Raw genomic sequence first — 83,790 nt, forward strand, 5'->3', positions numbered from 1 at the left:
GCCTGGCGCAGGACGCGGGCGTGCACCTGTTGAGCACGCCCCAGGCCCAGGCCTGGATTGACGACACCACGCGCACCACGTATGTGCTCGACGTGCGCACGGCCGAGGAATTTGCAAAGGGTACGCTGACCGGCGCCCGCCATGCACCGGGCGGGCAGTTGCTGCAGGCCACCGACCAGGCCATCGGCGTGCGCGGCGGCCGTGCGCTGCTGCTGGACGATGACGGCGTGCGCGCCCCGGTCGTGGCCGCCTGGCTGGCGCGGCTGGGCCACGAGACTGCCGTGGTCGAAGGTGGCATCGGCGCGGCCTTGCGCGTGCCCGCCCCGCTGCAGCAGCTTGCCGCCCTGCCCTCCCTCCCCGAGGTGGCTGCAGAAGAACTTGCGCAGTGGGTAGCACAGCAGCAGCCCGTGCTGCTGGACCTGCAGGCCTCGCTGGCGCACCGCCGGCAGCACCCCGCGGGCGCCCGCTGGGCGGTGCGGCCCCGCATCGTTGCCACGGCGCAATCGGCCGCCGCTGCGCCGGATGCCCCGGTGCTGCTGATCGCGCCCGATGCAGCCACGGCCCAGCTGGCCGCGGTCGACCTGGCCGAGGCGGGTTGGCGCCAGGTCCATTGGACTGCCCATGCCCATTGGTCTGCTGCGGGCCTGGCCCACGGGGCATCGCCCCATGGCCCCAGCGATGCCGATGCCATCGACTACCTGTTCTTCGTGCACGACCGGCACGACGGCAACCTCGATGCGGCGCGGCGCTACCTAGCATGGGAAACCGGGCTCATCGCCCAGTGCTCGCCCGAGGAGCTGGGCGCCTTCCGCCTGCCGCAGCACGAAGCTGTGCACGCCTGAGTCGCACGGGAGTGGAAAGCACGCGCAACAAAATCCGGATATGGATATCTGGAAACATTTGTTTTCAGAGGACATGCAGAGCGGCACCATGCGGGTTTTCCTGTAGTATCCCCATGCCGCTTCGCCTCCCCTGCCCTTCCCTCCTCGCTTCCACCCTTGCCGCGGCCTCCCTGCTGGCCTTTGCCAGCCCGGCCGCGCATGCCGACGCCACGCTCGACAAGATCAAGCAGCGCGGCAAGGTCACCATCGGGGTGCTGATCAACGGCGGGCCCTTCGGCTCCATCGACCCGGCCAACCAGCAATTGGTGGGCTGGAACCCCGAGCTGGCCCGTGCGCTGGCCAAGGGCCTGGGCGTCGAAGCCGACCTGGTGCAGGTGCAGACGGCCACGCGCGTGCAGTTCCTGCAGGGCGGCAAGGTGGACCTGCTGATCGCTTCCATGGAACTCACGCCCGAGCGCGCAGAGATCCTGGGCTATGCGCCCACCCCGTTCTACCGCGTGGGCGGCACGGCGGCGACGCTCAAGAACAGCGGCATTAGCCGCTGGGAAGACCTGCGCGGCAAGCCGGTCTGCCTGTCGCAGGGCAGCAGCTACGCCAAGCCCCTCACGGCCGAGTACGGCGCGCAGGTGCAGGGCTTCAAGAGCTCGTCCGAATCGCTGCTGGCGCTCAAGGGCGGCAACTGCGTGGCCGCCGTGCACGACGCCACGCTGATCCATCCCCTGCTGCGCACCAACCCCGAGTGGAGCGGGCACAACGCCCCGATCACGGCCGAGCTGCTGCCGGCCCCGTCGGTGGTGTGGACCCGCAAGGGCGAGGCCGACACCATCGCGGCCGTGGACAAGGTGGTGCGCGACTGGCACCGCAGCGGCTGGCTCATCGCCACCGAAAAACGCCTGGGCATCGAGCCTGCGCAGCCCCTGTTACCCGAGCTGCAAGCCAAATTCAAACAGGGCTCCTGAACCGCCCGCCGCTTAGATCCGCCCCTGTGCCCAGCCCCTGCCGCCCGCAGGGGCTGCTGCTTTTGCGTACCAACCCACGTGAATCACCCATGAACCCTTTGCACCGCCTCTTCGCCCAGGCCAGCGCTGCCCTGCCCCTGCTGCTGGCGCTGGCAGCGCCCGCCCACGCCGACGCCACGCTCGAGCGCATCAAGCAGCGCGGCAAGATCGTGGTGGGCGTGATCCTGTCGGGCCCGCCCTTCGGCACCATCGACCCCGCGACGCAAAAGCACATCGGCTACAACGTGGAGCTGTCCGAAGGCGTGGCCAAGGGCCTGAACGTGGCGGTGGAGACGGTGCAGGTCCAGCCCTCCAACCGGGTGCAGTTTTTGCAGCAGGGCAAGGTCGACATCCTGATCGCCAACATGCAGTGGACCCAGGAGCGCAGCGAGATCCTCGACTTCGTGCCCACGCCGTTCGAGGAAGTCGGCGGCGCCGCCATCGCCCGCAAGGGCAGCGGCATCGCCCGCTGGGAGGACGTGAAGGGCAAGCCGGTGTGCGTATCGCAGGGCAGCAACTTCACCAAGCCGCTGGCCGACCAGTACGGCGCGCAGATCAAGGCCTTTCGCGGCCAGCCCGAATCGCTGCTGGCATTGCGCGGCGGCAATTGCGCCGTGGCCGTGCACGTGAGCCCCACGCTGCGCGAACTGGTGGCCGACAACGCCGACTGGAAGGACTACGAGATCGTTTCGCCCGCGGACCTGATCCCTTCGCCCTCGGTGATCTGGGTGCGCAAGGGCGAGGCCGATACCCAGGCGGCACTCGACAGGATCGTGCAGCACTGGCACCGCACCGGCTGGCTGATCGAGGTAGAAAAGAAGAATGGCATGACGCCCACGCCGCTGCTGCACCAACTGCACCAGAAATTCAAGAAAACGCCCGCCTGATGGGCCTGGCCTGCCTTCCATGACCCAGCCTACCCCCACCCACGTCGCCCCGCTGCGCCTGTCGCAACGCGCCCAGCGCGTGCGCCTGTCGGCCGTGGCCGCTGCCAGCGCCCGGGCCACGGCACTGCGGGCCGAGGGGCGCGACATCGTCACGCTGACCTCGGGCGAGCCCGATTTCGACACGCCGGACTTCATCAAGCAGGCGGCCACGGCCGCGCTGGCCCGCGGCGAGACCAAATACACCGCCACGCCCGGTACCCCGGCCCTGCGCCAGGCCATCAGCGCCAAGTACGCGCGCGAGAACGCACTGTTCTATCCGCCCTCGCAGGTCATCGTCGCCAATGGCGGCAAGCAGGTGCTGTACAACGCCTTCGCCGCCACGCTGGACGCGGGCGACGAGGTGCTGCTGCCCGCGCCGTACTGGACTTCGTTCCCGGACATGGTGCGCGTGAACGATGGCACGCCGGTGTTCGTGCCCTGCACCGAGGCCACGGGCTTCAAGCTCACGGCGGCGGCGCTCGAGGCCCACATCACGCCGTGCACGCGCTGGCTGGTGCTCAACACCCCCTCCAACCCCACCGGCGCGGTGTACAGCGCTGCCGAGCTGGCGGCCCTGGCCGGGGTGCTGCAGCGACACCCTGCGGTCTGGGTGCTGGTCGACGAGATCTACGAGCACATCTGGTTCGGCACCCAGCCGCCCGCGCACCTGCTCGGCGTGGCGCCGGACCTTAAGGAGCGCACGCTGCTGGTCAACGGCGCCTCCAAGACCTATGCCATGACCGGCTGGCGCGTGGGCTGGGGCGCAGGCCCGCAGGCCCTGGTGCAGGCCATGGCGGTGATCCAGTCGCAGGTGTCCTCGGGGGCCAACGCCATCGGCCAGGCCGCCGCCGCTGCGGCGCTGGCCGCGCCCGACCAGTCCTTCGTCGCCCACGCCCGTGCCAGCTATGCACGGCGCGCGGCCTTCGTGGTGCAGGCCTTCAACGCCATCGATGGGCTGTCGCTGCTGGCGCCCGAAGGCGCCTTCTTCGCCTACGTGAACTGCGCCGGGGTGCTGGGCCGCCTGCGGCCCGATGGCCAGCCCATTGCCTCGGACACCGACTTCGTCGAATGGCTGCTCGAATCCGAAGGCGTGGCCGTGGTGGATGGCCCGGCCTACGGGCTCTCGCCCTACTTTCGCGTTTCCATCGCTGCCAGCGATGCCGCCCTGGCCGAGGCCGCAACCCGCATTGCCCGTGCCGTGGGGGCCTTGCGCCCTGCCGGTGCGGCAGAACTGGCCACGGCATGAGTGACACCGAATGGCTGGCCCAGGGCGTGGCCGTGCTCAAGGGCATCGGGCTCAACTATGCGTTCGTGCTCAATGCCGGGGAGCGCCAGGCCTTCGTCCGGGGCCTGGGCGTCACACTGCAGCTGTGCCTGTTGACCATTCCGTGCAGCCTGGCGGCAGGCGTGGTGCTGGCGGCCCTGCTCACCTCGGGCCGCGCCTGGCTGGTGCTGCCGGCGCGGGCCTTCGTGGAGGTCACGCGCAACACGCCCACGCTGGTGCAGCTGTACTGTGCCTTCCTGGTGCTCAACATGCTCATCAGCCAGCAGCTCAAGGGCACGGGCCTGGGCAATCCGCTCACGCCGCTGGTGTGGGTGGTGATCGTGGTGTCGCTGCACAAGGGGGTGTTCCATGCGGAGGCGCTGCGCGCCGGCATCGAGGCCGTGCCGCGCGTGACGCTGGAGGCCGCGCGCTCGCTGGGCTTCTCGCGCCAGCAGCTGCTGGCGCGGGTGCAGCTGCCGCTGGCCCTGCGCTTCGCCCTGCCGTCCCTCGTCAACAACCTGGTGGACCTGGTGAAGATGACCGCCGTGGCCTCGGCCATCGCGGTGGGCGACGTGACCTACGAATCCATCATGATCTGGACGCACCGCGACAACGTGCTCGAGCTGCTGCTCCTGATCCTGCTGTATTTTGGCCTGCTGACCTGGCTGGTGAGCCGCGCCGGCCGCTGGCTCGAACACCGACTGAGGATGCCCGGCTATGGCCAATGAAATCGTCCTGCGCCGCCCCGTGCCGCTGGCGCTGGTGCGCAACCCGTGGCTGATCGGCGCGGCGGCTGTTCTGGCCATGCTCGGGTTCTGGAACGCGACGGGCACTACGCCCACGGCCCTGGTGCACCTGTGGAAGTGGTCCCCGGCCCTGCTGCGCGGGCTGCTGGTCAACATCGAGATCAGCGTGCTGGCGGTGGCGCTGGGCACGGCCGTGGGGCTGGTGCTCGGGGCCCTGGCGCTGTCGCCCATCGGCGCGGTGCGCACGGTGGTGCGCTGCTATGTGCAGGTGTTTCGCAATGCGCCGGTGCTGGTGCTGGTGTACTTCACCACCTATGTGTTCCCGTTCGAGCTGCACCTGGTGTCCTGGACCCTGCCGTTTCCCGACTGGATCAAGGTGGTGCTGGGCCTGGCCCTGCCTACCAGCGCCAACGTGGCCGAGATCTTTCGCGGCGCGATCCAGTCCATCCCGAGCACGCAGTGGGAGGCGGCGCAGTCGCTGGCCTTTCGCCGGCGCGACATCTTCCGGCTGATCGTGCTGCCCCAGTGCCTGCGGCGCATGCTGCCGCCGTGGATGAACCTGTACGCCAGCATCACCATGAGCACCTCGCTGGCTTCGCTGGTGGGCGTGCACGACGTGGTGGACACGGCCCAGATCGCCAGCAACACGGTGGCCCGCACCGATTTCACCATCCTCGTGTACTTCACGCTGCTGGCCCTTTTCTTCGCCTATTGCTACCCCATTGCCCGCGCCACGCGCGCGCTGGAGCAACGCCATGACCACCATTGACACCACCGCCCCCTCCACCCCGAACGCGGGCACGCCGCTGGTGCAGCTGAGCGACGTGCACCTGTCCTTCGGCAGCAACCAGGTGCTGCAGGGCATCGACGTGCAGGTGCGCCGGGGCGAGGCTGTGTCCATCATCGGGCCCTCGGGATCGGGCAAGTCCACCATCCTGCGCTGCATCACCGGCTTGCTGCGGCCCCAGCGCGGCAGCATCGCGGTGGGCGACACGCGCGTGGACGCGCTGCGCACCGAGGCCGAGCTGATCGCGCTGCGCAAGCGCGTGGGTTTCGTGTTCCAGCAGTACAACCTGTTTCCGCACCTCACGGTGCTGGAGAACCTGGTGATCGCCCCCACCCGCGTGGTCGGCCGTGCGCGGGCCGATGCCGAGCGCACGGCGCGCGAGCTGCTCGACCGCGTGCGCCTGTCGCACAAGGAGGCCGCCTACCCGGGCGAACTGTCGGGCGGCCAGCAGCAGCGCGTGGCGATTGCCCGCGCCCTGGCCATGCAGCCCGAGCTGATGCTGTTCGACGAAGTCACCTCGGCGCTCGATCCCGAGACCGTGGGGGAGGTGCTCACCGTGATCCGCGAGCTGGTGCAGGGTGGCATGACCTGCGTGCTGGTGACCCACGAGATGCGCTTTGCCGAGGAGGTGAGCGATGCCGTGTACTTCACCGAAGCCGGGCGCATCGTCGAGCAGGGCCCGCCCGCACGGATCTTCGGCCAGCCCGAGAGCGAACGCACGCGCGCCTTTCTCAGCCGTACCCTGGGCGATGGCGGCCGCGCCCGGGCCACCACCCAGCACCCCACGGTGCCGGCCACGCCGTTCGGCGGGCTGCGCTTTGCCATCTGAGCCCGAACCGCATAACGTATACCTTGACCGGAGCCACCCCCATGACCACGACACCCCACACCACCCCTGATCTCGCCACCGCCACGGCCAGCCAGCGCCGCGCGGCCATCGACCAGGCCCTGGCCGACATCCGCCGCACGGTGGAGGCCGGCCCGCCCGACCGCGCCACGCTGGCCCGGGTCACCGCCCGGCTCGAGGCCCTGGCCGCGCAGGGCACGCTGTTCACGCGTGCGGACTTTCCACCACCGGCCGAGACCGAAGGGGTGGGCGCTTCTACCCGCTACCGCCTGAACGCGGCCGATGGTGACGAAGGCATCGCGCTGTACCTGAACTCCATCAACCCCGGCAAGACCACGCTGCCGCACAACCACACCACCTGGGCGGTGATCGTGGCCGTGCAGGGCCAGGAGGAAAACCGCCTGTACGAGCGCACCGACGACGGCAGCAACCCCGACAAGGCCCAGATCCACGTGGTGCGCGAGCTCACGGTGCAGCCGGGCACCTCCGTGGCCTTCCTACCGGACGACCTGCACAGCATTCACGTGGTGGGCACCGAGCCCACGCTGCACTTCCACCTGTACGGCAAGCCGCTTGAGCGCCTGTCGGGCCGCATCGGCATCGACCCGGCCACGGGTGCGGTGATCAACTACAACGCCACGCAGTTCAAGCCCAGCACGGCCGCGGCATGAGCGCGACTGCACCGACAACCCCCCTGAACGCGGTCACCCGGCTGCTGCATGCGGGCCAGCCTGCGCTGCGCGAGGGCGCGGCCCCGGTCAACGTGCCTGTGGTGCGCACCAGCACCGTGCGCTTCGAGAGCATGGCGGCCTACCACCGCTACCACGAGCGCCGGGCCGAGGGCGAACGCGTGGCTGCCTACGGCCGCCATGGCATGGACACCCACCGCGCGCTCGAAGATGCGGTGATCGGCCTCGAAGGCGGACACCGCGCCTTCCTCACGCCGTCGGGCCTGTCGGCCATTGCGCTGGTGCTGGTGGCCCTTCTGTCGCCTGGCGAGCATGCCCTGGTGGCCGACAGCGTGTATGCCCCGCTGCGCCGCATCGACAAGTTGTTGTTGCAGCGCCTGGGAGTGGAGCTGGAGTTTTTCTCACCCTCAGAGGACGACTTGGCCGGCAAAATCCGCCCCAACACCCGGCTGGTGTACCTGGAATCCCCCAGCTCGCTGCTCTATGAGGTGCTCGACCTGCCGCGCCTGGCAGGCATTGCACGCGAGCGCGGCCTGACCGTGGTGGCCGACAACACCTGGAGCGGCGGCTGGTTCTACCAGCCCCTGGCGCATGGCGCCCACATCTCCGTGCAGGCAGCCACCAAGTACCTGGCCGGGCATTCCGACGTGATGCAGGGCGTGGTGGTGGTGGACAGCCCCGCCCTGGCCAAAAAGGTATCGAACGCCTACGAGGCCCTGGGCCTCACCGTGGGCGCAGATGACGCTGCCTTGACCCTGCGCGGCATCCGCACCCTGCCCGTGCGGCTGGCCCAGCACCAGCGCCATGCGACCGAGGTGGCAACGTGGCTGCAGCAGCAGGCGGGCGTGGCGCGGGTGTTCTACCCCGCCCTGCCCGACGACCCCGGCCATGGGCTCTGGCAGCGCGACTTTCGGGGCGCCAGCGGCCTGGTGTCGTTTGCGCTGGACAGCACCGACCCAGCGGCGGCCGACCGGGTGGTCGATGCGCTGCAGCTCTTCGGCATCGGCGCATCCTGGGGCGGGTACGAAAGCCTGGCCATCACTGCCGCGCCCGAGCGGCTGCGCGAGCACAGCCACTGGCGCAGCGAGGCACCGGTGGTGCGCCTGCACGTGGGCCTGGAAGACCCTGCCGACCTGATCGCCGACCTGGCCCAGGCGCTGGGACGGCGCGGCTGAGCTTCGGGCTCAGTGCCGGGGGGGAATGGCCAGCCCCAGGTGCTCGCGCAAGGTGCTGCCTTCGTATTCCGTGCGGAACAGGCCGCGGCGCTGCAGGATGGGCACCACGCCATCGACAAAATCCTGCAGCCCGCTTGGCAGCACGTCGGGCATGAGGTTGAAGCCATCGGCTGCACCGGTGAGAAACCAGTGCTGGATGTCATCCGCGATCTGCTCGGGCGTGCCCACGATGACTCGGTGCCCGCCACCCCCCGCCAGGCGGCGCACCAGTTGCTGTACGGTCAGGTTCTCGCGGCGGGCCGTGGACAGCGTGGCGTGGAAGAAGGTGTGGTTGCCATTGCCACCGGCCGGCAACTCGATGTTGTCGGGCAGCGGCTGGTCGATGTGCAGACGGTCCGGCGTGATGCCCAGGATGCCGGCAAGCCGCGTGACGTTGTACTCCCACGGAATCAGGTCCACCAGTGCGTCGCGCCGGCGCACGGCCTCTGCTTCGGTCGCGCCGACGATGGTGGTGAGCCCGGGCAGCACCTTGATAGAGCTGGCCGGCCGCCCATTGGCCTGCACGGCAGCGCGCAGCCTGTTGGCGTAATCCAGCGCCTCGTCCAGCGTGGTGGAGGCAGTGAACACCGCTTCGGCATGCTCGGCCGCCAGCTGGATGCCGTCGGCCGACCCGCCGGCCTGCACCAATACCGGGTGGCCCTGGGCGCTGCGCGGCAGAGTCAGCGCGCCGTGCACGGCAAAGTGCGCGCCCCGGTGCAGGATGGGATGAACCTTGGCCGCATCCACGAACTGCCCTGTGGCCTTGTCAGCCACAAGGGCGTCGTCCTCCCAGCTGTTCCATAGCTGCTTGACCACGGTGGCGAACTCCCCGGCCCGGGCATAGCGCTGCTGGTGGTCGGGCACATCCTGGCGGCCGAAGTTGCGCGCCGAGGCCAGGTCGGCGGTGGTCACCATGTTCCAGCCCACCCGGCCTTCACTCACATGGTCGACCGAGGCGAAGCGCCGCGCGATGTTGTAGGGCTCGTTGTAGCTGGTGGAGGCGGTGGCGATCAGCCCGATGCGCGAGGTGGCTGCTGCCATGCTGGTCAGCAGAATGGTCGGCTCGATCGCGGTGATGGGGCGCAGGTGGATCTGGTCGGCAATGGCCGCGTTGTCGGCCAGGAAGACCGCATCGAACTTCGCGCCCTCTGCGATCTGCGCCACCCGGGTGTAGTGCTTCGCGTCGATGAAGGCGCGCGGGTCGCTGTCCGGCAGCCGCCAGGCCGACGGCAGGAAGCCCGAATGCAGGATGTTGACGTTCAGGTGCAGCTGGCGCGGTGGGATGGCAGTCGTCATGGAATGTCTTGTGGGCAGAAGTGACCGCTCCTGCGGATTTGCATTCAGCCGGATAGCCAGGCGGGGAGCCGCAGACAGTGCTGTAGCACGGCAAGGCTCCCCAACGACGCTGGCCGGTTGAAGGCAGATTCGTATCAATGAACCTTGGGATAGCCGTGGCGCTCGGCCAGCAGCTCCAGGATGCGCTTGGCATCGTTCACGAAGCGGACCGCGCCGATCGCCTTGGCGTCCTCGGGCACGGGGTGCTCGTCGCCCAGGATCAGCGCGGGCAGGCTCTGGTGCTCGGCGTCCAGCGCGGCGATGACCACGGGACGGGGGCGCGGGTACGGCAGTCGCTCGATGTCCAGGCGCGGGGCCAGCTCGGGGTTGCCGGCCAGCAGGCCCTCGATCCCGATGCAGTGCGGACAGACGAAGCGCTCGCCCGGATGGCGGGCATCCTCGAACCCGGGTTGCAAAAGCAGAAGGCGGTCGCGGCTCATGGAGGTGTCTTTCTTTCGTCGGTGGAAATGGCCAGCGTGCGGTCCCAGGCACGGGCAGCGCTGCGCCGCCGCGCCAGGGGCGGCCATTCAGTTCAGGGGGGTATGTCACGCAGAACGGATACGCAGGGATTTGCGTCCCACCAATATAGCCAGGCGCTGCCTCCAAAGGGCACTGAATATGTCATATGGATATTTCTGAATACCTCATATGGATATGACCAATCCAACGGACGGCCCCCGTTATTCGCCAAATCCCCGGCTAGTGCAGATACCATCGCCCGAGGCCCGTGGCGCCCATTAATGCCGCACACCGTTTTTCGTTGCTTATTTTCAAATTCGGGGACATTCACGCATGACCTATACCGCATCGCCCTCCCGCTACGAAGGCGCGGCCTACCGCCGCGTGGGCCGCAGCGGCCTGGTGTTGCCCGCCCTGTCGCTGGGCCTGTGGCACAACTTCGGCGACAGCACGCCGATCGACACGCAGCGCAAGCTGCTGCGCACCGCGTTCGACCATGGCATCAACCATTTCGACCTGGCCAACAACTACGGCCCGCCCTACGGCAGCGCCGAAATCAACTTCGGTCGCCTGCTCAAGGAAGACTTCCGCCCCTACCGCGACGAGCTCATCATCTCGTCCAAGGCCGGCTGGGACATGTGGCCCGGCCCCTATGGCAAGGGCGGCGGCTCGCGCAAGTACGTTCTCGCCAGCCTGGACCAGAGCCTGCAGCGCCTGGGCCTGGACTATGTGGACATCTTCTACTCGCACCGCTACGACCCCGACACCCCGCTGGAGGAAACCGCCGCCGCACTGGCCCAGGCCGTGCAGCAGGGCAAGGCGCTGTACATCGGCATCTCGTCGTACTCGGCGCGCAAGAGCCGCGAGATCGCTGCGCTGCTGGCGCAGTGGAAGGTGCCCCTGCTGATCCACCAGCCGGCCTACAACCTGTTCAACCGCTGGATCGAGAAGGACCTGCTCGACGCCACGGAGGAGATCGGCGCCGGCGTCATCGCCTTCACCCCACTGGCCCAGGGCCTGCTGACCGACAAGTACCTGGCCGGCACGCCGGCCGATGCGCGGGTGAACCGCCCCGGCGGCGGCTCGCTGCGCGCCGAGCACCTGTCCGACGCCAACATCGAGCGCGCCCGTGCGCTCGACAGGATCGCAAAGCGGCGCGGCCAGAGCCTGGCCCAGCTCGCGCTGGCCTGGACACTGCGCGACCCGCGCGTGAGCTCGGCCCTGATCGGTGCCAGCCAGCCCGAGCAGATCGTGCACAACGTCGCGGCGCTGCAGAACCTGTCGTTCACCGCCGAGGAACTTGCCGAGATCGACCAGCACGCGGTCGAAGGCGGGATCAACCTCTGGGAAAAGCCCTCGACGGAATACGCCTGAGGAGCGCTGGCGCAGCACCTGCGGGTGCTGCCCTGCTTCAAGCGTAGGCGCCTGCCGGGGCGCCTTTTTCCATTCCCTCCGCCTCCAGCACATCGGCGTAGTGGCGCTCGGCCACGTCGGGGTGCGAGCGCAGCCGCCCCTTGAGCAGGTTGCGGCCCGTGTGGGCGATCAGCGGGTTGCGCGGATCCCGGTCCACACCCCGTGCGCGGGCCGCCAGTTCGGGCGGCAGCGGCAGCGCCGGCAGCTCCGCATCGAGCTGCGGGCTCAGGAAGAAGGCGATGGAAAACCGCTCGCGGCTTTGCGGCGGGCTGACCACGCGGTGGATGTTGGCGCGCAGGTAGCCGCTGGACTGCACCTCCAGCACCTCGCCGAGGTTGATGACCAACGTGCCCTCGATGGGCGGCACGTCGATCCATGCCTCGCCGGGCACGCTGCGGTCCAGCACCTGCAGGCCGGCCTCGCGGTGCTGCAGCAGCAGGGTGAGGCAGCCCGAATCCTTGTGCGCACCCACGCCCTGCTGCGATACATCGGCCCCGCGGCCCGGGTAGCGGATCAGCTTGACATGCTGGATGGGCGCACTCGCAAAGGCCGCATCGAAACGCTCCTGCGGCTGGCCCAGCGCCAGGGCCAGGGCCTGCAGCAGTTGGCGGCCTGCCACGGTCAGCGTCTGCTGCCAGTCCACCACCGCAGTGCGCAGGCCGGGCAGTTCGGCCGGCCACTGGTTGGGGCCCTGCAGCCGGGTCCAGGCCGGCACGCCGGGCCCCTGGGGAATGGCGGCGTACTCGGCGCCGATGTCGATCTGCTCGCGCCAGTCCTGCGCGCCGCGCGTGATCTCCAGGCCCGGCCCGGTGTAGCCGCGGAAATGCGGCGAGTTCACCATCTGCAGCGCCTGCTTGCGCTCGGCCGGCAGGTCGAAGAACGCCTGGGTCGCCGCAAACAGCGCCTCCTCCTGCCCGGGGGCAGCGCCATGGCCGCGCAGATAGAAGAAGCCGACCCCATGGGCCACCTCGCGCAGGGTGTGCACGAAGCGCTCGCGCTGCAGCGCATCGCCCTCGGTGAATTCACGCAGATCGAGGACAGGCAGGGTCGGGGCAGGCAAGGCAGTGGTGGCGGTCATGGAACAGGCAGGCATTGAGCCATCGGGTCGGGAGCGCATTGTCCGCAGCGCCTCCCGCAGGGCCAACGAAGTTTTTCGCCCAAGCACATGCAAAAAGCATCGCTGAGCGCCCTGCCAGGCGCTTGCTTGGCAATGGCATTTGCTTACTCGAAAAGCTTCGCAGCCGGGGGCCTGATTGCTGCCTAGACTCCGCCTCTTTAAAACCGATTCATTGATTTTCTGGTCATCCATATGCAAAAACGCTCTGTACTCCGCACCCTTGCCGCCACCGCCCTGCTTGCCACCACTGCTGCCGCATGGGCGCAGAGCAGCCAGACCCTGCGCGTGGGCGTGCGCGGCGGGGTGGACGAAGAGATCTGGGACGTCGTCACCCAGGTGGCCAAGAAGAACGGCCTGACCGTCAAGCCCATCGTGATCACCGGCACCGCCAGCCCGAACGAGGCGCTCAACAACGGCGACCTCGAAGCCAATTCCTTCCAGCACAACCCCTTCCTGCGCGACCAGATCCAGCAGCGCGGCTACAAGCTGGCGGCCGTGGGCGACACCTACATCTCGCCGATCGCGTTCTACTCCAAGAAGGTCAAGGCCTTCAAGGATCTGCCCGATGGCGCGCGCCTGGGCATCCCCAACGACCCGAGCAACCAGACGCGCGCGCTCGTGGTGCTGCGCGACCAGGGTGTGCTCACCCTGCGCGACGGCTTCAACCCGGCCGCCGGCACGGCCACGCTGGCCGACGTCACGGGCTACAAGAAGAAGGTGCAGCTCGTGGAAGCCGCCTCGGTGGTGCTGGCCCGCTCGCTCGACGACCTCGACGCCTCGGCCATCGTGAACACCTTTGCCTACCAGGCCGGCCTGATCGCCACGCGCGACGGCATCGCCGTGGAAAAGCGCGAGAACAACCCCTACGTGAACATCCTCGTGGTGCGCGAGCAGGACAAGGGCAAGCCTTGGGTGGCGCCGCTGGTCAAGTCCTACCAGTCGGAGGAAGTGCGCCAGTTCATCCTCAAGAAGTTCGACGGCTCGGTCATCCCCGCGTTCTGACGCGCCCCGGTTCTTCCGCCGATTGTCTGCAGGGCGCCGAAACGGGCGCCCCGCCCTGCCCTTTCCCCTTTCGCATGACTGCTCCCCAGAGCGCCGCGCCGGCTTCGGCCGGCGCGCACATTGTTTTCGACCGCGTCCACAAGGATTACCCGGGCACCTCCGGCCCGGTGAAGGCCCTCGACGCGATTTCCTTTGACGTACGCCGCGGCGAGGTCTTCGGCATCATCGGCCGCAGCGGCGCGGGCAAGTCCACCTTGCTGCGCACCATCAACCGGCTCGAAGACGCCAGCGGCGGGCAGGTGCGCGTGGACGGTGTCGACGTGAACAGCCTCGGCGAAGACGCCCTGGTGGCGCTGCGCCGGCGCATCGGCATGATCTTCCAGCACTTCAACCTGCTGTCGGCCAAGACAGTGCGCGAGAACGTGGCGCTGCCGCTCAAGGTGGCCGGCGTGAAGCCCGCCGAGATCGCGCCGCGCGTGGACGCCCTGCTCGACCTGGTCGGCCTGCGCGACAAGGCCGACGTGTACCCCGCCAAGCTCTCGGGCGGCCAGAAGCAGCGCGTGGGCATTGCCCGGGCGCTGGTGCACCAGCCTGAAGTGCTGCTGTGCGACGAGGCCACCTCGGCGCTGGACCCCGAGACCACGCAGTCCATCCTGGCGCTGCTGTCCGACATCAACCGCACGCTGGGCCTGACCATCGTGCTCATCACCCACGACATGGCCGTGATCCGCGAGGTCTGCGACCGCGTGCTGGTGGTCGACCAGGGCCAGTTGGTGGAGGTGGGCGAGGTCTGGCGGGTGTTCGGCGAGCCGCAGGCCGATGCCACGCGGGCCCTGCTGCGGCCGCTGCAGCACGACCTGCCGGCCGACCTGGCCGCCGCGCTGGTGCCGGACCTGGGTGGCCGACCCGGCCAGGCCGTGCTCAGCCTGGGCTTTGCGGGCGCAGCGCGGCCCCAAGGCCTGCCGCTGCAGGCGCTGGCCGCCCTGGGGCCTGGCGCCACGCTGCTGCATGGCGGGCTGGACCGCATTCGTGGCCACGCCCAGGGCCGGCTGCTGGTGTCCGTGCCCGCCGACGGCAGTTTCCACATCGACGACACCGCACGCGCGGCGCTGGGCGCCGACCGCATCGAGATCCTTGGCTATGTCCACTCCACTGATTGACAAGTACGTCCAGGCGTTCCTGGAAACCCTGCTCATGGTCAGCGTGTCGGCGGTGATCGCCATCGCGGTCGGCCTGCTGCTGGCCGTGGTGCTCACCGTCACCGCGGCCAAAAGCCTGTATCCGCGGCCGCGCTTCCACAAGGGCCTGTCGATCACGGTCAACGTGTTCCGCGCCATTCCCTTCATCATCCTGCTGGTGGCGCTGCTGCCGGTCACGCGCTTCCTGGTGGGTACCACGCTGGGCACCTGGGCGGCCGTGGTGCCGCTGTCCATCAACCTGATCCCGTTCTACGCCCGCATCGCCCAGGTCAGCCTGAACGACGTGGACCCGGGCCTCGTCGAGGCCGCGCGTGCCATGGGCTGCCGCCGCTGGCACATCGTGCGCCACGTGCTGCTGCCCGAGGCGCTGCCCGGCATCATCGGCGGCATGACGGTGAGCGTGATCGCCATGATCAATGCCTCGGCCATGGCCGGCGCGGTGGGTGCCGGCGGCCTGGGCGACCTGGCCATCCGCTACGGTTACGAACGCTACGAGACGCGCGTGATGTTCGAGGTGATCGTGGTGCTGGTGGCCCTGGTCACGCTGATCCAGTTCGCCGGCGAATGGCTGGCGCGCCGCGTGGACCACAAGCGCTGAGCGGCTAGATCGCGAACAGCAGCACCCGCCCGCCCGTGGGCGACGGCGGGGGCAGCAGGATGCGGCCGATGTCCGGCACTGCCGCCATCAGCTCCTGGGTGTAGGGGTGGCGCGGCGACGACAGCACCGCGTCGGCCGGGCCCACCTCCACCAGCTGGCCGCGCTGCATCACGCCCACGTGGTCGCACATGTGGCGTACCACCGCGAGGTTGTGGCTGATGAGCAGGTAGGTCAGGCCCAGCTCGTCCTGCAGGTCGCGCATGAGGTTGAGCACCTGGGCCTGCACCGACACGTCGAGCGATGAGGTGGGCTCGTCGCAGACGATGAACTCAGGCCGGCTGGCCAGCGCCCGCGCGATGGCGATGCGCTGGCGCTGACCGCCCGAGAACTGGTGCGGGTAGCGCAGCCCGTCGTCGGGTGACATGCGCACGCGGCGCAGCGCATCGGCCACGCGCTCGCGGGTTTCCTCGCGGCTGGCGGTGAGGCCCAGCACATGCAGCGGCTCGGCGATGATGCGGTCCACACGCCAGCGCGGGTTGAGGCTGGCATACGGGTCCTGAAAGATCATCTGGAAATGCCGGCGCAGCAGGTCCGCGCCGCGCGGGTCGGCCCAACGGTCGATGCTGTTGATCAGCACCCGCCCCGCCGCGGGTGGCGTGAGGCCGGCGATCATGCGCGCGACAGTGGACTTGCCCGAGCCCGACTCGCCGACCAGGCCGAAGGTGGTGCCGCGCGGGATGTCGAACGACACGTTCTGCACCGCCTGCACCACGCGCGGTGCCTGCCGGGTGAGCGTGCGCACCAGCCAGCTGGCCGAGGTATCGAAGTCGCGCGACAGCCCTTGCACCTGCAGCAGCAGGCGTGGCGCCAAGGGGCGCGGCTTGCCCGGCAGCGGTGCGGCGGCCGTCGCCCGCGGGGTGGATGCGACCAAGGCCAGGTGGGGCGCGGGGCCAGGCGCGCCGGGCTCGGCCACCGACGGCGCGAAGGCGGCCGCGATGTCCGAACCCACCTCGGGCACCGGCAGGCGCCGCACGCGTCGCTGCAGCGAGGGGATGGCGCCCATCAGGGCCCGCGTGTAGGGCGCGCGCGGATGGTTGAGCACGGCGTGCACGCTGCCGGTCTCCAGCACCCGGCCCTGGTGCATCACCATCACGCGGTCGGCGGCCTCGGCGATCACGCCCATGTCGTGGGTGATGAGCATCACGGCCGTGCCGCGCTGCTGGCACACGCGCCGCAGCACGCGGATCACCTGGGCCTGCACCGAGACATCGAGCGCGGTGGTCGGCTCGTCGGCGATCAGCAGCGCAGGCTCGGCGCACAGGGCCAGGGCAATCGCCACGCGCTGGCGCATGCCGCCCGAGAACTGGTGCGGGAACTGGTCGATGCGGGCCGCCGGGTCGGAGATCTCCACGTCAGCCAGCCACTGCAGCGCCCGCTCGCGCGCCTGGGCGGCCGAGAGCGGCAGGTGCACGCGCAAGGTCTCCACCAGGTGCTGGCCGATGGTGAGCACGGGGTTCAGGCTGGTCAGCGGGTCCTGGAACACCATGCCGATGTGCCTGCCGCGCAGGGCGCGCTGGTCTTCGCCGCACAGGGTGTCGATGCGCTCGCCGCGCAGCAGCACCGAGCCGGCGCTGATGCGCCCCGGCGGCGCGATGAGCCCGATGACGGCATTGCCCGCCATGGACTTGCCGGCCCCGGACTCCCCGACCACGCCCAGGATTTCGCCCGGCGCGATGTCGAACGACACGCCATCGAGCACCTGGACGGGCCCGCGGTGGCTGTCGAACACCACGCCCAGGCCGCGTACGCTCAAGGTCGGTGATTCACGGGCGGAGGCTTTGGTGGGCAGCGACGAATCGGTCATTGGAGCTTGGGGTTGAGCGCGTCGCGCAGCCAGTCGCCCACGAGGTTGACGGACAGCGCCAGTGCCAGCAGCACCAGGGCCGGGAAGAACAGGATCCACCACTCGCCCGAGAACAGGAAGCCCTGGCCCACACGGATCAGCGTGCCCAGCGAAGGCTCGGTGGGCGGCAGGCCCACGCCCAGGTAGGACAGCGTGGACTCGGCCACGATGGACAGCGCGAAGCTGATGGTGGCGATCACCAGCACGGGGGCCAGCAGGTTGGGCAGGATGTGCAGCACCAGGATGCCGCTGCGCGAGCGCCCGATCACCTGCGCGGCAAGCACATAGTCCTTGTGCTTTTCGACCATGACGGCGCCGCGCACCGTGCGTGCGTACTGCACCCATTCCGACAGGCCCAGCGAGAGCACGATCACATACACCGCCATGTCGTCGCGGTAGTTCTCCGGCAGCACGCCGCGTGCAACGCCGAAGATCAGCAGTGCCACCAGCAGCACCGGAAAGGTCAGCTGCACGTCGGCCACGCGCATCACCAGGGTGTCGAACCAGCCACCCACATAGCCCGACACCAGGCCCAGCGGCACGCCGATGGCCAGCGACAGGCCCACCGCGGCGCAGCCCACCAAGAGCGACTTGCGCAGCCCGTGCAGGATGGCCGAGTACATGTCGCGCCCCTGGTCGTCCGCCCCCAGCGGGTAGACCATGCCCGAAGGCCCGGCCTGCCCTGGCGGCGTGAAGGCATCGAGCAGCTCCAGCACCGCGGGGTCGAAGGGGTTGTGCAGCGACAGCCAGGGCGCGAACACCGCTGCCAAAAGCAGGGCCACCAGCACCAGCAGGGCCAGCTGCACCGTGCGCGAGCGCGCCAGCGCGCGCAGCACGGGCGAATCGGAATTCCGCCAGGGCGTGCGCAGCCGGGGCAGGGAAAGCGGAGTGCTCATGGAAATGTCACCAGAAAGAGGATTCACTGGCGCCGCAGCCGCGTGTCCACCAGCAGGTAGACGAGGTCCACCACCACGTTGATGGCGACGTAGAGCACGGCGATGAGCAGCAGGTAGGCGGCGATCACCGGCACGTCGACCGCCTGGATGGACGAGATGAACAGCAGGCCCACGCCGGGCCACTGGAACACCGTCTCGGTGACGATGGCGAAGGCGATCAGCGAGCCGATCTGCAGGCCGGTGATGGTGACCACCGGCACCAGCGTGTTGCGCAGCGCATGGCGCAGATGGATGCTGCGCCACGGCAAGCCCCGGGCCTGCGCAAAGCGCACGTAGTCGCTGCGCAGGGCCTCGAGCATTTCGGCGCGCACCAGGCGCATGATGAGCGTGAGCTTGAACAGCGCCAGCGTGCACACCGGCAGCACCAGCGAGGCCCAGCCCGACGCTGTGAGAAAGCCTGTGCTCCAGCCGCCCAGCGCCACGGTGTCGCCGCGCCCGAACGAAGGCAGCCAGCGCAGCTCCACCGCGAACAGGTAGATGAGGCCGATGCCGATCAGGAAGGTGGGCAGCGACACCCCCACCAGTGACACCGCCATCAGCGCGCGGCTGAGCCAGCCTTCGCGCCGGATCGCGGTGTACACGCCCAGGGCCACCCCGGCGCCCACGGCCAGCAGGCCGGCCACCAGGGCCAGCTCCAGCGTGGCCGGCAGGCGCTCGGCGATCACGGCCGTCACCGGGCGCTTCAAGCGGTAGGAGATGCCGAACTCGCCCTGCCCTACCTGGCCCAGGTAGCGCAGGTACTGTACGGCCACGGGCTGGTCGAAGCCCAACTCGGCCAGCACCGCCTGGCGGTCGGCCAGCGAGGCATCCTCGCCCAGCAGGCTCAGCGTGGGGTCGCCGATGTGGCGAAACACCAGGAAGGCGATGAAGGAGACGGCCAGCAGCACCAGGACGGACTGGCCGGCACGGCGCAGCAGCAGTTGCAGCATGGGACCGCGCCGCTCAGCGCACCGCCTTGTAGTACTTGAAGTGGATGGCGCCCGAGGGGTTTACCGGAATGTCGAAGCGCCGCGCCATTGCGAAGGTCAGGATCTGGTGGTGCAGCGGCAGGTAGACCAGGTCCTTCTGCACCTGGGTCCAGATGGTCTTGATGGTCGCGTCGCGGGCCTTGGTGTCGCCCTCGGACGCCAGCGAGAGGATTTTCGCGTCCAGATCGGGGTTGCTGTAGCGCGTGGCGTTGGTGGCGCCGCGCGAGGCCTTGCCCCGGGTGTGCACCAGGTAGTCGAAAATATAGGCCGCGTCGTAGGTGGGCACGCCCCAGCCGTAGAGGTAGAAATCCGTGTCCTGATTGTTGATGGCCGCCGACTGGATGGCCAGCGGCCGCGCCACCACCGAGACCTTGACCCCCGCGCGGCCCAGGAAGCCCGCCACGGCCTGGCAGATGGCCTCGTCGTTGATGTAGCGGTCGTTCGTGCAGTGCAGGGTGATGCCGAAGCCGTTGGGGTAGCCGGCCTCGGCCAGCAGCTTCTTGGCCTGCGCCGCGTCGGCCTTGCCCACCACGTCGAAGGCCTTGTCGTAGCCGTGCACGAAGGGCGGCGAGACAATGTTGGCCGGCACCGACAGGCCGCGCATCACGGCCTTTTGCAGCGCAGCCCGGTCGATGGCCAGCTGGAAGGCCTGGCGCACGCGCAGGTCGGCCAGCGGGTTCTTGTCCTTCACGTCCGAGTACCTGAGCGGCTCGGCGCCCACGTTCAGCCCCAGGAAGATGGTGCGGTTCTCGGCCGCCTGGGTCACGCGCAGCTTGCTGTCGGCCTGCAGGCGTGCGATGTCCTGGATTGGGAGGTCCTGCACGAAGTCCACCTCGCCCGAGAGCAGTGCCGCCACGCGGGTGGCCGGCGCCTTGATGGGCAGGTACACCAGCTCGTCGATGCCCAGCGGGAACTGCCCGCGCCCCCAGTAGCCCGGGAACTTGCGCAGCACCGTGCGCGCATCGGGCTCGCGCGAGACCAGGGTGTAGGGTCCCGTGCCATTGACATTGCGCGTGGCGTAGGTCTCCTCCTTGGCCGAGGCGTTCTGCGGCTGCTCCACCCCGTTGGCCCGGGCCCAGGCCTGGCTCAGGATCTGGATGTTGGTGAGGCTGCTGGGCAACAGCGGGTTGGGCCCGCCGCCGGTGGTGATGTGCACGGTGAACGGGTCGGCCTTGGCCACGCCGGTGATGGACACCAGCAGTGACTTCATGTCCGAGGTGGGCGCGCGCGCCCGCTGCAGCGAGAACACCACGTCGTCGGCCGTGAGCACGCTGCCGTCGTGGAACTTCACGCCCTTGCGCAGCCGGAACTCCCACACCTTGGGATCGGCCGTGGGCTTCCACGACTCTGCCAGCGTGGGCTGCAGCGAACCGTCGGGCGCGCGGATCAGCAAGGGCTCGTAGACCTGGTGCAGCAGCGCATGGTTGGGGCCGTTGTTGAGCGCGTGCGGGTCGAGCGTGGAGGCATCGACCGAGCGCGCCCAGCGCAGAGTTTCGGCGTGCAGCAGTGCGGGCGCGGCCAAGGCGGCGGTACCCAGCGCAATGGCCAGGGCCAGGGGGCGGATCATGGGGAAAAGTCCTCTCGACAATGCAGTGGCAGGCCGCGGATGGCCTGCGGTGCGTGCATTGTTTCGGGGCGCACCCGCCCTGGCAACGCAGAAAACCGGCTAAGCAAACACGAAGTTCATGCTTGGCCGGCGGCGCTCACGCCGGTGGCGCAAAGCGCTGCTGCAGCAGTGCGAACACCGCACGCAGCGCCTGGGCCTCGCCGCCCTTGGGGCGGCCGGGGCGCTCCTCCTGGTTCCAGGCGAACAGGTCCAGGTGCAGCCAGGGCGTGCCCGCGGGCACGAAGCTTTCGAGGAACAGCGCCGCCGTGATGGCGCCGGCCAGCGGCGCGCTGGCGGCATTGGCCAGGCCGGCGCTGCCGGACTTGAGCATGGAGCGGTAGGGCTGCCACAGCGGCAGGCGCCACACCGGGTCGGCCACCTGCTGCGCGCTGGTGGCCAGGTCCCGGGCCAGGCCTTCGTCGTTGCTGAAGTAGGCTGGCAGGTCGGGGCCCAGTGCCACGCGTGCGGCACCGGTCAGTGTGGCCAGGTCGATCACCAGCGCGGCGGCGGGACCCGCCTCGGGCCGCAGTGCATGGTGCAAGGCGTCGGCCAGGACCAGGCGGCCCTCGGCATCGGTGTTCTCGATCTCCACCGTGGTGCCGTTGCCCGCGCGCACCACGTCGCCCGGCCGCAGGGCGCCAGCGCCCACGGCGTTTTCCACCGCCGGCACCACCAGCGTCAGGTGCACGGGCAGGCGCGCACCGATGACCAGTTCGGCCAGGGCCAGTGCATGGGCCGCACCGCCCATGTCCTTCTTCATCCAGCGCATGCCGGCGGGCGGCTTGAGGTCGAGCCCGCCCGAATCGAAGCACACGCCCTTGCCGACGATGACCAGGCGCGGCGCGGCCGGGTCGCCCCATTGCAGCTCGGCCACACGCGGCGCGTCGGCCGCGGCGCGGCCCACGGCATGCACCAGGGCGAAGCCGGCTTCGGACAGCTCATCGCCTACCCACTGGCGGTACTGCGCGCCATGGCGCCCGGCCAGGGCCTGCACCTCGCCTGCCAGCTCTGTGGGGCCGAGCACATTGGGCGGCGCGTTGACGAGGCGGCGCACCTGTTCCACCGCGCGCACCAAGGGCTGCACTGCCTCGCGAACGGAGGCCGGCAGGGCCAGGCGGGGTGTCTGGGCGGCGTCCTTGCAAGCGGCCAAGGCACCCAGCGCCCAGCCCAGGGCGCGCAGCGCCTGGGCATCGGTGGCTTCGCCGTCGGCACCGGACGCCACGGTATAACGCCCCGCCGGCAGGCTGGCCGGCAATGCCGCGAGCTGCCACAGAGGTGCAGCGGCCTCCACGCCCACCAGCACGGCGGCCAGGCGGCCATCGGTGCCGGGTAGCCACAGGGCCCGGCCCGGCTGGGCTTCAAAACCGTGGGCCTGGGCCCAGGCTGCATGGGCAGGTGCTTGCGTGGCCCAGAAGCCGGCCAGCCCGGCGGGCTCCAGAAGGTGCAGGGGCACGGGTGCATCGGCACCCGCGTCGGGGGAAATGTCGTAGAAGAAGGCGGAGGGTTCGGACATATCGGATGGGCTGGGAAGAGAAATCGGGCTGTCGTCGGTCCACCGGCATGAAGGCCAGGCCGGACCGAAAGCCACGGTCGAGATGGTAGCCGTCCGATGCCCCCGTTCTGAACGTCCGTCTCAGGCCGCAGCGGGCACCAGGCGGATGCCGATGTCACCCTCGCGCTCGAGCTGCTCGACCAGGCCCAGCTCCCAGGCCAGGTAGGCGCGAAAGCCCGCGTCGCGTGCGGCCAGGTCGCGGTGGTGGTAGGGGCTGAACCAGTAATCGTCCTCGCCCGTGAGCACGCCCTCGGGACCGCGCCCGATGGGCAGGCCGGCGGCCACCCAGGCCTGGGTGCCGCCCGTGATGGCGCGCACGTCGCGCCCGGTGCGCGCCTTCAGCTCGGCGGCCACGCTCTGCGCCAGCACACCGTCGGATGAGGTGAGCAGCACCGTGCGCCCCGCCGGCTCATCGGCCAGGAATTCCTGCAATCGGTCGGGCACGGCAAAGCGCGCGGCCTCGATGTGCAGGCGCTCGAATGCGGCGCGGCGCTCCACGTCGAACACCAGGGCCCCCTCCTGTGCCCGCTGGGCAGCCTGGCGGGCCGACACCGCGGGCGCCGCAGGCTGCGAGCGCAGCACGCGCACCGGCTCGCCCCCGGTGACCACCGTGGCGCCCGCGGGCGGGCTGTAGACCAGCACCTCCAGGCCGCCGAGCTGGGCAAGCCAGGCCCCGGTGGTGAGGGCGCGCACACCGTCCCAGTCGGCCAGCACCAAGCGGGCGCGGCGCGTGCCCAGGTACTCGTCGGTGGCCTGCACCAGTTGGCCGCCCGGTGCCCAGCGCCAGCCCTCCAGGTGGCCGGTGGCATACTCCTCGCGGGTGCGTACGTCGAAGCGGTACAGGGTGCGTTCGTTCGCCGTGGCCTCCAGCAGCGCCAGGTCGAGCGCGTCGATGCGGCGCACCCCGGCCCGCTCGGCCACATGGGCGGCGCGCGTGCGGGCATCGGCCAGGCCCTGTGGCCCGGGCTCCGGCAGGGGCGAGGCCCGGCCATGCGACAGCGTGCGGCCCGAGAGCAGCCAGGCCATGGTGCCGTCGCGCAGCGACACCACGGGATTGGGGATGCCCGCATCGATCAGCGTCTGCGCGCCCACGATGCTGCGCGTGCGCCCCGCGCAGTTGACGACCACCAGGGTGTCCGGGCTGGGCGCAAGTTCGCCGATGCGGTAAACCAGCTCGGCGCCCGGCAGGCTGTGCGCGAACGGCAGGCTGAAGTCGGCGAACTCCTCGGGCGTGCGGCTGTCCACCACCACCAGGTCGTCGCCCCGCTCGATGCGCTGCTGCAGGTCGTCGGCATCGATGCTGGGCGTGTGCTTTTGCACCTCGATCACCTCGCCGAAGGCCTTGCTGGCCACGTTGCTGCCGCTGAAGACCTCGTAGCCCGCGGCTTCCCAGCCATCGGTGCCGCCCTGCAGCACCGATAGGTTGGCCCAACCCAGCCGCAGCAGCTTGAGCGCCGCCTGGTGGGCCAGGCTTTCGTCGGCATCGACCAGCACGATGCGCGTGCCGCGCCGCGGCACTAGCCGGTCGATCAGGCCCTCCAGCCGCCACAGCGGCGCGGGCGCGGCCCACAGGATGTGGCGGCGCACGAAGACCCCGGCCTCGCGCACGTCCAGCACGGCGATCTCCTCGCCGTCGGCCAATGCCGCCTTGAGCGCGGGTGGCGTGATGGCCGCATGGCGGATCGATGTCGGTGGCGGGAAGGTGCGGTAGCTGCCGCCCTCGGTGCCTTCGAAGACCACGCGGCCGTGCAGACGGTCCAGCCCCAGGCCGTAGAAGTGCAGGTGCAGGCCCGGCTCGTCGCCCACGAGCTCGATGGTGTGCACGTCGGCGGGCGAGAGCGTGACGGACACGCCGCGCACCACGTCCACCGTGCGATCTGCGCTCAGGCGGTCGCGCCCGGGCTCGTTCGTCACCTCGCGGCGGTAGAACACGTTGCGCTCGTTGCCCGCCACCCCGGCGATCAGCGCCCAGGTGGTGTGGTCGTGCGGCGGCTGGAACTTGCCAGGCAGCGCCGCCGAGGCGTAGAGCGCAAAGTGGCCGTCCAGGTCTTCGAACAGCCGGTAGACCTGCGCGGGGCGCTCGGCCGACACCGGGAAGTGGTCCGCAGGGAACAGGCCCTTCTGCAAGCCCAGCTCCTGCAGGGCGACGGCCACGGCGCGCAACTGCTCTGCCGTGGGGCGCACGGGGTCGGGCAGCAGGCGGCGGGCGGTGCGGATGAAGCCCGCGACGGCATGGCCGCGCTGGCTGGCCAGGTCGCTGCCACTGAAATCGAGGCGGATGTCGGTCTGTGTCATGGGGGAGGCCCGCGCATGCGCGGCGGGTGGGGTGAGAAGGGTGGCCCCACCTTAGGCGCCAGGGCAGGCGCCCGGCAACGAAGCAAACCGCCTATGGATATGCACTGGCGCCGGCGCCGCGCTGCCTGGCAGCTGCCGACTATCGATATTCGGAAAGCTTCGTTCACGGCCGGGGCCTGGGCTCCTACGCTCGCTCCATTCCATCTGCCCCTGCGGCGGAGCCTTTTCGCAGTGCCATCGCCGGCGCTCGCCTCCCCACCCTGCCCCACCCGATTGCCATGAACAAACGCCACCTCCTGCGCGCCCTGGGCGCCACCGCTGCCGCCGCTGCGGCCCTTGCCGGCCTGCATGCGCCCCTGGCCCATGCCGCCGACGTGAAGAGCTTCCCCTCCAAGACCGTGCGCATCGTGGTGCCCGTGGCCCCTGGTGGCAGCGCCGACAAGCTCACCCGCACCCTGGCGGAAAAGCTCAGCGTGCTGTGGGGCCAGAGCGTGGTGGTGGAGAACGTGGCCGGCGCCAGCGGCACCATCGGCGCGGCGCGCGTGGCCAAGGCCGCGCCCGACGGCTACACCCTGCTGCAGCAGGGTGAGGGCATCACCCTGAACGGCATCCTGTTCAAGGAGCTGCCCTACGACACGCAAAAGGCCTTCACCCCCGTGATCAAGGCCGTGGTCAACCCGCAGATCCTGGTGGTGAACCCCGGCACCGGGCTGAACAGCTTCGCCGAATACCTGGCGCGTGCCAGGTCGCAGCCCGAGAGCATCAGCCTGGGCCTGCCCGGCAACGGCGGCATCGCCCACGTGGCGCACGAGATCCTGGCGCAGGAGACCGGCGCCAAGGTCAACTACATCCCCTATCCCGGCGGCGGCCCGGCCACCCAGGACGTGCTGGCCGGGCACACCAATGCCACCTTGATCACGCTGGCTGCGGTGACCGAGTTCGTGCGCGCCGGGCGACTGCGCGCACTGGCCGTCACCACCAGCTACCGCTCCGCCGCGCTGCCCGACGTGCCCACCGTGGCCGAGGCCGGTGGCCCCGCGGGCTTCTCGGTGGAAAGCTGGCAGGGCTACTTCGCCCCGGCGGGCACTCCGCCCGAGGTCGTGGCCAAGATCAACCAGGACATCCAGACCGTGCTCAAGGCCCCCGACGTGCGTGCCAAGCTCGAAGACCTGGGCTTCAAGATCGCCGGCGGCACGGCCGCCGACCTGGCGGCCAGCCTTCAGGCCGAGCAGCCCCGCTATTCGCGCGCGATCAAGACCGCCGGGCTGAACCTGCGCTGACGGACCTGCCCCGTGACCGACCTTTCCAGCACCCCTGCCACCACCGCTCCCTGGATCGCCGCGCTGGAGCAGCTCATCGCCACCCTGGCTTCCACTGCCGCCGAGCGCGACCGGGCCGGCGGCTCCGCACTCCATGAACGCCAGCTGCTGCGCGCAAGCGGCCTGCTGACGCTGGCCATTCCGCGCCGCTTCGGCGGCCAGGAGCTGCCCTGGCCCGACATCCACCGCATGGTGCGCAGCATCGCGGCGGTGGACAGCTCGCTGGCCCACCTGTTCGGCTTCCAGCACCTGCAGGTGGCATCGGTGCTGCTGTTCGGTTCGGCAGCCCAGCAGGAGCACTACCTGCGCACGGCCGTGCAGGAGCGCTGGTTCTGGGGCAATGCGGTGAACGCGCGCGACACCCGCCTGGCGGTGGCAGCCCACCCCGATGGCTACGTGCTCGACGGCATCAAGGCTTTCTGCTCGGGCGCGCGCGACTCGGACGTGCTCAACCTGTCCGTCACCCTGGGCCAGCACCCCACCGACCGGATCTTTGCCGTCGTCCCTACCGCCCGCGCGGGCATCACGATCAACGACGACTGGGACAACATGGGCCAGCGCCAGACCGACAGCGGCTCCGTGCACTTCGACAACGTGGTCGTGCGCCGCGACGAGATCCTGGGGCCGCCCGGCGTGGCCTCCTCGGCCCGTTCCACCTTGCGCAACCTGATCGGCCAGCTGGTGCTGACCGAGATCTACCTGGGCAATGCCCAGGGCGCGCTGCGCAACGCGGTGGAATATGTCGCCAGCCATGTACAGCCCTGGGCCATGGCCGGCGTGGAAGCGGCGGCGGACGACCCGGTACTGCAGCTCAATGCCGGTGACCTGTGGATACAGCTGCGCGCGGCCACCACATTGGCCGATGTGGCGCTGGAGCGCTTTCAGGCGGCCTGGGACGCGGGCGATCAGCTCACCGAGGCGCAGCGCGGCGAGCTGGCCATCGACATCGCCGCGGCCCGGGTGCAGGCAGGCCGCACGGCGCTGGCCGTGACCTCGCAGATCTTCGAGCTCGTCGGCGCCCGCGCCACCGCGCGCCAGTACGGCTTCGACCGCTACTGGCGCAACGTGCGCGTACACACCCTGCACGACCCGCTCGACTACCGCCAGAAGGCGGTCGGGCGCTGGCTGCTCACGGGCCAGGTGCCCGATCCCTACGGCTACGGCTGAAACCGCGCAGGTCCTGGCCCGCCTTCCCGTCACCTTTCCCAACCGCTCAAAAAAATGCAAATCAACCGCCGCCAATTCAACCTGGGCCTCGGCCTTTCCGGCCTGGCCCTGGGCTCGGCCCCCCTGTCTGCCGCTGCCGCGCAGAAGATCGTCATCGCCGAGAGCCAGGGCTTCAGCTGGGCCATCCCCTACCTGGTTTCCAGCAAGAACCTGTGGAAGAACTACGGCATCGACGCCAGCACGCTGCAATTCACCTCGGGCCGCCTGGCCTTTGATGCCGCCGTGAGCGGCAAGGCCCAGTTCGCCACCACCACCGACAGCGTGGTCGGCCTGGCCGGCGCCAATGGCGTGCAGTCCGTGATCGTGGCCGAGTTCACCCGCCTGTCCAGCGGCATGGTGGTGGTGGCACGCACCGACCGCGGCATCGACACGCCCGCCCAGCTCAAGGGCAAGCGCGTGGCCACCACGCTGGGGTCGAGCGGCCACTTCTTCCTGTCGCGCTACCTGTCGCTGCACGGCCTCACGCTCAAGGACGTCACCGTCGTCAACCTGCGCGGGCCCGACGCCGTCACCGCCATCACCCAGGGCGGCATCGATGCCTTCGCCTGGGGCTGGGACGCCGGCCAGCAGGCCATCACCAGCGCGGAGGGAAAAGTGCGCCAGTTGCGGGCCGATGGTTTGGAGAAGGTGTTCCTAAGCCACTATGTGCTCAGCGCCAGCGAAGAACTGGTCAAACGCGACCCCAAGCTCGTGGAATCCGCCGTGCGCGCCCTGCTGGACGCGGAGAAGTTCTACCGCGGCAACACGGCCGATGCGGTCGGCCTGGTGGCTGAACGCACCAAGACCTCGGTCGAGACGACCAAGGAGGGCCTCTCCAACGTGCAGATCGGCGTGCGCCTGGACGACCGCCTGATCGACGACCTGGTGCTCAACGGCGAATGGGCCATCGAGGCCGGCCTGGCGCAGCGCCCCAAGGAAGACCTGCGCCAGCTGTACAAGCGCCTGGTCTACCCCGACGCGCTGCGCGCCGCCGCGCCGGACCGCGTCAGCCTTTCCCGGTGAGCGCGGTGACGACCGGCGCCGCCGTGCGCATCCGCGAGGTGTCGCAGCTATACGCCTCGGCCTCGGGCCAGATCCACTGGGCGCTGAGCGACGTGGGCCTGGACATCGCCGACGGCGAATTCGTCTGCGCCATCGGCCCCAGCGGCTGCGGCAAGACCACTTTGCTGAACATGATCGCGGGCTTCCTGCAGCCCACGCTGGGCAGTGTCGAGGTGCATGGCCAGGCCATCCAGGGCCCGGGGCCCGACCGGGGCGTGGTGTTCCAGGAGTACGCGCTCTTCCCCTGGCTGTCGGCGCGCCGCAACGTGGAGTTCGGCCTCAAACAGCAGGGCCTTTCGAGGGCTGCGCGGCGCCAGAAGGCCGATGAACTGCTGGCCCTCACAGGCCTGGCGCATGCGGCCGACCGCTTTCCCTTCGAGCTCTCGGGCGGCATGCGCCAGCGCGTGGCGGTGGCACGCGCGCTGGCCACCGAGCCCAAGGTACTGCTCATGGACGAGCCCTTCGCGGCCATCGACGCACTGACCCGCGCCAGCCTGCAGGACGAATTGCTGCGCATCTGGCAGAAACTGGGCCTGTCGGTGTTCTTCATCACCCACAACATCGAGGAGGCCGTGTTCCTGGCCCAGCGCGTGGTGGTGATGAGCCCGCACCCGGGCCGCATCCAGCGCATCGTGAAGATCGACCTGCCCTACCCCCGGGACCGCGGCGACCCGGCCTTCGGTGCCGTCTACGCGCAGATCCACGAGGCCTTTGCCGACATCGCCCAGGAGGCCACGGCATGAGCGCGCTGCCCGAAACGATTCTGCGTGCCCCGGGTGGCACGGCCCCAACCGCGCCCCGCCCCGCAGCGCAAGCCCCTGGCGACAAGCAGCAGGCCGAACGGGATTTCGTCGCGCGCGAGCGCGGCCGGCGCCTGAATGCGCTGCGCTGGCAGGTGCTGCTCGGCATCGCCGGGGTGCTGCTCTTCCTGGCCGTCTGGGAGATTGCGCCGCGCATCGTGCCGGGCGTGAACCCGAAGATGTTTCCGCCGCCCTCGCACATCGCCTCGGTGTTTGCCGACATGACCTGGGGCAGCGGCGAGATCTGGCCCCATGTGGGGGCCAGCCTGCAGCGCGCCCTGTGGGGCTTTCTGCTGGGTTCGTCCCTGGGCATCGTGGCCGGCGTGGCCACCGGCCGCAGCAGGCTGCTGCGGCACCTGAGCGATCCGGTGATCCACGGGCTGCGCTCCATCCCGGCGATTGCCATCGTTCCGCTGGCCATCGTCTGGTTCGGCCTGGGCGATGTGTCCAAGGTGGCGCTGATCGCCTGGGGCACTTTCTTCCCGGTGTGGCTCAACACCTTCATCGGCGTGCGCGACATTCCGCCGGTGTTCATGCGCTCGGCCGCCTCCCTGGGTGCCAGCCGCCTGGCCGCCGTCACGCAGGTGGCCCTGCCCGCCGCCCTGCCCTTCGTGTTTGCGGGGCTGCGCCACGCGACCTCGGTGGCCTTCGTGGTCGTGGTGGCGGCGGAACTGGTGGGTGCCGAGAAGGGCCTGGGCTTCCTCATTTCGTTTGCGCACCTGGTGTTCCGCGTGGACATCATGTTCGTGGGCCTGATCTACCTGGGAGCCATCGGCTTCGTGGCCGACCAGTTCTTCGCCTGGCTGGTGCACCGGCTGTTCCCCTGGTACGGAGCGGAGGCGCGGCGGTGAGCAGCGTTTCCTCGGCCACCGTGGCCGACCTCGTCCTGACCGGCGGACATGTGCTCAGCATGGTGCCGGGCGCCGCGCCGGCCCAGGCCTTGGCGATTGCCGGCGATCGCATCGTGGCCGTGGGCAGCGACGAAGAGGTCCTGGCCCTGCAGGGCCCGGGCACGCGGCGCATCGACCTGCAGGGGCGCACGGCTGTTCCGGGCCTGATCGATGCCCACGCCCACATGGAGCGCGAAGGGCTCAAGACCCTGCGCCCCAGCCTGGCCCATGCGCGCAGCATTGCCGACGTGCTGGCCATCGTGCGCAGCGAGGCCCGCAAGGTGCCCCGGGGGCAATGGATCATTACCATGCCGGTGGGGCAGCCGCCCTACTACTTCGGCGGCCCGGCGACCCTGGCCGAAGGGCGCATGCCCGACCGGCACGAACTCGATGCGGCGGCACCCGACCACCCGGTCTACATCCCCGGCCTGTTCGGCAACTGGGGCGTTCCGCCCGGGCACAGCGCGCTCAACACCCTGGCACTGCAGCGCAACCACATCACCGCCGACACTTGCCCCGATTGCGCGGGCCTGGACATCGTGCTGGGCCCCGACGGTGCGCCGAACGGCGTCATCGTCGAGACCAACAAGCGCCCGGCCATCGAGTTCTCCATCCTCACCCAGGTGCCGCCCTTCTCCTTCGCCGACCGGCTGGAGGGCCTGCGCCGCTCGCTGCCGCTGTACCACGCCTGCGGCACCACCAGCATCTACGAGGGGCATGGCTCCGCCCCCGAGACGATTGCCGTCTACCGCGCGCTTTGGGAGCAAGGCGGCCTGAGCATGCGCACCCGCCTGTGCGTGAGCCCGACCTGGGGCAACGTGGCCGAGGCGAAGCTGGCCATGCGCGACTGGCTCTCCTACGCCCGGGGCAAGGGCAGTGGCGACCCCTGGCTGTCCATCAGCGGCATCTACCTGGGCTTGGGCGGCCAGGCGGCCACGGCCAAGGCGGTGCGGCGCGCCCTGCCCAATACCGGCTGGACGGGCTTCGTGGAGTGGGCCAACCGCATCGAGGACTTTGGCGAGCAGGCCTGGCTGGCGGCCGAGCACGACCTGCGCGTGCACAGCGTGGTGGTGGACCGGCTGGCCGAGGTGCTCGACGTGTTCGAGCGCATCGATGCCCGCTTTCCCCTGGCCGGACGGCGCTGGGTGGTGGAGCACATCGGGCGCGTGCAGGCCGCGGACATCCCCCGGATCATCGCGCTCGGGCTGCAGGTCACGACGATACCCATGTACATGCTCTGGAAGAACGGCGCCACCTACCTCGACGAACCCGATGGGGGCAACGGCTTCCTGCCCCAGCGCAGCCTGCTGGAGGCCGGCATCGCGGTTGCAGCGGGGAGCGACAACATCCCCATCTCCCCTTTCAGCGCGGCCTGGGCCTCGGTGGTGCGCAGCGAGCGCACCACCGGCCGGGTGATCGGCGCCGGCCAGCGGCTGACCCGCCTGCAGGCACTGCAGACCATCACGCGCAACGGGGCCTTCCTCAGCTACGAGGAAGGCGCCAAGGGCACGCTGGAGGCCGGCAAGTGGGCCGATGTCGCCGTGCTGTCGGCCGACCCCCTGGCCGTGCCCGACGAAGAGATCGCGCTGATCCGGTCGGACCTCACCCTGGTGGCTGGGCGGACGGTGCACGAGACCACCCGCTGACCTGCTCTGGCTAGTGCATGCAACACATAAGCATGCACACAAATCTTCGTTGGCCGGGGTGCCCCGCCACCGTAGATTGCCCGTACCCGTCACTTTCCAGATTCCGGAGTTGTCCCCATGCTGTCTTCCTCCCGCACGCCCGGTGCGCGCACCCTCTTTCGCCTGAGTGGCCTTGCGGTCTCGCTGCTGCTCACCGGTCTGGCCAGTGCCGCCGACCTGAGCATCGGCTTCATGCCCGGCCCGTACCGCGATGCGTTCACGAAGGGCATCGAGCCGCTGCTCAAGAAGCAGGGCTACACCATCAAGTACGTGGAGTTCAGCCAGGGCGTGCAGCCCAATGATGCGGTGGAGCGCGGGCAGATCGATGCCAACATCTTCCAGCACTCGCTGTACCTGAACGCCACCAACAAGCAGCAGGGCTTCGACCTGGTGCCCGTGATCCACGTGCCCACGCCGCCCATGGGCCTGTACTCGCAGCGCCACAAGACACTGGAGTCGGTGCCCGACTGCGCCACCGTGACCCTGCCCGCCGACCCGGTGAATGCCGCCCGCGCGCTCAATATCCTGGCCGCCATCGGCTGGATCGAGCTCAAGCCCGACGTGAACCCGATCACGGTGTCCGAGCGCGACATCGCCACCAACCGCAAGAAGCTGCGCCTGGTGCCCCTGGACGCCGCGCAGGCACCGCGCTCGCTGGCCGATGCGGACCTGGCCGCCGTGCAGGGCAACTTCGCCGTGGCGTCCGGCCTCAAGCTGACCGATGCGCTCAAGCAGGAGAACATGACCCTGCCCTACGTGAACGTGGTGGCCGTCAAGCGCGGCAACGAGAACGCCAAGTTCGCCCGGGACATCGCCCAGGCCTACCAGTCGGCGGAATTCCAGCAGGTCTTCAAGGCCAACCCGACCTGGGCAGGCTACCGGCTGCCGGACTATTTCTCGAAGTAAGCAAAGGACAACGGCCTGGCACCCTGCCAGTGCCCATGCCATGCCCTTCGCGCTGCACCTTGCCGACTATGTCCAGGCGCTCCCGTCGTCTCCCTTGGCGCACCTGGAAGGCCTTCCCCCCTGGGAATGGACCAGCCAAGCCCAGGAGATCGTGCAGGGCTTGCTTGCGGCGCTGCCAGGCGATGAATTCGCCATCGAGGGAGACATCGCCTGCCACCGCGGCGCCAGGGTGGAGGATGGCGCCGTGCTGAAAGGCCCGCTGGTCCTTGGCGCCCGGTGCCTGGTGGCATCCGGTGCCTGCCTGCGCGCAGGCAACTGGGTGGGCGACGACTGTGTGCTGGGGCCGGGAACGGAACTCAAGTCGTCGTTCCTCTTCGCGCAGAAAAAACTGGCGCACTTCAATTTCGTGGGTGACTCGCTGATCGGCAGCGGTGTCAACCTCGATGCGGGCAGCGTGGTGTGCAATTTCCGCAATGAGCGCGCGGACCCCGAAGTCCGGGTTCTCAGCAATGGGGTGCTTCACCCCACCGGCAAGCACAAGTTCGGCGCATTGATCGGGGACGGCGCCCGGATCGGCGCCAATTCGGTGATTGCGCCCGGGGCCCTGGTGCGCCCCCGCACCGTGGTGGCTCGCCTGGAGCTGCTGGACCAGGACCCTCCATATGATGGATCAACCGTTGGCCCCGCCGCCGGCACCCCGGCGCATTTTCTTCGCGTCGGCCATGCAGGCCGCATAGTGCCAGGCGGCAATATTGCTGTTGGAGCGTCGGGCCTTCTGCTCGTAGATGAGCTCCACCATCGGCAAGAGGTCGGGTTGGGCGGCCATCAGCCGTTTCATCTGCTGTTCACTGACCCCGGCATCGGCCTTCTGGGCGATGGTCAACACCAGATCCCGATAGCCTTCGCAGGCCTGGCGGTCGTCCTTCGGAATCGCGTGGACAGGAAGTGCCAGCAGGACCAAGGCAACCCACACCGGGCCAGGAAACCGCGTCCCTTCGCCGCTAGTCTTCGGCGGCATAGCCCGTCAGCTCCAGCAGGGTGGCGACAAACGCATCGTGGGAGGGGAGTGCCTTGCGGCCCGCGGCCACCGCTCGCGGCGCCTGCACCGGCTGGCGGGCCGTCGCAGCGGGCAGCACGAGTAGCTCGAGTTCCGGCGCCTCCCCCGCATCCATCTTGAATGGCAGGCCAGCGGGCAGTGCCAGCCATTCCCCGGCTTCGCAGAACACGGCGCTGTGGCCCTGCTCCGACTCCAGGTAGACCAGCAGGCTGCCTTCGACCACCCGGAGCACGAGCACGCCATTGCCATCTGCCTGGTGGCGGCTCCATTCGCCCCACCGGGCCTGCCAGGAACCCGCCTGCAGCGGCAAGCGGATGCACTCTGCGGAGTCCGTTCCCCGCGCGCGCTCGGGCAGCGGCAGATTGCTGTCGTCCTGGCGGCCGAAATCGGCGCCCAGGGCACGCAGGTGCAGCTTCAGCAGGCTGTCGCAGACATGGGTGGTCCCCCAACTGCCGTGCACGTCGAATGCGACCAGCGCGCCCATCGCGTGCCTGCCCTTACTGCAGGAAAGCTGGTTTGGCGTAGCCGCGGAACTTGCTGTCCACCACGGCCTGGAAGTCCTTGGAGCGGTAGGCCTCCACCAGGTCCTTGGCCCAAGGCGCTTCCTTGTCGGTGCGCTTGACGGCCACGACATTGAGGTAGTGGTCGGGCGTCTTCTCCAGCGCCACGGCCTCGGTCAGCTTCAGGCCCGAGGAAATCGCGAAGTTGCCGTTGATGATGGCGTATTCGGTATCGCCAAGCGAGCGCGGCAGCTGGGCCGCTTCAAGCGGGATGAACTTGAACTTGCGCGGGTTCTGCTCGATGTCCTTCTCGGACGCGCGGATCGGGTCGATCCCGGACTTGAGCGTGATCAGCTTGTTCTGCTCCAGCAGCACCAGCGCCCGCGCCAGGTTGCTCGGGTCGTTGGGCAGGGTGAAGCGGTCGCCGTCCTTGGCCTCGGCCAGGGTCTTGCGCTGGGTGGAGTAGACACCCAGCGGCGCGATCGGGCCCTGCACCAGCTCGACGATGTCGAGCTTCTGGTCGGCCGCGAACTTCTTGAGGTACACCAGGTGCTGGAAGAAGTTGGCGTCGAGCGAGCCCTGGGCCAGCGCCAGGTTGGGCTGTACGTAGTCGTTGAACTCGACCAGCTTGACCTTGTAGCCCTTCTTTTCCAGGATGGGCACGATGCCCTGCTTGAGCTGGTCGATGTTGGAGCCGGCGGTGCCGCCGATGGTCAGCTCCTTCTTGGCCGCCTGGGCGCTGGCCTGCAGCGGCACCAGCACGCCGGCGGACAGGGCCAGCAGCGACAGGGAGAGGACGGAACGGCGGAGCAATGCGTTTTTCATGGGAATACGGGAGAAGAATGGGGAAAGAAGGGTTCAGCGCTTGTCGAGCCGGCGTGCGGCCGTGGTGCCCACGAACTGCAGGATCTGCACCAGCACCACGAGCAGGGCCACGGTGAGCACCATCACGTCGGTCTGGAAGCGGTAGTAGCCATAGCGGATGGCCAGGTCACCGATGCCGCCGCCGCCCACCACGCCGGCAATCGCCGAGTAGGAGAGAAAGCTCACCGACAGCACGGTGAAGGCCAGCACCAGGCCGGAGCGGGCCTCGACGATCAGCACGCGCCAGATGATCTGCAGCTCGCTCGCGCCCATGGCATGCGCGGCCTCGATCACGCCCCGGGGCACCTCGCGCAGGCACTGGTCGACCAGGCGCGCCAGGTAGGGGATGGCCGCCACCGAGAGCGGCACCGCAGCGGCCAGCGGGCCGATGGAGGTGCCTGCGATGAGCCGCGTGAACGGCACCAGCGCCACCAGCAAGATGATGAACGGGAAGGAGCGCACGGTGTTCACGATCCAGTTGAGCACCAGGAACACCGGCCGGTTGGCCAGCGACTGGCCCGGACTCAGCAGGAACAGCAGGATGCCCAGCGGCCCGCCGATCAGCAGCGCGGCGCTGAGGCCGATGGCCAGCATCAAGAAAGTCTGGCCGATGGCCACGCCCAGCTCGGGCAGGATGGCGACGATGTTCTCAGGCATAAGCCACTCCTTGCGTTCCGTTGGCGTGCGCGGCATAGCCTGCGGCGGTGGCTTCCTCGCGTGCATCGCGCGCGCGGCGGCGCACCAGGGCGTCGATCTCGCGGCCCAGCGCGGTCAGGCGCTGTGCGGGCGGTGCGTCCACGGCGAACTGCTCGATCAGCTCGCCCTGCTCCAGGATGGCGACCTGGCGGCACAGCAGTTCCACCACGGGCAGCTCGTGCGTGACGATGACGATGGTCACGCCGATCTTCTGGTTGATGTCGCGCAGCGTGGCCAGCAGCTCCTGCGTGGTCTCGCTGTCCAGGGCCGAGGTCGGCTCGTCGCACAGCAGCACCTTGGGCCGCGGGGCGAGCGCGCGGGCGATCGCCACGCGCTGCTTCTGGCCGCCCGAGAGATGGGCGGGGTAGCTGTCGATCTTCTCTTCCAGCCCCACCAGCATCAGGCATTCGCGCACACGCTCGTTGATCTCGGCACGCGAATGGTGGCCATGGATCTTGAGCGGGAAGGCCACGTTGTCGGCCACCGTGGCGTTCTGGATCAGGTTGAACTGCTGGAAGATCATGCCCAGGCTCTGGCGCGTGTCGCGCAGCTCGCTGCGCGACAGCGTGGTCAGGTCGCGCCCGCCCACGATCACACGGCCGGCGTCGGGGCGCTCGAGCAGGTTGATCAGGCGCAGCAGCGTGGACTTGCCGGCGCCGCTCTTGCCGATCAGGCCGAAGATGTCACCGGCGTGGATGTCCAGGGACAGGGAGCGCACGGCGTCGAAGCGCTCGCCGTTGGGCAGGGTGAACGACTTCTGGACGGATTCGAGCCGGATCACGGGCACGGTGCCGGGCGCCGGGGGATGCAGGGGGGTGACAGCAGTCATGGAAGGGAATGGCCCGTCGGCAGGCACGCGGGTGGCATGCAGGCCGGGAAGGGGCGGAACATCGAAGCTCTCGAGTATGGGAACGCACGCCCCCGGAAGGAACGACGCATTCGGCGCGTGCATATGCGGATTTCAAGTAAGAGCGGCTGCACAGCGGCGCGCTTGTGTGGTGCGCGCATAAGGTTGCGCGCATTTCTTCGTTGGGGAATGCGCCCTGCCCGGCCACAGTCGGCGCCTTCTTTCACACTTTCATGCCGACCACCATGCTCCATACCGTCCGCCGCCGCGCCGCGATGATCACCGCCGTCTCGCTGGCCTCTGCCGCCCTCTTCGCCTCCCATGGCGCCCTGCATGCGCAGGAGAAGAAGACGCTCAAGGTGGGCGTCTCCGTCGGCAACGGCGACCAGATCTTCGAGGTCGTCAAGAAGGTCGCCGCCCGCGACGGCCTGGCCATCGAGGTCGTGGTCTTCAACGACTACCAGTTGCCCAATGCCGCCCTGGCGGCCGGCGACCTGGATGCCAATGCCTTCCAGCACCAGCCCTTCCTGGACAACCAGAACAAGGCGCGCGGCTTCGACATCGTGCCCGTGGGCCTGACCATCACCGCGCCGCTGGGCTTCTACTCGCGCAAGATCAAGAGCATCGACGCGCTGCCCGAAGGCGCCTCGGTGGGCATCCAGAACGACCCGTCCAACGGCAACCGCGCCCTGCTTTTGCTGCAGGAGGCTAAGCTCATCACCCTGAAGCCCGAGGCCGTGAAGAACAACAATGCCACGCCGCTGGACGTGGTTTCGAACCCCAAGAAGCTCAAGCTGGTGCCGCTCGACGCGGCGCAGCTGCCGCGCTCGCTCGATGACCTGACGATCGCCTCGATCAACAACGACTACGCCGAAAAGGCCGGCCTCACCCTGGCCAAGGATGCCGTGATCAAGGAATCGCCCCAGGGCCCCTACGCCAACCTGATCGCCGTGCGCCGCGCCGACAAGGACAAGCCCTGGGCCAAGCAACTGGTCAAGGCCTACCAGTCGCCCGAAGTGAAGAGCTTCATCGAGACCAAGTTCAACGGCTCGCTGGTTCCCGCCTTCTAAAGCGCCTCCGAGCGTGGCCACAGGCCCTGCGCCCTCACCAGGCGGGGCCTGTGCTGTTTTTTTTCCATCCCCTTGCTTGCTGGAGCCCTTCCATGAAACGCCGTTCCGTTCTCCACGCCGCCGCTGCCGGTGCCACCACCCTCGCCCTGCCCGCCGTGGTGCGCGCAGCCGATGCACTCAAGGAAGTGCGCCTGGATTACGCCTACTACTCGCCCACCAGCCTGGTGCTGCGCCGCTTCGGCTGGCTGGAGCAGGAGTTCAAGAAGGACGGCATCGACGTCAAATGGGTGCTCAGCGCCGGCAGCAACCGGGCGCTCGAATACCTCAACGCCAACAGCATCGACATCGGCTCGAGCGCCGGCCTGGCTGCCGTGCTCGCGCGTGCCAACGGCAACCCGATCCGCACACCCTATATCTTCTCCCGGCCCGAGTGGACGGCGCTGGTGGTGCGCAAGGATTCGCCGATCCGCTCCCTTGCTGACCTCAAGGGCAAGAAGGTCGCCGCCACCAAGGGCACGGACCCCTATCTCTTCCTGCTGCGCGCGCTGCAGACCGTGAAGCTGCGCCGCAGCGACATCGAGCACGTGGGCCTGCAGCACGCCGACGGCCGCGTGGCCCTGGAGCAAGGGCGCGTGGACGCCTGGGCCGGACTCGATCCGCTGATGGCGGCCAGCGAGCTTGACGCCGGCTCGCGCCTCCTCTACCGCAACGTGGCCTTCAACACCTATGGCTTTCTCAACGTGCGCGAGGACTTCCAGGCACGCCACCCGGCTGCGCTGCTGCGCGTGATCAGCGCCTACGAGCGGGCACGCAAGTGGACGCAGGCCAACACCGTGGAAGCCGCGCGCATCCTCTCGGAAGAGGCCAAGGTCAGCCTGGAGGTGGCGCTGCTGCAGCTCAAGCTGCGCACCGACCTGGGCAACCCGCTGCCATCGTCCGAGCACGTCAAGGCCCTGCAGGCGGCCTCGCCGATCCTGCTCGAAGAGCAATTGGTCAAACCCGGCACCAACCTGAACAAGGTCATCGCCGACCTGGTGGATACGCAGTTCGCGCGTGCCCAGCTGGCAGGCGCCGCGGCCTGATCCGACCATGAGCGCCGTACCGCCGCTGCCGGCCGCTTCGGTCTCCGTGCCCGGCCCGCGGGAGCCGCAGGCTGCGGATGGCCACCGGCCGGCCCGCAAGCTGCCCTCGCGTTGGCTGGGCGTTGCGCTGCCCCTGGCCTTTATTGCCGGCCTGGAGCTGGCCGTGCGCCTGGGCTGGGTGGCCGCCCACCTGCTGCCACCCCCGAGCGAGATTGCACGCACGCTGCTGGCACTGGCCGAGCAGGGCCTGGCCGGCCATGTGCTGGTCAGCACGGCGCGGGTGCTTGCCGGCTTTGTGCTGGGCGCCGGCCTGGCCATTGCCCTGGGCGTCTGGGTGGGCCTGAGCCGGCATGCCGAGGCGTTGCTGGACCCGAGCTTCCAGGCCCTGCGCGCGATTCCTTCGCTGGCCTGGGTGCCGCTGCTGCTGCTGTGGCTGGGCATCGACGAGGGGGCCAAGCTGGCGCTGATTGCCATCGGCGCCTTCTTCCCGGTCTACATGGGCGTGGCCTCGGGCCTGCGCGATGTGGACCGCAAGCTGGTCGAGGTGGCCGAGATGGCAGGCCTTGGGCCCATCGCCCTGGCCCGCCGCGTGCTGCTGCCGGCCTCGCTGCCCGCGGTCTGGACGGGCCTGCGCAACGGCCTGTCGCTGGCCTGGATGTTCATGGTGGCGGCCGAGCTGATCGCCGCCACGCGCGGCCTCGGCTACCTGCTGACCGACGGGCGCGAAACCGGGCGTGCCGACATCGTGCTGGCGGCCATCGTGCTGCTGGCGCTGATGGGCAAGCTCACGGACAGCGGCATGCAGGCGCTGGAGAACCGCTGGCTGTCCTGGCGCGACACGGTGGCCACACGATGACAACGACGACGAACACCCCCCATTCCCCCCTGCTCGAGGTGCGCGTGCGGCGCAAGCAGTTTGCCGGCAACGAGGTGCTGCGCGACGTGCACCTGCAGCTGCACCAGGGCGAATGCGTCACCCTGGTTGGCGCCAGCGGCTGCGGCAAGAGCACGCTGCTGCGCATCGCTGCCGGGCTGGAGCGCGACTACGACGGCCAGGTGCGCCTGGACGGCCAGCCCACGGCGGGGCCTGTGCGGGACATCCGCTTCGTCTTCCAGGAGCCACGCCTCTTCCCCTGGCTGACCGTGGCCGGCAACGTCGCGTTCGACGGCCAGGGGGCGGGCGATGCGGCGCGCGTGGAGGCCCTGCTGGACGAGGTGGGCCTGGCCGGCTTCGGCCAGCGCCTGCCCAAGGAGTTGTCTGGCGGCCAGGCGCAGCGCGTGGCGATTGCGCGGGGGCTGTTCGTGCAGCCGCGCGTGCTGCTGCTCGACGAGCCCTTTTCGGCGGTGGACGCCTTCACACGCCTGAAGCTGCAGGAGCTGCTGCTGCGCGTGGCCCGTGCCCACCGCATCGCCGTGCTGATGGTCACGCACGACATCGACGAGGCGGTCTACCTGGGCGACCGCGTGCTGGTGTTCGAGGCGGCGCCCGGGCGCATCAGCGCCTCGGTCGCCGTGGACACAGCGCAGCCGCGCGACCGGGACGGAGCCGCGGTGGGCACGGCGATTGCTAGCGTGCGCCAGGCCCTGCATCGGGCCCATGCGCTCTGATCGCTGAACTGCCTCGGTCCACCTGCCATGCAGTGCTGCAGGCAACGCTCATTGCATGACCCCGGCGGACCCGCGCATGCGGGCATTGGCATCGCCTTGCAGGCTGATGCGGTCGGCACCGCTGCTGCTCTCACGGATGCGCGCCGCCAGCATGCGGTTGCGGGCCGCACCCGTGGCCACATCGGCCTGCCGGGCGGCCATGTAGGCCAGGTGGTTGGTCTCGGCCTCGTCATGCGTCTTGCGCCAGATGCCATCGGCATAGGCCAGGGCCTGCGCCGCCTGTTGGAGTTCCAGCGGCGCATGCAGGGCCACGGCCGGGTTGGCGCTGGCGGCGCCCACGGCGGCACGCGCGCGCTCGAGCGCCATCGACGGGGCCGTGGCGCAGGCGGACAGAAACCCGGCAGCCGCTGCGCCGGCGGCGAGAACGGCCGCGGTACGGCGCAGCGCGGAAAGCACACGGGGTGCCAGGATTTCAGGATGGCGAAACAGCATCTGTCGGGACTGTCCAGGGGTTTGCAACGTGGGTGTGCACTGCAGTCGGCAGTGTGGAAGAGGCCCATTCTGGCCACGCCCCCCTTCTCATCCAACGAAGGAATGCGAGTTTGCAGATGCGATTTCTGCTGCCGCTGACAGGGCTGCAGGCGACGCAGCAAGTCCATTGCCCTGGTGCCAGCAACGTTGTTCGGTCTCACGTACAAAGAAACCATGCCTAACCACCGCCAACTCAAGCTGGGCGCCTTCATGCGCCCTGTCAGCATCCACACCGGCGCCTGGCGCTACCCCGGTGCGTATGCCGATGCCAACTTCAACTTCGCGCATCTGAAGCGCTTTGCGCAGACGCTGGAGCGGGCGCGCTTCGATGCCTTCTTCATGGCCGACCACCTGGCGGTGCTCAACATGCCGGTGGAGGCGCTCAAGCGCAGCCACACGGTCACCTCGTTCGAACCGTTCACGCTGCTGTCGGCGCTGAGCCAGGCCACCGAGCACATCGGCCTGGTGGCCACGGCATCGACCACCTTCGACGAGCCCTTCCACATCGCGCGGCGCTTCGCGTCGCTGGACCACCTGAGCAACGGGCGCGCGGGCTGGAACATCGTCACCACCTCCAATCCCGATGCCGCGCTGAACTTCGGCCGCGAGGACCACATGGCGCACGACGAGCGCTATGCCCGCGCGCGCGAGTTCTACGATGTGGTGACCGGCCTGTGGGACAGCTGGGCCGACGATGCCTTCGTGCGCGACCAGGCAAGCGGCCTGTTCTTCGACCCCGCGCGCCTGCACACGCTCGACCACCGCGGCCAGTACCTTTCGGTGCGCGGGCCGCTGCACATTGCCCGGCCGGTGCAGGGCTGGCCGGTGATCGTGCAGGCGGGGGCCTCCGAGCCCGGGCGCCAGCTCGCGGCCGAGACGGCCGAGGTGATCTTTGCCGCGCACGGCACCCTGGCCGAGGGCCGAAGCTTCTACGCCGACGTGAAGGGCCGCCTGGCGGCGCTGGGGCGCGGGCGCGACGACCTCAAGATCCTGCCGGCCGCCTTCGTGGTGGTGGGTGATACGGTGGCCGAGGCCCAGGGCATCCGCGCGCAGCTGGACAGCCTGGTGCACTACGAGAGCGCCATCGCCTCCCTGTCCATCGCCCTGGGGGTGGATGCGTCGAAGTTCGACCCCGACGCGCCGCTGCCGCCGGTGCCCGAGACCAATGCCAGCCAAAGCAGCCAGCAGCGCGTGGTCGCCCTGGCCGAGCGCGAGGGCTTCACGGTGCGCCAGCTCGCGCAGCGCCTGGGCGGCTATGGCGGCCTGGCCTTTGTCGGCACCGCGCAGACCATTGCCGACGAGATGCAGGAATGGCTGGAGTCCGAGGGCAGCGATGGCTTCAACATCATGTTCCCCTGGCTGCCCGGCGGGCTCGATGCCTTCGTGGAGAAGGTCGTGCCCGAGCTGCAGCGCCGCGGCATCTTCCGCACGGAGTACGAGGGCACGACGCTGCGCGAGAACCTGGGCCTGGCGCGCCCGGCGAACCGGTTCTTTGCGCCCCGGCCCTGAGAGCCTGTTCAGGTTCTGAGGCAGGCCTACGCGGCCGCAGGTGCGCGCCAGACGATCTCGCGCACGTTGATCTTGCGCGGGATGATCCCCAGGGCATGGAAGCTGTCGGCCAGTTGCTGCTGCTGGGCCACATGGGCATCGGTCAACGGGCCGAGCGAGAACTCGGCGCGGGCAAAGGCCGTCGACCAGGACCTGGCGTCGATGCCGGTGGCTTCGGACGCCAGCTGGGCCAGCTCGTCCCGGCGCTGGCCCGCCCAGGCGATGAGCTTGCCCAGCTCGTCGAGTACGGCACCGAGCACTGCCGGATGGCGGGTGGCAAAGTCCTTGCCGGCCATGTAGTAGGACGCGCTCGCCAGGCGCCTGTCCGTGGTGTCGGCAATCACGCGCGCACCATAGCGCTCCTCGGCAATGGCGTAGTACGGGTCCCAGACCACCCAGGCATCGATGTTGCCGCCATTGAAGGCGGCCGTGGCGTCGGCGGGCGAGAGGTAGGTGGGAACGATGTCCTGGAAGGCCAGGCCCGCCGTGGCCAGCGCCTTGATCACCACGTTGTGCGCGGCCGATCCCTTGCCGAAGGCCACCCTCTTGCCCTTGAGGTCGGCCAGCGTCCGGATGGGCGAGTTCCTGGGCACCAGCACGGCCTGCTGGGCCGAGGGGGTGGCTGCGGCATACACCAGGTTCGATCCGCCCGCCTGGGCGAAGACCGGCGGTGTGTCGCCCACCGAGCCCAGATCGACCGCGCCGGCGCCCAGGGCCTCCAGCAGGGGCGGGCCGAACTGGAACTCGACCCACTTGACGCTGTGCACGCCCAGTGCTTTCAGGCGGGCTTCGATCACCTGTTGCTTGCGTGCCAGCACCAGGATGGCCGAACCTTTCTGAAAGCCTATCTTCACCTCCTTGGGCAAGGTCGTGGCCTGCTGGGCCCAGGCGGGAAGGCCCGAGGCGCTGGCAGCCATGGCCATCAACGCAGGAGCAACATGGCGGCGACGCAGCTGGAACGGGAAATCGGTAGACACGCAGGACTCCTTGAACTCGATGGGAATGGGCTCTGGAGCTTAGGAGCGGGCCCACGGCGCCGTCCAATGCGCCGTGCATGCTTGCTTATGCGTTTTCAGCCGTGGCCGCAGCGGTCCAGGGGAACCGTGCGCAGCGCCTTACTTCTCCGCAAAAGCCCGTTCCACGACGAAGTCTCCGGGCGTCGATGTATTGCCCTCTTTGAAGCCCCTCGATTCCAGCAGGTGCTTGAGGTCGCCGAGCATGCCGGGGCTTCCGCACAGCATCACGCGGTCCTCGGCCGCATCCAGAGGCGGCAGGCCCAGGTCGTCGGTGAGCTTGTTGCTGGCCACCAGTTCCGTGATGCGGCCCCGGTTGCGGAAGTCCTCGCGTGTCACGGTCGGGTAATAAAGCAACTGTTTGCGCACCAGCTCGCCCAGGAACTCGTGCCGGGGCAAATGGTCGATCACCAGGTCGTGGTAGGCCAGCTCATCGACCTGGCGCACACCGTGCACCAGAATCACCGTCTCGAACTTCTCGTAGGTCTGCGGGTCGCGGATCACGCTCATGAACGGTGCCAGGCCGGTGCCGGTACCCAGCAGGTACAGGCGCTTTCCCGGCAGCGTGTAGTCGATCAAGAGCGTGCCGGTGGGTTTGCGCCCCACGATGACCTTGTCACCGGGCTTTATGTGCTGCAGCCTCGATGTCAGGGGCCCGTCGTCCACCTTGATGCTCAGGTACTCCAGAAGTTCCTCGTAATTCGCGCTCACGATGCTGTAGGCGCGCAGCAGCGGCTTGTTGTCCACGCGCAGGCCGATCATGGTGAAGTGGCCGTTGGAGAACCGCAGCGCGGGATCGCGCGTGGTGGTGAAGGTGAACAAGCGGTCCGTCCAGTGGTGGACGCTCAGCACGGTTTCCTCGCTGAAGGCGCTCATGGGCGTTTCCTTCAGGCGACCGAGGCGGCCACGGCCGCATCGGCTTGCCCAGGCAGGCCCAGCGCCCCGCCGGTGCGCCGGAACTGGGCGCCCGCATGGCGCGCCGGCAGGTGGTCGGCCTCGCCGAACAGCTTCTTGCGCAGGCTGCCCGGTGCGTACTCCGTCTTGTAGACGCCGCGCGACTGCAGCTCGGGCACGATGAAGTCCACGAAATCCTCGTAGCTTTCGGGCACCACGGTGCGGCTCACGTTGAAGCCGTCCACGCCGGTCTCGTCGATCCAGGACTGCAGTTCGTCGGCCACCTGGCCCGCATCACCGACGATGGCCGGGTAGCGCCCGCCGAGCTCGAACAGCTCGAGCAGTTGCCGGCGCGTCCAGCCGTGCTGCGCGGCGGTGCGCGCGGCCGACTCGATGGCATTGGTGGGGCCGTAGACGATGGGCTCGTCCAGGTCGTAGCGCGAATAGTCCACGCCCGTGCTGGCCGCGAAGTGCGCCAACCCGGCCTCGCGGCTGGCGTAGCGCTTGTAGTCCTCGTACTTCTCGTGCGCCTCCTTGTGCGTGGCACCGGTCACCACGGCAGAGCCGACGAAGACCTTGACATCGTCCGGCCGCCGGCCGGCGCGCACCAACTGCTCGCGCAGCGCATCGACGCTCTTGCGCGCCGCCGCCTTGTTGGGGGGCGAGATGAACACGCATTCGGCATGCCGCCCGGCAAAGCGCTGGCCCCGGCCCGAGGCACCGGCCTGGAACAGCACGGGCGTGCGCTGCGGCGAGGGCTCGGCCAGGTGGTAGCCGTCCACCTGGTAGTAGCGGCCCTGGTGCTGTACCTTGTGCACCTTGGCCGGGTCGGCGTACATGCGCCCGGCGCGGTCGCGCCGAACGGCGCCCTCTTCCCAGCTGCCCTCCCAGAGCTTGTAGAGCACCTCGAGGAATTCGTCGGCCCGGTCGTAGCGCTCGTCGTGCGGCAACTGCTCGGCGAGGCCCATGGCCCGCGCCGCGCTGTCGAGGTAGCCGGTGACGACGTTCCAGCCGATGCGCCCGCGCGTGAGGTGGTCCAGGGTCGAGAAGCGCCGCGCCAGCAGGTAGGGCAGTTCGTAGCCGAGGTTCACCGTGACGCCGAAGCCCAGGTTCTGCGTGACGGCCGCCATGGCCGAGATCAGCATCATCGGGTCGTTGACCGGCAGCTGGATCGACTCGCGCAGGGTCACGTCGACATTGGCATGGTAGACGTCGTACACGCCCACGATGTCGGCGATGAACAGGCCGTCGAACAGCCCGCGCTCCAGCGTGCGGGCTATGCCGGTCCAGTGCTCGATGGTGTTGTAGGCGGCCGACTCGTCGCGCGGGTGCGCCCACAGGCCGTGGTTGATGTGGCCCACGCAGTTCATGTTGAACGCGTTGAGCAGGATCTGCTTCTTCGGAGTGGCCATGGGGTCAGAACGCCGGGATCACGCCACCGCCGAAGGTTTTCACGATGAAATCGCGCACCTCCTCGGTCTGGTACGCCTTGACCAGTTGCTGCACCCAGGGCTGTGCCTGGTCCTGCTCGCGCACCGCGATCAAGCAGGCATAGGGGCCGTCCTTGTCCTCGACCAGGATGCCGTCCTTGGCGGGGTTGAGGCCGGCCTTGATCGCATAGTCGGCATTCACCGCAGAGGCGTCGGTATCGTCCAGCGTGCGCGGCAGCTGGGCAGCCTCGATCTCCACGAAGCGCAGCTTCTTCGGGTTCTCGATCACGTCGCGCGGCGTGGCGTTGACGCCTTCGATCGGATCGATGCCGGTGCGCAGCTTGATGTGGCCCGCCTTTTGCAACAGCAGCAGGGTGCGGCTCTCGTTGGCCGGGTCGTTCGGTATGGCCACCCGGGCGCCTTCGGGCAAGGCTGCGATGGACTTGTACTTCCTGGAGTAGATCGCGATCGGCCCGATCCAGGTGCGGCCGAAGCCCACGATCTTGTAGTTGCGCGAGCGCACCTGCGCAGCCAGGAAGGGGCGGTGCTGGAAGCTGTTGGCATCCAGGTCGCCTGCATCGAGTGCGGCATTGGGCCGGCTGTAGTCGGTGAACGGCACGATCTGGATCTTGAGCCCGTAGTCGCGCTCGGCCACGCGCTTGACCACCTCGAAGGTCTGCTCATGCGGTCCGGTGGTCACGCCGACCTTGAGCAGCTTGCCGGTGCCGGGCGGCTCCTTCAGCGCCGCAGTGGCCGGCAGCCCGAGGCCGGCCAGCGCCATGGCAGAGCCCGCCTGCAGCAGGCGGCGGCGCGAGGCCGCAGGGTTGGGGGAAACAGGGCGGGGAGAGATCACGGTGCGGCTCCTGGCGAAATGGGAATCAAGGACATGGCAGCGGGCCCTACAGCGCACCGTGGCGCGGGGGCAGTTGGCCGTTGAGGTAGTAGTTGCCGATGGCGTGGTACTTCCAGCGCACCGGGTCGTGCAAGGTGTGGGTACGGGCGTTGCGCCAGAAGCGGTCCAGCCCCAGGCCGTCGAGCGTGGCGCCGGTGCCGGCCAGCTCGAACAGGCGGTTGCCGGCGTCCAGCGATGCCGTGGTGGTCAGCACGCGGGCCTCGGCCACAGCGATGGAGGCCGCGGCCACGCTGGCCTCGTCGGGCGCGGCCTGGGCTTGGTCGACAAAGCGGCCGGCACGGCGCAGCAGCGCCTGGGCGGCGCGCAGCCGCACCGCCACGTCACCCACCTGGCGGATGGTCAGCGGGTCGTCGCTGGCGCGGTCCACGCCGGCATCGATCCAGGGCCGGGCCTGCTCGCGCACGAAGGGCAGCGTGGCCTGCAAGGCGCCCTGCCCTATACCCAGATCGATGGCCGCGTGCAGCAGCTGCGCGAACGGGCCGATGGGGGTGGGCCGCTCGAACGAGGCGAGAAAGGGAACGACCCATGCCGGGTCGACCGCCACCGCATCGAAGGACACGGACCCGCTGCCGGTGACGCGCTGGCCAAAGCCGTCCCAGTCATCGACGATGGCCACGCCCTCGGCCCTCCGTGGAATGAAGGCCAGCAGCGTCACATCGCGCCCCTCCTGCTGCGCGCTGACCAGCGTGGGAATCCAGTGCGCGAACAGCGCGCCGGTGCAGTAGAACTTCTGCCCGTCCACGCGCCAGCCATCGGGGTGGTCGGTGGTCAGGCGCGTGCGGCGCTTGAAATCCTTGTGGCCGATCTCGGCCAGGGCGTTGCCAAAGCGCTCGCCATCGAGCGCGCGGCGGTAGAAGAAGGCCTTTTGCGCATCGCTGCCGCCCACGCGCAGCACTTCGAGCGCGTAGTAGTGGTTCTGCGGAATCTGGCCCAGCGAGCCATCGGCCGCCGAGATGGTGGCGATGACCTCGGCCAGGGTGACGTTGGACACCCCTGCCCCGCCGTACGCGCGCGGCACGGTGATGCCCCACAGGCCGCTGGCCGTGAAGCGGTCCAGTTCGTCCCAGGGCAGGATGCGGTCGCGGTCGCGCGCCACCGCAGCGCGCGCGAAGTCGGCGGCCAGGGCGCGGGCGACTTCGAGGGCGTGCGCATCGTCGCGGATGCGCTGCACGGGCTGGGCTGGCGGGGGCGCAGGTTCCTCTGCAGCGCCCTGCGGCCCCAGGGCGGGGTTCAACAGTTCGAGGGCCATGTCAGTTCCAGGAGTGCCGCCGTGGGGCGACACCGTTGAGCAGGTAGTTGCCGATCAGGTGCGCCTTCCAGCGCACCGGGTCATGCAGGGTGTGGGTGCGGGCGTTGCGCCAGTGGCGCCCGAGGTTGTGCGCCTCGCGCGTGGCGGACGAGCCCGCCAGCTCCAGCAGCTTCTCGGAGGCGTCGAGCGCGATCTGCGTGGTCAGGATCTTGGCTTCGGCCACGGCGACCGAGGCGCGGGCACTGTCCTCGGCCGTCACCGTGCCGGCGGCGCGGATGGCGTCCAGCAGCTGGCCGGCTTCGCGCAGCACCTCGTGCGCTGCATGCAGGTCCACCTGCAGGCGGCCCACGTCCTGGATGATGTAGGGGTCGTCGGTCGCCTGTTGCAGCCCGGAGTCGATCCAGGGCCGCGCGCGTTCGCGCACGAAGGCCAGGGCGTCGGCCAGCGCCGCCTGGGCAATGCCCTGGTCGATGGCGGCCTGCACGATCTGCGACGCGGGCCCGAACAGCCCCGGCCGGTCGGCCAGTTGCCAGATGGGCAGTACGTCGGTCGCGTCGATGGCCACGTTGTCGAAGCGCACGGTGCCGCTGGCCGTGGTGCGCTGGCCGAAGGACGACCAGTCGTCGACCACCGTGAGCCCGGGCGCATCGCGCCGTGCCCAGACCTGCACGGCCCGGTCCTCGTCGTCCAGCGCGCGCGTGGGCACCCGGTGGGCGAACAGTGCGCCGGTGGAATAAAAGCGTTCTCCGGTCAGGCGCAGGCCCTGCGGCGTTTGCGCCAGGCGCGTCTGGCCATGCAGGATGGTCCTGGAGCGGCGCTCGGGCCCCGCATTGCCCAGGCGGTGGCCGGCCAGCACCTCGGCGTAGAAGCGTTGCTTCTGGGCATCGGTGCCGATTTCACGCAGCACGCCCAGCAGACCGAAATGGTTCTGCGGAATCTGCCCCAGTGCCGGGTCGGCCGCCGAGAGGATCACGAACACCTCGGCCAGCGTGGCGAAGGACACGTCCGCCCCGCCGTAGGCGCGCGGCACGGTGATGCCGCCCAGCCCGCTTTCGGACCACAGGTCGAGCTCGGCCCAGGGCAGGCGGCGCTCACGGTCGCGCCCGGAGGCACCGGGTGCGAACAGGGCCGCCAGCCGGTGTGCGGCCTCCAGGGCCTCCTGGTCGCTGTGCAGGCGCTGCACGCGCGATGCGTCTGGCGCGCGGGGCCGCTGGTCGGGTGCAGCCTGCGGTGGATGGGAATGGGTATCGGTCATGCGGGAGCACCGTCAAGAAAAAACGGGCATGCGGGCGGCGTCTGCGCTGCCCGCATGCCTTGCTGCACGGTGGCTTCCGTCAGGCCAGCGAAAGCACGGGAATCTCCACCAGGCCCTGGGCCCGCTGGCGCAGCGCCGGCAGCGCGCGTTCGACCGCCAGGGCGATGCGGGCCCTGAGGGCGTCGCTGCTCACGCGGTAGTTATCGAACTCCTTGTCGGTCGCATACACGCCGATGGGCAGCGTGTGGGCCTGGAAGAAGCTGAACAAAGGGCGCAGCTGGTGGTCGATGGCCAGCGCATGCCGGTCGCTGCCGCCCGTGGCGGCCAGCAGCACGGGCACGTCGATCAGCGCCTCGTGGTGTACGAAGTCGAACAGGTGCTTGAACAGGCCGGTGTAGGAGCCGCGGTAGATCGGGCTGGCCACCAGCAGCAGGTCGGCGGACTCGATCTCGCGCAGCACGGCCTCGATCGCGGGCGGCAGCTGGGCGCGCTGGAGCACACCGCCGAACTGGGGCACGAGCTCGCCCAGCTCGATGAGCCGCGTGTCCACCGGCAGGGCATCCGACAGCCCTTCGAGCAGCTGTTGCACCAGCGCCAGGGTGCGGGAGGGGCGCTGCAGGCCGCCAGAGACGGCGACGATCTTGGGGGTTCTGGCCATGGGAAGAAAGGGATTGAAGAGGAAAAAGGGGTGGTCGTCCGGTGAACGAGACCGAAGGTCCATACTGTGCGCCCGCCCGGGGCCTTGCGGGGCGTGGTGGCTAGAAGCATTTCGGCTATCGATATGCGCAATGGCCGCAAGGCCCTTCACCGCCCCAAGCGCACTCCGGCGCCCGGCCGCTTATGCGCCCGGCGCATTTGGAGCGGCGCTTTCCTTCGTTCGGGGGCAGCCGGGCACCTCCTAGCATGGCCAGACACCGGCCGCAGCAGGCGCCAGGCCCCTCCCCCTTTCGAGAAAGCTCCACCCCATGTCCCGCAATCCCCCCACGCATGACTTTCTCGTGCAGCGCTTTCACCCCGTCTTTGCGCGCATTGCCGAGCATGCCGTCCAGCGCGAGCACGCGCGCGAGCTGGCGCACGAGGCCATCGGCTGGCTGCGCGAAGCCGGCTTCGGCGCGCTGCGCGTGCCCATCGAGCACGGCGGCTTCGGCGCCATGCCCGAGCAGCTGTACGAGCTGCTCATCGACCTGGCCGAGGCCGACTCCAACCTGCCCCAGGCGCTGCGCGCGCATTTCGGCTTTGTCGAGCGCGTGCTGGCCGAATTCGAGCCCGAGCAGCGCGCGCCCTGGCTGCGGCGCGTGGCCGATGGCGCCATTTTTGGCAATGCCACCACCGAACAGGGCGACGGAGCCCTGGGCCGCCTGCAGACCCGGCTGTTCCAGGAGGAAGACGGTGCCTGGCTGCTGAGCGGCGAGAAGTACTACAGCACCGGCACCCTGTATGCCGACTGGGTGGCGGTCACCGCCGAGCGCGAGGGCGGTGACCCGGCCCAGTGGCGCACCATCGCCCTGGTGCGCACCGATGCACCGGGGGTGGAGTGCGTGGACGACTGGCGCGGCTTCGGCCAGCGGCTCACCGCCTCGGGCACCACGCGCTTCGAGCGGGTGGTCGTGGCAGCGGACGACATCATCGATTTCTCGCGCAGCGGCACGACGCTGATGACCGCCGTGTTCCAGCTGTTCCACATCGCCACGCTGGCCGGCATTGCGCGTGCCATCGAGCGCGATGCCATCGCCTTCGTGCAGCCGCGCAAGCGCGTGTTCAGCCATGCCAGCGGCAACCTGCCGCGCGAGGACCCGCTGGTGCAGCAGGTCATCGGCCACCTGGCCAGCACCGCCTTCATCGCCACGCTGGCCACGCGCGAGGTGGCGCGCGGCCTGGGCGAGCTGGACCGCTGGCGCCTGCGCGGCGAGCCCTTGCCCGGGGATTTGCTGGTCGACGTGGAGCTGCGCGCCGCCAAGGCCCAGGTCGCCGTGACCGAGGCGGTGCTGGCCGCCGCCACGCGCCTGTTCGACGTGGGCGGCGCCAGCGCCCTGCAGGAGGACCGCCGCCTGGACCGCCACTGGCGCAATGCCCGCACGCTGGCCTCGCACAACCCGGTGATCTACAAGTCGCGCGTGATCGGGGAGCATGCGCTCAACGGCACGCGCCCCACCTTCTACTGGGCCGTGGGCACGCGCGAGGCCTCGCCCCCGGCTGCCGGCTGACGCCGGCCTATCTTCACCGTGTCAGAACACCCGCCCCTCTTCGAGGTGGGTGGTCACGCCATTGAGCTGGTAGTCACCCAGCACCCGGGTCTTCTGCAGCAGCGGGTTGTGGTTGAAGATGGTGCGGATGTTGCGCCAGTGGCGGTCGAAGTTGTGCTTGCTGGACGTGGCCGAGGCACCGCCGGCCTCGAACATGCGCTCAGCCGCGCCCAGCGCCAGGCGGGCTACCACGGTCTGCGTCTTGGCTGTGGCCAGTGCGCCCTGCAGCACCAGGTCGGCCGCCTGCGGCGCCTCGGCGGCAATGGCATCGGCCGAGCGGTCGAGGTGGCGCGCGTTGTCCAGCACCAGGGCATCGATGGCATGCGATGCCGCCGCCAGTTCGCCCACCACGAGCTGGTTGAAGTGGTCCTCGCGCGCCGTGGCGGCCGGGCTGTGCATGGCCGGGCGGCCATGGTCGCGCACGAAGCGCGTGGCGTCGGCCAGCACATTGCGCACCGCGCCGGCCGCGGCGGTCACCAGGTGCAGCTGGCGCAGCGCCGAGGTGTGGCGCCCCACCAGCGAGCCCGAGTCGCGGGACTGCACCTCGTGGGCATGCACCAGCACATCGGTGAAGACGATGGAGCCGCTGGCCGTGAGGCGCTGTCCAAAGCCGTCCCAGTCGTCCAGGATGGCGATGCCTTCGCGGTCCACCGGCAGGTTCACGGTGACCATGGTGCCCTCTTCGTCCAGCACGCTCACGTTGGCATAGTCCGAGAAGGCCGTGCCCGTGGCATAGAACTTGCGGCCGCTCAGCCGGAAGTGGTCGCCCTCGCGCACCAGCGCGGTGTGGGTCACGCCGGCCCGCTCGGTGCCGCGTTCGGTGTAGGCGCCGCCGAACAGCGCGCCCTCGAGCGTGCGCTGCACCTGCAGCTGCCGGTAGGCGCCGGGCGGTGCCAGGCGCAGGGCCTCGGTGGCGTTGAAGTGGATGCGCAGCGCATGCGCGACGTTGGAATCGGCCGCGGCCAGCGTGGCCAGGGCGCCGATCAGGTCTTCGAGCGAGCCATCGGGGCCGCCATCGGCCTGGCCGATGCGCAGCGCACCCAGGCCGGACTGGCGCACCAGCCGAAAAGCGTCGTACGGGAGCGTGCGGTCGGCCTCGCGCTGGGATGCGCCCTGGGCGATGGCGTCGGCCAGGGCCGGAACACCGGCCAGAATGGCCGCGCGCGTGCGGGGAATCTGCAGGATGGTGTGTGCCATGGGCCTGGCCTCACTGTGCGGTAGCAGCAGCAGCGGTCACTGCCACGCGGGCCACGCGGCCTTCCACGGGGTGGCTCGGGTCGGTGAAGCCCAGGGTGGAGGCATGGCCGGCGGCCACCAGGCGGTTGACCAGGGCCTCGTCCTCGGGGGTGAACTGGTAGTCCAGCGCGCGCACATAGCCCTCCCACTGCTCCAGCGTGCGGGGGCCGGCGATGGCCGAGGTGATGAGGCGGTTGTTGAGCACCCAGGCCACCGCGAAGTCGGTGGGGTGGACGCCGCGCGCCGCCAGGTCGTCACGGATCTGGCGCGCGATGGCCAGGGATTCGGGGCGCCACTCGGTCTCCAGCAAGCGCTTGTCGGCCCGCGCGGCGCGCGAGCCGGCTTCGGGCTCCGCACCATCGTCGTACTTGGCAGTCAGCACGCCGCGTGCCAGCGGGCTGTACGAGACCACGCCCAGACCGTAGGCCGCGGCGGCAGGCAGTTGCTCGGCCTCGGCCGTGCGGTTGACGACGTTGTACAGCGGCTGGCTCGCCACGGGGCGGTCGATGCCTTCGGCATCGGCCAGGTGGGCCACCTCGGCAATGCGCCAGCCCCGGAAGTTGGACACGCCGAAGTAGCGCAGCTTGCCCGCGCGCACCAGGTCGCCGATGGCGCGCACGGCCTCGCCCAGCGGGGCGTTGAAGTCGGTGCGGTGAAAGTACAAGAGATCGATGTAGTCGGTGCCCAGGCGGCGCAGGCTGCCTTCCACGGCGTCGATGATCCATTTGCGCGAGATGCCGCTGCGGTTGGGCCCGTCGCCCATGCGGTTGGCGAACTTGGTGGCCAGCACCCAGTCGTCGCGGTCGTGGCGGATGCCGCGGCCTACGATCTCCTCGGTGCGGCCCTTCTGGTAGGCGTCCGCCGTGTCGATGAAGTTCACGCCGCTGGCCTTGGCCGCGGAAATGATGGCGTGCGAGGTGGCCTCGTCGGTGGGGCCGCCGAACATCATGGTGCCCAGCGCCAGGCGCGAGACTTTGAGGCCGCTGCGGCCCAGGTAGTGGTAGGTGGTCAAGAAGGCTCCGGGAAAGGGGTGGTGGCACGCGGCCGAGGCCGGTCAGCCGCGAATGGTAGGCAGCGCTGCGCAAAGCACATACTCGCTGCACGCATATCGATAGCCGCTCCTGAATCGGTAGCAGCCGGTGCGCCAGGAGCAAGCTTCATCGGCGCAGATGTCCGCATAAGCAAATGCGGAAAGAACGCTGCAGCCCGCCGCGATATTGGGTGCAATGCAAGGGTTTCCATTCCTGCCCTGCGACCCGTTGCGCAGGGCTTGCCGATTGCCTTCATGACCACCATCACACACCGCGCTGGCTCGCTGGTCGGGCTCGACCGTTTCTCCGCACCCACCGATTTCCCGGGCAGCCCCTTGTCCGAGGCCTTGAAGCAGCCCATCCTGCTCGGGCTGTTCCTGCCCATCCAGGCGGGGGGATGGAGCGCCTCCACCCTGCCCCGCACCACCGACTGGCAGTTCGCCTACAACCGCGACCTGGTGCTCAAGTCCGAGGCCCTCGGCTTCGACATCGTCTTCGCGCTGTCGCAGTGGCTGCCCAAGGGCGGCTACGGCGGCGTGTTCGACGGCAATGCGCTCGACTCCTTCATGGCCACGGCGGCGCTCACCGGCGTCACGCAGCGCATCATCCTGATCTCCACCATCCACGTGCTCTACGGCCCGCTGCACCCGCTGCACCTGGCCAAGTGGGCCAGCACGCTGGACCACATCTCGGGCGGGCGCTGGGGCATCAACGTGGTTACCGGCCACCGCGCCGTGGAGCACGAGGCCTTCGGCTGGGACCGCATCGACCACGACCGGCGCTACGAACTGGCCGCCGAGTTCCTGGAGGTGGTGCAGCGCCTGTGGACCGACACCGAGAACTACTCGTACGAAGGCGGCTCCTCCTGGAAGCTGCAGGGTGCCTTCGTCTCGCCCAAGCCGCGCTATGGCCGCCCGGTGCTGGTCAATGCCACGGGGTCGGACGCCGGCATCGAGTTTGCCGCGCGCTATTCGGACATCGTGTTCATCACCAGCCCCGCGGGCTCGGACTTCGCCAGCGCCATCGCCGCGTTGCCGGCGCACACGGCACGCGTGAAGGCCGCTGCGCGGGCCCAGGGGCGCGAGGTGCGCACCCTGCTCAACCCCATGGTGATCAGCCGCGAGACCGAGGCCGAGACCTGGGCCTACCACGATGCCATCGTGGCCGCGCAGGACCAGCATTCGCCCCAGGGCTTCAACGGCTTCGACAGCGACGCCCATGCCTGGAAGGGCCGCGTGGGCGTGGATGCGCCCAAGCGCCGCGCCATCGGCGGGAACATCGAGGTCATCGGCACGCCCGAGCAGGTGGTCGAGCAGTTCGTGGCCTTGAAGCGCGCAGGCGTCGACGGCCTGCAGCTGAGCTTCTTCGACTTCCAACCCGACCTCGAATTCTTCGGCGACCGCATCCTGCCGCTGCTCAAGCAGGCCGGCCTGCGCTTCTGACCGCGCTCCATCCACCCAGCCCTCCCCCTATTTCATGGCCCTCCACCGCACCTTCGCCCACCTTGCCTTCGCTGTGCTGCCAGCCTTGGCACTGGCACAGCCCGCCACCGATGCCGCCACCCCGGTCAAGGGCGGCACGCTCACCTACGCCAGCGACATCGAGCCGCCCATCCTGGTCTCGCTGCTGGACACCAATACCCGCATCCGCAACATCAGCGCCAAGATCACCGAGGGGCTGCTGCGCTACGACGCGCAGTTCAAGCCCCAGCCCCTGCTGGCCACGCGCTGGAGCGTGAGCCCGGATGGCCTGCGCTACACCTTCGAGCTGCGCAAGGGCGTCAAGTGGCACGACGGCAAGGACTTCACCGCGACCGACGTGCGCTACTCGGTGCTCACGCAGAAGAAGCAGGGCCCGCGCGGGCGCATCACCCTGGCCAACGTGGAGCGCGTGGACACGCCCGATGCGCTGACGGCCGTGCTCGTGCTCTCCAAGCCCGCGCCCTACCTCATCAAGGCACTGTCCTCGGCCGAGCTGCCCATCGTGCCGGCCCACCGCTATGGCGACGGCGACCCGCTGGCCAGTGCCAATGCCACGGCACCGGTGGGCACGGGGCCCTTCATCTTCGAGCAGTGGGTGCGCGGCAGCCACATCATCCTGCGCAAGAACCCGAACTACTGGCGCAGCGGCGCGCCGCACCTGGACCGCATCATCTTCCGCTTCATCCCCGACAAGGCGGCCATCTCGGCCGCACTGGAGGCCGGCGAGGTGGACGTGGCCAGCAACGTGAACCTGGCCGACCTGGAGCGCCTGGGCAAGAACCCGCAGCTCAAGGTCGAGGACACCTACGACGCCTACCTCAACAACGCCGTCTTCCTCGAATACAACCTGGACAACCCGGTGCTGGCCAAGGCCGAGGTGCGCCACGCGATTGCCCATGCCATCGACCGCAATGCGCTGAGCAGCGTGGTCTGGTACCAGCGCGGCGAGGTGGTGAACTCGCCCATCCCCAAGGTGTTCACCAGCTACTACGACGACAGCACCTTCAACTACCCGTACGACGTGGCCCGCGCCAACCAGTTGCTCGACCAGGCGGGCTACCCGCGCCAGGGCGGCGGCACGCGCTTTGCCCTCAAGGTCACCAACATCCCGGGTGCCGACTTCAAGCGCACCTCGGACTTCCTGCGCTCGTCGCTGGCGCGCGTGGGCATCCGCGTGGAGATCCTCGACGGCGACCTGCCCACCTTCCTCAAGCGCGCCTACACCGCGCGCGAGTTCGACCTCAACGTCAACGGCCTGGGCCGCCTGTACGACCCCACCGTGGGCGTGCAACGCATCTACTGGGGCGACGGCGTGAAGAACCCGCTGATCTGGATCAACGCGGCGCACTACAACAACCCGCAGGTGGACGAGCTTTTCCGCCAGGCCGCGATCGAGGTCGACGAGACCCGCCGCGCTGCGCAGTTCCGCCAGATCCAGCAGACCGTGGGGCGCGAGCTGCCGGCCTACCCGCTGGTCACCGTGCCCTCGGCACTGCAGGTCTACAGCACCCGCGTGCACCAGCTCAACACCACCATCGACCTGACGGCAGGCGATCTGGCCGACACCTGGCTGCAACCCCGCAAGTAATCCACGCCATCGCCACCAAGGAGCCTCCATGAGCACAGCCACTGCACCCGTCCCTTCCGACGCCCGCAGCCCCGCCGCCGAACTGAGCTTTGCCAGCGCCGTCGAGCAGGCCCGCGCCCTGGCCGAAGGCCGCATCACCGCCACGGCGCTGCTGGAGCACAGCCTGGCGCGCATCGCCCGGCACGACGCGGCCTTCAACCTCGTCGCCGTGCGCGATTTCGAACAGGCCCGCGCTGCGGCCCGGGCGGCCGACGAGGCCCTGGCGCGCGGCGAGCGCAAGCCGCTGCTGGGCGTGCCCATCACGGTCAAGGAATCCTTCGACGTGCAGGGCCTGGTGACGGCCACCGGCAACCCTGCCCACGCAGGCAACGTGGCGGCGCAGGACTCGTGGGTGGTGCGCGCGCTGCGCGAGGCCGGCGCCGTGGTGCTGGGCAAGACCAACGTGCCGGTGGGCCTGGCCGACCTGCAGAGCTACAACCCGCTGTACGGTGTGAGCAACAACCCCTGGGACGTGGCGCGCACGCCCGGCGGCTCTTCGGGCGGCTCGGCCGGGGTGCTGGCCGCGGGCTTTGTGGCGCTGGAGCTGGGCTCGGACATCGGCGGCTCCATCCGCATCCCCGCGCACTTCAACGGCGTGTACGGCCACAAGCCCACGCAGGGCCTGATCGGCCTGCGCGGCGCCGGCCTGCCCGCCGGGCGCGTGGCCGACCGCGACCTGAGCGTGGCCGGCCCGCTGGCGCGCAGCGCCGCCGACCTGGCCCTGGCGCTCGACCTGCTGCTGAACCTCGACCCGCTGCAGGCCAAGGCCTGGCGCGCCACCCTGCCCCCGGCGCGGCACCAGCGCCTGGCCGACTACCGCGTGCTGGTGATCGACCAGTGGCCCGGCACCGAGCGCAGCCTGGGCGAGCGCGTGGCCATCGAGCGCGTGGTGGAGCGCCTGCGCACCCAGGGCAGCCAGGTGCTGCGAACCAGCGACCTGCCCGCCGGCCTGCTGCCCGACCTGGGCGAGGCCCACCGCATCTACCGCAGCCTGCTCGGCTCCTCGCTGGCCGAACCGCCCGCGCTGTCGGCCGGGGCCCAGGCACGCCTGGACGCCCTGGCGCCCGAAGACACCAGTGCCGATGCCGCCTGGCTGCGCTCGTTCAGCCTGTCGCACCGCGCCTGGCTGCACGACAACGAGGCACGGCTGAAGCTGCGCCAGCAGTGGGAACAGCTGTTCGGGGTGGTGGACGTGGTCGTCACCCCCGTGCTGGCCACCCAGGCCTTTGCGCACAACCACAGCGAACCCAAGGACGAGCGCAGCTACCCCGTGGCCTTCGAGGGCGGCAGCAAGCCCGTGCGCTTTCTGGATCTGTTCACCTGGGCCGGCCTGCCGGTGCTGCCGGGCCTGCCGGCCACCAGCTTCCCGCTGGGGCTGGACGACGATGGCCTGCCCATCGGCGCGCAGGCCGTGGGCCCCTACCTCGAAGACCACACCTGCATCCACTTCGCCCACCTGCTGGAGCAGGCGTACGGCGGCTTCCAGGTGCCGCCCGGGCTTGAAGACTGAGAGATCGCCTGTGAGTGACCTGTCCCAGCCTTTGCAGGCTTCGCCCCGGTCCGCCGCGCACGCCGATCTCATCGCGCATGCGCGCCAGCTGGGCCATGACTTCGCTCTGCTGGCCGCCGAGCACGACCAGAGCGGCGCCCCGCCCGAGGCGCAGTTCGCGGCACTGCATGCCGCGGGCCTGCTGCGCCTGACGATAGACAGCGCCCACGGCGGCCATGGCGCCGGACTGGCCGTGGCGCGCGAGGTCGTCAGCGCCATTGCCTATGGCGATCCTTCGGTGGCGCTGATCCTGTCCATGCACTACAGCCTGCACGGCCACATCGCGCGCAGTCTGCGCCAGGGCTCGGACGAATGGCCCGAGGCGCTGGCACGGCAGCTGATCGCCGAGTCGCTCGAAGGCCGCTCCCTGCTCAACGCCGCGCAGGTGGAGCCCGCACTGGGCTCACCCTCGCACGGCGGCCTGCCGGCCACGGTGGCACGGCGCGTGGGCGACCAGTGGCTGCTGGCGGGCCACAAGCTCTACGTGACGGGCGTGCCCCTGCTCTCCTGGATCAGCGTGCTGGCCGTGACCGACGAGCCCGAGCCGCGCCTGGGCAGCTTTCTCGTGCGGCGCGGTGCGCCCGGTGTGCAGGTGGTCGACACCTGGGACCCGGTGGGCATGCGCGCCACGGCCAGCCACGACGTGCTGTTCCACGACGTCGCCGTGCCGCTCGGCCATACCGTGGGCCTGCGGCCGGCGCACCTGGGCCTGCGGCGCGACGCGACCACCATCGCCTGGTACTTCAGCCAGGTGGGTTCGGTCTACCACGCTGCGGCGCAGGCGGCGCGCGACTGGTTGCTGCGCTTTCTCAACGAGCGCAAGCCCAGCGCACTGGGTGGTGCCTCGCTGGCCAGCGTGCCCACGGTGCAGGACGCCGTGGGCCGCATACAGGAGCTGCTGGCTACCAACGACTGGCTGCTGCTCAGCCATGCGCAGGCCTACGACGCCGGCACTGCGCCCGACCACCTGGGCGCGCTGGTCAAGCAGGTGGTGACCGACAACGCGGCCCAGGCTGTTACAGCGGCCTTCGAGCTGGCCGGCAACCACGGCCTGGCCCGGCGCAACCCGCTGGAGCGGCACCACCGCAACGTGCTCTGCAGCCTGATCCATGCACCTCCCAACAACCTGCTGCGCACCCATGCGGGCCGCGCGGCGCTGCAGGCCGCGGCATAGCCCGGCCTGCCACCGATTCACTCCCACACCGTTCTGTCCATCCATGCCATCCTTCGACGATATCCACACCCTTGCCGCCGCTGCCGTGCAGCGGGATGCCTCGCGCCGCGCCTTTCTGCAGGGCACCGCCGGGCTGGGCCTTGCCACCCTGGTCCCCTGGGCCCAGGCCCAAGGTGGTGAGACGCCCCAGCGCGGCGGATCGCTCACGCTGCTCATCTTTCCCGAGCCACCGACGCTGACCACCATCGCGCACACGGCCAATGCCTCGGTACTGATCTCGGGCAAGGTGACCGAAGGCCTGCTGACCTACGACTTCGACCTGAACCCCAAGGCGCAGCTGGCCACCTCGTGGACCACCAGCGCCGATGGCCTGCAGTACACCTTCAAGCTGCGCCAGGGCGTGAAATGGCACGACGGCAAGCCCTTCACCTCGGCCGACGTGGCGCATTCGCTGAACCTGGTCAAGGAATTCCACCCGCGCGGGCGTGCCACCTTTGCCGCGCTGAGCGAGGTGCAGACGCCCGACGCCCACACCGTGGTGCTGCGCCTGGCCAAGCCCGTGCCCTACCTGCTGTCGGCGCTTGCAGCGTCCGAGACGCCCATCGTGCCCAAGCACCTGTATGGCACCGGCAAGGCCGATGCCAACCCGGCCAACAATGCCCCCGTGGGCACAGGCCCGTTCGTGTTCAAGGAATGGGTGCGCGGCAGCCATGCCATCTTCGAGCGCAACCCGGCCTACTGGGACGAAGGCAAGCCCTACATCGACCGGCTGATCGTGCGCTTCATCCCCGATGCCGCGGCACGCTCGGCCGCCATCGAAAGCGGCGAGGTGCACCTGGCGCCGGGCTCACCCGTCTCGCTGGCCGACGTGGAGCGCCTGCGCGCCAAGCCCAACCTGGTGTTCGAGAGCAACGGCTACCAGTACATCAACTCCATCTACCGCACCGAGTTCAACCTGGAGACCCCGGCCCTGCAGGACCTGCGCGTGCGCCAGGCCATCGCCCACTCCATCCAGCGCGACAACCTGCTCAAGGTGGCCTGGTACGGCCAGGGCAAGCTCATCCCCGGTCCGGTGAGCAACACGCTCAAGAAATACTACGTGCCCGACCTGCCCGTGCTGCCCTACGACGTCAAGCAGGCCGAGAAACTGCTCGACGAAGCGGGCCTGACCCGCGGCAAGGCCGGGGGCAACCTGCGCCTGAAGCTGCGCGCCACGCCCATCCCCAATGAGGGCGGCCTGCGCACGGCCGAGTTCCTGCGCCAGTCGCTGTCGCGCATCGGCATCGAGCTGCAGCTCAGCTCGCAGGACTTCGCGACCTACATCAAGCGCGTGTACACCGACCGCGACTTCGACCTGCACATCAGCGCGATGAGCAACACCTTCGACCCCACAGTGGGCATCCAGCGCCTGTACTGGTCCAGGAACTACAAGCGCGGGCTGCCGTTCTCCAACGGCTCGGCCTACAGCAACGCCGAGGTAGACCGCCTGCTGGAGGCCGCGTCCGTCGAGACCAACGAGGCCAAGCGCATCCAGCTCATCACCGAGTTCCAGCGCCTGATCATCCGCGACCTGCCCGACATCAACCTCGTGGCGCCCGACACCTACACCATTGCCGACCGCCGCGTGCGCAACCACACCGTGGGCGGCGACGGCCCTGCCGGAAACCTCGCCAACGTCTGGCTGGGCAAGGCCTGACCAGGCCATCCCGCCCATCCACAGGAGGAACTGCCATGACGACACACACCACCGCAGCCAACCAGCCCCAGCCCGATAAGCTCTGGTACACGCGCTGCCCCGTGCCTTCGCCCCTGGGCATCGCCGCGCGCCTGGGCTGGCTGGCCGAGGCCTTCGCCGAGGACGGCATCGCCATCGAGTCCATCATCGACTCCAAGGACCGCAGCGTGCGCGAAAGCCATTTCGACCACCACCTGGCCTGGTCCTTCCGCCAGGGCGGCAACATCCCCCCCATCTGGGCACGCGCCAGCGGGCGCGACACGCGCCTGGTGGCCATCACCTGGACCGACGAGTTCCAGGCCCTCATCGCCCTGCCGGGCAGCGGCCTGACCAGCGCCGCCCAGCTGGCGGGCAAGCGCATCGCCATCCCACGGCGGGTGAACGACCTGATCGACTTCCACCGCGCCACGGCGCTCAAGGGCACCGTGTCGGGCCTGTCGCTGGCCGGGCTCACGCACCAGGATGTGACCCTGGTGGACCTGCCCATCGAGGAGTCGGTCATCATCGCCGCGGGCGAGCCCAGCCTGCACGGCCTGCGCCGGCGCCACCCCTACTTCGCCGAGGTGCAGGCCCTGGTGCGCGGCGAGGCGGATGCCATCTTCGTCAAGGGGGCCGAGGGCATCGTGGTGGCCAACCTCATCGGTGCGCAGGTGGTGGCCGAGTTCGGCAAGCACCCGGACCCCAAGGTGCGCATCAACAACGGCACGCCGCGCACGTTGACGGTGGACGCCGCCCTGGCCGACCGGCGCCCCGACCTGGTGGTGCGCCTGCTCGGCGTGGTCGAGCGCGCGAGCTACTGGGCCGAGCAGCACCCTGACGAGACCCTGCGCTTCGTGGCGCGCGAGATCGCCACCACCGAGGAAGCCGTGCTCGCCTCCAACGGACCCGAGGTACACCGCCACCTGGGCCTCAGCCTGGATGCGCCCCTGGTCGATGCCATCGGCCATTTCAAGGATTTCCTGCTTGCATGGGGTTTTCTGCCCCGCGACTTCGCACTGGGCGAATGGGTGGACCCACGTCCCCTGGCCCGGCTGCGTGCGCAGGCCGAGGCCGCCACTGCGTTGCCGTTGGCCGCCTGACGCCTGGGAGACCGCCACATGACTACCGAATCCTCAGTCCAGAGCCTGCGTGTTCTCGTCACAGGTGCCACCGGCAAGCTGGGCCAATTGCTGGTGCCGCGCCTGCTGGCACAAGGCGTTGCCGTGCGCGCGCTGACCCGCCAGCCTGAGCACGCCCGCCGGGTGCTGGGCCCCGCCGTGGAGATTGCCGCGGGCGACCTGGGCCAGCCCGCCACGCTGGACGCTGCCTTGCGCGGCGTGACGCACCTGTTCCTGCTCTCGCCCATCGACCCGCTGCTGGCCGTGCACCAGGGCAACGCGATTGCGGCCGCCGAGCGCGCGGGGGTGCAGCGCATCGTCAAGCTCTCGGGCTCGGCGTGGACCACCACCCCGCCTGGGCGATCGCTCTCGGGCGACCTGCATGCGGCCGTGGAGCGGCAGCTCGCACAGTCAGGCATTGCGCACCTGGTGCTGCAACCCAACGCCTGGGCCCAGGTGGCGCTGGGGCGGCTGGCCGAGCCATTGCAGCAGGGCGATGCGCTCTCCGATCCCTTCGCCGGCGCCCGCGTGGCCTACATCGACGCGCGCGACATCGCCGACGTGGCCGTGGCAGCCCTGCTGGAGACTGCGGTGCAGCCACCGGAAGATGGCGGGCCCTGGGTGCTGACGGGACCCGAGCCGCTCGATTTCGCCGACCTGGCCGCAGCGGCTGGTGCGGCGCTGGGCCGCACGGTGGCCGTGCAGGCGCCAGGACCAGCGAGCCAGGCGCCGGCCGCCCTGCCGGCGTTCACCGCGCAGGTGCATGCGCAGTTCAGGCAACTGATTGCCGCCGGGGCCGCGCGGGAGACCACATCCACCGTGGAGCGCGTGCTCGGCCGGCCTGCGCGCAGCGTGCGCGACCACGTTGCCGAGCAGGCCCGGCAGGCATTGGCGGGTACCCCTGCGGCAGTGGCGGCGTAAGTACAAAGTAGCACTTGCTTACTCAGAATCGTTCGTTGTAGGGCCCGGGGGGGCTGCCTACATTGGGGCTTGTCTACCAACACGCTCTCATGCAAAGGATCTCCATGCCCCGCCCCCCACAGCGCCCCGCCCTCCCGTGGAAACGCATCGCCGTCGTGCTCGGCCTTGCCGGCCTGGCCAGCCTGTCGGCCATGGCCCAGGCGCGCCACGGCGGCACGCTCAACTGGGCCGTGAACCCGGTGCCCTCGTCGCTGGTACCTCTGACCACCACGGCCGGCGGCAACACCGAGATCGGCCCCAAGATCGTCGAAGGCCTGCTCACCTACGACTGGAACCTGGCGCCCAAGGCCCAGCTGGCCACCGCCTGGGCCGTCAGCAAGGACGGCCTGCAGTACACCTTCACCCTGCGCAAGGGCGTGAAGTGGCATGACGGCAGGGACTTCACCTCGGCCGACGTGGCGTATTCGATCCAGACGCTCAAGCAGGTGCACCCGCGCGGACGCGGCAGCTTCGCCAACGTCACCGAGGTGAAGACGCCCGACGCCCACACCGCCGTGGTGGTGCTCTCCAAGCCATCACCCTTCTTGCTGACGGCGCTGTCGGCGGCCGAATCCCCCATCGTGCCCAAGCACCTGTACGAAGGCACCGACGTCAACACCAGCAAGTACAACAGTGCCCCCGTGGGCACGGGGCCCTTCGTCTTCAAGGAATGGGTGCAGGGCAGCCATGTGCTGCTGGAGCGCAACCCCAATTACTGGGACAAGCCCAAGCCCTACCTCGACAAGATCGTGGTGCGCTTCATCACCGACGGCGTAGCCCGTGCCGCAGGCCTGGAGTCCGGCAGCATCGACCTGAGCGCCGGCAGCTCCATCCCGTTGTCGGACGTGGAGCGCTTCAAGAAGCTCCCGGGCATCGAGATCGACACACGCATCTCGCCCTACGTGGGCAACCACCAGCAGGTGTATTTCAACCTGGACACATCCGCGCTCAAGAACATCGAGGTGCGCCGTGCCATCGCCCAGGCCATCGACGCCAATGCCTACAACAACACCGTGTGGTATGGCCTGGGCAAGCTCTCGGCCACGCCCATCGGTGCGCACAGCCGCTACCACGATGCCAGCGTGCAGCGCATCGCCTACAACCCCAAGGCGGCCGAAGCGGCGCTGGATGCCGCCGGCTTCAAGAAGGACGCCAGCGGCACGCGCCTGAAGCTGCGCGTGCTCTACAACCCCTTCGTCGAGCGCCGCTCGGCCGACTTCATCCGCCAGTCGCTGGGCCGCATCGGCATCGATGCCGCCGTGGAGACTTATGACTTCGCCACCTACGTGAAGAAGGCCTATACCGACCGCGAATGGGACATCACGGCCGAGAGCCTGACCAACATCTTCGACCCCTCGGTGGGCGTGCAGCGCATCTTCTGGTCCAAGAACTTCAAGATCGGCCTGCCATTTTCGAACGCCCCGCACTACAGCAACCCCGAGGTGGACCGCCTGCTCGAAGCCGCCGCCGTCGAGGTGGACGAGGCCAAGCGCCGCCAGCTGTTCTTCGACTTCCAGAAGGCCGTGGCGGCCGACATCCCATCCATCGAGTTCGGGGCCAACCCCAACATCACGGTGGTGGCCAAGAAGGTCCGCGACTACGCCCCCACGGGCGAGCATGTCCGCGGCAGCTTCGCCGACCTGTATTTCGCCGCCCCCTGACCTGACACGCGAACGGGGCACGCCCATGACCACACTCTCGCGCGTCGGCCACACCCTACAGCGCACGGCCTGGCAGGCCGTGCCGACTGTGCTGGGCGTGGTGGTGCTCAACTTCTTCCTGCTGCAACTGGTGCCAGGCGACGCGGCCGACGTGATCGCGGCCGAGTCGGGATCGGCCACGGCCGAGACCATGGCCCAGCTGCGCACCCATTTCGGGCTGGACCTGCCGCTCTTGGACCGGCTGCTGGCCTACCTGAACAACCTGGCCCACTTCCACCTGGGCACCTCGCCGCGCCACAACCAGCTGGTGCTGGACCTGATCGGCGGGCGCCTGGGCAGCACCTTGCTGCTCATGGTCACGGCCCTGGGCATGGCCCTGGCCACGGGGGTTCTGCTCGGCACCATCATGGCCACCTGGGTCGGCAAGTGGCAAGACCGGGTGCTGTCCGTGCTGGCGCTGCTGCTGTACTCCACGCCGGGCTTCTGGCTGGGGCTGATGGCCATCGTGCTGTTCTCGGTCAAGCTCGGCTGGCTGCCCACCGGGGGCAACCTCACCATCGGCGCCGGGCTGACCGGCTGGGCCCTGGTGAAGGACGCCGCGCGCCACCTGGTGCTGCCGGCACTGGCCATGGCCGGCTTCTTCGTCGCCATCTTCTCGCGCCTCACGCGGGCCGCCATGCTGGAGGTGAGCCACCAGGACTTCGTGCGCACCGCCACGGCCAAGGGCCTGACCCCCGTGGCCATCACGCTGCGGCATGTGCTGCGCAACGCACTGATCCCGGTGACCACCGTCGCGGGTATGCACTTCGGCACGCTGCTGGGCGGAGCCATCGTGGTCGAGTCGGTCTTCAGCTGGCCGGGCCTGGGCCGCCTGGCCCTCGAATCGGTGCTGGCCCGCGACTACAACGTGCTGCTGGGCATTCTGCTGCTGTCCTCGCTGCTGGTCATCGTGGCCAACATGCTGGTGGACCTGCTGCACGCCTGGCTCGATCCCCGCATCCAGGTCCGTTGAGGCGTTTTCCGCACCTGTTGCATCCCACAAGATTGCCATGACCACCGCCGCCACCACCTCCCCCCAGAACCGCTTCCTGCGGCTCATCCGCGCATCATCGTCGTCCGCGGAAAAGAAGCCCGCGCTGGACGCCCTTTCCCCCGTGCCCGTGCAGCGCCACGCGGCCTTGCAGGCCTTCGTGCGCAACCCGGCGGCCGTCACCGGCGTGCTGATCCTGCTGCTGGTGGCCGGCCTGGCCGTGCTGGCGGGGGTGATCTTCCCGAACGACCCGCTGGACATGGCCACCCGCCCGCTGCTGGCGCCCCTGCAGTCGGCCGAATTCCCGCTGGGCAGCGACTCGCTGGGCCGCAACGTGGCGTCCGGCATCGTGCACGGCGCGCGGGTCTCGCTGGCGGTGGGGCTGTCGGCCGCCACGGTCAGCGTGCTCATCGGCATTCTGGTTGGGTCCGTCGCAGGCTATTTCGGCGGCCGGGTGGACGACCTGCTCGTGCGGCTGACCGAGCTGTTCCAGACCGTGCCCACCTTCTTGCTGGTGATCGTGATCGTGGCCATCGGCCAGCCTTCGGTGAAGGTCATCGTGCTGGCCATCGGCCTGGCCTCCTGGCCGGTGATAGCGCGCCTGGTGCGCGCCGAGTTCCGCTCGCTGCGCGAATCCGAGTTCGTGCTGGCAGCGCGCAGCCAGGGCTTTTCGGACCTGCGCATCATCTTCCAGGAGATCCTGCCCAACGCCCTGCCCCCGGTCATCGTGACCGCCTCGGTGCTGGTGGCCACGGCCATCCTCATCGAATCGGCCCTGGCCTTCGTGGGCATGGGCGACCCCAACGTGGTCTCCTGGGGCAGCATGATCGGCGAAGGCCGCGAGCAGCTGCGCACCGCCTGGACGTTGACCGCCATCCCGGGCGCCGCCATCATTTTCACCGTGCTGTCGCTCAACTTGGTCGGTGACGGCCTCAACGACGCCTTCAACCCCCGCCTGCGAGGCCTGCGATGAGCCACCCGACCCTGATTCACCCTGTGCACGGCGATGGAGCCGCCGGCACCCAGCGTGCGCCCCTGCTGCTCGACATCCGCCAGCTGGACGTGCGCTTCAAGGGCTCGCAAGGTGTGCTGCACGCCGTGCGTGGCCTCGACCTGCAGCTGCACCAGGGCGAAACCCTGGCCCTGGTGGGCGAATCGGGCTGCGGCAAGTCGACCACGGCGCTGGCGCTGCTGCGGCTGCTGGCCCCCGGCGCACAGATCGGTGGCCAGATCCTGTTCGACGGCCGCGACATCGTGCAGTTGCCGCTGGACCAGCTGCGCCAGTTGCGCGGGCGCGAGATCTCGATGATCTTCCAGGAGCCCATGACCTCGCTGAACCCGGTCTACACCGTGGGCACGCAGATCGCCGAGACCTTGCGCCAGCACGAAAGGCTGTCGGCCCCGGCGGCCCGCCAGCGTGCCATCGAGCTGCTGGACCTGGTGCGCATCCCCGAACCCCAGCGCCGCGTGGACGACTACCCGCACCAGCTCTCGGGTGGCCAGCGCCAGCGCGTGATGATCGCCATGGCCGTGGCCTGCCGCCCGCGCCTGCTGGTGGCCGATGAACCGACCACCGCGCTGGACGTGACCATCCAGGCACAGATCCTGGAACTGCTGGACCGGCTGCGGCGCGAGCTGTCGATGTCGCTGCTGCTCATCACCCACGACCTGGGTGTGGTGGCCCAGTGGGCCGACCGCGTGGCCGTGATGTATGGCGGCGAAAAGGTCGAGGAGGCCAGTGCCCCCCAACTATTCGCAGCGCCCTCGCACCCCTACACGCGCGGCCTGCTCGGGGCATCGCTGCACGCCGGCCAGGACCTGCACTACACCGATGCACGCCTGCCCGAGATCCAGTCACGCCTGAACCTGGAGACGGGCCAGCGCAGTTTCGACCTGCACATCCCCAAGGTCCGGCCACGTGAGGAATCCGCAGCGTTACAGGACAACACTCTGCTTTCGGTGCAAAACCTGCGCACGGACTACGCCACGCGCACCGGCACCGTGCATGCGGTCGACGATGTGTCCTTCACCATCGGCGTCGGCGAGACCGTGGGCCTGGTGGGCGAGTCGGGCTGCGGCAAGTCCACCCTGTCCAAGACCCTGCTGCACTTGGTGCCCGCCGCGGCCGGGCGAATCGTGTTCGACGGCACGGACCTGACCCGGCTCAAGGGCCGCGCCCTGCAGCCCTGGCGCCAGCGTATGCAAATGGTGTTCCAGGACCCTTATGCTTCGCTCAACCCGCGGCGCACGGTGTATGACATCCTCGACACGGTGCTGTACGTGCACGGCAACCGCTCGCGCCAGGACCGGCAGCAGCGCATCGCCGCCATCCTGGACCGGGTGGGACTGCCCCTGAACGCGGGCAACCGCTACCCGCACGAGTTTTCGGGTGGCCAGCGCCAGCGCATCGGGATCGCGCGCGCGCTGGTAGTGCGGCCGTCGCTGGTGATCTGCGACGAGCCGGTGTCTGCCCTCGATGTGTCCATCCAGGCGCAGATCTTGAATCTGCTGGTGGAGCTCAAGGAGGAGTTCAAATTGTCCTATTTGTTTATCTCGCACGACCTGGCTGTCGTGCGCTACATCGCGGACCGGGTGTTGGTGATGCACCGGGGGAGGTTCGTGGAGTCGGGGGACCACCAGAGCATCTGGGCGGCGCCGCAGCATGAATACACACGCAGCCTGATCGCCGCAGTCCCACGGGGTGAGCAGCGCAAGGCAGCGTGAGCAGGACTGCGGCAATCAAGAAAGCCAAGGGGCCCGCAGGCCCCTTTCTTCTTCCCGAACCTCTCGCTACCCTACACGGCTGCCTAGAGGCCGCACCAATCTCAGGTTCTCTCGCAAGGTCGCGCCGTCGTATTCCGAACGCGCCAGCCCCCGTCGGCGCAGCTCAGGCAACACCAGCTCCGCAAAATCCGTCAGCCCTGTAGGCAACACCGGCGCCATCACATTGAACCCATCGGCTCCGCGATGGACGAACCGCTCCTCGAGCTGATCGGCTATCTGCACCGGCGTGCCCACCAACTGCCAATGCCCCCGTGCCCCCGCCACCCTCAGATACAACTGACGGATGGTCAGGTTTTCGCGGCGCGCGAGCTGCAGGGTCAACTCCTGGCGGCTCTTGCTGGCGTTGGTCTCGGGCAGCTCCGGGATGGGCCCGTCGAGGTCGTAGCCCGACAGGTCCACGCCTCCGGTCAGGCCTGAGATCATGGACAGGCCGAGCACCGGGTCGATCAGCGACTGCAGCTGCTCGAACTTCTCCTGCGCCTCGCCCTCGCTGCGCCCCACCACCGGAAACACGCCGGGCATGATGAGCAGGCTGTCGGGGTCGCGGCCATAGGCTTCGACACGACCCTTGAGGTCGGCGTAAAAATCGACGGCGTCCTGCAGGGTCTGCTGCGCGGTGAACACCACCTCGGCCGTGCGCGCCGCCAGGTCCTTGCCGGCGTCGGAGGAGCCGGCCTGCACGACAACTGGCCGCCCCTGCGGTGAGCGCGCAACGTTCAGCGGGCCTTGCACCTGAAAATGCTTGCCCTGGTGGTTGAGCACATGGCGGCGCGCAGGGTCGAAGACCCGGCCGCCCTGCTTGTCCCACAAAAACGCTCCGTCATCCCAACTGTCCCACAGGCCCAGCACCACGTCGGCGAACTCGCTGGCGCGCTCGTAGCGCTCGGCATGAACGTAGTGTGTATCGCGATTGAAGTTGCGCGCCTCGTGCTCGCTCGACGAGGTCACGAGGTTCCAGCCCGAACGGCCGCCGCTCAGGTGGTCTAGCGAGGCGAACTTGCGCGCGATGTGGAAGGGCTCGTTGAAGCTGGTCGATGCCGTGGCCACCAGGCCGATGTGCTCGGTCACGGACGACAGTGCTGACAGCAGGGTCAGCGGCTCGAACTGCGAGACATAGCTGTGCGCCGTGCGGCTGAGCACCTCGGGGTTGCTGCCGCGCGTGCCCACACCATCCGCCAGGAAGATCAGGTCGAAGCGCGCCGCCTCGGCCGCCCGGGCCAGTGCCCGGTAGTGGTGGATGTCCAGGCCCGCGCCGCGCACCGCGTCAGGGTGGCGCCAGGCGGCCAGGTGGTGGCCAGTGGGGTAGAGAAAGGCGCCGAAGCGCAGGAATCCGGAACGTTGGGGCATGGAAGGAGCAAAGAATCGGGTGCTAGACCGGGGTTTCATCGGGGGAGGCAGGCAGAAGCGCCAAGGGCTCATTTCTCCAGGTACACGTCGGCAAACGAATCGTTGAGCCCGTTGGAGTTGGTGGTGTGGTTGCGCACCTTCCTGTGGGCCACCGTGAGGGGCTGGAAGGCGGTGAGGTTGACCACCGGCAGGTCGCGGTGCACCAGTTGCTGAAAGCGCGCGAACAGCTCGCGGCGCTTGGCCGGGCTGGCCTCGATGGCGGCGGCTTCGAGCAGCTGGTCGGCCTCGGGGTTGCTGTAGTGGCTGGCGTTCGAGAAGCCCAGGCCGGGCTTGAAGTTCTTGGACCAGTAGATGCGCTGCACGCCCACCGTAGGGTCGAAGTTGTTGTTCAGGTTGTTGACGCTGATGTCGAAGGCCCGGTCGGTGTACACCGCCTTGACGAAGCCGCCGAAGTCATAGGCGGCAATGGTCGCGTCGATGCCCACCCGGCCCAGCGCCTGGCGCACAAACTCGGCCGTGCGGCGGTTGCCTTCCTGGTAGTAGGGGTTGTAGGTCAGGCGCAATGCAAAGCGCTTGCCATCGGCCTTGCGGGCAAAGCCGGCTTCGTCCAGCAGCTTTTCGGCCAGGGCCGTGTCGAATTTGTGGTGGCGGATGCTGGTGTCGCTGTACTGCCTGAGCACCGGGCTGATGGGCGATGGCGAGGGTTGTGCAAAGCCATACCAGGCCACGTCGACCAGGGCCTTGGCGTCCACTGCATGGGCGATCGCCTGGCGCACCTTCTGGTGGGCGAGCTGCGGCGTGTCGAGGTTGAACTCGAACTGCGACTGGTTGGCCACGTACTCATAGCCCTTGGTCTGCACTTCCAGGTGCGGCAGGGTCTTGATGCGGGCCACGTCGCCCAGGGGCACGGGCGAATCGCCGCTCAGGTCGATCTGCCCGGCCTCGAGCCCGGCGGCGCGGGCGCTGGCATCGGTGACGATGCGCACCACGATGCGGTCCAGGTAGGGTTTGGGCTTGTCCCAGTAGTCGGGGTTGCGCTCCAGGATCACATGGCTGCCCTTGCCCCATTCCTTGAACACGAAGGGCCCCGTGCCCACCGGCTTGGCGTTGTAGGGGTTGGTGCGGATGTCGGTGCCTGCGTACAGGTGCCTGGGCACGATGGGGGATTCACTGGACGCCAGTGCCGTGAGCAGGTACGGCGCGGGCTTGGAGAGCACGATGGTGGCCGTGAGCGCATCGGGCGTCCTGACCTCCGTCACATTGGCAAAGGTCGCCCGGCCGCGGGGATGGAACTCCTTGAGCGTGAGGATGGAGAACGCCACGTCGGCCGAGCTGAAGTCCTTGCCATCGTGCCACTTGACGCCGGGGCGCAGCTTGAAGCGGTACTGCAGGCCATCGGGCGACACGGCCCATTCCGTGGCCAGCCGCGGCTGCGGGCTCAGGTCGAAGTCGTAGGCCAGGAGCCCTTCCAGGACCTTGGTACCCACCTTCTGCGGAAAGCCGAACGTGTTGTCGATGGAGACGATGGTGGCTGATTCAGGCCCTGCCACGAACTGCAGCGTGCCGCCGCGCACCGGCTCAGCCTGGGTCTGGCCCGCCAGCGAGGCAAGGCACCAGGCCAGTGCGACCAGGACGTGAGTGGCCGGCCGTGGCAAGGCGGCGGATGAGGACGGGCGGGCAGGCATGGCGGACTCCTGAAAAAGGTGGCAGCACGGTGAAAGGCGCCCATGCTAGGGGCCATGCCCGGCCCAGGCTTAGACCGATTTCGAGGAAACAAACGCGGAAAATGGCAGGTCTGCGCCCGCTGGCGCTGGCATCCGACGCCGGGGCGCACCGCCAGGCGCTAAGGCAGATCCTGCACGCGTGCGCCCAGGCGCAGGCTGGCGCAGAAGGCCGAGAACTCGCCCGTGTTGTCGATGGGCGGGTTTTGCAGCTGCACGAGGAGGTTGGGCGCGAACTGCACCAACGTGACCTCGGCGCTGCCCGAACCGGCATAGATGCCCGTGTACGGGGTGCGCGTGCGCAGCCAGAACATGCGCACGATGGTCTCGCCTCTCCAGGCGGGCTTGCCGCAGAACTCGCCCGCTTCGGCGGGCTGGTCACCGGCATGCGCGTTCGGCACCATCCAGCGGCCATCCTCGGCGCGCGTGAAGGACTCCAAAAGCGCAGTGCCCCCGGAGTCCGCGCGCGCCACCCGCACACTGGGTGTCGGAGGGCCGGCATCGATCCTCCAGTCGCACACCTTGTAGGGCGGCTGGCCGCCCTGCTCCTGGTCCTTGCATTCGCCGCGGGGTGCGGGTTCGGCCCGGACCTTGACGATGTCGAAGGCGCATGCGCGGCCATTGCGTTCATCCGCGGAACGTTGGGGCCGGGTGACTTTGTAGCCGGCAGGCAGATCGAATTCAAGGCCACAGGCTGCGACATGGACGGTGGCCGCCTGCTCGGCCCGGGCGGCGGGAAGGACACCCATGGAGGCCAACGCCGCCAGGAAGGCCAGGGTGCGGTGCGCGTGGCCCTTCATGCGGCTTCCGGCCGGCCATCGGTGAGCTGTCGCAGCAGCTCCGCCCGGAAATCCGCGCTGAAGCCCCAATGGCCATCCACCTGCACCAGTTCGCCGGTGCTGGCGCGCGCCTGGAACCAGTCCTCTACGAAGCCCGGTGCCCAGCCGCCAGTGCCGAAATTCGCGCTGCCCACCATCGCGATGACGCCGGGGTAGGACTGCATGAAGCCTTCCATCGAGCGCACCGGGCGGCTGTGGCTGAGCAGCAGGAACTGCGCGGCGTACATCCGGTGCGAGTTCGCGTCCGCATGCAGCGCGAAAAAGCCCTTGTCCTCCACGATGGCCTCGGCCAGGCGGCGGATGGCCGCGGGCATCCGCGGGTCGGGCCACTGGTCGCAGAGCTTTTGCAGCCGCGAGTGGAAAGGCGCGCTGCGCACATGGTCCAGCGCGTCGTTCTTCACGTCCTCGGGGTCGTCCTCGTATGCGGATTCATGCACCAGACTGCGCACAAAGGTCTCGAAGTCCGGCGCGAGCGGCGTGATGCGGTAGTCGCTCTCCTGGTCCACGTGCACTACGGCGGGCTCGCCGGCCGGCCCGCAGGCACGGTAGTCGAGCGCGATCATGTCGTGCCCGGCCGAGGGGCAGTCGCCGAAGTACACGCCGATGTCCGGGTAGTCCCACTCCTCGATCTTGAAGCGGCTGCCCAGGCCGCCGCACATGCTCCACTGCTGTGCGAAGCCAATGCCTTTGAAGGCGCTGATCGCCACATGGTCGTCGGCCCAGGAACTCGGCTGGTCGGTGGGGAAGCAGCAGCGGGCCGGAATGCCGCCGTTTTGCGACTGCATCAGCGCGATGTAGCTGGCCGGAAGCCGGTAGCCCAGCGCGGCCTCGACGGCGGCAATGGCCGCAGGCGTGGGCGGCGGCTCGACATATTCCTTGCGCGCGTAGTCGCTGTCCTCCCAGAAACCGGACAGATCGAAGCCCGAAAACGGAGTCGTCCTGGTGTTCATGCGCCCTGCCCCCCTTCCCCTTGCGCGGCCCGCGCCTTGTCCAGCAAAAATTCGATGCACAGGCGCACCGCGCGCGTCTGGTGGCGGTTGGGCATGTACAACAGGTGCATGCGCGTGCCGAAGATGCTCAGGCGGTAGTCGTCCAGCGTGGTCAGCACCTCGCCCGATTCGATGGCGTCCTTCACCACGTAGTCCGGCACCAGGCCCACGCCCAGGCCCGCGAGGATGCCCTGGCGCAAGAACGGGAAGTGTTCGGATATCAGCGTCGGCTCCAGCAGCAGTTCCTGCCGCTCATCGCCCTGGTAGGCGCTCAGGCGCAGTTGCCGCCCCGTCACGCCGGCGGTGATGAGCGGGGCGCTGCGCAGTTCGAACAGCGTCTGGGGCAGGCCGTGCTGCTGGGCAAAGGCGCGCGAGGCGCAGGCGATGTAGCGCACCGTGCCCAGGCTGCGCGCCACCAGGGACAGCGGCGGCTCCTGGATCACGCGGATGGCGATGTCCACCTCGTCGCGCAGGTTGTCGGCGCGGTTCTCGAACAGCACGTCCAGCACGATGCCGGGGTACAGGCGCTTGAACTCGATCAGCCAGTCGCTCATCACGATCTGCCCATAGCCGCTGGGCACGCTGATGCCCACGCGCCCTTGCAGGCCCTGCCCCAGGGTGGCGATGGTCTCGCGCGCGGCCAGCATCTCGTTCTGGATGCTGCGGCCGTGCTCGTACAGGCGCATTCCCACCTCGGTGGGTTCTACCCGGCGGGTGGTGCGCCGCACCAGCTGCACGCCCACGGATTTTTCGAGCTGGGTCAGGTGGTAGCTGACATTGGCGCGGGACACCTTGAGCTTGCGCGCGGCCTGGCTCAGGTTGCCGCTGTCGATGATTTCGACCAGCAAGGCCAGAGAGTGGGAATCCATGGGGGCGATTGTTTCAAATGTTTTGACAGTCTGTCAATTCCAGCGGGGATTGTTATAAATCATTGTCACCGCAAGAATCCCGGTTTCCTAAAAGCCCATAGAGGAGACATGCGCGTGACCCTTCCAGCCCCTGCTTCTGTCGTTCGGTGGACCCCGCAAGAGGGCGTGCTGCTGGTCAGCGTGGACAACCCGCCGGTGAATGCCCTGGGGGCGGCCGTGCGCCAGGGCTTGCTGGCGGCGATCGCAGTGGCCGAGGCCGATGCCGGCATCCAGGCCGTGCTGATCGTGGGCGAAGGCCGCGCCTTCATTGCCGGGGCCGACATCCGCGAGTTCGGCAAGCCGCCGGTGCCGCCGGCCCTGCCCGAGGTCTGCCAGGCCATCGAGGCCTGCAGCAAGCCGGTGGTGGCCGCCATCCACGGCGCGGCGCTGGGCGGTGGGCTGGAAGTGGCGCTCTCGGCCCACTACCGGCTGGCGCTGCCCGGGGCCCAGTTGGGCCTGCCCGAAGTGTTGCTGGGCCTGCTGCCCGGCTCTGGCGGCACGCAGCGCGCACCGCGCCTCATGGGGGTGAAGGCCGCCACCGAGCTCATGCTCAGCGGCAAGCACCTCAACGCCCAGGCGGCGCTGGCCTCTGGCCTGGTGGATGCGGTGGCCGAGGGCAGCGACTCCGTGGCCGCCGGTCTGGCCTATGTGCGCGAGCTGCTGGCCCTCCAGGCGCCGGTGCGCCCCACCAGCGCCCTGCCCGGGCGCCTGGCCGACAAGGCCGCGGCCCAGGCCGAACTCGATGCCCTCAAGGCCGAGACCGCCAAGTCCGCGCTCGGCCTGTTCTCCCCCATGAAGATCATCGACTGCGTGCAGGCCGCGCTGGACCTGCCTTTCGCGCAGGGCATGCAGTTCGAGCGCGCGCAGTTCCTGGCCTGCCTGGACAGCCCGCAGCGCGCCGGCCTGATCCATGCCTTTTTTGCCGAGCGCGAAGTCGCCAAGGTGCCCGAGGCCAAGGCCGCCGCACCGCGCCCCGTCACCTCCATCGCCGTGATCGGCGGCGGCACCATGGGCGCGGGCATTACCGTCTCGGCCCTCGACGCGGGCCTGCCCGTGACCATGATCGAGCGCGACGAGGTCTCGATCGCCCGCGGCCGGGCCCATGTGGAAAAGGTCTACGACGCCCTGGTGGCCAAGGGCCGCATGAGCGCCGAGACCAAGGCCGCCACGCTGGCGCGCTACACCGGCAGCACCCGCTACGAGGACATCGCCAGCGCCGATCTGGTGATCGAGGCAGTGTTCGAAGACATAGAGGTCAAGAAGACCGTGTTCCGCGAGCTCGACCGTGTCTGCAAGCCCGGCGCCGTGCTGGCCACCAATACCTCCTACCTGGACATCGACGCGATTGCGGCCGCCACGGCACGCCCGCAAGACGTGATCGGCCTGCACTTCTTCAGCCCCGCCAACATCATGAAGCTGCTGGAGATCGTGGTGCCCGCCCGGGTCAGCGCCGACGTGGTGGCCACGGCCTTCGAGTTGGCCAAGCGGCTCAAGAAGGTGCCCGTGCGTGCCGGCGTGTGCGACGGCTTCATCGGCAACCGCATCCTGGCCGTGTACAAGCAGGCAGCCGACTACCTGATGGAAGACGGCGCCAGCCCGTACGAGATCGATGCCGCCGTGCGCGGCTTTGGCTACCCCATGGGCCCTTTCCAGGTGACTGACCTGGCCGGTGGCGACATCGGCTGGGCCACGCGCAAGCGCCGTGCCGCCACGCGCGACCCCAAGGCGCGCTATGTGGAGATTGCCGACCGCATCTGCGAGCGCGGCTGGTTCGGCCAGAAGACCGGCCGGGGCTTTTACCTCTACCCCGAGGGCGCCCGCGTGGGCCAGAGCGACCCCGAGGTGCTGGCCATCGTCGACGCCGAGCGCGCCAGGAAGGGCGTGGTGCCGAGCCCGTTCAGCGCCGACGAGATCATGCGCCGTTACATGGCCGCCATGGTCAACGAAGGCGCCAAGGTGGTGGCCGAGGGCATCGCCTTGCGCCCGCTGGACGTGGACGTGACCTTCCTGTCGGGCTACGGCTTTCCGCGCCACCGCGGTGGCCCCATGAAGTGGGCCGACATGCAGGGCCTGCCCCAGGTGCTGGCCGACATCCGCGAATTCGCCCAGGATGACCCCTTGTTCTGGAAGCCCGCCGCCCTGCTCGAACAGCTGGTGGCCGAGGGCCGCAATTTCGACAGCCTGAACCAAACCGCTTGAACCAGGAGACACCCACCATGCGTGAAGCCGTCATCGTTTCCACCGCCCGCACCCCGCTGGCCAAGTCGCACCGCGGCGAATTCAATGCCACGCCGGCTGCCCAACTGGCCGCGTTCTCCGTCACGGCGGCCGTCGAGCGCTCGGGCGTGGACCCAGCCATGTTCGAGGACTTCATCCTGGGCTGCGGCAACCCCGACGGCTTCCAGGGCCGCAACCTGGGCCGCCAGACCGTGCTGCGCGCCGGACTGCCGCTGTCGGTGGCGGGCACCACGGTCACGCGCTTTTGCGCCTCGGGCCTGCAGTCCATCGCCATCGCGGCCGGCCGCATCGTGGCCGAGGGCGTGCCGGCGATGATCGCGGGCGGGGTGGAAACCATCTCCGGTATCCGCCCGGGCAACAACCTGCCCACCGACATGGACCCCTGGCTCGTGGAGCACAAGCCCGCGCTGTACATGGCCATGATCGACACCGCCGATGTGGTGGCCCAGCGCTACGGCATCTCGCGCGAGGACCAGGACGCCTTCTCGCTGCAGAGCCAGCAGCGCACGGCGGCCGCGCAGGCTGCTGGCCTGTTCGACGCCGAGATCATCCCCTGCGCCACGCGCATGGCCGAAAAGAACAAGGACACCGGCGAGGTCACCTACCGCGACGTGGTCGCCACGCGCGACACCTGCAACCGCCCCGGCACCACGCTCGAAGGCCTGCTGGCGCTCGAACCCGTCAAGGGCCCCGGCCAGTTCGTCACGGCCGGCAATGCCTCGCAGCTGTCCGATGGCTCCTCGGCCTGCGTGCTGATGGAGGCCAGGGAGGCCGAGCGCCTGGGCCTGCAGCCGCTGGGCGCCTTCCGCGGCATGGCGGTGGCCGGCTGCGAGCCCGATGAGATGGGCATCGGCCCGGTGTTCGCCGTGCCCAAGCTGCTGGCGCGCCATGGCCTCACGGTCGAGGACATCGGCCTGTGGGAGCTCAACGAGGCCTTCGCCTCGCAGGCCCTGTACTGCCAGCGCCGGCTGGGCATTCCCATGGAGCGGCTGAACGTCAACGGCGGCGCCATCTCCATCGGCCACCCCTTTGGCATGACGGGCGCACGCCTGGCCGGCCACATCCTGCTCGAAGGCCGGCGCCGCAAGGCGAAATGGGGTGTGGTGACCATGTGCATCGCCGGTGGCATGGGCGCCGCCGGGCTGTTTGAAATATTCTGAAGCGAGGCACGACATGGATCTGCAATTCACCCCTGAGGAACAGGCCTTTCGCGAGGAAGTGCAGGCCTTTCTGAAAGACCAACTGCCCGCCTCCCTGGCGCACAAGGTCAAGGCCGGACAGCGCCTGACCAAGGCCGACCAGGAAGGTTGGCATGCCATCCTCAACGCACGCGGCTGGCTGGCCAACCACTGGCCCGCGCAGTACGGCGGCCCGGGCTGGGGCGCGGTGCAGAAGTTCATCTTCGACACCGAGTGCGCCGTCGCGGGCGGGCCACGCATCGTGCCGTTCGGTCTCAACATGTTGGGACCGGTGCTGATCAAGTACGGCAACGAGGCACAGAAGCAGTACTGGCTGCCGCGCATCCTGAGCGGTGCCGACTGGTGGTGTCAGGGTTACTCCGAGCCGGGCGCGGGCTCAGACTTGGCCTCGGTCAAGACCACGGCTGTGCGCGGATCGGATGGAAAGGGCGAGCACTACATCGTCAACGGCCAGAAGACCTGGACGACCCAGGGCCAGCATGCCAACATGATCTTCTGCCTGGTGCGCACCCAGCGCGAGGCCAAGGCCCAGGCGGGCATCAGCTTTCTGCTGGTGGACATGGACACCCCGGGCGTGGAGGTGCGCCCCATCCGCACGCTCGACGGCGACAGCGAGGTCAACGAGGTGTTCTTCACCGATGTGCGCGTGCCGGTCGAGAACCTGGTGGGCGAAGAGAACAAGGGCTGGACCTACGCCAAGTACCTGCTGACCTACGAGCGCACCGGCATTGCCGGCGTGGGCTTCTCGGTGGCCGCGCTCGAAAAGCTCAAGGTCATCGCCGCCAGAGTGCAGCGCAATGGCCGCCCGCTGGACCAGGACCCGCAGTTCGCCACGCGCATGGCCAAGGTCGAGATCGACCTCGAGAACATGAAGACCACCAACCTGCGCGTGATCGCGGCCGTGGCCGGCGGCGGCGTGCCGGGGGCCGAAAGCTCCATGCTCAAGATCCGCGGCACCGAGATCCGCCAGGAGATCCTGTCCTTGATCCGCCGCGCCATGGGCCCTGCGGCCCTGCCCTACATCGAGGAGGCGCAGCACCAGGACCTTGCAGGCCCCTCCACGGGCCCTGCCGAGGCGGCCACGGCGGCAGCCAACTACTTCAACTACCGCAAGCTGTCGATCTTCGGCGGCTCCAATGAAATCCAGAAGAACATCATCTCCAAGATGATCCTGGGCCTGTGAGGTTGCCGCGATGAACTTTGAACACACCGAAGACCGCCGCATGCTGGCGGACACCCTGGACCGCTTTGTCGCCGGGCAGTGCCCCATGGAGACCCGCAACGCCATTGCCTATGGCGCGACCGGCATGTCGCCGGACCTTTGGGGCCAGTTCGCCGAGCTGGGCGCCATTGGCGCCCTCTTCCCCGAAGCCGATGGCGGCTTTGGCGGTGCCGGCTTCGATATCGCCGTGGTCTTCGAGGCCCTGGGCCGTGGCCTGGTGGTGGAGCCCTTTCTAGGAGCCCTGATGGTCGGGCGCGCCCTGGCGGCGGCTGGAACGCCTGCGCAAAAGGAGCGCATTGCGGGCCTGATCGACGGCAGCACCGTGGCCGCGCTGGCGCACGACGAGCCGGGCAGCCACTACGAACTGGCGCGCGCCGCCACGCAGGCCGTGCGCAACGACAAGGGCTGGGCACTTTCGGGCACAAAGGCCATGGTTGTGCAGGGCGCGCAGGCGCAGCTGTTGCTGGTCTCGGCCCGCACCGCGGGCGCGGTGGACAGCGAGGACGGCATTTCGCTGTTCCTCGTGCCGGCCGATGCGCCGGGCGCGGAGCGCCGCGGCTATGGCCGCATCGACGGTGGGGGCGCTGCCGACATCACCTTCAACAATGTGCAGGTAGGCGCGGACGCGCTGCTGGGCACCGAGGGCCAGGGCCTGGCCACGCTGGAGCTGGCCCTGGGCTGGGGCGTGCTGGCGCTGTGCGCCGAGGCGCTGGGCGCCATGGAGGTGGCCAAGAAGGATACGCTCGAATACCTGCAGACGCGCAAACAGTTCGGCGTGCCGATCGGCAGCTTCCAGGCGCTGCAGCATCGCATGGCCGACCTGCTGCTGGAGGTGGAACAGGCACGCTCGGCCGTGATCAACGCCGCGGCCGCCATGGATGGCGAGCGCGTGGAGCGCGAACGGTCACTGTCGGCCGCCAAGTTCACCATCGGCCGCATTGGCGCCCTGGTGTCCGAGGAGAGCATCCAGATGCATGGCGGCATCGGCATGACCTGGGAGCTGCCGCTGTCGCACTATGCCAAGCGGCTGGTGATGATCGACCACCAGCTGGGCGACGAAGACCACCACCTGGCGCGCTACATGGCGCTGGGCTGACACCGGGCCCCCATTTTTCCGGGACATCCAAGGAGACTGAACCATGACCATCCAACAACCGTCCCAGGAAATCGACCTGCCCCTCGAAGGCGTGCGCGTGCTGGACCTGTCGCGCGTCTTCGCCGGGCCGCTGTGCGGCCAGGTGCTGGCCGACTTCGGCGCCGAGGTCATCAAGGTCGAGCACCCGGGCCGCGGCGACGACACGCGCGACTGGGGCATGCGCATCGGCAAGACCGAGACCACCTACTACAACAGCATGAACCGCAACAAGCGGTCCATCACGCTGGACCTGCAAAGCCCCGAGGGCCTGCGGATCATCCACGACCTGCTGCCGCAGTTCGACGTGGTGATCCACAACTTCAAGACCGGCGGCGCCGAGAAGCTGGGCCTGGGCTACGAGCAGTTGAGGGCCATCCGGCCCGACCTGGTCTACTGCGCCGTGGCTGGCTACGACGCGAGCGGCCCCGAGGCCAAGCGCCCCGGCTACGACCTGGTGATCCAGGGCGAAGCCGGCCTCATGGCGCTGAACGGCGAAGCCGAGCAGCCGCCCCTGAAGTTCGGCGTGGCCGTGGTGGACCTGGTGACCGGCATGCATGCCGCCCAGGCCGTGCTGGCCGCCCTGTTCCGCCGCGAGCGCACGGGCAAGGGCCGGCTCATCGAGATGGCGCTGTACGACTGCGGCATCATGGTCACCGGCTACTACGGGCTCGACGCGCTGCAGCTGGGCCGCGACCCGGCGCGCTACGGCAACGCCCACCCCTCCATCGTGCCCTACGGCATGTTCGAGGCGGCCGACGGCCCACTGATCATCGCCGTGGGCAACAACACGCAGTTCGACAAGTTTTGCCGCCAGGTCATCGGGCGGCCGGACATCGTCGAAGACCCGCGCTTCGCGACCAATGTGGAGCGCGCCAAGAACAGGCCGGCACTGGTGCCGCTGCTCAACGGCATGATCCTCTCACTGCCGCGCGATGCGCTGCTCGAACGCATGGCGGCCGCCGGCATCCCTTGCGGCCGGGTTGCGGGCCTGCACGAAGCCCTGACCAGCGAGCGCACGCGCGCGAGCGGCCTGGTGCAGGACATGCCCCACCCCGTGACCGGAACCACACCGGTGTTTGCGCCGCCCTATCGGCTGGACGGCCAGCGCCTGCCTGTGCGCAATGCACCACCCACGCTGGGCGAGGGCACGCGCGAAGTGCTGCAGCGCCTGCTTGCGCTGGGCGAGGACGAACTGCAGCAACTGCAGCAGCAGGGCGTGCTGACCCTTCCGACCGCCTGACGCCACCCGTGCAAACCGACATTCACAACACCGAGACAAGACCATGAGAACCTCTTTCAACCGCCGCACCGCCCTGCAGGGCCTGGCCGCCCTGGGCGGCGCAGCCCTGCTGGGCAGCAGCCTGGCCCAGCCCGCCAAGGACGCCTGGCCTGCCAGCCTGATCAAGCTGATCGTGCCCTTCCCGGCCGGCGGCCCGACAGACACGGCCTCGCGCATCGTCGGACAGAAGCTGGCCGAGCGCCTCAAGCAGGCCGTGGTGGTGGAGAACCGCCCGGGCGCTTCGGGCTCCATCGCCGCGCTGCAGGTGATGAAGGCCGAGCCCGACGGCTACACGCTGATGATGCTGGCCACCCCCACCCTGCTGGCGCCCCACCTGTACAAGAAGGCGGGCTACGACACGGTGAAGGACTTCGCCCCGGTGGCCACGGTGTACGACCTGCCCATCGTCGTGGTGGTCAACCCCACCCAACTGCCGGACGTGACCGACCTGCGCAAGCTCATTGCCCACGCCAAGGCGCAGAAGACGCCGCTCAACTACACCAGTTCGGGCGCGGGCAGCTTCGGCCACCTGAGCATGGAGCTGCTCAAGCAGATGGGCGGCTTCGACATGCAGCACGTGCCCTACAAGGGCGGCGTTCCGGCCATCACCGACACCATCGGCGGCCAGGTGCCGGTGATGTACGCCGACCTGGTGGCCGCCCTGCCCCACATCAAGGCCGGCAAGCTGCGCGCCATCGCCATCGGGTCGCCCCAGCGCGTGGCCATGCTGCCTGATGTGCCGACCATCGCCGAGCAGGGCTTCAAAGGCTATGACGCCGTCTCCTGGGGCGGCCTGCTGGCCCCTGCGGGTACGCCCAAGGCGGTGGTGGAGCGCATCGCCGGCGAGGTCCGCCAGATCCTGGCCGACAAGGAGATCCAGGAAAAGCTGCTGCATGCCGGTGCCATCGCACGCTTCCAGGACCCGGCGCAGATGGGCCAGCACCTGCAGCAGGACTATGCCAAGTGGGGCCAGCTGATCCGCGAAAAATCCATCGCCACGGAGTGACACCGCCATGAAGACACGCATCACCGAACTCTTCGGCATCGAGCACCCGATCATCCAGGGCGGCATGCACCACGTGGGCCTGGCCGAGCTGGCGTCGGCCGTCTCCAATGCGGGTGGCCTGGGCATGGTCACGGGGCTGACGCAGCGCACGCCCGAGCTGCTGGCGCGCGAGATCGCGCGTTGCCGCGCCATGACCGACAAACCCTTTGGCGTGAACCTCACTTTTCTGCCCTCGGTCAACCCGCCCGACTACCCGGGCTACGTGAAGGCCATCATCGACGGCGGCGTGAAGGTGGTCGAGACCGCGGGCAACAACCCGCAGAAGTGGCTGCCGGCGCTCAAGGAGGCCGGCATCAAGGTCATCCACAAATGCACCTCGGTGCGCCATGCGCTCAAGGCCCAGGCCATCGGCTGCGACGCGATCAGCGTCGATGGCTTCGAGTGCGGCGGCCATCCGGGCGAGGACGACGTGCCCAACTTCATCCTGCTGCCGCGGGCGGCAGAAGAGCTGAGCATCCCCTTCGTCGCCTCGGGCGGCATGGCCGACGGCCGCTCGCTCGTGGCCGCGCTGGCCCTGGGCGCCGAGGGCATGAACATGGGCACGCGCTTCATCGCCACACAGGAGGCGCCGGTGCACGAGAACGTCAAGCGCGCCATCGTCGCGGCCAGCGAACTCGACACGCGCTTGGTCATGCGCCCGCTGCGCAACACCGAGCGGGTGCTGAGCAACGCCGCCGTGGAGCGCCTGCTGCTCAAGGAGCGCGAGCTGGGCGCGGCGATCACCTTCGAGGACATCCTGCCCGAAGTGGCCGGTGTCTACCCACGCATCATGCAAAGCGGCGAGATGGATGCCGGCGCCTGGTCCTGCGGCATGGTCGCCGGGCTGATCCACGACGTGCCCACGGTGCAGCAATTGATCGACCGGACCATGGCCGAGGCCCATGCCCTGATCCACGAACGCCTGGCAGGCCTGGCCCGCTGAGCCTTCCACCCACTCAGAAAGAATTCCATGAAAGCAATCGTCGCCGTCAAGCGCGTGGTGGACTACAACGTCAAGGTCCGAGTCAAGTCGGACCAAACGGGTGTGGACATCGCCAACGTGAAGATGAGCATGAACCCCTTTGACGAAATCGCCGTCGAAGAGGCCGTGCGCCTGAA

General features: G+C 69.1%; 73 protein-coding genes and 1 pseudogene (1 of these 74 only partly in view). 45 read left to right on the forward strand and 29 right to left on the reverse strand.

The window, feature by feature from the left end; all coding sequences use genetic code 11:
- The 9 genes from AC07PA_RS21615 to metC all read left to right on the forward strand — a co-directional run.
- On the forward strand, positions 1-842 hold the 3' portion of the coding sequence (locus AC07PA_RS21615) for a rhodanese-like domain-containing protein (protein ID WP_494608836.1). The gene continues 766 nt to the left of window position 1, outside the view; the window shows 842 of its 1,608 coding nt (coding positions 767-1,608); the start codon falls outside the window, past its left edge; it ends in the stop codon at positions 840-842.
- Positions 843-955: 113 nt separating this feature from the next.
- The gene (locus AC07PA_RS21620) at positions 956-1,801 is read left to right on the forward strand and encodes a transporter substrate-binding domain-containing protein (RefSeq protein ID WP_494608835.1); all 846 of its coding nucleotides are present in this window, start codon (positions 956-958) and stop codon (positions 1,799-1,801) included.
- An 89-nt stretch (positions 1,802-1,890) separates the two neighbouring features.
- Positions 1,891-2,727 (forward strand): transporter substrate-binding domain-containing protein, encoded by an 837-nt coding sequence (locus AC07PA_RS21625; RefSeq protein WP_494608834.1) that lies wholly within the window; start codon positions 1,891-1,893, stop codon positions 2,725-2,727.
- Between the two features lie 19 nt (positions 2,728-2,746).
- Positions 2,747-4,012: an aminotransferase class I/II-fold pyridoxal phosphate-dependent enzyme gene (locus AC07PA_RS21630; RefSeq protein WP_494608833.1), complete on the forward strand. Its 1,266-nt coding sequence runs from the start codon at positions 2,747-2,749 to the stop codon at positions 4,010-4,012.
- Positions 4,009-4,758 (forward strand): amino acid ABC transporter permease, encoded by a 750-nt coding sequence (locus AC07PA_RS21635; protein WP_494608832.1) that lies wholly within the window; start codon positions 4,009-4,011, stop codon positions 4,756-4,758. The genes AC07PA_RS21630 and AC07PA_RS21635 overlap by 4 nt, the downstream gene beginning before the upstream one ends.
- Positions 4,748-5,545: an amino acid ABC transporter permease gene (locus AC07PA_RS21640; protein WP_494608831.1), complete on the forward strand. Its 798-nt coding sequence runs from the start codon at positions 4,748-4,750 to the stop codon at positions 5,543-5,545. The genes AC07PA_RS21635 and AC07PA_RS21640 overlap by 11 nt, the downstream gene beginning before the upstream one ends.
- Positions 5,532-6,392, forward strand: a complete 861-nt coding sequence (locus AC07PA_RS21645) for an amino acid ABC transporter ATP-binding protein (protein ID WP_494608830.1) — start codon at positions 5,532-5,534, stop codon at positions 6,390-6,392. The genes AC07PA_RS21640 and AC07PA_RS21645 overlap by 14 nt, the downstream gene beginning before the upstream one ends.
- 41 nt (positions 6,393-6,433) lie before the next feature.
- A complete protein-coding gene (locus AC07PA_RS21650) occupies positions 6,434-7,081 on the forward strand; it encodes a cysteine dioxygenase family protein (protein ID WP_494608829.1) in 648 nt (215 codons plus the stop codon).
- Positions 7,078-8,274, forward strand: a complete 1,197-nt coding sequence (metC, locus tag AC07PA_RS21655; RefSeq protein WP_494608828.1) for a cystathionine beta-lyase — start codon at positions 7,078-7,080, stop codon at positions 8,272-8,274. The genes AC07PA_RS21650 and metC overlap by 4 nt, the downstream gene beginning before the upstream one ends.
- Positions 8,275-8,283: 9 nt before the next feature.
- On the opposite strand, the gene AC07PA_RS21660 is transcribed toward metC, so the two are convergent.
- The gene (locus tag AC07PA_RS21660; RefSeq protein WP_494608827.1) at positions 8,284-9,609 is read right to left on the reverse strand and encodes an LLM class flavin-dependent oxidoreductase; all 1,326 of its coding nucleotides are present in this window, start codon (positions 9,607-9,609) and stop codon (positions 8,284-8,286) included.
- A gap of 134 nt (positions 9,610-9,743) precedes the next feature.
- Positions 9,744-10,088 carry a DUF3088 domain-containing protein gene (locus AC07PA_RS21665; RefSeq protein ID WP_494608826.1) on the reverse strand — a complete coding sequence of 115 codons (345 nt, stop codon included), beginning with the start codon at positions 10,086-10,088 and terminating at the stop codon, positions 9,744-9,746.
- 352 nt (positions 10,089-10,440) lie between these two features.
- On the opposite strand from AC07PA_RS21665, the gene mgrA reads away from it, so the two are divergent.
- Positions 10,441-11,481, forward strand: coding sequence for an L-glyceraldehyde 3-phosphate reductase (mgrA, locus tag AC07PA_RS21670; protein ID WP_494608825.1), 1,041 nt, complete (start codon positions 10,441-10,443; stop codon positions 11,479-11,481).
- Positions 11,482-11,518: 37 nt separating this feature from the next.
- On the opposite strand, the gene AC07PA_RS21675 is transcribed toward mgrA, so the two are convergent.
- The gene (locus tag AC07PA_RS21675; RefSeq protein WP_494608824.1) at positions 11,519-12,598 is read right to left on the reverse strand and encodes an isopenicillin N synthase family dioxygenase; all 1,080 of its coding nucleotides are present in this window, start codon (positions 12,596-12,598) and stop codon (positions 11,519-11,521) included.
- 231 nt (positions 12,599-12,829) lie between these two features.
- On the opposite strand from AC07PA_RS21675, the gene AC07PA_RS21680 reads away from it, so the two are divergent.
- The 3 genes from AC07PA_RS21680 to AC07PA_RS21690 all read left to right on the forward strand — a co-directional run bounded on the left by AC07PA_RS21680 (position 12,830) and on the right by AC07PA_RS21690 (position 15,436).
- Positions 12,830-13,639: a MetQ/NlpA family ABC transporter substrate-binding protein gene (locus AC07PA_RS21680; RefSeq protein WP_494608823.1), complete on the forward strand. Its 810-nt coding sequence runs from the start codon at positions 12,830-12,832 to the stop codon at positions 13,637-13,639.
- A 74-nt stretch (positions 13,640-13,713) separates the two neighbouring features.
- Complete coding sequence (locus AC07PA_RS21685; protein WP_494608822.1) at positions 13,714-14,799, forward strand: methionine ABC transporter ATP-binding protein; 1,086 nt, start codon at positions 13,714-13,716, stop codon at positions 14,797-14,799.
- Positions 14,780-15,436 (forward strand): methionine ABC transporter permease, encoded by a 657-nt coding sequence (locus AC07PA_RS21690; protein ID WP_494608821.1) that lies wholly within the window; start codon positions 14,780-14,782, stop codon positions 15,434-15,436. Before AC07PA_RS21685 ends, AC07PA_RS21690 begins: the two co-directional genes overlap by 20 nt.
- Positions 15,437-15,440: 4 nt before the next feature.
- Here AC07PA_RS21690 and AC07PA_RS21695 read toward each other — a convergent pair whose 3' ends face one another.
- The 6 genes from AC07PA_RS21695 to AC07PA_RS21720 all read right to left on the reverse strand — a co-directional run bounded on the left by AC07PA_RS21695 (position 15,441) and on the right by AC07PA_RS21720 (position 24,716).
- Complete coding sequence (locus AC07PA_RS21695) at positions 15,441-17,300, reverse strand: dipeptide ABC transporter ATP-binding protein (protein WP_494608820.1); 1,860 nt, start codon at positions 17,298-17,300, stop codon at positions 15,441-15,443.
- Positions 17,297-18,235 carry an ABC transporter permease gene (locus AC07PA_RS21700; RefSeq protein ID WP_494608819.1) on the reverse strand — a complete coding sequence of 313 codons (939 nt, stop codon included), beginning with the start codon at positions 18,233-18,235 and terminating at the stop codon, positions 17,297-17,299. Before AC07PA_RS21700 ends, AC07PA_RS21695 begins: the two co-directional genes overlap by 4 nt.
- 23 nt (positions 18,236-18,258) lie before the next feature.
- Positions 18,259-19,224 carry an ABC transporter permease gene (locus tag AC07PA_RS21705; RefSeq protein WP_494608818.1) on the reverse strand — a complete coding sequence of 322 codons (966 nt, stop codon included), beginning with the start codon at positions 19,222-19,224 and terminating at the stop codon, positions 18,259-18,261.
- A gap of 13 nt (positions 19,225-19,237) precedes the next feature.
- The gene (locus tag AC07PA_RS21710) at positions 19,238-20,830 is read right to left on the reverse strand and encodes an ABC transporter substrate-binding protein (RefSeq protein ID WP_494608816.1); all 1,593 of its coding nucleotides are present in this window, start codon (positions 20,828-20,830) and stop codon (positions 19,238-19,240) included.
- Positions 20,831-20,966: 136 nt separating this feature from the next.
- The gene (locus AC07PA_RS21715; protein ID WP_494608815.1) at positions 20,967-22,382 is read right to left on the reverse strand and encodes a leucyl aminopeptidase family protein; all 1,416 of its coding nucleotides are present in this window, start codon (positions 22,380-22,382) and stop codon (positions 20,967-20,969) included.
- 120 nt (positions 22,383-22,502) lie between these two features.
- The gene (locus tag AC07PA_RS21720; protein ID WP_494608814.1) at positions 22,503-24,716 is read right to left on the reverse strand and encodes a rhodanese-like domain-containing protein; all 2,214 of its coding nucleotides are present in this window, start codon (positions 24,714-24,716) and stop codon (positions 22,503-22,505) included.
- Positions 24,717-24,994: 278 nt separating this feature from the next.
- Between AC07PA_RS21720 and AC07PA_RS21725 the strand changes: the two genes are divergently transcribed.
- The 7 genes from AC07PA_RS21725 (at position 24,995) to AC07PA_RS21755 (ending at position 32,584) form a co-directional block, all read left to right on the forward strand.
- Complete coding sequence (locus tag AC07PA_RS21725) at positions 24,995-25,996, forward strand: tripartite tricarboxylate transporter substrate binding protein (RefSeq protein WP_494608813.1); 1,002 nt, start codon at positions 24,995-24,997, stop codon at positions 25,994-25,996.
- A gap of 12 nt (positions 25,997-26,008) precedes the next feature.
- Positions 26,009-27,202 (forward strand): acyl-CoA dehydrogenase family protein, encoded by a 1,194-nt coding sequence (locus tag AC07PA_RS21730; protein WP_494608812.1) that lies wholly within the window; start codon positions 26,009-26,011, stop codon positions 27,200-27,202.
- Between the two features lie 54 nt (positions 27,203-27,256).
- On the forward strand, positions 27,257-28,264 hold the full coding sequence (locus tag AC07PA_RS21735; RefSeq protein WP_494608811.1) for an ABC transporter substrate-binding protein: 1,008 nt from the start codon (positions 27,257-27,259) through the stop codon (positions 28,262-28,264).
- Positions 28,261-29,046, forward strand: coding sequence for an ABC transporter ATP-binding protein (locus AC07PA_RS21740; protein WP_494608810.1), 786 nt, complete (start codon positions 28,261-28,263; stop codon positions 29,044-29,046). The genes AC07PA_RS21735 and AC07PA_RS21740 overlap by 4 nt, the downstream gene beginning before the upstream one ends.
- Positions 29,043-29,954: an ABC transporter permease gene (locus AC07PA_RS21745; RefSeq protein WP_494608809.1), complete on the forward strand. Its 912-nt coding sequence runs from the start codon at positions 29,043-29,045 to the stop codon at positions 29,952-29,954. Before AC07PA_RS21740 ends, AC07PA_RS21745 begins: the two co-directional genes overlap by 4 nt.
- Positions 29,951-31,639 carry an amidohydrolase gene (locus AC07PA_RS21750; protein ID WP_494608808.1) on the forward strand — a complete coding sequence of 563 codons (1,689 nt, stop codon included), beginning with the start codon at positions 29,951-29,953 and terminating at the stop codon, positions 31,637-31,639. Before AC07PA_RS21745 ends, AC07PA_RS21750 begins: the two co-directional genes overlap by 4 nt.
- A 117-nt stretch (positions 31,640-31,756) precedes the next feature.
- A complete protein-coding gene (locus AC07PA_RS21755) occupies positions 31,757-32,584 on the forward strand; it encodes a MetQ/NlpA family ABC transporter substrate-binding protein (protein ID WP_494608807.1) in 828 nt (275 codons plus the stop codon).
- A gap of 670 nt (positions 32,585-33,254) precedes the next feature.
- On the opposite strand, the gene AC07PA_RS21760 is transcribed toward AC07PA_RS21755, so the two are convergent.
- The 5 genes from AC07PA_RS21760 to AC07PA_RS21780 are packed head-to-tail and all read right to left on the reverse strand — an operon-like array spanning position 33,255 to position 36,530.
- On the reverse strand, positions 33,255-33,545 hold the full coding sequence (locus tag AC07PA_RS21760; RefSeq protein ID WP_494608806.1) for a hypothetical protein: 291 nt from the start codon (positions 33,543-33,545) through the stop codon (positions 33,255-33,257).
- A 40-nt stretch (positions 33,546-33,585) separates the two neighbouring features.
- Positions 33,586-34,125, reverse strand: coding sequence for a hypothetical protein (locus AC07PA_RS21765; protein ID WP_494608805.1), 540 nt, complete (start codon positions 34,123-34,125; stop codon positions 33,586-33,588).
- Positions 34,126-34,138: 13 nt separating this feature from the next.
- A complete protein-coding gene (locus AC07PA_RS21770) occupies positions 34,139-34,966 on the reverse strand; it encodes a MetQ/NlpA family ABC transporter substrate-binding protein (protein ID WP_494608804.1) in 828 nt (275 codons plus the stop codon).
- A gap of 33 nt (positions 34,967-34,999) precedes the next feature.
- On the reverse strand, positions 35,000-35,662 hold the full coding sequence (locus tag AC07PA_RS21775) for a methionine ABC transporter permease (RefSeq protein WP_494608803.1): 663 nt from the start codon (positions 35,660-35,662) through the stop codon (positions 35,000-35,002).
- Positions 35,655-36,530 (reverse strand): methionine ABC transporter ATP-binding protein, encoded by an 876-nt coding sequence (locus AC07PA_RS21780; protein WP_494608802.1) that lies wholly within the window; start codon positions 36,528-36,530, stop codon positions 35,655-35,657. Before AC07PA_RS21780 ends, AC07PA_RS21775 begins: the two co-directional genes overlap by 8 nt.
- Before the next feature lie 263 nt (positions 36,531-36,793).
- Between AC07PA_RS21780 and AC07PA_RS21785 the strand changes: the two genes are divergently transcribed.
- The 4 genes from AC07PA_RS21785 to AC07PA_RS21800 all read left to right on the forward strand — a co-directional run bounded on the left by AC07PA_RS21785 (position 36,794) and on the right by AC07PA_RS21800 (position 40,308).
- Complete coding sequence (locus AC07PA_RS21785) at positions 36,794-37,618, forward strand: MetQ/NlpA family ABC transporter substrate-binding protein (protein ID WP_494608800.1); 825 nt, start codon at positions 36,794-36,796, stop codon at positions 37,616-37,618.
- 92 nt (positions 37,619-37,710) lie between these two features.
- A complete protein-coding gene (locus tag AC07PA_RS21790) occupies positions 37,711-38,700 on the forward strand; it encodes an aliphatic sulfonate ABC transporter substrate-binding protein (protein ID WP_494608799.1) in 990 nt (329 codons plus the stop codon).
- A 7-nt stretch (positions 38,701-38,707) separates the two neighbouring features.
- The gene (locus AC07PA_RS21795) at positions 38,708-39,556 is read left to right on the forward strand and encodes an ABC transporter permease (RefSeq protein WP_494608798.1); all 849 of its coding nucleotides are present in this window, start codon (positions 38,708-38,710) and stop codon (positions 39,554-39,556) included.
- Positions 39,553-40,308, forward strand: coding sequence for an ABC transporter ATP-binding protein (locus AC07PA_RS21800; RefSeq protein WP_494608797.1), 756 nt, complete (start codon positions 39,553-39,555; stop codon positions 40,306-40,308). The genes AC07PA_RS21795 and AC07PA_RS21800 overlap by 4 nt, the downstream gene beginning before the upstream one ends.
- Positions 40,309-40,356: 48 nt before the next feature.
- Here the strand turns inward: AC07PA_RS21800 and AC07PA_RS21805 are convergent, their stop codons facing one another.
- Positions 40,357-40,800, reverse strand: coding sequence for a DUF4398 domain-containing protein (locus tag AC07PA_RS21805; protein WP_494608796.1), 444 nt, complete (start codon positions 40,798-40,800; stop codon positions 40,357-40,359).
- 213 nt (positions 40,801-41,013) lie between these two features.
- On the opposite strand from AC07PA_RS21805, the gene AC07PA_RS21810 reads away from it, so the two are divergent.
- Entirely contained in the window at positions 41,014-42,348 is a 1,335-nt protein-coding gene (locus tag AC07PA_RS21810; RefSeq protein ID WP_494608795.1) for an LLM class flavin-dependent oxidoreductase, read from the forward strand.
- A gap of 26 nt (positions 42,349-42,374) precedes the next feature.
- On the opposite strand, the gene AC07PA_RS21815 is transcribed toward AC07PA_RS21810, so the two are convergent.
- From AC07PA_RS21815 to msuE, 7 genes are all read right to left on the reverse strand, one after another.
- The gene (locus AC07PA_RS21815) at positions 42,375-43,364 is read right to left on the reverse strand and encodes a sulfonate ABC transporter substrate-binding protein (protein ID WP_494608794.1); all 990 of its coding nucleotides are present in this window, start codon (positions 43,362-43,364) and stop codon (positions 42,375-42,377) included.
- Positions 43,365-43,502: 138 nt separating this feature from the next.
- Entirely contained in the window at positions 43,503-44,276 is a 774-nt protein-coding gene (locus AC07PA_RS21820) for a ferredoxin--NADP reductase (protein WP_494608793.1), read from the reverse strand.
- Positions 44,277-44,287: 11 nt separating this feature from the next.
- Entirely contained in the window at positions 44,288-45,706 is a 1,419-nt protein-coding gene (locus tag AC07PA_RS21825) for an LLM class flavin-dependent oxidoreductase (protein WP_494608792.1), read from the reverse strand.
- A gap of 4 nt (positions 45,707-45,710) precedes the next feature.
- On the reverse strand, positions 45,711-46,505 hold the full coding sequence (locus AC07PA_RS21830) for a MetQ/NlpA family ABC transporter substrate-binding protein (protein WP_494608915.1): 795 nt from the start codon (positions 46,503-46,505) through the stop codon (positions 45,711-45,713).
- A 118-nt stretch (positions 46,506-46,623) separates the two neighbouring features.
- Complete coding sequence (locus tag AC07PA_RS21835) at positions 46,624-47,886, reverse strand: SfnB family sulfur acquisition oxidoreductase (protein ID WP_494608790.1); 1,263 nt, start codon at positions 47,884-47,886, stop codon at positions 46,624-46,626.
- A gap of 1 nt (position 47,887) precedes the next feature.
- Positions 47,888-49,141: an SfnB family sulfur acquisition oxidoreductase gene (locus tag AC07PA_RS21840; RefSeq protein WP_494608789.1), complete on the reverse strand. Its 1,254-nt coding sequence runs from the start codon at positions 49,139-49,141 to the stop codon at positions 47,888-47,890.
- A 79-nt stretch (positions 49,142-49,220) separates the two neighbouring features.
- Complete coding sequence (gene msuE / locus AC07PA_RS21845) at positions 49,221-49,799, reverse strand: FMN reductase (protein WP_494608788.1); 579 nt, start codon at positions 49,797-49,799, stop codon at positions 49,221-49,223.
- Positions 49,800-50,106: 307 nt separating this feature from the next.
- On the opposite strand from msuE, the gene AC07PA_RS21850 reads away from it, so the two are divergent.
- Positions 50,107-51,345, forward strand: a complete 1,239-nt coding sequence (locus tag AC07PA_RS21850; protein WP_494608787.1) for an acyl-CoA dehydrogenase family protein — start codon at positions 50,107-50,109, stop codon at positions 51,343-51,345.
- Between the two features lie 21 nt (positions 51,346-51,366).
- Here AC07PA_RS21850 and AC07PA_RS21855 read toward each other — a convergent pair whose 3' ends face one another.
- A complete protein-coding gene (locus AC07PA_RS21855) occupies positions 51,367-52,581 on the reverse strand; it encodes an acyl-CoA dehydrogenase family protein (RefSeq protein ID WP_494608786.1) in 1,215 nt (404 codons plus the stop codon).
- A 10-nt stretch (positions 52,582-52,591) separates the two neighbouring features.
- Positions 52,592-53,632, reverse strand: coding sequence for an aldo/keto reductase (locus AC07PA_RS21860; protein ID WP_494608785.1), 1,041 nt, complete (start codon positions 53,630-53,632; stop codon positions 52,592-52,594).
- Positions 53,633-53,905: 273 nt separating this feature from the next.
- Here AC07PA_RS21860 and AC07PA_RS21865 point away from each other — a divergent pair, with 273 nt between their 5' ends.
- The 11 genes from AC07PA_RS21865 (at position 53,906) to AC07PA_RS21915 (ending at position 68,689) form a co-directional block, all read left to right on the forward strand.
- Entirely contained in the window at positions 53,906-55,093 is a 1,188-nt protein-coding gene (locus AC07PA_RS21865) for an LLM class flavin-dependent oxidoreductase (protein ID WP_494608784.1), read from the forward strand.
- 34 nt (positions 55,094-55,127) lie between these two features.
- A complete protein-coding gene (locus AC07PA_RS21870) occupies positions 55,128-56,720 on the forward strand; it encodes an ABC transporter substrate-binding protein (RefSeq protein ID WP_494608783.1) in 1,593 nt (530 codons plus the stop codon).
- A gap of 28 nt (positions 56,721-56,748) precedes the next feature.
- Entirely contained in the window at positions 56,749-58,269 is a 1,521-nt protein-coding gene (locus tag AC07PA_RS21875) for an amidase (protein WP_494608782.1), read from the forward strand.
- A gap of 10 nt (positions 58,270-58,279) precedes the next feature.
- Complete coding sequence (locus AC07PA_RS21880) at positions 58,280-59,482, forward strand: acyl-CoA dehydrogenase family protein (RefSeq protein ID WP_494608781.1); 1,203 nt, start codon at positions 58,280-58,282, stop codon at positions 59,480-59,482.
- A 43-nt stretch (positions 59,483-59,525) separates the two neighbouring features.
- A complete protein-coding gene (locus AC07PA_RS21885; protein ID WP_494608780.1) occupies positions 59,526-61,178 on the forward strand; it encodes an ABC transporter substrate-binding protein in 1,653 nt (550 codons plus the stop codon).
- 35 nt (positions 61,179-61,213) lie between these two features.
- Entirely contained in the window at positions 61,214-62,296 is a 1,083-nt protein-coding gene (locus tag AC07PA_RS21890; protein ID WP_494608779.1) for an ABC transporter substrate-binding protein, read from the forward strand.
- 18 nt (positions 62,297-62,314) lie between these two features.
- A complete protein-coding gene (locus AC07PA_RS21895; protein ID WP_494608778.1) occupies positions 62,315-63,235 on the forward strand; it encodes an NAD(P)H-binding protein in 921 nt (306 codons plus the stop codon).
- Between the two features lie 104 nt (positions 63,236-63,339).
- The gene (locus AC07PA_RS21900; protein WP_494608777.1) at positions 63,340-64,935 is read left to right on the forward strand and encodes an ABC transporter substrate-binding protein; all 1,596 of its coding nucleotides are present in this window, start codon (positions 63,340-63,342) and stop codon (positions 64,933-64,935) included.
- Between the two features lie 25 nt (positions 64,936-64,960).
- A complete protein-coding gene (locus AC07PA_RS21905; RefSeq protein WP_494608776.1) occupies positions 64,961-65,947 on the forward strand; it encodes an ABC transporter permease in 987 nt (328 codons plus the stop codon).
- A 37-nt stretch (positions 65,948-65,984) separates the two neighbouring features.
- Positions 65,985-66,938: an ABC transporter permease gene (locus AC07PA_RS21910; protein ID WP_494608775.1), complete on the forward strand. Its 954-nt coding sequence runs from the start codon at positions 65,985-65,987 to the stop codon at positions 66,936-66,938.
- Entirely contained in the window at positions 66,935-68,689 is a 1,755-nt protein-coding gene (locus AC07PA_RS21915; protein WP_494608774.1) for an ABC transporter ATP-binding protein, read from the forward strand. Before AC07PA_RS21910 ends, AC07PA_RS21915 begins: the two co-directional genes overlap by 4 nt.
- A 66-nt stretch (positions 68,690-68,755) precedes the next feature.
- Here AC07PA_RS21915 and AC07PA_RS21920 read toward each other — a convergent pair whose 3' ends face one another.
- From AC07PA_RS21920 to AC07PA_RS21940, 5 genes are all read right to left on the reverse strand, one after another.
- Entirely contained in the window at positions 68,756-70,096 is a 1,341-nt protein-coding gene (locus AC07PA_RS21920) for an LLM class flavin-dependent oxidoreductase (RefSeq protein ID WP_494608773.1), read from the reverse strand.
- A 68-nt stretch (positions 70,097-70,164) separates the two neighbouring features.
- On the reverse strand, positions 70,165-71,781 hold the full coding sequence (locus tag AC07PA_RS21925; RefSeq protein WP_494608772.1) for an ABC transporter substrate-binding protein: 1,617 nt from the start codon (positions 71,779-71,781) through the stop codon (positions 70,165-70,167).
- A gap of 158 nt (positions 71,782-71,939) precedes the next feature.
- Complete coding sequence (locus AC07PA_RS21930) at positions 71,940-72,617, reverse strand: hypothetical protein (protein ID WP_494608771.1); 678 nt, start codon at positions 72,615-72,617, stop codon at positions 71,940-71,942.
- Positions 72,614-73,606, reverse strand: coding sequence for an SMI1/KNR4 family protein (locus AC07PA_RS21935; RefSeq protein WP_494608770.1), 993 nt, complete (start codon positions 73,604-73,606; stop codon positions 72,614-72,616). Before AC07PA_RS21935 ends, AC07PA_RS21930 begins: the two co-directional genes overlap by 4 nt.
- Complete coding sequence (locus AC07PA_RS21940; protein WP_007853796.1) at positions 73,603-74,514, reverse strand: LysR family transcriptional regulator; 912 nt, start codon at positions 74,512-74,514, stop codon at positions 73,603-73,605. Before AC07PA_RS21940 ends, AC07PA_RS21935 begins: the two co-directional genes overlap by 4 nt.
- A 108-nt stretch (positions 74,515-74,622) precedes the next feature.
- Here AC07PA_RS21940 and AC07PA_RS21945 point away from each other — a divergent pair, with 108 nt between their 5' ends.
- From AC07PA_RS21945 to AC07PA_RS21980, 8 genes and pseudogenes are all read left to right on the forward strand, one after another.
- Positions 74,623-76,752 carry a 3-hydroxyacyl-CoA dehydrogenase NAD-binding domain-containing protein gene (locus AC07PA_RS21945; RefSeq protein ID WP_494655390.1) on the forward strand — a complete coding sequence of 710 codons (2,130 nt, stop codon included), beginning with the start codon at positions 74,623-74,625 and terminating at the stop codon, positions 76,750-76,752.
- A 17-nt stretch (positions 76,753-76,769) separates the two neighbouring features.
- Complete coding sequence (locus tag AC07PA_RS21950) at positions 76,770-77,951, forward strand: acetyl-CoA C-acyltransferase (RefSeq protein WP_007853791.1); 1,182 nt, start codon at positions 76,770-76,772, stop codon at positions 77,949-77,951.
- A gap of 13 nt (positions 77,952-77,964) precedes the next feature.
- Complete coding sequence (locus AC07PA_RS21955; protein ID WP_007853789.1) at positions 77,965-79,173, forward strand: acyl-CoA dehydrogenase family protein; 1,209 nt, start codon at positions 77,965-77,967, stop codon at positions 79,171-79,173.
- Between the two features lie 10 nt (positions 79,174-79,183).
- Positions 79,184-80,308, forward strand: a complete 1,125-nt coding sequence (locus AC07PA_RS21960) for an acyl-CoA dehydrogenase family protein (RefSeq protein ID WP_494608768.1) — start codon at positions 79,184-79,186, stop codon at positions 80,306-80,308.
- Between the two features lie 43 nt (positions 80,309-80,351).
- A complete protein-coding gene (locus tag AC07PA_RS21965; protein WP_494608767.1) occupies positions 80,352-81,587 on the forward strand; it encodes a CaiB/BaiF CoA transferase family protein in 1,236 nt (411 codons plus the stop codon).
- A gap of 43 nt (positions 81,588-81,630) precedes the next feature.
- Positions 81,631-82,632, forward strand: coding sequence for a tripartite tricarboxylate transporter substrate binding protein (locus AC07PA_RS21970; protein ID WP_494608766.1), 1,002 nt, complete (start codon positions 81,631-81,633; stop codon positions 82,630-82,632).
- Positions 82,633-82,639: 7 nt separating this feature from the next.
- Complete coding sequence (locus AC07PA_RS21975) at positions 82,640-83,614, forward strand: NAD(P)H-dependent flavin oxidoreductase (RefSeq protein ID WP_494608765.1); 975 nt, start codon at positions 82,640-82,642, stop codon at positions 83,612-83,614.
- 27 nt (positions 83,615-83,641) lie between these two features.
- A pseudogene (locus AC07PA_RS21980) lies at positions 83,642-83,790 on the forward strand (electron transfer flavoprotein subunit beta/FixA family protein); the annotation flags it as partial.

The sequence above is a fragment of the Acidovorax sp. GW821-FHT09B03 genome, assembly GCF_059418305.1.

Bases quoted from the DNA above. Each gene is read 5' to 3' on its own strand.
- AC07PA_RS21620 (WP_494608835.1), top strand. From the start codon at position 956: ATGCCGCTTCGCCTCCCCTGCCCTTCCCTCCTCGCTTCCACCCTTGCC.
- AC07PA_RS21625 (WP_494608834.1), top strand. From the start codon at position 1,891: ATGAACCCTTTGCACCGCCTCTTCGCCCAGGCCAGCGCTGCCCTGCCC.
- AC07PA_RS21630 (WP_494608833.1), top strand. From the start codon at position 2,747: ATGACCCAGCCTACCCCCACCCACGTCGCCCCGCTGCGCCTGTCGCAA.
- AC07PA_RS21635 (WP_494608832.1), top strand. From the start codon at position 4,009: ATGAGTGACACCGAATGGCTGGCCCAGGGCGTGGCCGTGCTCAAGGGC.
- AC07PA_RS21640 (WP_494608831.1), top strand. From the start codon at position 4,748: ATGGCCAATGAAATCGTCCTGCGCCGCCCCGTGCCGCTGGCGCTGGTG.
- AC07PA_RS21645 (WP_494608830.1), top strand. From the start codon at position 5,532: ATGACCACCATTGACACCACCGCCCCCTCCACCCCGAACGCGGGCACG.
- AC07PA_RS21650 (WP_494608829.1), top strand. From the start codon at position 6,434: ATGACCACGACACCCCACACCACCCCTGATCTCGCCACCGCCACGGCC.
- metC (WP_494608828.1), top strand. From the start codon at position 7,078: ATGAGCGCGACTGCACCGACAACCCCCCTGAACGCGGTCACCCGGCTG.
- AC07PA_RS21660 (WP_494608827.1), bottom strand. From the start codon at position 9,609: ATGACGACTGCCATCCCACCGCGCCAGCTGCACCTGAACGTCAACATC.
- AC07PA_RS21665 (WP_494608826.1), bottom strand. From the start codon at position 10,088: ATGAGCCGCGACCGCCTTCTGCTTTTGCAACCCGGGTTCGAGGATGCC.
- mgrA (WP_494608825.1), top strand. From the start codon at position 10,441: ATGACCTATACCGCATCGCCCTCCCGCTACGAAGGCGCGGCCTACCGC.
- AC07PA_RS21675 (WP_494608824.1), bottom strand. From the start codon at position 12,598: ATGACCGCCACCACTGCCTTGCCTGCCCCGACCCTGCCTGTCCTCGAT.
- AC07PA_RS21680 (WP_494608823.1), top strand. From the start codon at position 12,830: ATGCAAAAACGCTCTGTACTCCGCACCCTTGCCGCCACCGCCCTGCTT.
- AC07PA_RS21685 (WP_494608822.1), top strand. From the start codon at position 13,714: ATGACTGCTCCCCAGAGCGCCGCGCCGGCTTCGGCCGGCGCGCACATT.
- AC07PA_RS21690 (WP_494608821.1), top strand. From the start codon at position 14,780: ATGTCCACTCCACTGATTGACAAGTACGTCCAGGCGTTCCTGGAAACC.
- AC07PA_RS21695 (WP_494608820.1), bottom strand. From the start codon at position 17,300: ATGACCGATTCGTCGCTGCCCACCAAAGCCTCCGCCCGTGAATCACCG.
- AC07PA_RS21700 (WP_494608819.1), bottom strand. From the start codon at position 18,235: ATGAGCACTCCGCTTTCCCTGCCCCGGCTGCGCACGCCCTGGCGGAAT.
- AC07PA_RS21705 (WP_494608818.1), bottom strand. From the start codon at position 19,224: ATGCTGCAACTGCTGCTGCGCCGTGCCGGCCAGTCCGTCCTGGTGCTG.
- AC07PA_RS21710 (WP_494608816.1), bottom strand. From the start codon at position 20,830: ATGATCCGCCCCCTGGCCCTGGCCATTGCGCTGGGTACCGCCGCCTTG.
- AC07PA_RS21715 (WP_494608815.1), bottom strand. From the start codon at position 22,382: ATGTCCGAACCCTCCGCCTTCTTCTACGACATTTCCCCCGACGCGGGT.
- AC07PA_RS21720 (WP_494608814.1), bottom strand. From the start codon at position 24,716: ATGACACAGACCGACATCCGCCTCGATTTCAGTGGCAGCGACCTGGCC.
- AC07PA_RS21725 (WP_494608813.1), top strand. From the start codon at position 24,995: ATGAACAAACGCCACCTCCTGCGCGCCCTGGGCGCCACCGCTGCCGCC.
- AC07PA_RS21735 (WP_494608811.1), top strand. From the start codon at position 27,257: ATGCAAATCAACCGCCGCCAATTCAACCTGGGCCTCGGCCTTTCCGGC.
- AC07PA_RS21745 (WP_494608809.1), top strand. From the start codon at position 29,043: ATGAGCGCGCTGCCCGAAACGATTCTGCGTGCCCCGGGTGGCACGGCC.
- AC07PA_RS21755 (WP_494608807.1), top strand. From the start codon at position 31,757: ATGCTGTCTTCCTCCCGCACGCCCGGTGCGCGCACCCTCTTTCGCCTG.
- AC07PA_RS21765 (WP_494608805.1), bottom strand. From the start codon at position 34,125: ATGGGCGCGCTGGTCGCATTCGACGTGCACGGCAGTTGGGGGACCACC.
- AC07PA_RS21770 (WP_494608804.1), bottom strand. From the start codon at position 34,966: ATGAAAAACGCATTGCTCCGCCGTTCCGTCCTCTCCCTGTCGCTGCTG.
- AC07PA_RS21775 (WP_494608803.1), bottom strand. From the start codon at position 35,662: ATGCCTGAGAACATCGTCGCCATCCTGCCCGAGCTGGGCGTGGCCATC.
- AC07PA_RS21780 (WP_494608802.1), bottom strand. From the start codon at position 36,530: ATGACTGCTGTCACCCCCCTGCATCCCCCGGCGCCCGGCACCGTGCCC.
- AC07PA_RS21785 (WP_494608800.1), top strand. From the start codon at position 36,794: ATGCTCCATACCGTCCGCCGCCGCGCCGCGATGATCACCGCCGTCTCG.
- AC07PA_RS21790 (WP_494608799.1), top strand. From the start codon at position 37,711: ATGAAACGCCGTTCCGTTCTCCACGCCGCCGCTGCCGGTGCCACCACC.
- AC07PA_RS21795 (WP_494608798.1), top strand. From the start codon at position 38,708: ATGAGCGCCGTACCGCCGCTGCCGGCCGCTTCGGTCTCCGTGCCCGGC.
- AC07PA_RS21800 (WP_494608797.1), top strand. From the start codon at position 39,553: ATGACAACGACGACGAACACCCCCCATTCCCCCCTGCTCGAGGTGCGC.
- AC07PA_RS21805 (WP_494608796.1), bottom strand. From the start codon at position 40,800: ATGCTGTTTCGCCATCCTGAAATCCTGGCACCCCGTGTGCTTTCCGCG.
- AC07PA_RS21810 (WP_494608795.1), top strand. From the start codon at position 41,014: ATGCCTAACCACCGCCAACTCAAGCTGGGCGCCTTCATGCGCCCTGTC.
- AC07PA_RS21820 (WP_494608793.1), bottom strand. From the start codon at position 44,276: ATGAGCGCCTTCAGCGAGGAAACCGTGCTGAGCGTCCACCACTGGACG.
- AC07PA_RS21825 (WP_494608792.1), bottom strand. From the start codon at position 45,706: ATGGCCACTCCGAAGAAGCAGATCCTGCTCAACGCGTTCAACATGAAC.
- AC07PA_RS21830 (WP_494608915.1), bottom strand. From the start codon at position 46,505: ATGGCGCTGGCCGGCCTCGGGCTGCCGGCCACTGCGGCGCTGAAGGAG.
- AC07PA_RS21835 (WP_494608790.1), bottom strand. From the start codon at position 47,886: ATGGCCCTCGAACTGTTGAACCCCGCCCTGGGGCCGCAGGGCGCTGCA.
- AC07PA_RS21840 (WP_494608789.1), bottom strand. From the start codon at position 49,141: ATGACCGATACCCATTCCCATCCACCGCAGGCTGCACCCGACCAGCGG.
- msuE (WP_494608788.1), bottom strand. From the start codon at position 49,799: ATGGCCAGAACCCCCAAGATCGTCGCCGTCTCTGGCGGCCTGCAGCGC.
- AC07PA_RS21850 (WP_494608787.1), top strand. From the start codon at position 50,107: ATGTCCCGCAATCCCCCCACGCATGACTTTCTCGTGCAGCGCTTTCAC.
- AC07PA_RS21855 (WP_494608786.1), bottom strand. From the start codon at position 52,581: ATGGCACACACCATCCTGCAGATTCCCCGCACGCGCGCGGCCATTCTG.
- AC07PA_RS21865 (WP_494608784.1), top strand. From the start codon at position 53,906: ATGACCACCATCACACACCGCGCTGGCTCGCTGGTCGGGCTCGACCGT.
- AC07PA_RS21870 (WP_494608783.1), top strand. From the start codon at position 55,128: ATGGCCCTCCACCGCACCTTCGCCCACCTTGCCTTCGCTGTGCTGCCA.
- AC07PA_RS21875 (WP_494608782.1), top strand. From the start codon at position 56,749: ATGAGCACAGCCACTGCACCCGTCCCTTCCGACGCCCGCAGCCCCGCC.
- AC07PA_RS21885 (WP_494608780.1), top strand. From the start codon at position 59,526: ATGCCATCCTTCGACGATATCCACACCCTTGCCGCCGCTGCCGTGCAG.
- AC07PA_RS21890 (WP_494608779.1), top strand. From the start codon at position 61,214: ATGACGACACACACCACCGCAGCCAACCAGCCCCAGCCCGATAAGCTC.
- AC07PA_RS21895 (WP_494608778.1), top strand. From the start codon at position 62,315: ATGACTACCGAATCCTCAGTCCAGAGCCTGCGTGTTCTCGTCACAGGT.
- AC07PA_RS21900 (WP_494608777.1), top strand. From the start codon at position 63,340: ATGCCCCGCCCCCCACAGCGCCCCGCCCTCCCGTGGAAACGCATCGCC.
- AC07PA_RS21905 (WP_494608776.1), top strand. From the start codon at position 64,961: ATGACCACACTCTCGCGCGTCGGCCACACCCTACAGCGCACGGCCTGG.
- AC07PA_RS21910 (WP_494608775.1), top strand. From the start codon at position 65,985: ATGACCACCGCCGCCACCACCTCCCCCCAGAACCGCTTCCTGCGGCTC.
- AC07PA_RS21915 (WP_494608774.1), top strand. From the start codon at position 66,935: ATGAGCCACCCGACCCTGATTCACCCTGTGCACGGCGATGGAGCCGCC.
- AC07PA_RS21920 (WP_494608773.1), bottom strand. From the start codon at position 70,096: ATGCCCCAACGTTCCGGATTCCTGCGCTTCGGCGCCTTTCTCTACCCC.
- AC07PA_RS21925 (WP_494608772.1), bottom strand. From the start codon at position 71,781: ATGCCTGCCCGCCCGTCCTCATCCGCCGCCTTGCCACGGCCGGCCACT.
- AC07PA_RS21930 (WP_494608771.1), bottom strand. From the start codon at position 72,617: ATGAAGGGCCACGCGCACCGCACCCTGGCCTTCCTGGCGGCGTTGGCC.
- AC07PA_RS21935 (WP_494608770.1), bottom strand. From the start codon at position 73,606: ATGAACACCAGGACGACTCCGTTTTCGGGCTTCGATCTGTCCGGTTTC.
- AC07PA_RS21940 (WP_007853796.1), bottom strand. From the start codon at position 74,514: ATGGATTCCCACTCTCTGGCCTTGCTGGTCGAAATCATCGACAGCGGC.
- AC07PA_RS21945 (WP_494655390.1), top strand. From the start codon at position 74,623: ATGCGCGTGACCCTTCCAGCCCCTGCTTCTGTCGTTCGGTGGACCCCG.
- AC07PA_RS21950 (WP_007853791.1), top strand. From the start codon at position 76,770: ATGCGTGAAGCCGTCATCGTTTCCACCGCCCGCACCCCGCTGGCCAAG.
- AC07PA_RS21955 (WP_007853789.1), top strand. From the start codon at position 77,965: ATGGATCTGCAATTCACCCCTGAGGAACAGGCCTTTCGCGAGGAAGTG.
- AC07PA_RS21960 (WP_494608768.1), top strand. From the start codon at position 79,184: ATGAACTTTGAACACACCGAAGACCGCCGCATGCTGGCGGACACCCTG.
- AC07PA_RS21965 (WP_494608767.1), top strand. From the start codon at position 80,352: ATGACCATCCAACAACCGTCCCAGGAAATCGACCTGCCCCTCGAAGGC.
- AC07PA_RS21970 (WP_494608766.1), top strand. From the start codon at position 81,631: ATGAGAACCTCTTTCAACCGCCGCACCGCCCTGCAGGGCCTGGCCGCC.
- AC07PA_RS21975 (WP_494608765.1), top strand. From the start codon at position 82,640: ATGAAGACACGCATCACCGAACTCTTCGGCATCGAGCACCCGATCATC.